The sequence below is a fragment of the Sediminibacillus sp. JSM 1682029 genome (assembly GCF_041366435.1).
Taxonomy (GTDB): Bacteria; Bacillota; Bacilli; order Bacillales; family Amphibacillaceae; genus Sediminibacillus; species Sediminibacillus terrae.
This window is the reverse complement of sequence record NZ_JBEWYY010000010.1, coordinates 57,672-147,810: the sequence shown is the minus strand read 5'-3', so window position 1 is coordinate 147,810 and position 90,139 is coordinate 57,672. Positions and strand designations below refer to the sequence as shown.

Annotated in this window: 90 protein-coding genes and 1 other annotated feature; of the genes, 53 read left to right on the top strand and 37 right to left on the bottom strand. The window is 44.2% G+C overall.

Annotated features, from left to right (window positions below):
• Positions 1 to 242: 242 nt before the first annotated feature.
• Positions 243 to 776 carry a DUF3267 domain-containing protein gene (locus ABVF09_RS16110; protein WP_026771778.1) on the bottom strand — a complete coding sequence of 178 codons (534 nt, stop codon included), beginning with the start codon at positions 774 to 776 and terminating at the stop codon, positions 243 to 245.
• 282 nt (positions 777 to 1,058) lie between these two features.
• On the opposite strand from ABVF09_RS16110, the gene ABVF09_RS16105 reads away from it, so the two are divergent.
• Positions 1,059 to 1,397 (top strand): DUF1878 family protein, encoded by a 339-nt coding sequence (locus ABVF09_RS16105; protein ID WP_035426472.1) that lies wholly within the window; start codon positions 1,059 to 1,061, stop codon positions 1,395 to 1,397.
• Here the strand turns inward: ABVF09_RS16105 and ABVF09_RS16100 are convergent.
• Positions 1,394 to 1,924: a GbsR/MarR family transcriptional regulator gene (locus ABVF09_RS16100; protein WP_051382097.1), complete on the bottom strand. Its 531-nt coding sequence runs from the start codon at positions 1,922 to 1,924 to the stop codon at positions 1,394 to 1,396. The two genes, ABVF09_RS16105 and ABVF09_RS16100, sit on opposite strands and share 4 nt — an antisense overlap.
• A 429-nt stretch (positions 1,925 to 2,353) precedes the next feature.
• Between ABVF09_RS16100 and ABVF09_RS16095 the strand changes: the two genes are divergently transcribed.
• The 3 genes from ABVF09_RS16095 to ABVF09_RS16085 all read left to right on the top strand — a co-directional run bounded on the left by ABVF09_RS16095 (position 2,354) and on the right by ABVF09_RS16085 (position 5,414).
• Entirely contained in the window at positions 2,354 to 3,553 is a 1,200-nt protein-coding gene (locus tag ABVF09_RS16095) for a quaternary amine ABC transporter ATP-binding protein (RefSeq protein ID WP_026569123.1), read from the top strand.
• Positions 3,546 to 4,403 carry an ABC transporter permease gene (locus tag ABVF09_RS16090; RefSeq protein ID WP_026569124.1) on the top strand — a complete coding sequence of 286 codons (858 nt, stop codon included), beginning with the start codon at positions 3,546 to 3,548 and terminating at the stop codon, positions 4,401 to 4,403. The genes ABVF09_RS16095 and ABVF09_RS16090 overlap by 8 nt, the downstream gene beginning before the upstream one ends.
• Before the next feature lie 75 nt (positions 4,404 to 4,478).
• Complete coding sequence (locus tag ABVF09_RS16085; RefSeq protein ID WP_371069635.1) at positions 4,479 to 5,414, top strand: glycine betaine ABC transporter substrate-binding protein; 936 nt, start codon at positions 4,479 to 4,481, stop codon at positions 5,412 to 5,414.
• A 127-nt stretch (positions 5,415 to 5,541) separates the two neighbouring features.
• Here ABVF09_RS16085 and ABVF09_RS16080 read toward each other — a convergent pair whose 3' ends face one another.
• The 3 genes from ABVF09_RS16080 to ABVF09_RS16070 all read right to left on the bottom strand — a co-directional run bounded on the left by ABVF09_RS16080 (position 5,542) and on the right by ABVF09_RS16070 (position 6,939).
• Positions 5,542 to 5,778, bottom strand: a complete 237-nt coding sequence (locus ABVF09_RS16080; RefSeq protein ID WP_371069634.1) for a hypothetical protein — start codon at positions 5,776 to 5,778, stop codon at positions 5,542 to 5,544.
• 271 nt (positions 5,779 to 6,049) lie between these two features.
• Positions 6,050 to 6,424: a YtxH domain-containing protein gene (locus ABVF09_RS16075; protein WP_026569127.1), complete on the bottom strand. Its 375-nt coding sequence runs from the start codon at positions 6,422 to 6,424 to the stop codon at positions 6,050 to 6,052.
• An 86-nt stretch (positions 6,425 to 6,510) separates the two neighbouring features.
• Positions 6,511 to 6,939 (bottom strand): HIT family protein, encoded by a 429-nt coding sequence (locus ABVF09_RS16070; RefSeq protein ID WP_026569128.1) that lies wholly within the window; start codon positions 6,937 to 6,939, stop codon positions 6,511 to 6,513.
• Between the two features lie 1,064 nt (positions 6,940 to 8,003).
• Between ABVF09_RS16070 and ABVF09_RS16065 the strand changes: the two genes are divergently transcribed.
• The 3 genes from ABVF09_RS16065 to ABVF09_RS16055 are packed head-to-tail and all read left to right on the top strand — an operon-like array spanning position 8,004 to position 10,684.
• Positions 8,004 to 8,747, top strand: coding sequence for an ABC transporter ATP-binding protein (locus ABVF09_RS16065; protein WP_026569130.1), 744 nt, complete (start codon positions 8,004 to 8,006; stop codon positions 8,745 to 8,747).
• Positions 8,740 to 9,954 carry an ABC transporter permease gene (locus ABVF09_RS16060; protein ID WP_153462325.1) on the top strand — a complete coding sequence of 405 codons (1,215 nt, stop codon included), beginning with the start codon at positions 8,740 to 8,742 and terminating at the stop codon, positions 9,952 to 9,954. The genes ABVF09_RS16065 and ABVF09_RS16060 overlap by 8 nt, the downstream gene beginning before the upstream one ends.
• Positions 9,955 to 9,967: 13 nt before the next feature.
• Positions 9,968 to 10,684: an EcsC family protein gene (locus ABVF09_RS16055; RefSeq protein WP_153462323.1), complete on the top strand. Its 717-nt coding sequence runs from the start codon at positions 9,968 to 9,970 to the stop codon at positions 10,682 to 10,684.
• Position 10,685: 1 nt separating this feature from the next.
• Here the strand turns inward: ABVF09_RS16055 and ABVF09_RS16050 are convergent, their stop codons facing one another.
• The gene (locus ABVF09_RS16050; RefSeq protein WP_026569133.1) at positions 10,686 to 11,855 is read right to left on the bottom strand and encodes a M20 family metallopeptidase; all 1,170 of its coding nucleotides are present in this window, start codon (positions 11,853 to 11,855) and stop codon (positions 10,686 to 10,688) included.
• Between the two features lie 273 nt (positions 11,856 to 12,128).
• Positions 12,129 to 12,569 (bottom strand): ferritin-like domain-containing protein, encoded by a 441-nt coding sequence (locus ABVF09_RS16045; RefSeq protein WP_035426474.1) that lies wholly within the window; start codon positions 12,567 to 12,569, stop codon positions 12,129 to 12,131.
• A gap of 134 nt (positions 12,570 to 12,703) precedes the next feature.
• Between ABVF09_RS16045 and ABVF09_RS16040 the strand changes: the two genes are divergently transcribed.
• From ABVF09_RS16040 to ABVF09_RS16015, 6 genes are all read left to right on the top strand, one after another.
• Positions 12,704 to 13,360 carry a phosphatase PAP2 family protein gene (locus ABVF09_RS16040; protein ID WP_051382096.1) on the top strand — a complete coding sequence of 219 codons (657 nt, stop codon included), beginning with the start codon at positions 12,704 to 12,706 and terminating at the stop codon, positions 13,358 to 13,360.
• A gap of 191 nt (positions 13,361 to 13,551) precedes the next feature.
• Complete coding sequence (gene liaF, locus ABVF09_RS16035) at positions 13,552 to 14,325, top strand: cell wall-active antibiotics response protein LiaF (protein WP_026771774.1); 774 nt, start codon at positions 13,552 to 13,554, stop codon at positions 14,323 to 14,325.
• A 12-nt stretch (positions 14,326 to 14,337) separates the two neighbouring features.
• On the top strand, positions 14,338 to 15,375 hold the full coding sequence (locus ABVF09_RS16030; protein ID WP_026569136.1) for a sensor histidine kinase: 1,038 nt from the start codon (positions 14,338 to 14,340) through the stop codon (positions 15,373 to 15,375).
• Positions 15,376 to 15,404: 29 nt separating this feature from the next.
• Entirely contained in the window at positions 15,405 to 16,037 is a 633-nt protein-coding gene (locus tag ABVF09_RS16025) for a response regulator transcription factor (RefSeq protein ID WP_026569137.1), read from the top strand.
• Between the two features lie 173 nt (positions 16,038 to 16,210).
• Entirely contained in the window at positions 16,211 to 16,648 is a 438-nt protein-coding gene (locus ABVF09_RS16020) for a disulfide oxidoreductase (RefSeq protein ID WP_026569138.1), read from the top strand.
• Positions 16,645 to 17,130, top strand: a complete 486-nt coding sequence (locus ABVF09_RS16015) for a thioredoxin family protein (RefSeq protein WP_026569139.1) — start codon at positions 16,645 to 16,647, stop codon at positions 17,128 to 17,130. The genes ABVF09_RS16020 and ABVF09_RS16015 overlap by 4 nt, the downstream gene beginning before the upstream one ends.
• A gap of 151 nt (positions 17,131 to 17,281) precedes the next feature.
• Here ABVF09_RS16015 and ABVF09_RS16010 read toward each other — a convergent pair whose 3' ends face one another.
• The gene (locus ABVF09_RS16010) at positions 17,282 to 17,779 is read right to left on the bottom strand and encodes an antibiotic biosynthesis monooxygenase family protein (RefSeq protein ID WP_026569140.1); all 498 of its coding nucleotides are present in this window, start codon (positions 17,777 to 17,779) and stop codon (positions 17,282 to 17,284) included.
• A gap of 265 nt (positions 17,780 to 18,044) precedes the next feature.
• Here ABVF09_RS16010 and ABVF09_RS16005 point away from each other — a divergent pair, with 265 nt between their 5' ends.
• From ABVF09_RS16005 to hemY, 4 genes are all read left to right on the top strand, one after another.
• A complete protein-coding gene (locus ABVF09_RS16005) occupies positions 18,045 to 20,207 on the top strand; it encodes a transglycosylase domain-containing protein (RefSeq protein WP_371069633.1) in 2,163 nt (720 codons plus the stop codon).
• 338 nt (positions 20,208 to 20,545) lie between these two features.
• A complete protein-coding gene (gene hemE / locus ABVF09_RS16000; RefSeq protein ID WP_026569142.1) occupies positions 20,546 to 21,583 on the top strand; it encodes a uroporphyrinogen decarboxylase in 1,038 nt (345 codons plus the stop codon).
• Between the two features lie 52 nt (positions 21,584 to 21,635).
• Complete coding sequence (hemH, locus tag ABVF09_RS15995) at positions 21,636 to 22,586, top strand: ferrochelatase (RefSeq protein WP_026569143.1); 951 nt, start codon at positions 21,636 to 21,638, stop codon at positions 22,584 to 22,586.
• Positions 22,579 to 23,988, top strand: a complete 1,410-nt coding sequence (gene hemY, locus ABVF09_RS15990; RefSeq protein WP_371069632.1) for a protoporphyrinogen oxidase — start codon at positions 22,579 to 22,581, stop codon at positions 23,986 to 23,988. Before hemH ends, hemY begins: the two co-directional genes overlap by 8 nt.
• Positions 23,989 to 24,710: 722 nt before the next feature.
• Here hemY and yhfH read toward each other — a convergent pair.
• Positions 24,711 to 24,839: a protein YhfH gene (gene yhfH / locus ABVF09_RS15985; protein WP_175486759.1), complete on the bottom strand. Its 129-nt coding sequence runs from the start codon at positions 24,837 to 24,839 to the stop codon at positions 24,711 to 24,713.
• Positions 24,840 to 24,938: 99 nt separating this feature from the next.
• Here yhfH and ABVF09_RS15980 point away from each other — a divergent pair, with 99 nt between their 5' ends.
• The 5 genes from ABVF09_RS15980 (at position 24,939) to ABVF09_RS15960 (ending at position 30,857) form a co-directional block, all read left to right on the top strand.
• Positions 24,939 to 25,670, top strand: coding sequence for an MBL fold metallo-hydrolase (locus tag ABVF09_RS15980; RefSeq protein ID WP_371069631.1), 732 nt, complete (start codon positions 24,939 to 24,941; stop codon positions 25,668 to 25,670).
• A 75-nt stretch (positions 25,671 to 25,745) separates the two neighbouring features.
• A complete protein-coding gene (gene lplA / locus ABVF09_RS15975; protein ID WP_026771770.1) occupies positions 25,746 to 26,741 on the top strand; it encodes a lipoate--protein ligase in 996 nt (331 codons plus the stop codon).
• Positions 26,742 to 27,029: 288 nt separating this feature from the next.
• Entirely contained in the window at positions 27,030 to 28,571 is a 1,542-nt protein-coding gene (locus ABVF09_RS15970) for a fatty acid--CoA ligase family protein (protein WP_026571553.1), read from the top strand.
• A gap of 104 nt (positions 28,572 to 28,675) precedes the next feature.
• Positions 28,676 to 29,890, top strand: a complete 1,215-nt coding sequence (locus ABVF09_RS15965; protein WP_371069630.1) for a M48 family metalloprotease — start codon at positions 28,676 to 28,678, stop codon at positions 29,888 to 29,890.
• Positions 29,891 to 29,909: 19 nt separating this feature from the next.
• Positions 29,910 to 30,857 (top strand): hypothetical protein, encoded by a 948-nt coding sequence (locus ABVF09_RS15960; RefSeq protein WP_371069629.1) that lies wholly within the window; start codon positions 29,910 to 29,912, stop codon positions 30,855 to 30,857.
• Here the strand turns inward: ABVF09_RS15960 and ABVF09_RS15955 are convergent.
• Positions 30,854 to 31,315, bottom strand: coding sequence for a DUF3939 domain-containing protein (locus ABVF09_RS15955; RefSeq protein WP_371069628.1), 462 nt, complete (start codon positions 31,313 to 31,315; stop codon positions 30,854 to 30,856). The genes ABVF09_RS15960 and ABVF09_RS15955 overlap by 4 nt on opposite strands.
• A gap of 206 nt (positions 31,316 to 31,521) precedes the next feature.
• On the opposite strand from ABVF09_RS15955, the gene ABVF09_RS15950 reads away from it, so the two are divergent.
• A complete protein-coding gene (locus ABVF09_RS15950) occupies positions 31,522 to 32,031 on the top strand; it encodes a competence protein ComK (RefSeq protein ID WP_026571549.1) in 510 nt (169 codons plus the stop codon).
• On the opposite strand, the gene ABVF09_RS15945 is transcribed toward ABVF09_RS15950, so the two are convergent.
• Positions 31,979 to 32,368 carry a YhjD family protein gene (locus tag ABVF09_RS15945; RefSeq protein WP_026771766.1) on the bottom strand — a complete coding sequence of 130 codons (390 nt, stop codon included), beginning with the start codon at positions 32,366 to 32,368 and terminating at the stop codon, positions 31,979 to 31,981. The two genes, ABVF09_RS15950 and ABVF09_RS15945, sit on opposite strands and share 53 nt — an antisense overlap.
• A 190-nt stretch (positions 32,369 to 32,558) precedes the next feature.
• Here ABVF09_RS15945 and ABVF09_RS15940 point away from each other — a divergent pair, with 190 nt between their 5' ends.
• Complete coding sequence (locus ABVF09_RS15940; protein ID WP_026571547.1) at positions 32,559 to 32,831, top strand: hypothetical protein; 273 nt, start codon at positions 32,559 to 32,561, stop codon at positions 32,829 to 32,831.
• A 54-nt stretch (positions 32,832 to 32,885) separates the two neighbouring features.
• On the opposite strand, the gene ABVF09_RS15935 is transcribed toward ABVF09_RS15940, so the two are convergent.
• The 3 genes from ABVF09_RS15935 to ABVF09_RS15925 form a co-directional block, all read right to left on the bottom strand.
• Positions 32,886 to 33,218, bottom strand: coding sequence for a YolD-like family protein (locus tag ABVF09_RS15935; RefSeq protein WP_026571546.1), 333 nt, complete (start codon positions 33,216 to 33,218; stop codon positions 32,886 to 32,888).
• A 3-nt stretch (positions 33,219 to 33,221) separates the two neighbouring features.
• Complete coding sequence (locus tag ABVF09_RS15930; protein ID WP_026771765.1) at positions 33,222 to 33,443, bottom strand: WYL domain-containing protein; 222 nt, start codon at positions 33,441 to 33,443, stop codon at positions 33,222 to 33,224.
• 859 nt (positions 33,444 to 34,302) lie between these two features.
• A complete protein-coding gene (locus tag ABVF09_RS15925; RefSeq protein ID WP_026571144.1) occupies positions 34,303 to 34,563 on the bottom strand; it encodes a hypothetical protein in 261 nt (86 codons plus the stop codon).
• Between the two features lie 219 nt (positions 34,564 to 34,782).
• Here ABVF09_RS15925 and ABVF09_RS15920 point away from each other — a divergent pair, with 219 nt between their 5' ends.
• Positions 34,783 to 35,397 carry a TVP38/TMEM64 family protein gene (locus tag ABVF09_RS15920; protein WP_371069636.1) on the top strand — a complete coding sequence of 205 codons (615 nt, stop codon included), beginning with the start codon at positions 34,783 to 34,785 and terminating at the stop codon, positions 35,395 to 35,397.
• A 73-nt stretch (positions 35,398 to 35,470) separates the two neighbouring features.
• Positions 35,471 to 36,013, top strand: a complete 543-nt coding sequence (gene lepB / locus ABVF09_RS15915) for a signal peptidase I (RefSeq protein ID WP_026571142.1) — start codon at positions 35,471 to 35,473, stop codon at positions 36,011 to 36,013.
• 179 nt (positions 36,014 to 36,192) lie between these two features.
• Here lepB and ABVF09_RS15910 read toward each other — a convergent pair whose 3' ends face one another.
• Complete coding sequence (locus ABVF09_RS15910) at positions 36,193 to 36,924, bottom strand: hypothetical protein (protein ID WP_153462309.1); 732 nt, start codon at positions 36,922 to 36,924, stop codon at positions 36,193 to 36,195.
• A gap of 169 nt (positions 36,925 to 37,093) precedes the next feature.
• Complete coding sequence (locus ABVF09_RS15905; protein WP_026771761.1) at positions 37,094 to 38,224, bottom strand: MFS transporter; 1,131 nt, start codon at positions 38,222 to 38,224, stop codon at positions 37,094 to 37,096.
• 76 nt (positions 38,225 to 38,300) lie between these two features.
• On the opposite strand from ABVF09_RS15905, the gene addB reads away from it, so the two are divergent.
• The gene (gene addB, locus ABVF09_RS15900) at positions 38,301 to 41,792 is read left to right on the top strand and encodes a helicase-exonuclease AddAB subunit AddB (protein ID WP_371069627.1); all 3,492 of its coding nucleotides are present in this window, start codon (positions 38,301 to 38,303) and stop codon (positions 41,790 to 41,792) included.
• Entirely contained in the window at positions 41,792 to 45,517 is a 3,726-nt protein-coding gene (gene addA, locus ABVF09_RS15895; RefSeq protein ID WP_371069626.1) for a helicase-exonuclease AddAB subunit AddA, read from the top strand. Before addB ends, addA begins: the two co-directional genes overlap by 1 nt.
• A gap of 155 nt (positions 45,518 to 45,672) precedes the next feature.
• On the opposite strand, the gene ABVF09_RS15890 is transcribed toward addA, so the two are convergent.
• The 6 genes from ABVF09_RS15890 to ABVF09_RS15865 form a co-directional block, all read right to left on the bottom strand.
• Positions 45,673 to 45,891, bottom strand: a complete 219-nt coding sequence (locus tag ABVF09_RS15890) for a spore germination protein (protein ID WP_026571138.1) — start codon at positions 45,889 to 45,891, stop codon at positions 45,673 to 45,675.
• Between the two features lie 31 nt (positions 45,892 to 45,922).
• Positions 45,923 to 46,321, bottom strand: a complete 399-nt coding sequence (locus ABVF09_RS15885; protein ID WP_371069625.1) for a spore germination protein GerPE — start codon at positions 46,319 to 46,321, stop codon at positions 45,923 to 45,925.
• A gap of 2 nt (positions 46,322 to 46,323) precedes the next feature.
• Positions 46,324 to 46,512, bottom strand: coding sequence for a hypothetical protein (locus ABVF09_RS15880; protein WP_026571136.1), 189 nt, complete (start codon positions 46,510 to 46,512; stop codon positions 46,324 to 46,326).
• Positions 46,509 to 47,072, bottom strand: a complete 564-nt coding sequence (gerPC, locus tag ABVF09_RS15875; protein ID WP_051390459.1) for a spore germination protein GerPC — start codon at positions 47,070 to 47,072, stop codon at positions 46,509 to 46,511. Before gerPC ends, ABVF09_RS15880 begins: the two co-directional genes overlap by 4 nt.
• 66 nt (positions 47,073 to 47,138) lie before the next feature.
• Positions 47,139 to 47,345 carry a spore germination protein GerPB gene (locus tag ABVF09_RS15870; protein WP_026571135.1) on the bottom strand — a complete coding sequence of 69 codons (207 nt, stop codon included), beginning with the start codon at positions 47,343 to 47,345 and terminating at the stop codon, positions 47,139 to 47,141.
• 12 nt (positions 47,346 to 47,357) lie between these two features.
• The gene (locus tag ABVF09_RS15865) at positions 47,358 to 47,576 is read right to left on the bottom strand and encodes a spore germination protein (RefSeq protein ID WP_026571134.1); all 219 of its coding nucleotides are present in this window, start codon (positions 47,574 to 47,576) and stop codon (positions 47,358 to 47,360) included.
• A gap of 138 nt (positions 47,577 to 47,714) precedes the next feature.
• Here ABVF09_RS15865 and ABVF09_RS15860 point away from each other — a divergent pair, with 138 nt between their 5' ends.
• Positions 47,715 to 48,911, top strand: coding sequence for a DUF418 domain-containing protein (locus tag ABVF09_RS15860; RefSeq protein ID WP_026771756.1), 1,197 nt, complete (start codon positions 47,715 to 47,717; stop codon positions 48,909 to 48,911).
• 272 nt (positions 48,912 to 49,183) lie between these two features.
• Here ABVF09_RS15860 and ABVF09_RS15855 read toward each other — a convergent pair whose 3' ends face one another.
• Positions 49,184 to 50,380 (bottom strand): ornithine--oxo-acid transaminase, encoded by a 1,197-nt coding sequence (locus ABVF09_RS15855; RefSeq protein WP_026571132.1) that lies wholly within the window; start codon positions 50,378 to 50,380, stop codon positions 49,184 to 49,186.
• A gap of 758 nt (positions 50,381 to 51,138) precedes the next feature.
• On the opposite strand from ABVF09_RS15855, the gene ABVF09_RS15850 reads away from it, so the two are divergent.
• Together ABVF09_RS15850 and asnB are read left to right on the top strand one after the other, a co-directional pair.
• Positions 51,139 to 51,513: a YisL family protein gene (locus tag ABVF09_RS15850; RefSeq protein ID WP_026771754.1), complete on the top strand. Its 375-nt coding sequence runs from the start codon at positions 51,139 to 51,141 to the stop codon at positions 51,511 to 51,513.
• 223 nt (positions 51,514 to 51,736) lie between these two features.
• The gene (gene asnB, locus ABVF09_RS15845; RefSeq protein WP_026571130.1) at positions 51,737 to 53,584 is read left to right on the top strand and encodes an asparagine synthase (glutamine-hydrolyzing); all 1,848 of its coding nucleotides are present in this window, start codon (positions 51,737 to 51,739) and stop codon (positions 53,582 to 53,584) included.
• Positions 53,585 to 53,764: 180 nt separating this feature from the next.
• Here asnB and ABVF09_RS15840 read toward each other — a convergent pair whose 3' ends face one another.
• A complete protein-coding gene (locus ABVF09_RS15840; protein WP_153462294.1) occupies positions 53,765 to 55,123 on the bottom strand; it encodes an MATE family efflux transporter in 1,359 nt (452 codons plus the stop codon).
• 235 nt (positions 55,124 to 55,358) lie between these two features.
• On the opposite strand from ABVF09_RS15840, the gene ABVF09_RS15835 reads away from it, so the two are divergent.
• On the top strand, positions 55,359 to 56,861 hold the full coding sequence (locus ABVF09_RS15835) for an alpha-amylase family glycosyl hydrolase (RefSeq protein ID WP_371069624.1): 1,503 nt from the start codon (positions 55,359 to 55,361) through the stop codon (positions 56,859 to 56,861).
• 268 nt (positions 56,862 to 57,129) lie between these two features.
• Here the strand turns inward: ABVF09_RS15835 and ABVF09_RS15830 are convergent, their stop codons facing one another.
• The gene (locus tag ABVF09_RS15830) at positions 57,130 to 57,990 is read right to left on the bottom strand and encodes a DegV family protein (RefSeq protein WP_371069623.1); all 861 of its coding nucleotides are present in this window, start codon (positions 57,988 to 57,990) and stop codon (positions 57,130 to 57,132) included.
• Between the two features lie 395 nt (positions 57,991 to 58,385).
• Here ABVF09_RS15830 and ABVF09_RS15825 point away from each other — a divergent pair, with 395 nt between their 5' ends.
• Positions 58,386 to 59,234 (top strand): YitT family protein, encoded by an 849-nt coding sequence (locus tag ABVF09_RS15825; RefSeq protein WP_026571126.1) that lies wholly within the window; start codon positions 58,386 to 58,388, stop codon positions 59,232 to 59,234.
• Between the two features lie 173 nt (positions 59,235 to 59,407).
• Here the strand turns inward: ABVF09_RS15825 and ABVF09_RS15820 are convergent, their stop codons facing one another.
• From ABVF09_RS15820 to ABVF09_RS15805, 4 genes are all read right to left on the bottom strand, one after another.
• The gene (locus tag ABVF09_RS15820) at positions 59,408 to 59,671 is read right to left on the bottom strand and encodes a NifU N-terminal domain-containing protein (RefSeq protein ID WP_026571125.1); all 264 of its coding nucleotides are present in this window, start codon (positions 59,669 to 59,671) and stop codon (positions 59,408 to 59,410) included.
• Between the two features lie 275 nt (positions 59,672 to 59,946).
• Positions 59,947 to 60,150, bottom strand: coding sequence for a DUF3813 family protein (locus ABVF09_RS15815; RefSeq protein ID WP_026571124.1), 204 nt, complete (start codon positions 60,148 to 60,150; stop codon positions 59,947 to 59,949).
• Between the two features lie 2 nt (positions 60,151 to 60,152).
• A complete protein-coding gene (locus ABVF09_RS15810) occupies positions 60,153 to 60,302 on the bottom strand; it encodes a hypothetical protein (RefSeq protein WP_162832887.1) in 150 nt (49 codons plus the stop codon).
• Positions 60,303 to 60,488: 186 nt separating this feature from the next.
• Entirely contained in the window at positions 60,489 to 61,328 is an 840-nt protein-coding gene (locus tag ABVF09_RS15805; RefSeq protein WP_026571123.1) for a Cof-type HAD-IIB family hydrolase, read from the bottom strand.
• 150 nt (positions 61,329 to 61,478) lie between these two features.
• Between ABVF09_RS15805 and ABVF09_RS15800 the strand changes: the two genes are divergently transcribed.
• Positions 61,479 to 62,243 (top strand): alpha/beta fold hydrolase, encoded by a 765-nt coding sequence (locus ABVF09_RS15800; protein ID WP_371069622.1) that lies wholly within the window; start codon positions 61,479 to 61,481, stop codon positions 62,241 to 62,243.
• Positions 62,244 to 62,321: 78 nt separating this feature from the next.
• Positions 62,322 to 62,633, top strand: coding sequence for a metal-sulfur cluster assembly factor (locus ABVF09_RS15795; RefSeq protein WP_026571121.1), 312 nt, complete (start codon positions 62,322 to 62,324; stop codon positions 62,631 to 62,633).
• A gap of 271 nt (positions 62,634 to 62,904) precedes the next feature.
• On the opposite strand, the gene ABVF09_RS15790 is transcribed toward ABVF09_RS15795, so the two are convergent.
• Positions 62,905 to 63,726: an undecaprenyl-diphosphate phosphatase gene (locus ABVF09_RS15790; RefSeq protein ID WP_026571120.1), complete on the bottom strand. Its 822-nt coding sequence runs from the start codon at positions 63,724 to 63,726 to the stop codon at positions 62,905 to 62,907.
• Between the two features lie 129 nt (positions 63,727 to 63,855).
• On the opposite strand from ABVF09_RS15790, the gene ABVF09_RS15785 reads away from it, so the two are divergent.
• Positions 63,856 to 64,191 carry a hypothetical protein gene (locus tag ABVF09_RS15785; RefSeq protein WP_026571119.1) on the top strand — a complete coding sequence of 112 codons (336 nt, stop codon included), beginning with the start codon at positions 63,856 to 63,858 and terminating at the stop codon, positions 64,189 to 64,191.
• Between the two features lie 75 nt (positions 64,192 to 64,266).
• Here ABVF09_RS15785 and ABVF09_RS15780 read toward each other — a convergent pair whose 3' ends face one another.
• A complete protein-coding gene (locus ABVF09_RS15780) occupies positions 64,267 to 64,440 on the bottom strand; it encodes a YjzD family protein (RefSeq protein WP_081704571.1) in 174 nt (57 codons plus the stop codon).
• A gap of 130 nt (positions 64,441 to 64,570) precedes the next feature.
• Between ABVF09_RS15780 and ABVF09_RS15775 the strand changes: the two genes are divergently transcribed.
• Both ABVF09_RS15775 and ABVF09_RS15770 read left to right on the top strand, forming a co-directional pair.
• Positions 64,571 to 65,218 (top strand): hypothetical protein, encoded by a 648-nt coding sequence (locus ABVF09_RS15775; RefSeq protein ID WP_026771748.1) that lies wholly within the window; start codon positions 64,571 to 64,573, stop codon positions 65,216 to 65,218.
• Positions 65,219 to 65,312: 94 nt separating this feature from the next.
• Positions 65,313 to 66,281, top strand: a complete 969-nt coding sequence (locus ABVF09_RS15770; RefSeq protein ID WP_035427099.1) for a BMP family ABC transporter substrate-binding protein — start codon at positions 65,313 to 65,315, stop codon at positions 66,279 to 66,281.
• 310 nt (positions 66,282 to 66,591) lie between these two features.
• On the opposite strand, the gene ABVF09_RS15765 is transcribed toward ABVF09_RS15770, so the two are convergent.
• Positions 66,592 to 66,831 carry a hypothetical protein gene (locus ABVF09_RS15765; RefSeq protein WP_026571117.1) on the bottom strand — a complete coding sequence of 80 codons (240 nt, stop codon included), beginning with the start codon at positions 66,829 to 66,831 and terminating at the stop codon, positions 66,592 to 66,594.
• 173 nt (positions 66,832 to 67,004) lie between these two features.
• On the opposite strand from ABVF09_RS15765, the gene ABVF09_RS15760 reads away from it, so the two are divergent.
• The 4 genes from ABVF09_RS15760 (at position 67,005) to ABVF09_RS15745 (ending at position 70,700) form a co-directional block, all read left to right on the top strand.
• Entirely contained in the window at positions 67,005 to 67,940 is a 936-nt protein-coding gene (locus tag ABVF09_RS15760) for a beta-ketoacyl-ACP synthase III (RefSeq protein ID WP_026771746.1), read from the top strand.
• 31 nt (positions 67,941 to 67,971) lie between these two features.
• Positions 67,972 to 69,216 carry a beta-ketoacyl-ACP synthase II gene (gene fabF / locus ABVF09_RS15755; protein ID WP_371069621.1) on the top strand — a complete coding sequence of 415 codons (1,245 nt, stop codon included), beginning with the start codon at positions 67,972 to 67,974 and terminating at the stop codon, positions 69,214 to 69,216.
• Positions 69,217 to 69,516: 300 nt separating this feature from the next.
• Positions 69,517 to 69,717 carry a YuzI family membrane protein gene (locus ABVF09_RS15750; protein ID WP_026571114.1) on the top strand — a complete coding sequence of 67 codons (201 nt, stop codon included), beginning with the start codon at positions 69,517 to 69,519 and terminating at the stop codon, positions 69,715 to 69,717.
• A 215-nt stretch (positions 69,718 to 69,932) separates the two neighbouring features.
• On the top strand, positions 69,933 to 70,700 hold the full coding sequence (locus ABVF09_RS15745) for a YjbA family protein (protein ID WP_026571113.1): 768 nt from the start codon (positions 69,933 to 69,935) through the stop codon (positions 70,698 to 70,700).
• Positions 70,701 to 70,822: 122 nt separating this feature from the next.
• On the opposite strand, the gene trpS is transcribed toward ABVF09_RS15745, so the two are convergent.
• Positions 70,823 to 71,824 carry a tryptophan--tRNA ligase gene (trpS, locus tag ABVF09_RS15740; RefSeq protein ID WP_026771744.1) on the bottom strand — a complete coding sequence of 334 codons (1,002 nt, stop codon included), beginning with the start codon at positions 71,822 to 71,824 and terminating at the stop codon, positions 70,823 to 70,825.
• A gap of 88 nt (positions 71,825 to 71,912) precedes the next feature.
• Positions 71,913 to 72,092: a binding site (T-box leader), on the bottom strand.
• Between the two features lie 429 nt (positions 72,093 to 72,521).
• Positions 72,522 to 72,887: a DUF3899 domain-containing protein gene (locus ABVF09_RS15735; RefSeq protein WP_371069620.1), complete on the bottom strand. Its 366-nt coding sequence runs from the start codon at positions 72,885 to 72,887 to the stop codon at positions 72,522 to 72,524.
• 329 nt (positions 72,888 to 73,216) lie between these two features.
• Here ABVF09_RS15735 and ABVF09_RS15730 point away from each other — a divergent pair, with 329 nt between their 5' ends.
• The 11 genes from ABVF09_RS15730 (at position 73,217) to pepF (ending at position 86,778) form a co-directional block, all read left to right on the top strand.
• Positions 73,217 to 74,926 carry a peptide ABC transporter substrate-binding protein gene (locus tag ABVF09_RS15730; protein ID WP_153462283.1) on the top strand — a complete coding sequence of 570 codons (1,710 nt, stop codon included), beginning with the start codon at positions 73,217 to 73,219 and terminating at the stop codon, positions 74,924 to 74,926.
• 156 nt (positions 74,927 to 75,082) lie between these two features.
• Positions 75,083 to 76,012: an oligopeptide ABC transporter permease gene (gene opp3b, locus ABVF09_RS15725; RefSeq protein WP_026571110.1), complete on the top strand. Its 930-nt coding sequence runs from the start codon at positions 75,083 to 75,085 to the stop codon at positions 76,010 to 76,012.
• Entirely contained in the window at positions 76,012 to 77,160 is a 1,149-nt protein-coding gene (gene opp3C / locus ABVF09_RS15720) for an oligopeptide ABC transporter permease (protein WP_026771741.1), read from the top strand. The genes opp3b and opp3C overlap by 1 nt, the downstream gene beginning before the upstream one ends.
• A gap of 15 nt (positions 77,161 to 77,175) precedes the next feature.
• Entirely contained in the window at positions 77,176 to 78,240 is a 1,065-nt protein-coding gene (locus tag ABVF09_RS15715) for an ABC transporter ATP-binding protein (RefSeq protein WP_026571108.1), read from the top strand.
• Between the two features lie 2 nt (positions 78,241 to 78,242).
• Positions 78,243 to 79,178, top strand: a complete 936-nt coding sequence (locus ABVF09_RS15710) for an ABC transporter ATP-binding protein (RefSeq protein WP_026571107.1) — start codon at positions 78,243 to 78,245, stop codon at positions 79,176 to 79,178.
• Positions 79,179 to 79,541: 363 nt separating this feature from the next.
• Positions 79,542 to 80,756 carry a putative glycoside hydrolase gene (locus ABVF09_RS15705; RefSeq protein ID WP_371069619.1) on the top strand — a complete coding sequence of 405 codons (1,215 nt, stop codon included), beginning with the start codon at positions 79,542 to 79,544 and terminating at the stop codon, positions 80,754 to 80,756.
• A gap of 174 nt (positions 80,757 to 80,930) precedes the next feature.
• Positions 80,931 to 81,524 carry a GNAT family N-acetyltransferase gene (locus ABVF09_RS15700; protein WP_371069618.1) on the top strand — a complete coding sequence of 198 codons (594 nt, stop codon included), beginning with the start codon at positions 80,931 to 80,933 and terminating at the stop codon, positions 81,522 to 81,524.
• Between the two features lie 346 nt (positions 81,525 to 81,870).
• On the top strand, positions 81,871 to 82,266 hold the full coding sequence (gene spxA, locus ABVF09_RS15695) for a transcriptional regulator SpxA (protein ID WP_026571105.1): 396 nt from the start codon (positions 81,871 to 81,873) through the stop codon (positions 82,264 to 82,266).
• A gap of 495 nt (positions 82,267 to 82,761) precedes the next feature.
• Positions 82,762 to 83,460, top strand: a complete 699-nt coding sequence (gene mecA / locus ABVF09_RS15690) for an adaptor protein MecA (protein ID WP_026771738.1) — start codon at positions 82,762 to 82,764, stop codon at positions 83,458 to 83,460.
• Positions 83,461 to 83,624: 164 nt separating this feature from the next.
• Positions 83,625 to 84,848: a competence protein CoiA gene (locus ABVF09_RS15685; protein ID WP_371069617.1), complete on the top strand. Its 1,224-nt coding sequence runs from the start codon at positions 83,625 to 83,627 to the stop codon at positions 84,846 to 84,848.
• Between the two features lie 112 nt (positions 84,849 to 84,960).
• Positions 84,961 to 86,778 carry an oligoendopeptidase F gene (gene pepF / locus ABVF09_RS15680; RefSeq protein ID WP_153462275.1) on the top strand — a complete coding sequence of 606 codons (1,818 nt, stop codon included), beginning with the start codon at positions 84,961 to 84,963 and terminating at the stop codon, positions 86,776 to 86,778.
• A 1,179-nt stretch (positions 86,779 to 87,957) separates the two neighbouring features.
• Here the strand turns inward: pepF and ABVF09_RS15675 are convergent.
• The 3 genes from ABVF09_RS15675 to ABVF09_RS15665 all read right to left on the bottom strand — a co-directional run bounded on the left by ABVF09_RS15675 (position 87,958) and on the right by ABVF09_RS15665 (position 89,969).
• Complete coding sequence (locus tag ABVF09_RS15675; protein ID WP_026571101.1) at positions 87,958 to 88,854, bottom strand: ClpXP adapter SpxH family protein; 897 nt, start codon at positions 88,852 to 88,854, stop codon at positions 87,958 to 87,960.
• Positions 88,851 to 89,252 (bottom strand): globin domain-containing protein, encoded by a 402-nt coding sequence (locus ABVF09_RS15670; RefSeq protein WP_026571100.1) that lies wholly within the window; start codon positions 89,250 to 89,252, stop codon positions 88,851 to 88,853. The genes ABVF09_RS15675 and ABVF09_RS15670 overlap by 4 nt, the downstream gene beginning before the upstream one ends.
• A 138-nt stretch (positions 89,253 to 89,390) precedes the next feature.
• Positions 89,391 to 89,969, bottom strand: a complete 579-nt coding sequence (locus ABVF09_RS15665; protein WP_371069616.1) for a CYTH domain-containing protein — start codon at positions 89,967 to 89,969, stop codon at positions 89,391 to 89,393.
• Between the last annotated feature and the right edge of the window lie 170 nt (positions 89,970 to 90,139).

Genomic DNA, 90,139 nt, shown 5'->3' with positions numbered 1-90,139 from the left:
CACTCATATCCCTCTCTTTTTCCTTTGGTGTCAGCAACTTTAGGGTAACAAAGAGAGAGGGAATGAGTTGCACACTGCAGGAACACCCATCACAACAGGGGACACCACCACATTCAGTATAGAGCCAGAAGGCACCAACCGCTTTCTTGCAGCTTGCTTTTTGCTAATCAAAAAAACCGAACGAATTGTGGACTCGTTCGGTTTTATGTTGGTCACGATGCTTTTGTTCCAGGCTCGTGTAATTAAATTAAAATATCATAACCGTCTTTGGCATTTTCGATGATGCACTTGCGTGGCGCTTTGACTACATGACTGGCATACAAAAAGTCTGTAAAAGAAAGGGCGATGTTAACAGACAAGAAAAGCAGGAAATAAACATAATAACTAATGAATACATAGCTTGAAACCAGTCCGGCGGCGGTTACCAACAATGCAGGCGCCAATAAAATGAACAATGATGTCGTTTTGGACATTTTCGATCTTGTCCGGAAAGAAAAAGTCGGAAACAGTCCCAGTTTCATCTTCCAGTTAATTTTCACTCGTTTATTTGTCAGTATTAATGGTAAAATATGTGTAAGTTTATGAATGGTCGGCAAAAAAATCAGCCCGACAATCAAAGGGATTATCCCATGGTCCTTTACTGTTCCTGCTTCATGGATCATGGAAAAAATTAAATAAAAGAAAATGAATGCCATCATACCTGTAAGCATGGATAGTATATATATACGATTGATACCGAATTCTTTGTATAAATTGATAGTTTTCCAGCAATTCATTTTTTATCCCCCTTTACTCGGCTGTCACATGGTTGTATGGGGCGGCATCACGGCCTTGCCCTCAACGAATGATAGTATGTTTCCGGGGAAAAATCAATAGCTTTTTATGAAAAAAAATATTAATTTATAGTCAGAATTTTCGTTGGTATCTCAAGCCCCGACAGGACGGGGTTTTACACGGATCCGTGCCGGGTAAAACATCCTGTCCGCGCAGCTGTTTTTTTATTTCTGTTTAAGGCTGGATAATATATAATTACGATATGAGGCTGGAGGGGAAAACGTATGGGCATCGATAGAAATGAAACAATCAACTTTCATCTTCACTTACTGTTGAAAATCAAAGAAATTGATCAGTATCCTTTTACAAAGTTAGTCATAGAAAAAGAACTGACCCAGGAAGAGTATCGCGATCTTATCCAATGGACGGATTACCTACATAAAGAATTCCTGGCGCAGACCGAAGAAGGATTCCTGGACGTAACTCCACTGCTGATAAAGTTCGTGGGAATGCTCCATTATAAACTGGAGCCTCGCCAAACGATAGAGGCATTAAAAAAGGAAGGTTATTACCCTTCCTTGATGGATGCGTTCTTGAAGCTTCCGGTCTTGAGTTGTACCTAATGGTTAAGCTTTTGGTCAATAGATGTGGAAGCTGTGGGCCTTATTCTTAAAAAAGCCTTTTCCAGCAGCTCGTGAAACGCTATCATATCTTTCAGGCGGTCATTCAATACGTCGATTTCTTCCGATTCAGCCTTGATTGACAACCTTCCTGTATTTTGAACGAGTAGTGTTTCGATTTCTTCCAGTGATTGTTTTTGCCTGTTTGCGGCATCTACCCATTTATGAATGAAGGCAGACATGAACTTCCTGTATAAGTTTTCATCTGCGCGGTAAAAATCTTTTCTTTCCCCTTTTTTCCACACACGTTCTACTAAATTCAATTCTAAAAGGGTACGTATTCCGGTGCTCATAGAGGTTTTGCTTTTCCCCAACGCTTCACTCATTTCATCCAGGGTCATAGGAACTCCTTCTAAATAGAGTAAGGCAAATAGCCGTGCCTCTGAAGGGGTAAGGCCGAACATTTCTACTGTTTTGGCAAATTCCGTGGTGATTAATTCGTTGAGATCTTCTAGATTGTAATCCGACATAGGATCCTCCCTCAAAGCTTTTTACAGGTGTCCTGACAAGCATCCACATCCCGGGTCCCTGTATATTCTCAGCACTGCCTGCCAAAAAATTAAATTGCATGATGCATCATAGGTTACACTATTAGCGTATTTTTTAAAATCATGTCATCGGACAGATATATGGAGCAATTCCAAGGAATTCAAAGGAAAAACCGGCAAAAGTTTGTTCAGTTTAAACTGTATGAAAAATATATACAAAATTAGTGGTTTGTTACGTTTGAATTTTATACCCGAATAGGGATATAGTATTAAGAGTGATTGATTTGGTGTTCGGATTTTTCCTTTTCTAGTAGTAGGAAAGTAATGGATGAAACAGATAAACCAAATTCAACGTAGAGTGCGGTAAAAAGCGCACGTCGACAAAACAACAGGCTAAGAGAGGTGAATGACATGCCGGTAATTGAAGTTCAAGGTTTATCCAAAGTATTCGGCAAAAATAATAAACAGGCGCTGAAGCTGTTGGATCAAGGAAAACCAAAAGATGAGATATTGAAAGAGACTGGCAATACAGTTGGTGTAAACCGGGCATCCTTTGAGGTCGAAGCAGGTGAGATTTTCGTTATCATGGGTTTGTCTGGTAGTGGTAAATCAACGCTGGTGCGTCTTATCAATCGACTGATTGAACCGACTGAAGGAAGCGTCTATATTGATGGGGAAGATTTGGCGAAAATGGATAAAAAGAATCTTCGCCGAGTCCGCAGGGAAAAATTGAGCATGGTATTCCAGAAATTCGCATTGTTCCCGCACCGCACGATTTTGGAAAATGCCGAATACGGCTTGGAAATTCAAGGTGTGGATAAAGAGGAAAGAAGCAAAAGAGCGAAGGAATCATTGGAAATGGTCGGATTGGGCGGTTATATCAACCAGCTTCCGGCTCAGCTTTCCGGAGGCATGCAGCAGCGTGTCGGCTTGGCACGGGCATTGGCAAACGATCCGGAAGTCCTGCTTATGGATGAAGCTTTCTCCGCGTTAGATCCACTGATCAGAAAAGAGATGCAGGATGAGTTGTTAGATTTGCAGGAGACGATGAAAAAGACCATCTTATTCATCACTCATGACTTGGATGAGGCGCTGCGGATCGGAGACAGGATCGCTTTGATGAAGGATGGATCGATTGTTCAAATCGGTACACCGGAAGAAATCCTGGTCAATCCTGCCAATGACTATGTAGAAAAGTTTGTGGAGGACGTAGACCGCTCGAAAGTATTGACCGCACAGCACATCATGAAGCGTCCGGAAACAATCAATATCGAGAAGCACGGCCCGCGTGTTGCACTAGAACGAATGAGGGAAGAAGGACTCTCCAGCATTTATGTAACGGACAGAAAGCGAAATATCAAAGGATATGTCACAGCGGATGACGCTTCCGATGCAAGAAAACGTGAAATCACTGATCTTACTGAAATATTGAGGACGGATGTACCGCAAGTGGGACCGGAAACTTCCATGCACGATATCTTTGAGATCATTCACGATTCACCGGTGCCTGTCGCTGTGGTGGAAGAAGGCAAGCTGATGGGCATTATCGTTAGAGGAGCAGTCATATCCGCTCTGGCCGGGGAAACAGAGGTGATCAGTGAAGATGCTTAATTTCATGGAAAATGTTACACAAATACCAATAGCTGATTGGGTATCGACGTTTACCGATATTCTGACAGACACTTTTGCATTTTTGTTCGATCCGATCAAAAATGATTTCGGTGCTTTCATGGAGTGGCTTGCCGAGCTTTTAGCTTCCATTCCACCAGTCATCGTCATTTTATTAGTAGTGATCCTGGCGTTTTTCGCCAGTGGCAAGCGGTTCGGTTTGGCGGCCTTTTCTTTGATCGGTTTGCTGCTGATTTGGAACCAGGGACTTTGGGAAGAATTAATGTTCACCTTTACGCTTGTGTTGGTGGCAAGTCTACTGTCGATTATAATCGGCGTCCCGTTCGGCATTTTGATGTCCAAGAGTAAAACAGCGGAAGCTATTATTACGCCGATACTTGACTTTATGCAGACGATGCCGGCATTTGTTTATTTGATTCCGGCGGTAGCCTTCTTCAGTATCGGGATGGTACCAGGTATCTTTGCTTCTTTGATATTCGCCACACCGCCAACTGTTCGATTCACCAACCTTGGAATCAGACAGGTTTCCAGTGAATTGGTGGAAGCATCAGAGGCGTTCGGCAGCACTGGTTCCCAGAAATTATTCAAAGTGGAACTGCCGATGGCGAAGAAGACAATCATGGCCGGCATCAACCAAACGGTCATGTTGGCGTTGTCCATGGTGGTTATCGCTTCGATGATCGGAGCGCCGGGACTTGGCCGTGAAGTGCTGTCATCCTTGCAACGTGCTCAAGTTGGAACAGGATTCGTTGCAGGTCTGGGAATTGTTATCCTGGCTATTATCATCGACCGATTCACTCAAAGCTTGAATTCCCAAAAAGGGGATGCGTAAAACCTATAGTTGGCCACTTTTCTACGGAAAAGTTAACCATAATAAATATAAAGTTAAAGGGGAGTATGATTAGTTATGTTTAAACTTAACTTAAAACGTCTCGGCCTTGCAGCCGGACTATCTTTCACTCTAGTAGCTGCCGGCTGTGGATCTGATGACGGTTCTGATTCAGATAACGCAGGCAGCGACAATGGCGGCGGTGAGACAAACTATAGTGAAGAAGTGGATTACACCATCACTGGCATCGAGCCAGGTGCCGGTGTCGTACAAGCCGCTGAAGATGCTACAGAAACTTACGACAGCCTTGCCGGCTGGGAAGTGGAAACTTCTTCAAGTGGCGCAATGGCAACTGCATTGGGAGAAGCAATCGACAATGAAGAGCCAATTGTTGTTACAGGCTGGACTCCACACTGGATGTTCGCAAAGTATGATCTTAAATATCTAGAAGATCCTGAAGGTTCTTTTGGAGAAGCAGAAGAAATCAAAACCATGGTTCGCCAAGGTTTGAAAGATGACATGCCAAATGCATACAAAATCCTTGACCAATTCAATTGGGAATCTTCCGATATGGAAGAAGTAATGCTGGAAATCAGCAATGGTACTTCTCCGGAAGATGCTGCTGCTGCTTGGGTGGAAGACAACTCTGATAAAGTTGCTGAATGGACTGATGGCACAGAAGAAGTAGATGGTACAGAAATCGAACTTGCTTACGTGGAGTGGGATTCTGAAGTAGCTTCTACCAATGTCATGAAGAAAGTCCTTGAGGACCAAGGATTCAAAGCGACTATTACACCACTTGACAATGCTGTAATGTGGCAAGCGGTAGCAAACGGTGATGCAGATGGAATGGTAGCTGCTTGGATGCCGGCTACACATGCTGCTCAATTTGAAGAATATGGTGACCAAGTAGAAGATCTTGGAGCAAACCTTGAAGGTGCAAAAATCGGCTTGGTTGTTCCAAAATACATGGAAGGCGTAGATTCTATTGAAGATCTACAGCCTGCTGAATAAGTAGTTAAAACAAAAGCATAGTGTTCAGAATAAAAACCGAACGATTCTTCGTTCGGTTTTTGTCCTTTTCTAATGAATTGCGCTCCGCTCCGGCAAGGTACTTCGCTTTCCGCGGGCACGGCTTCAGCTAACTTGGCAAAGAATACCACTTTGCCAAGTGGATTTTCAGCTCGCGCTCATCCCGCAGGAGTCTGCGCACCTTGCCTCCATTGGATGAAGGTGGTTTCTCTTCTGGCGTGATTTCCGTTTTTCTATTGCTGTTTCGGGTAGAAAGCCAAACCGCATGGAAATGGGGAGTCCTATGCTGTTGATCTGCACCCTCCAATTTCTGAAGAATCAGCTGCTGATTTCTCGTATTCGTCACTGTTTAGAAACCTAATGTCAATAGAAGAATACGGTTCTATTCATTGTGTCCTGAAATGTTCGTTATCGTATTGGAAAACGTGCCAAGGTTCACTGTTGACCTTGTGATGCTTGTTTTAATGCATCAAACACAGTGTATTTCCAAAATGCAGAGACGGTTCTCATGAAAAATTGCAGTGTTTCCCGGTTGCCTGGTTAAAATGTTCGATACTCACTTTTCTATCAAAAAAACTGCCCCAAAGTCTCGTCTAGGACAATTGGGGCAGTCTTTTTTATGCTTGATTCGACTTTTGCTTTTGCGTTTTCTCTTCCAGTTCTTTTAAACTGTCTTCGATTTGTGCTAAATACGTCTGGATGTTTTTCTGATGTGGTTCAATCGTATTCTTCCAGGATTCGATCGACGATTTCATATCAGCCGACAAGTCCTTGATCATTGTTGCTCCTTCTTTGGAAGTCTGCGTAATTTGTTCCTTCAGTTGGAAACCTTCCTGTTTCAGTTTTTTAAATGTGTCCATTAAGTCATCTCTCCGCGCATTTACTTGGCCGCGGATTTCTTTTCCTGAAGACGGTGTGCTAAGCAAGGCAGCTGCGGCGCTTACCGCTCCGCCAATTACAAAGCCTAATAAAATCGATTTGCTGTCAGCCATGACATACTACACCCCTTTCCCTATTATTATACTTATTTTCTCGAAAAATTCCGAGCTGAAACTACTATTTTCAAGCTTCGACTTGCCTATAGATAATTTCCGATCGTTCCGGCGATTTGCTGAAGATCATCCTGTGAATAGGAATTGGCATTTGTCTTCCAAATGGCATCAAACCCGTCACCTTTTCCGTATCGGGGAATCAGGTGGATATGCAAATGGAAAACCGATTGTCCTGCAGGCTCTTCATTGTTGTTCAGCAAGTTAAGACCGACCGGCTGGAAAGCTTCTTTAATGGCAGTCGCTACTTTCGGGACTTTTTTGAACAATTCCTGGGCGACCTCCGGCGGTGTTTCATAAATGTTTTTCGCATGTTTCTTGGGAATGATCAGCGTATGGCCTTTCGTTACCTGGCTTAAATCAAGAAAAGCATAAACATGCTCATCTTCATACACTTTTGCAGAAGGTATTTCTCCTGCCGCTATTTTGCAGAAAATACAATCCTCCGTATGGCTCATCCAATCGCTCCTTCTATGTAATAAACTCTTTCAACCATTGTATAAAGGAAAGATGGCCTGTGTAAAGCAACTATACCTGTAAAAAAAGCAAACGGACCGTCCGCAGCAGGAAAAGTCATCCGGTTGGACTTACCTGCTTTGGAACGGCCCGCTGCCGAAGAAGAAGGATATTCTAAGCATCTGTAGAATAACTTGTAATCAAGATGAATCAAAGGTGATTCAGTCAATTACTCATGAAAACCTTTCGTCAACACCCCATTTGACTGAAGTAGTCGCTTTCCTGTAAGGAAAAGGTTTAATAAGTTTTCTTTAGATGGTCGATCACCAACACCTCATTCCGAGTAGTGGAGATGTAATCCTTTCTTCTTCCTCTACAGTTTGTGTCAGTTGTAGCAATCGTATTCACTGTTTTTTTGGTAAAACCCGTCATTAAATGATAAAATTTTATTGATTGAATGAATTTCATAAATCTAAGCCCTTGCGGCCCAAGGTTTCCAGAACATAAAAAAGGAGTACCTCCCCAAATCTCGAAATAGTTAAGTAGCGACAAAACATTTCAGATTGGAGGAGAACTCCCTATGTCTATTATACGACACGGAAGCAGGTTCGTTATCGTACTGGAAAACGTGCCAAGGTTCACTTTGACCTGGTGACGCTTGTTTTTCATGCATCAAAATTAGCTGCAGATCGTATTATTGCGCAGTTAAGAAAATGTCAATTTGCATAAGTTATTTTTAAAAGTGGTTTTTCTTATAGATCTACCTTTTGATTAAAAATAGGAACAACAAGATAATCATTGAGTAGCCTGAATACCCGTAGGCTCCTGCGGGTATTGGAAGATCGGCAAGACCCCACAGGGCTCTGCCCGAGGAGGCTTGCCACTCCCCCCTCGGAAAGCGGAGGGTATTCGGGCTACGGGCTAATGACAAAACGCTATAAGGCTGCATTTTTAAAAACATGTTTATAAATTCTGGACAACTCTGTAATTTTAAAAAGAGCAATGAAATTGATTCGATTAAAAATGCACGAAAAGAAATGATGTTGAGAGAAAGCGGGGGAAGTACTTGGAACCTTTATTGCATATTGAAAAGTTATCTGGTGGGTATACACATAAAAATGTTCTGCACGACGTTTCCTTTGATGTTTTCCCACAGGAAATCATCGGTTTGATCGGTTTGAACGGGGCTGGAAAGAGCACGACAATCAAGCACGTTATCGGATTGATGCAACCGAAGCAGGGGAGAGTCGCCATTGAAGGGAAAACCTTTCAAGAAGCCCCTGAAGCTTATCGCAGCAAGTTCACCTATATACCGGAAATGCCCGTCCTTTATGAGGAATTGACGTTGGAGGAACATCTGCGCTTAACGGCAATGGCTTACGGGGTGGATGAGAAAACCTTTCAAAAGCGTTTGCCGCCACTTTTAAAAGAGTTCCGGCTTGAAAAGAAGATGAAGTGGTTCCCTGTTCATTTTTCGAAAGGGATGCGGCAAAAGGTCATGATCATGTGCTCTTTTTTGGTTGATCCTCCGCTGTATGTCGTCGACGAGCCTTTTGTCGGTCTTGATCCTTTGGGAATACAATCCTACCTGCAGTTGATGAATGATGTGAAGGCAAGAGGAGGCGGTGTGCTGATGTCCACCCATATCCTGGCCACCGCGGAACGTTACTGTGACCGCTTTGTTATCCTGCATGATGGAAAAATACGTGCACAAGGTACCTTGGAGGAGCTGCGGAACCAATTCGGCATGGAACAAGCAGCACTTGATGATTTGTATGTTGAACTGACAAAGGAAGATGGCCATGTTTGATGCCAACCAGTTTTTTAAAGACAGGTTTTCTTCTCATATGAAGGAGATCAGTCGTTATTTAAGGTACATATTCACTGGCCACCTGGTGATTGCCATGTTGTTTTTCATTTCGGCTATGGCCTACTATTATCAGCGCTGGCTTGCCGATATACCTGATAATTTCCCGGCAGCCCTGGTGATCGGCATTGTTTTTGGTATCATTGCTGCTTACAGTCCTGTCCGGACATTGTTAAAGGAAGCGGACCTTGTTTTCTTGCTTCCGGCTGAGACAAAAATGGGACCGTACTTTCGGAATGCGTTTATTTACAGCTTTGTCATACAGCTTTATCTGCTGGCACTCGCCGCTGCTGCATTGGCTCCCTTATACCATGCGGTCTATGCAGATAGTGAGGGACCGGCCTACTCCCTGATTTTGCTTTTGTTTGTTCTATTTAAAATCTGGAATTTGACTGCTTCGTGGTGGATATTGAGAGTGCGCGATGCCAACATCCGGCTGCTGGATTTCTTCGCCAGAATCCTGCTGAATGCAGCTGTTTTTTATTTATTTGTCAGTGGAGAAAATCTACTGGCGGGGATTGTGACATTGTTGCTTGCCGGCGTCTTTGTATATGATTACTTTTTGGCGCGGAAAAATAGCGGTCTGGCTTGGGATCTCCTGGTGGAGAAGGATAATGCCAGAATGCGATCTTTCTACCGTCTTGCCAACATGTTCACTGATGTACCACATCTGAAAAACCAAGTGAAAAAACGGCACTGGCTGGTATCGTTGCTGGTAAGGCGTATCCCCCTCCAGCAGGACCGGACATTTTCCTATCTTTATCGTATCACTACTGTAAGAAGCATTGACTATCTTGGCATGTATTTACGCTTGTTTGTTATTGGCGCGCTTGCAGCATTTTTTGTGCCGAATGTGTGGATGAAAGTCATCTTTTGCCTGCTGTTTCTTTATTTGAGCGGATTTCAGCTGACGAGTTTGTGGCAGCACCATCGTACGGTGGTTTGGCTTGATTTGTATCCCGTGAAAAAGGAATGGCGGAGCGCTGCGTTGCTTCGATGGATGTTGCAGTTGATGCTTGCCCAGACATTTCTGTTTGGCGTGTTGTTTGTATTTATGCAGTTGTTCACGGGATTGTTGATTGTATGGGCTGCCGGAACGGCTTTCAGTTATTGGTTTGTCAACGGCTATGTTAAAAAGCAACTTGCATAAGGAGCGCATGTCCATGACTGAAATCGGAAAATATGAAAAACAAGCATTGTTAGAAGCGCGCCGGTTCGTTCATTTGGCAGGTAAAAAATCCTCGCTGATCCAACGGAGTTCTAAGCAGCTTCAAAATAAAATCAACCAAAAAATCCCTGATCAGGCCCATCAGCTTGTGACGGAAAGTATTCGATCTATGATAGAACTGTCTCTCACTTCCTCCAAATTTATTTTGCCGGTCGAAACTATCGGACTTGTTACATTGGAAGACAAGGAAATTGCCATCAAGCACCGGCTCAAACAGTATAAGCGGACAGCGATGCTGGAAGGAGCCGGCACGGGTGCTGGCGGAATATTGCTCGGCCTGGCTGACTTTCCGATGTTGCTCAGTATCAAGATGAAGTTTTTGTTTGATGTCGGCCAACTTTATGGGTTTGAGGTTAAAAAACATGAGGAAAGGGTGTTCTTGCTGCATGTGTTTTTACTTGCTTTTTCGAGTGATCGGAAAAGGGAGGAAGTGTTGCATATGCTTGTGAACTGGAAGAATGAAAAGGAATGGAGCCGCCAAGTGGATTGGCGTACATTGCAGCAGGAGTATCGGGATACCATCGATTTGGCAAAGCTTCTGCAATTGGTTCCCGGCTTCGGCGCTCTGGTCGGAGCCTTTGCGAATGGGAGGTTTCTGGATAAATTAGGGGAGACGGCCATCAATATGTACCGTCTCCGTTTGTTAACCTGATTCATTTTTCCTGATAGGCTTTGAAGGTTTGTGCCAATGCTTTTGCTGCGAGTGGCAGGGCCCGTTCATCAATATCGAACATAGGATGATGATGTGGGTAATAATGGCCTTCCTTCTGCGCCCCTGTAAAAAAGAAAGCACCAGGCTTATCTAAAATGTAATAAGAAAAGTCTTCGCCGACCATCCCCGGCACCACTTCCCGAGAACGTTCCACACCTGGCACCTGCTCAGCAGCTTTCAGAACAAGTGATGCTTCTTCCGGATGATTGATGACAGGCGGATAGCCCTTTTCATAATTAAATTCATATCCGGCGTCATAACCGACACAAACGCCTTTGATGACTTTCTCCATCTCGTCGATAATCAGGTTCTGAATTTCCGGGTCGAATGTCCGCACAGTTCCAGTGATTTTCGCTGTATCGGCAATAATGTTGAATGTGCTCCCGGATTGAAAGGTGCCTATTGTCAAAACCGCCGTGCCGAGTGGGTCGATTCTGCGACTAACGATATTTTGCAATGTAGTGACAAGCTGTGAACCAATCACGATTGCATCCTTCGTCTGGTGGGGCTGTGCACCGTGGCCGCCTTTTCCTTTTATATTGATTTCAAAACGGTCGGCCCCTGCCATAAACTCTTTCAAGGATGTTTCGACTGTACCAAGTGGAGTATTGGACCATAGATGGGTACCGAATACTGCCTCTACATCATCGAGGATTCCCGATTCCATTATTGATTTCGCACCGCCGGGAGCCAGTTCCTCTGCATGCTGATGGACAAATACGACAGTGCCTGGGAGCTCCTCCTTGAATTCTTGGAGAACTTTGGCGAGGACGAGCAACGTCGCTGTATGGCCATCATGGCCGCAAGCATGCATGACACCATCCACTTTCGATTTATAAGGAACATCTTTCTCATCTTGGATCGGGAGGGCATCAAAATCTGCGCGCAGAGCGACCTTCTTCCCCGGCTTTCCTCCTTCCAGGGTGGCAACGATGCCATTGCCGCCGACTTTCGTCTGATAAGGAATTCCCAGCTTTTCATATGTATCGGCAATATACTGGGACGTTTTTTCTTCCTGGAAAGACAACTCTGGATATTGGTGCAGATACCGGCGGATATCGACCATTTCCTGATAGTTTTCATCTAACCGAGTCATGACTTCATTCCACAAAACTATTCCCCCTTTACCTTTCCAACCAGTATACCACAGCAGTGGTGGATGAAAAGTGAAAACACTAGCTGACGATTCCTGAAACAACTGCTGGAGATGGAATGTTTGGCAAACGGCGGTACAACATGGATCCACTAGCAAAAAACCGAACGGGATTCAAATGGTTCAAGTTCGAATCATCGTTCGGTTCAGCTTTTTATATTACTTTCTCATTCGTTTTTTGCCGTATGGTAATGGTGGCTTTTCATCCATCTTCAGATGTACGTATGTTGGTCAAGCCAGTCTGGAGTCAGAAAGAAGACGATCGATTTCTTCCTTGTGGCCGGTTTCGTCTGCAATCATATCTTCTAACTTCACGACTAACTCTGTATAGCCTAGGGCCTCGGCTTGCTTCTTGCGTTGTTCATAACGCTCGATTGTTTCCTGTTCAGCCTTACGTGCTTCTTCCAACATTGCTTTCACTTCTGTCAACTGTTTAACTTCAGCAGGTTTCGTTGTCGGGGTACCGCCCAGTATCGCTATTTTATCCGACAAATACAACGCATGGCCGATCTCGTCGTTGATTTCATCCTCGAAGAAAGGTTTTAATGCGGAGCGATAGAGTCCGGAAACGACAGCCGCGTTGTACGTGTACATAATCGTGGCTGCATATTCGTTTGCGAGATCTTCATTCAATCCATCGATCAATTCTTGTAATTGGGCATTGTCTGCCATTAAAATCATCCTTTCTCAACGTAATTCATTTTGGCATAAATACAATTCCCTGGTAGTTTTTTTATAAACATTACGGGAATTTATAAACAGACTGAAAATAACAATAGTAGTAGAAAGTCTAAAAGGAGCAGAGTATGAAAAAACGAACCTATTTTTTTCTATCTTTTTTACTGTTGGCAATAGTGTCCAGTGTTTTTATTACCCTGGAAGTGGTAGTTAGAGAAGAACCAATACTGGATCGGTGGACAGCACCGGCCGTCGAAGGGCTTGACCAGACCTTTTTGTTCTTTGTATTCCGCTGGTTGACAGAATTGGGTTCTGGCACGTTTCTCACCCCTTTTACAATAGCTGCAGCACTGTTTCTGATTCTATACACACGTGATTGGCTAGCTGCACTTATGCTGGCTTCGGGAACTTTGCTCGGTTATCGGGTGAACCATTGGATCAAGCTGGCTGTCGAGAGAGAAAGACCGCGGTTATTTTCGGAGGCAGAAGGGGTGGGGTACAGTTTTCCTTCCGGGCATGCCATGGTTTCCCTGATTGCATACGGCCTGCTTATCTATTTTCTGTTGAGATATGTTAAGTCACAGAAGGCAGCGCTGTTCCTCAATATTATCGGCATCTGCCTCATTTTGTTGATCGGTTTGAGCCGTTATGTGATCCGTGTCCACTATTTAACCGATGTGCTCGGAGGTTATGCTTTTGGATTCATTTTTGTTTCCGTATGGATCGGTTTTTATTCCTTTTTGCGACATCTAATCAAACCGAAATATCGCCGTCTCCGACTCTAGACGGAGACAATCCCCTTCCACCGGTCGTTCAAGCCTGGTGGGCTTTTTTTTATAATAATCCTAAGAAGAAGTGAAACGGCCATCCTTCCGTTTTCAAGAAAAAGGATCATGCATTGGTATATTCGTTTCTATATAAGCAGGGATTTGGCCGTCCGGACCCGAATATTGAATGGATGAGGGGAGAATCACAAATGAAAAACAGCCAAATAGTGCGCAGCATTGCAGCCATAGCCATTATTTGTTTCGGAGCTGCGCTGGTATTAGCAAACATCGGCATCATCTCTTGGGATTTAGCGGAGGCTTGGTTATATATTTATCCTGCTTTTTTTGTGGTACTTGGATTAAAATGGACCTGGGATGGCATCAGGTATAAAAACGGCATCACCTTTGGTTCATTTTTGATTGTGTTCGGAGGATTATTGCTGCTTGACCGGTTTGGGCTTATTCCGTTTTCCTTCATGGATGTATATAAATTATGGCCTCTGCTTCTTGTTTACTTGGGCTTCAGCATTTTTGGAAGCTCGACAAAGAGGAAGCGCAAGCGAAAATTCCAATTCATTTTTGACACCGATGATCAAAGAGCGAATAAAAAAATGCCCAAAAAACAGCGTCTGGCTGTAGGGGAGCATAATTTCAGCGAACCAAATTGGCGGGTGGAACCGATGGATTTGTGGAATGCCGTCGGGGATTATCATATTGATTTTACAAAAGCATTCATTCCCGATGAAGAAATTCCGATAAGCATTCAAGGATGGGCAGGGGATATCCGGGTGCTGATGCCGGAAAATGTCGAAATGTCGATCCAGGCACATGTAAAGGCAGGGGAAATCAATGTCTTTGGCATGAATGCAGAAGGCATGAACCGGGAAATTTTTTATGAAACACCAAATTACGATCAGGCTACTCGAAAGCTTGATATTTTCTTAAGTATAAAGGCCGGATCAATCCGGGTGGACAGGGTTTAGGGGGGACGGAATATGTTGAAACGCTTGAATACGGTCCGCTATACCTATATCCGTTCGCTGTTATATGGGTTGTTTTTGACAACAATCACTCTGCTTGCCATTCTCTTATCGGTATTCGTCCTGTTTCAGCCGGAGTGGCTCGATGTGACCAGCATTTTTATCACGATTTTGTTGTACATATGTTTTGGTGTGTTCATCTCTATTTATGTTGGCTTTAAATCAAGCAGTGACATGAAAGATCGGATGGATTATTTGTCGGTTTTGATCACACAGTTATCCCGTGGCAACTATACTTCCCGTGTTTATTTCAGTGAAGAAGATGAGATTGCGCGAATAGGCGATGAATTGAACGAACTGGGAGAAAAGTTGCAGAATCAAGTGAAATCACTGCAAAGGATGGCCGACGAACGAGCGGAGTATGCAAAGTCTGCTCATAAGGCAGCTACCATAGAAGAACGCCAGCGTCTCGCCCGTGATTTGCATGATGCGGTCAGTCAGCAGTTGTTTGCCCTCACGATGATGTCTCAGGCATCTCTACGTCTGTTCGACCGAGACCCTGCACAGGCCAGGGAGCAATTGGAAGAAATTTCGGATACTGCGTTGAAAGCCCAAACGGAGATGCGGGCATTGCTCCTTCACTTACGTCCGGTTGATTTGTCAGGTCAGCCATTGAAAAAAGGGGTGCAGGAGCTCGTGGCAGAACTGCGGCAGAAATGCCAAATCAACTTTCAACTTAAAGTAGAGGAAATCGAAGCACTGTCGGCGACCGCTGAAGAACACTTGTTCAGGATTGTACAAGAGTCGTTGTCGAATACATTACGGCATGCGGACGCGACGGAAGTCACGCTTCAGATTGTGGAAAGGCACAACGAGTTATTTTTACATATAGCTGATAATGGAAGTGGATTTGACGTCAATACCGATGAACGCAAAAAAACTTCTTATGGCTTAAAAACAATGAAAGAACGCTGTGAGGAGATTGGAGGAACTTTCTCTATCCGCTCTCAAGTCGGGGCAGGTACACATATTGATATCAGAATACCATTATAATGACACCAGAGGGGAAAGGAAGCGGGAGGATGATCAAAGTAGTTGTGGTAGATGACCACGAAATAGTCAGAAAAGGCGTGATTGCCTATTTGAAAACAGAGCCGGGCCTGGAAATAGTCGGAGAAGCTTCCAGTGGCGTACAGGGGGCAGCGGTCGTAAAAGAGACGAAGCCGGATGTAGTTCTTATGGATCTCATCATGGAAAATGGAACCGGAATTGAAGCAACCAGGGACATCATGGGTTTTAACCCGAATTGTAAAGTAATCATCCTGACTAGTTATTATGATGATGAACAAGTTTTTCCTGCCCTGGAGGCGGGGGCTTACAGTTACATGCTGAAAACGTCCAGCGCGGATGAGATTGCGGCTGCTATCAAAAAGGCGGCAGAAGGGGAACCGGTGATTGAACCGAAAGTGGCGAGTAAGATGATGACCAGCTTCCGACCGTCAGCAATCAAGCCGCATGAGCAATTGACCGAACGGGAACTGGAAGTCCTCATGTGCATCGGTGATGGCTTGACCAATCAGGAAATCGGCGAAAAACTGTATATCGGGATTAAGACCGTAAAAACGCACGTAAGCAATATTCTGAGCAAGCTTGAAGTCCATGATCGGACCCAGGCGGCTGTCTACGCACATAAGAATGGACTGTTCCGTAAGTAAGGAAGGCAGGAGATGGCTTGTAGGAGGGAAAATCTTACATGCCATTCCTTTTTTAAAGAATAAATCAGCTCTCAAAAAAGGTGCCTCGAATTTTGTTCGGGATATTTTCCCTTTGTTTTTGCTCCCTTCGCTAGTATAATGTTTTTGAATGCGTTTGGAGAGAGGGGTATTTCATGGCAGATAATCAACAAACAAAAGAAAACATTCTGTTGATCATATGGGGACAAGCCGTAGCAGCAATGCTCGGAAGTTTGTTTTTTTCAGAATTCATGGGATACGAGCCCTGTGAGTTATGTTGGTATCAACGAATCCTTATGTATCCGCTCGTCATCATTTACGGATATGCAGCTATAAAAAAAGACATCCGTTTTGGGCTGCCTGGATTAATCATGAGCGGAATAGGCATTTGTGTTTCGACCTATCATTATTTGATCCAAAAGCTTCCTGCTCTTCACGAAGCGGGGGAATCTTGCGGATTGGTTCCTTGTAACGGCCAGTATGTCAATTACTTTGGCTTCATCACCATACCGTTTTTAGCCTTGATAGCTTTCATTGTCATTTTTGTTTTCCATATTATTTTGCTTTTGCAACAAAGGAGAGGGAACGAGTGAATAAAAAAATGTGGATTATCCTTGGGGTAATCGTTGTGTTGATCGGCGCTTTGATATTCGTCGTCAGTTATCAAAATAGCCAGAAAATGGCTGACAATCCTTATGGAAAAGAAAATCTGCGCCAATCTACCATCGATCAGTTGGATGATGAACTATATCAAAATCAGATTTTACCGGATGAATTGGAAGAAAAACTCGATAATAAAGAAGATGTCACCGTCTATTTTTACAGTCCAGAGTGTATTCATTGTCAAAAAACGACCCCTGTGATTGTACCAATGACCGAAGAATACGGAATCGATTTGAAAAAATTGAACATCCTGGAATTTCAAGAGCCGTGGAAAACCTATCATATAGAAGGAACCCCCACTCTGATTCACTTTGAAAACGGAGAGGAAGTCGCGCGAATCAGCGGCGAACAATCCAAGCCAACGTGGGAAAACTTTTTCCAGGAAAATGTGCTGGATGGAGAAGAACAATAAGGCAAGCGAGACTTGGACAAAAGTGTCGTGACCATTTAAAAACCGGACGATTAAACATTCGTCCGGTTTTTACTTTGGCGACCATGCTTTTGTCCAGTACTGCATTTTTGCCTTAAAGAAAGACTGCTTTTGCCATTTTTATAGCAAATATTTAAGTCGGTTCGATCATATTGGCTTCTGTTGTATAGGATGGGCCTGCATGGTAAGGAGGCCGCTTTTTAGACTTGGAGGATGAATGAGCTGCAGCAAACGCGTCGGAATCCTTCCAATTTTGATAGCTTTCTCTCGAATCCCATTGAACCATCACCACATATTTGTTTCCCTGCAGGGGCCGCAAGACACGAAGTGCCTGAAAGCCGGGGATATCGTTCATGGAACCGGCCCGCCTCTTAAACTGGTCTTCGAAAATCGGTTTTCCCTCGTAGGTGACGGGAATATTGTTCATAACCACAAAACCGCTTTGTTGAAGATCGCCATCCGCCACAAAGCTTTCATAATCCCGCGCCTGTTCAAAAACAGAAGATTTTTTTCCTTCATAGTAAGCTAGTGTGGAATCACCTGCCTGCATCAAATAAATCGGAATATCAGGATGGTCTGATTGAATTTTCACGAGGAAATTATAAGTCCCGTTCGTTATATGCGCTTTCATTTTCGCTCGCCTGCCTTTTGGTAAATGGTTGGTATGCATTGAATATACCCTATCATAGTGAAGGGTATTCTTCCTGTTTAATTCAAGCTTAGCAAGCAGATCAAGTCCATGCAAGCATCTTTGCGGATACAGATGGATTAAAAAGTTTGGCCACAGATCGAGGCGTCTAACGGGCAACTTTCTGTTTATCGGGTGTGTGATCTATCGTATAATGAAAAGAATGGCTTTGCCTTAGCAGTAGAAAGATTGAGTAAAGGTGGAAATTATGAACATAGATATTTACTTGAAGTGGATCATCCGCTTGAAATGGCCGCTGATGATTGGTGGTGCTATTTTTTTACTCGGTTTGGCCGGGTACCTGACTATTCTGTTCGGTGGCAGATTTGTAGTGGATGAGCAGGATTTGATATTGCCTGCGGCTACAGTAGTGGAAACAAAAGATGGGGAGAGAATCGGAGAGATCTATGATGAATACCGTCGTCCGGTGACGATTAAACAGATCCCCGACCATGTGGAAGACGCTTTTGTGGCGATCGAAGACAATCGTTTTTACGAGCATGCCGGAGTCGATTTCAAATCGGTGACAAGGGCTGTTTTCCGGGATATTGTTTCTATGGAAAAAGCGGAGGGCGGCAGTACTATAACCCAGCAGCTGGCGAAAAACTTATTTTTGCATAATGATAAGACATGGATGCGAAAAACGAAAGAAGTTATGGCTGCGATTTATCTGGAGAGGAACTTCAGCAAAGATAAAATTCTGGAATATTATTTGAATGAAATATATTTTGCCCATGGAATATACGGTGTCGGAGCGGCAGCTGAATTTTACTTCAGTAAACCGGTTGACGAACTGACCATCACAGAAGGGGCGTTGCTTGCGGCAATGTCGAAAGCACCTAATACCTATTCACCGCTGATAGATGAAGACAAGGCAAAAGAGCGGCGTGATCTGGTATTACAGCAAATGAACCGGCTTGATATGCTGAAGACGCAAGAAACGCTGCAGCTACAAGGGAAAACGCTGGGAGTCGATCAGCAGGAAGAGGAAGATAACCCATGGGATGCTTCCTATATGGATTTGGCAATAAAAGAAGCAGCGGAAAAATATCAGCTTACACTTCCGGAACTGAAGCGGGGCGGTTACCGGCTTGTCGTCAATGTCGACGAGACAGCCCAGCGTACTGCCTATAAACATTTTCAGCAAGATGAGTATTTTCAAGGATCGGCATCAGGGGTGGAAGGGTCCTTTGTGTTGATCAATCACGAGACGGGCGAAATAGCTGCTGCAGTCGGTGGTCGTGATTATCAAATCGGCAACGTAAACCGCGTTACAACCCCCAGACAGCCCGGTTCTACCATGAAACCACTTGCTGTGTATGGCCCTGCAATGATGTTGGAAGAATATACGCCTTATTCTCTGCTCACCGATGAAGAGCGGAGTTATGGGGATTATACTGCCCGAAATTACGACGGCAGCTACGGAGGAAAGGTGACGATGTATGAAGCACTGCAGGAATCGAAAAACGCGCCGGCAGTGTGGTTATTGAATGAAATAGGAATTTCCTATGCAAAAGAATATTTAGAGAAGATGGACATTTCGCTTCCTGATGATGGATTGGCCATTGCACTCGGAGGTCTTGAGAAAGGGATGTCCCCGTTACAGCTTGCCCAGGCTTACGGAACCTTTCCGAATGGCGGAAAAATGGAGGACGCTATGGCCATCAACAGCATTTATGATCGGGATGGAGAACTGCTGGAAAGTCAGACCAAAAAGCCTGAGCAGGTGTTTTCGGCTCAGACTGCGTGGAATATGGTTCGCATGCTGGAAGCAGTGGTCGATAAAGGAACAGGAAAAGCCGGCAACTATTCTGGGGCTTTGGCCGGAAAAACCGGCTCCACCCAACATCCATACGCAGAAGGGAAAATCAAGGACGCCTGGTTCGCCGGCTTCACACCGGAATATACCAGTGCCCTTTGGATTGGCTATGACCAAGTGGATGATTCGCGTTACCTGACGGCGGGGAGCGATGTACCCACCAAATTGACAAAAGCGATTTTAAACGATCTAGGAAAGCAAGAGAACTTGGCCGATGTGTTTGAACAGCCGGAAAATGTCAAAGATGTAGAAGAACCAGTCGAGTTGCCCGAAATTACAGATTTGTCCGCCGGTTATAGTTTTGGCGGCTTGTCGTTGGTGCGCGGGAAATTGACATGGACAGCTTCCACGGATGATCGGGTTCAATACGAAGTCTATCGCGTCAAAAATGGGAACGAACAAAAAATCGGTGAAGTGGAAGGAAAGGGAACCTATCAAATCAACCATATCGGATTATTTGATCAAGCTTCTTATTATGTAGTACCTGTCGACCCGCTGACAGGCCAGAGAGGAAAAGCATCTAATCAAGCCGTGATATCTCTTGACTTCTGATAATGGGGATTAGGGTGTTAACTAGTTGAAAATCGCGAGCGAATGCCGATGAGGTTTTATATGAGCAGGCATTTAACACAGTGGAAATACACGGCCCGTTACACGGAGACGGCTGGAAAGCCTTCTCCTCCAGTCCGTGACTTTACTAAAAAGAAGAACATTTCAATATCTGTCTAAGGTTACGTCCTAACGTGATATGACCGGGAAGAAAATAGCGGAAAATCGACTGATTGTGCAATAACGCACAAATTAGTGACAAATAAGGCCAATTGCTATACATCAAATTTATTAATCGGTATAGTGATTATGGAATGGATTAGAGATAAAGGGTGAAACGGATGGCAAGAACAATCAATGATACAATCCTGAAAGCATTCAGGGGGGAACCGACCGACTATACGCCTGTATGGTATATGCGACAGGCGGGACGGTCACAGAAAGAATACCGGGAGTTAAAAGAAAAATACTCACTGTTTGAAATTACCCATCAACCAGAGCTTTGCGCATATGTGACAAGACTTCCGGTCGAACACTATGGGGTCGACGCCGCGATTTTATACAAAGACATCATGTCGCCGCTTCCGGCCATTGGGGTAGATGTGGAAATCAAGTCGGGTATCGGACCGGTGATCGACAAGCCGATTCGGTCCAAGAGCGATGTGGAAAAACTCGGAGCGATTGATCCTGTCTCCGATGTGCCTTATGTACTGGAGACAATCAGACTTCTTGCAGAAGAGCAACTGGATGTACCATTGATCGGGTTCAGCGGCGCACCGTTCACGTTGGCAAGCTATATGATTGAAGGCGGACCATCAAAGAATTACCATAAAACCAAAGCGATGATGTATAGCGACCCAGCAGCATGGTTTGCATTGATGGATAAGCTGGCCGACATGACAATCACGTATGCAAAGGCGCAAATACAGGCTGGCGCGAAAGCCTTCCAAATTTTTGACTCATGGGTAGGCACCTTGCATGCAGCTGATTACCGAGAATACATCAAACCGGTGATGCAGCGGATTTTTTCAGAACTAAAAAGTGAGGGTGTTCCATTGATTTTGTTTGGGGTAGGGGCACGCCATCTGATTTTGGAATGGAATGATCTTCCGGTTGATGTCCTCGGTCTCGATTGGCGGACTTCGGTTACGGAGGCACGGGAAATGGGAATTGCCAAAACACTGCAAGGTAACCTTGATCCGGCTCTGCTCGTTTCAGACTGGAAGGCAACGGAAATGAAAGCGCAGGCGATTTTGGATGAAGCGGAAGGCCAACCTGGCTTTGTCTTTAACTTAGGTCATGGTGTGACGCCGGAAATCGAACCGGCAACCTTGAAAAGGCTGACAGATTTCATCCATGATTACTCCCGCCGCAAATAACGGTAATAGAGAAATTAGGAATAAGAGATAAAAAGCTAAGAGGTGTTGGAAAGTGGCAAAGAAAAAAATTGGTTTACTGGTAATGGCTTATGGTACGCCATATAAAGAAGAAGACATTGAACGCTATTATACAGACATCCGGCACGGCAGAAAGCCGACACCGGAAATGCTGGAGGATTTGACCGAAAGGTATCGAGCTATCGGCGGTATTTCACCGCTGGCAGAAATCACCAAACAACAGGCGCAAGGCATCGAAGACCGTCTCAATGAAATCCAAGATGAAGTGGAATTCGTCCATTACCTTGGCTTGAAGCACATCGAACCGTTTATCGAGGATGCAGTCGGGCAGATGGCGGCTGATGGAATCGAAGAAGCTGTATCATTGGTGCTGGCTCCACACTATTCCACTTTCAGTGTGAAGTCATATAACGGCCGCGCTCAGAAGGAAGCAGAAAAACACGGCAGACCGCAAATCACCTCGGTCGAAAGCTGGTATGATGAACCAGGCTTTATCGATTACTGGGTAAAAGCTATTTCCAAAGTTTACGGTCAAATGGACGAGCAGGAAAAAGAGAAAGCTGTTTTGGTCGTTTCGGCACATAGTCTTCCTGAAAAGATTCTGGAACATGGCGACCCTTATCCAGATCAATTGAAACGGACTGCCGAGCTGATTTCGGAAGCTACTGGCATTGAACAGTACGAATTGGGCTGGCAAAGCGAGGGGAACACTCCGGATCCTTGGTTGGGCCCGGATGTTCAGGACTTGACAAGGGAGCTTTATCATGAAAAAGGCTATCGTTCTTTTGTTTATGCCCCGGTTGGATTTGTCGTCAACCATTTGGAAGTATTATATGACAATGATTATGAATGCAAGGTCGTATGTGACGAACTGGGCGCGAACTACTACCGTCCGGAAATGCCGAACGCAAAGCCGGAATTCCTTCATACCTTGGCAGATGTAGTTTTGCGGAAATACCGTCAAAGTAATGATCAACATGCCTGATTTGAAACAAATCGTCATTGTCGGCGGCGGTATTACCGGCTTGACGGCTGCTTATTACCTGCAGAAAAGGATTAGAGAAGAGCAGCTTCCATATAAAGTGAAGCTTGTGGAAGCAAGCGATCGTCTCGGCGGGAAAATCAAATCTGTCAAACGCGATGGCTATACGTTCGAACGCGGCCCAGACTCGTTTTTGATTCGTAAGCCTTCTGCGGCACGTTTGGTAAAGGAAGCAGGCTTGGAGGATGATTTGATAAAGAATGGAACCGGTCAGTCGTATATTTTAGTAGACAAGAAGCTGCATAAAATGCCGGGCGGTTCTTATATGGGCATTCCCACTCAAGTAAGTCCATTTTTGTTTTCTGGCATTTTTTCTGCCAAAGGGAAACTGCGGGCCGGATTGGATTTTATCAGGCCAAAAGGAAAACAGACCGGTGATCAATCGTTAGGTTTGTTTTTCCGTCGTCGTTTCGGCGATGAGCTGGTCGAAAATCTGGTGGAGCCGCTACTTTCCGGTATATATGCCGGAGATATCGACGAACTTAGCCTGATGGCGACATTCCCTAACTTTTACGAGTTGGAGCAGGAGCACCGCAGCCTGGTAAAAGGCTTGCGTAAGACTGTGCCGAAGAAGAAAAATAACAAAGGGAAAAAGCCAAGCATGTTTTATTCGCTTAAAAATGGCCTCGAATCCTTGGTGGACGCTGTAGAACACAAGCTTGAGCCGGGAACGGTCGTGAAAGGGACAGGGGTGGACCATATTGAACAGAAGGATGACCATTATCATCTGCTGCTCAGTGATGGGACCGTTGTCCAAGCTGATTCGGTAGTGATGGCGACACCGCACTTTGCAGCTAGACGGATGCTCAGTCAATATGAGTTCATGGATGCGTTCAAAGAAATGCCGGCTACATCTGTTGCCAACGTCGCTTTAGCCTTTGACCAGTCTGCAATCAAAAAAGATGTCGATGGTACAGGGTTTGTCGTATCCCGAAACAGTGATTATCGGATCACTGCTTGCACATGGACCCATAAAAAGTGGCCGCAATCTGCGCCTGAGGGCAAAGCACTACTTCGTTGTTATATCGGCAGGCCAGGGGATGAGCAGGTAGTTGATCTATCAGATCAGGAAATTGTCGACATTGTGCTTCATGATTTAAAGAAAATCATGAAAATTACCAAGGAACCGGAATTTGCCGTGGTGAGCCGTTGGAAAAATGCTATGCCACAATATGCAGTTGGACATAAAGACCGTTTGAATCATGTCCGTGCTAAGATGGAAGCAGACCTTCCCGGTTTATTTTTGGCGGGTAGTTCCTATGAAGGAATCGGTATTCCTGACTGTATCGATCAGGGCGAAGCTGCGGTTGAGCAGGTGTTGTCATTCTTACATCATCAAAGATAAAGAAACGAAAAAAGAGCTGGGACAACAGCATAGCGACCAATAAAAAAACCGAACGATGTATGAATTCGTTCGGTTTTTGTTAGAAGAAGCAAACCATTTTTATCCTTCTCGTCTGAATCGCGCTCCACTCCGGCAAGGTACTTCGCTTTCCGCGGGGACGGCTTCAGCTAACTTGGCAAAGCAAACCGTTTTGCCAATTGGATCTTCAGCTCCCGCTCATCCCGCAGGAGTCTACGCACCTTGCCTCCGTTGAATGAGGATGGTTTCTTTTCTGGCGTAATTTCCGTTTTGTCTATTGCTGTTATGGAGAGGAAGCTAAACGGCATGGAAGCGAAGAGTATTTTCTTTCTTATGCTGTTGATCTTATCTCTTATTTCTGAAGTACCCCCTGTTGATTTTTCGTCTTCATCACTGTTTAGTTTCATTTTGTCCTGATATGTGGATACCAGACCACGAAAACGTAGCGATGCGAAGCACGGATCAACCAACAGGAAAAATAAAGCTGGAACACACAAGTAAAAAAAGAGCGAATTTGATTGGTTTTTGCTTTGGTGGCCATGCTTTTGTCCCGGTCACTTTATAGCGTAGCGTCCAACCTGGTACCACAGAGAAATTGCGATTGTATGCAGCATTGAGGCATCCAGCCTGAAGCAAAAAAGGAAGCTTGCAGAAACTTTCTGCAAGCTGGATATGTTGGCTTTGAGTGGTGAGTTTCCGGCTCTTTATCTGGCGGGGTGATCGCAATGGTCACATAAATTACCGTAACAATCGGCTTTTTCGAGTATTTCTTTTCCACAATTGTGACACTTTTTTCGCGGCAGGTTTTTAAAAAATTCCACAATGCTCAGCAAAGAAAATCCCCTCCACATGTTGTTGTGGTTTTATTGTATTATAACAGGTTTAAAAAATCAACCATCTGTTTCATAACAATTTAAAAGAGGTGAATGCCCATGAAATGGACAGTGATTGGCTATTGGGGAGCATATCCGGAGAAAGGAGAAGCCACTTCTGCCTATCTTCTCGAGCAGGATGGTTTTCAGTGTTTGATTGATTGTGGCAGTGGTGCGCTTTCCAGGCTGCAACGTTTTGTCGATGTAAAGGGCCTTGATGCAGTTGTTTTGTCCCATTACCACCAAGATCATATAGCAGATATCGGGGTGTTGCAGTACAGCTGGCTGGTTCAGAACAGTCTGCATCGAACGAACGATAAACTGACGATTTACGGACATGGCGAAGATGAAACAGGTTTTTCCGCTCTGACCCACCAATTTACCGAAGGAATTGCTTATCAGTATGATGATACGTTGGAAATCGGCCCTTTCCAGTTCACCTTTCAAAGGACAACACATCCGGTTCCATGCTTTGCGATACGGATTAGCAACGGAAAGCAAGAAATCGTCTACACAGCGGATAGTAGCTTTGATCAGAAATTGGTACGGTTCAGCAGCGATGCCGATTTGCTTATCAGTGAGTGCAGTTTTTACCATGGACAGGACGCCGCCAAAGCGGGACATATGACGAGCGCTCAATGCGGTCGACTTGCTGCTTCCGCAAATGTAAAACAACTGCTTCTCACACACCTCCCCCACTTTGGAGATAGACAGGATTTAGTTACAGAAGCCAGGCAGCAATTTGAGGGATCCATCCAGTTGGCTTATGAGGGATGGACATGGCAAGGGTAAAAAAGTCCCATGGATTGCTCTTGTCTGCGACTTTCGATAAAATAAGAAAAGACAAGCAATAAGGAGGATATAATCATGTTGTTTATCGATAACGAGGGTATTACCGATCCACATATCAATTTAGCGATAGAAGAATATATTCTGAAAAACTTCGGAGCAGATGATACATATTTACTGTTCTATATTAATGAGCCTTCTATTATCATCGGAAAAAACCAAAATACCATTGAGGAAATCAACACCAATTATGTAGACTCCAACGGGATTCACGTTGTTCGCAGACTTTCGGGAGGCGGAGCAGTTTACCATGACGAAGGTAACTTGAACTTCAGTTTTATTACCAAAGATGATGGCAACAGCTTCCATGATTTTGCGAAATTCACCGAGCCGGTGACCGATGCGTTGCAAAAGCTGGGCGTCAAAGCCGAGCTTAAGGGACGCAACGATATTGTGGTGGATGGAAGAAAAATTTCCGGAAATGCCCAGTTTTCTACGAGAGGCCGGATGTTCAGCCATGGTACACTGATGCTTGATTCCGAAATTGAAAATGTTGTTTCCGCTTTGAATGTCAAAATGGAAAAAATCAAATCCAAGGGAATAAAATCGATTCGCAGCCGTGTGGCCAACATATCCGAATTTCTTGATGAAAAGATCACGATGGATGAGTTTAAAGCATTGATCCTGCGTTACATTTTCGATGTAGAAGATGTCAAAGACGTTCCGCAGTATAAACTGACAGAGGAAGACTGGAAGAATATCCATCAGCTTTCTGAAGAGCGTTACCAGCGTTGGGATTGGAATTACGGCCGTTCTCCTGCATTTAATATTCAACAGTCCCATAAGTTTCCGGCAGGTTCTGTCGATGTTCGGCTTGATGTCAAAAAAGGCACGATTGAAAATGTGAAAATTTACGGCGATTTCTTCGGTGTAGGGGATATTGAGGATGTTGAAGCAAAGCTTACCGGTGCCCGCTATAACCGCCAGGCAATCGAAGAAGCATTGACCGGCATCGATATCAGCCATTATCTTGGCAAAATCACTCGAGAAGAGTTTGTTGATTTAATTTATTGAGTTATTGTAGAAAAGCACACAAGTCATAGGCCGAACGATGATTCGAATGCTCAATTCGAACCCGTTCGGCTTTTTCTTTTAACTTTTCCTATACCAGTCAAATCGGTCGAAAAATAATTAAAGTCCTCTGATTCTCGTAGAGGATGCAATCCCCTCCGGGTGGAGCCATTCATCTGTCTTTCCGCGTTCCCTGTTTTTTCTAATGCCTTCTTGCTAGAAAAAAAGGTTTGGCTTATAATAGTAGTTAAGGCCATAGTGAATGACCATTCATTCAGGGGGAGGAGTATCATGAACATTAGTGATCAAATTTCTATCACTGCCAAACAACATCCCGAGAAAACGGCATACATATTTGAAGGCACCGAAACGAGTTATCTTGAATTGGAAGGCATGATCAACAAATTTGCCGATAGTCTGTCAGAGCTTGGTTATCAAAAAGGAGACCATCTCGCACTGATTGTCGGGAATAGTCCGCATTTTGTAATCGGATTATACGGGGCGTTGCGGGCAGGGGTTATTGCCATTCCCATCAATCCGATTTATACGCCCGATGAAATGTCGTATATCTTGCAAAACGGGGACGTCAAAGGAATCATCACGATGGATATCCTTGCCGGAAAGTTCGTGCAGATGGCGGATGTTCTCGAAGAGGTAGAGCATGTCATTATTGCGGAAACAGGAGCTGGAACCGAGACAGCCGATGGCATCTTGTCAGCAAAAATGAAATCGTTTTCAAAAATGATGGAAGTTGGGAATATGCACTTTGACCGGCCGGAGCTTAGAGAAGAGGATGTAGCGCTGGTACTCTATACTTCGGGTACGACGGGAAAACCAAAAGGCGCAATGCTCACACATCGCAATCTTTATTCCAATGCCAAGGATACGGCAGATTACCTGGAAATGGATGGTGGAGATAAAGTTATCGCTGCCCTTCCAATGTTCCACGTTTTCTGTTTGACGGTAGCGTTGAATGCGCCATTGATGAATGGGGGAACAGTGTTGATTGTACCGAAGTTTTCCCCTGAAGCAGTGTTCAAACTGGCAAAAGAGCAAAAGGCAACCGTCTTTGCCGGAGTTCCGACAATGTACAATTATTTGCTGCAAACACCTGGAGGGCATGTGGATGACTTCAAGAGCATCAGGCTTTGTATTTCCGGCGGGGCTGCTATGCCAGTGGCATTATTGAAGAATTTCGAACAGAAATTCGGGGTGATGGTATCTGAAGGGTATGGTTTGTCGGAAGCATCGCCCGTTACTTGTTTCAATCCACTGGATCGTGAACGGAAACCTGGTTCCATCGGTACCAACATTAAAAATGTCGAGAATAAGGTGGTAGACGAGCTGGGGAACGAGCTTCCGCCTGGTGAAGTTGGGGAATTAGTCGTCCGGGGTCCAAATGTAATGGCGGGATACTACAAGCTGCCGGAGGAAACGGAAGCAGTACTGCGGGACGGTTGGTTATATACAGGAGATATGGCGAGAATGGATGATGAAGGTTATTTTTATATCGTTGACAGGCGCAAGGATATGATTTTGGTCGGCGGTTACAATGTCTATCCGCGCGAGGTGGAAGAGGTATTATACGAGCACCCCGATATTGCGGAAGTAGCTGTCGTCGGTATGCCGGATCCTGAGCAGGGAGAGACTGTCGTCACCTTTGTCGTCACAGAAAACAATACATTGAAAGAGGCGGATGTCATCGCTTTTTGCGGAGAACGGCTTGCTAAATATAAAGTGCCTGCCGTTGTTGAGTTTTTGGATGAACTGCCGAAAAACACGACGGGAAAAATTTTGCGAAAGCAGCTGCGTGATAAAGTGGCTGAGTTATAAGCTGATGACAAATAAAAGAATATGGTAAAATTTAAGAATCTCCTGCCGGCATGGTGGGGGATTTGTTTTTCTAAGAATGAAAATTCCGGCAGGAGGAAGTCCACATGAAAAAATTGCTGGCCGCTTATTTGTTTTTTCTTATGATTGTATGGGGTTATTTCCTGTTTTTTTATCCCTTGGAGACGTTTGGGGATTCCAATTACGCCGCTATGGCGCATGCTATGTATTTTTCCAAGCTGCCACTTGAGTGGCTGTTGCTTTACGTCATCATCAAAAAAGGCTGGTCGATGGTCTGGATGGACAGGATCGAGCGGATCGCAGGAAGACTTTGGTCAAGGACATTGCTTTTTACACTGCTGCTGACTGTCGCTTATCAGTTCGTTCGCCTTCCGTTCCTTGTCATTTGGTTTGCCATCAGCAGGAGAGAAGGAACCAGTAATCAAACAATCGGAAACTGGTTCTATGAGCTTGGACTGGACAGTTTATTCTTTTGGCTCGTTTTATCAGTTGGTATTTATGTGGCGTTGATTTTGATGGGCAGATTTAAAAACTGGTGGTTCGGTTTATGGCTGATTGCCCTTCCGGCAGCTGTGTTTGTGGTGTATATTCAGCCGGTTTGGATCGATCCACTATATGAGGACTTCGCTGTGATGGAGCCTGGACCGCTCCGTACAGCAATCGAGGACTTGACAGAAAAAGCGGGATTGGAAGATGCTACCCTTCTTCAAGTAGACATGAGTCAAAAAACTACAACTTTTAATGCCTATGTCACCGGAATAATGGGGAATGCCCGGATTGTCTTGTGGGATACGACGTTGAAAGGGATGCCGCAGGAGGAAGTACTGTTTATTCTCAGCCATGAAATCGGTCATTATGTAAAGCACCATGTGTACATAGGAGTGGCGGGTTATCTTGTATTGAGTTTGCTTCTGCTTTATGCTGGGGCGGTGCTTTACCGGGTCGCCTGCAGGAATATGCTAAATAAACATTCACTCCATAGTGGGAACGATTTACGAGCTGTTCCGATTTTGCTGTTGATTTTTTCATTGCTTCTTAGTGCGGCACAACCGCTCTCATTAGCTGTTTCCAGGCAAATCGAGGCTTCAGCAGATCGTTATGCAGTAGAGAAAAGCGACAATGACCAGCTGCGGGCGGGTATTTCCAGTTTTCGACGGATGGCAGAGCAGTCGAAGAGCGATGTGGATCCAGCTTCCTGGATAGAGTGGCTGCGGTTCAGTCATCCGCCGATTCAGGAGCGAATCGATCGGATTGAGGAAGAGCTGGTTAATCGTGAAACCAATTCGGGGAGTTCTTCGTAAATAAACGAGAAGGGATGGGATGAACTTGATGATTGATTTTCAAGAACAACTAATGAACGAAAAAGAAAAAATGAGGGAGAAGCAAAAATTGGATAACCAGCTTTCCGTCATGACGGCCCAGCTGCAAGATTTGCGGGAAACGGAAGCCCGAATGAAACGAAGACTGGAAGACGAAAAGATCGATGTGAAAAAACTGGAGGGAGTCAGCCTTAAAGGTGTTTTCATGTCGATCGCCGGAAAGAAGGAAGAAGTACTTGACAAAGAACGGCAAGAGGTCCTGGAAGCCCAATTAAAGTGGAAGGAAGCGCGAACTGCGAGGGAAGAATTGGAACGGGAACATAGTCGGCTCTCTGACAGAATTCAAACCCTCGGTTATCCGGAAAAAGAGGTGGACCGTCTGTTGGAGAAAAAAGAGAAGTATTTGCTGGACCATGGGCATCGGGCAGGAGAGGAGCTGCTTGATTTATCGGAAGCAATCGGTGAGTTGCGGGCGGACGCCAAAGAAATTCAAGAAGCGCTGGCTGCCGGCTGGGATGCTTCAAGGGCTCTTGCCAATGCGGAAGAATCTTTGCACAGTGCCGAAAACTGGGGAACGCTCGATATGTTCGGCGGCGGAATGATAACGACGGCAATTAAACACGGACGGATTGACGATGCCAGTAACGAGGTACACGAGGCCCAACGGCTATTGCGAAAATTTTCACATGAACTGAATGATATCGGTAACTCGTTTGCGGTCGATGTGTCCATATCCGGCGGCTGGACAGTGGCGGATTACTTTTTCGACGGCCTGATAACAGATTGGTTCATCCAGGGTAAAATCCAGGATTCGCTTGAACAAGTCAGCACGGTCAAAAGAGAAACAGATCGGACAGTGGCCAAGCTGAAGGAACTGTCCGGAGATGTAAAACGAAAAATAGCGGAACTGGAGGAAAGTAAACGCCGATTGCTTGAAACACCGCTTTAAGGCTGGCGGTGAGTGACCATATCTTCATCCTCTGTAATGAAAAAGGGACGATCCGGACGGTTGGACAACAATCCGGGTTTTTCCAGTTTCAAGTAGTTGACTTGTTTGTCAGGGTCTCCTTCCGTTATCGGAAGTTTCCCGGTTTGCTCACGATAATGATCGACAGCTTGCTGAACTTTATCCAGGTCTTCGGCCAGCTGTTTATCTTTCTCCTCGAAGATTTCATATGTTTCCCGGGACATATAGTACGTCTGTTGCGGTTTGGCTTCCAAATAGGGAGCCAGCAGCTGATAATCAATCGTCCGGTCCGAGTTGATGATTACTTGCAAAGGTATTTCAGAAGCCAGCTCGGCGCTGTACCGCCGGACGGCGTCTTTTACTTCTGAAAGGCTTACCGGTCTAACGGGGAGTTGTTTCTGCTGCGAATCGTTTTTCTGTTTTTTGTTCTTTTTCCACATGGCGTCTCCTCCTTTATTGATATAGCTAGAGTATAGCAAACCTGCATGCATTGATTAAACCGTTTTCATTTAGTGAAGAAAAACATGACAAATAGCTGTATTATTTTACAAAAAATTCAATTTATTCTACCATTTTATGCAATTTTCTGGTAAATTAGGAGTAGGCCTTTCACTTGCCTAACTATTGAATGAAGGGATGGTAGTCTATGATGTATGAAACACATTACGAAGTAACTCCGCTTACCCTTGCCGTCATTGGAGGGGAAAAAGGTAACAGGTTTTCCTCCCGTGTCCTGGAAGAAGAAGAAACAATCCAAGTGAAACAGCCGGCAAGTAAAATCATCGATCTTGCCTGCAAGTTTTTTGGGAGCAGTCTGCGGGGCAGGCAGGAAGGGACCAAGGATATATGCAATATTACGCATAAAGTACCTGTCTCCATCGATCCTTCAAGCGGTATGTATTTTTTCCCCACAGCTTCTCCTAACAGCCCTCAATGCTCGTGGATTGCCCACTCGCATGTTGATAGAATCAGCAAGGCTGCGAATCAATCCACAGAAATTTTCTTCAAGAATGGAATTTCCATTACACTCCCTGTTTCTCACGGTATCATTTTGAACCAAATTCAAAGGACGGCGCAATTTCGTTACTTGCTCGATCACCGGATTAAGTATTTGTGGAAGAATAATGCTGATGTGGTTGCTGAGCCTTTTGTATAAGTTCCCGTAGAATGTTTTCTACTTTTTTTCGAACCGCAGGATTAAAATAGTTTCTTTTTTCCTCTCGTCCCTGGCAGATAAATAAAAAGGAGGAGAAGGAATCGTTTTTATTTAAAGAGACGACCTGCAGCTGTTCTTTTGCCATGCGGCTCCGAAGCTGTCGGCGTTCTGCTACAGCTTCCTGTTCCATTTTGCCAAGCAGGTCTGTATAGGGTTCTTTGATTTTGAAACTTCCTGTTTGAATGCTTTGCAGATCCTTCTGGATGACCACAATCGCCATGGAAAGAAATAGAAAACGGGAAGCAACAGAAAGTTGTTCTTCGCTGAGATAACGCACAATTACTCCTCCTTAACGAACGTATGTTCCATTATACCCTAGCCGAATCGATTCTGAAACCAAAACCAGTAAAAAGAAGACTGGTAAAAAAGTGAAGCGGTGAAAGGCCAAAACAATAAGCGGGTCTATAAGACATCGGTATAGCTGTTATTTTTCGGTATTTCGGATACCCTATGGTTGGGTGATAAATATGAAAGCAACCGAATTGGAAAGCAAACGTTTCGACAAAGCGCTTGATGAAATTCTCGATTTATTCAACAACCTGGAAAACGATGCACCAATCATTGATTTTGGTCAGGATGTCCTCGACAATATTGCACGGGCCAAAAAGAAGTACGGGGATAAAATGGTGAACGAAAAAATAAATACAGTAGTAAGGGAAATGCTTTCCTGGCTCGAACTGGATGATGTGGAACTGGCTCCGGAAGAAGAGGAGAACGAGCAGGATGACGATGAATCCTGAAAAAGCACTTAATGTGCCCATGTATCTGTCTCCTTCTCACGGAAGTCTGCAAGTTTATTCAATCAGTTCCACATCCACGATTGCTTCGACGGGGATAAATTCGATACCCTCGTGGTTTTCGATTTCAAGTTTTCCCATTCCCGTTCCTTTTATGAAACCTTCCAGCATTTCGATTCGCTGTGCTTCATAGAAGTAAAGGGAAACCTTTTGTTTGTATTCGATCGCCTGCATGATTGTTCGCTGCATTTCCTCCAATTTATCACTACTGAGAATCGGCTTTTCTACGTCCTTTTCTGATTCATACCATTGATTGAGCATTTCCACATGCTCGGGCAGCATGAGGGAAGTCCATTTAATGGTTCCCCGGTCCTGATGTTTGCCTTGCATGAGTCACGCCCCCTGACGCCGCAGTTTTTCTGCCGGGTGAACAGCCAAAATGTTGTCAAGGCGAAAAGTCCTGACTTGTCTGCGGGAATAACAGTAAGCCACCACCTGTTCTTCTTTGATTTGGAGAATTCGGACTATACGCTGTGACAGCCCCCCGCTTTTTGACTGATAAATCATTTCCAGCTTTTTTTTGTTTTCCATGGCCAGGTGAAGCATTGTTTTCATTTGTTTTCACTCCTTAAAGGGAACGTTTGTTCTTATTATATGCAGAAGACGAACATTTTACAACCAGATAATCACTGGTAATTTATACCTAACCTGTTAGGGAAGAAGGAATGCCATTCTGCCCAATCAATAAACACTGCTTTTACGGGCAACAAAACGGCTGTGCTACAGGAGTCAAGAAAATAAAAATCCAGTTTATAAAGAGGAGTGGAACAAAACAGGTTGAAGCTTCAGCCCTTCCACCCGAAGCCATGAGAGGTACAGGCAAAAATAAAAGGAGCCTGGGACAAAAGCACCGTGACCAAAATGAAAACCGAACGATCATTCGTTCGGTTTTTTTGATGAGCTAAAAGCAAATGCTATGAAAAGTGCAACGTTCCACTCCGGCAAGGTACTTCGCTTTCCGCGGGCACGCTTCAGCTAACTTGGCAAAGAATACCGCTTTGCCAAGTGGATCTTCAGCTCGCGCTCATCCCGCTGGAGTCTGCGTACCTTGCCTCCGTTGAAGGAGATACCTTCTCTTCAGTGATTTCCGTGTTGCCCTATTTCTGTTACAGATAGAAAGCTGAGCTGCATGGAAACCGCTTATTTATGCCATTATCAGATTGTAAAGAATAAAGGAACCCCCATGCTGATTTTCGTCTTCGTCACTGTTTGATACCTATCAGTCAATAGAAGAGTACGGTTTATCTTGTCTTGATCATGTGGAAATCAGAGCACAAAAACGTAGCGATTCGAAGCACGTATCAAACAACCAGGATAAAAAGAAAATATACAAATAAAACCGAACGAATTTGATTGGCATTTAGCATTCGCTCGGTTTTTGCTTTGTTGGTCATGTTTTGTCCCGGGCACCTTATTAGAAGGGAAAATAGAAAAAAATCAGAAACAAGGCGACGGCTATCAAAAAAGTCGCTCCATAAATGACAATCAGCAAGGGCACATTTTCTTTCATCGAACTTTTTTCATAATCTATCGAACGATGCAGCTCCTGCTCATGCCGATTCTCGGCTTTTTCGTAGATCTTCGCCTTGTCTGATTCCGACTTTCCCAGCCGCAATGTTATAATAAGGGCAGCAATACAGACGACGAAGGCAGCAATCATTAAAAAAATATACATATAATTCCTCCCGAAATGGTTGTCTGTTCCTATTATCTGTTTTTATTATAAGAAAAACAATAAAGGAAATAAAAAAAGGGCTTTTAACAGAAAAAGACAGCTGGCTGGGCAATTTTCCTTGTTTACATTACAATTAAAATAGGGAAACTGGTTAGTAAGCAGTACATAACTCAAGTGCGGGTGCGAGGAGAATAGAACTTGTACATATTTGACATAGATATCAATGAACTTAGAGAATTAATTGAAAGTAATAGATTCGATGACTTGCTGATGCAGCTATTGAAAACGTATGAAGGACTTGGACCGCTGCCGGGCATTTTACTGCCTTTCATCGAGGCTTTCCTGCCGTTTTTACCGCTGGTCGTTTTTGTACTTGCCAATGCAGCGGCATACGGATTGCTCGAAGGCTTTTTGTTGTCCTGGTTTGGCGCAAGTGCTGGGGCGATATGTGTCTTTATGCTTGTGCGAAAGCTGGGTAAAAAGCGTTTTTTCATTTGGCTGCGGAAAAACAAGCAGGTGGAGCGGGTGACGGGATGGCTGGAACGGCACGGGTTCGGTCCGTTGTTTTTGCTTATGTGCTTTCCGTTTTCGCCGTCTTCTGTCATCAATATCGTCGCAGCGCTGTCGAAAGTGAGTTTTCAACAATTTATTCTTGCCGTACTATTGGGAAAGACGGTGATGATTTTTACGATTGCCTACGTAGGGGACAGCATTGTTTCTTTTGCCCAAAATCCAGTCAAGACAATCGTCGTCGGGATCTGTATCCTGTTGTTTTGGGTCTTCGGTAAATTCTTGGAGCAGCGGCTGCAAAGAAAGGCCAGGGAACGCGGGTAGCTTCTAAATAGAGGATTAATTTTTTTTCTGAAGGGTAAAATATGGATAGAAACAGCACCTGGAGGAAAAGACAATGAAAAAAATAAATTATTGGAAAGTATTACGGACGGTAGTGATTGCAGGAATACTGGCAGTACTTTTCCGTTCGTATTTATTTGCTAGTTATGTTGTGGACGGAAAATCGATGGAGCCTACCCTGTATGATGAAAACTTGATCATGGTGAACAAGATGGCCTATGATCTGCATAATATCGACCGGTTCGATGTGATTGTTTTTCACGCCAATGAAAAAGAAGATTACGTGAAACGAGTAATCGGCACACCGGGAGATACAATCGAGTATAAGAATGACCGTTTATATCTGAACGGAGAACCGGTCGAGGAAGAGTATTTAGAGCCATTTAAAAAGGATGATGGCAAACCGCTGACAGACGATTTTTCCTTGAATGGAGTCACTGGCCAAAGTGAAGTGCCGGAGGGTAAACTGTTTGTCATGGGAGATAATAGACGTGAAAGCCTGGACAGCAGGTATTTCGGATTTGTTTCCCAAGACGAGGTTGTCGGAAAGGTTGATGTGAGATATTGGCCTATTTCGCAGTTAGGTGTTAGCTTTTAAAAGACTTTTCGCACGCTTGGTGTTTTTCAATCTTGCAACTACGCTGTACTTGAGTGGTGAAAGCGATTGTCAGAACAAGAGACCGGGACAAAAGCATCAAGATCAAAAAAAACCGAACGATTTGTTCGGTTTTTTTGCTGGGATGGACATGCTTGTGGGCCGGCCTTTTATTATGCTGATCAAATGATCAGCAACAAAAGCGTGTAGCCGACAACACCTGTCAAAAAAGCGCCAAAGCTGCTTTGTCTTTCTTCCGGAAGCTCTTCTTTTAAAATATTGAGAATGACACCGCCGGCAAGAAAAGCTGTTAAAAAGGAGACAATGAACGGCTTGACCTCATACAAACTCCCTACAATCCAGCCGATAAGTACTGCCACGCTCAGCAGCCAGCGGCCATATTTATCATAAATCCTTTCGTGTCTTTCCCGAAGACTGAAATCGTTGATGATAAAATGGACAGCCAGTGCGAGAAAATAAAAAACCATTCCTGCCGCGTCGGCAAACTCTTCGGTTATCAATAAATAGCCAATTATCGCATTATAAAAAAAGAAGGAGCCAATATGGATCCAAAACACTCCCGAATTCGTCTTCCCCGGACCCGCAGCATTATCTTTCTGTTTAGATACTTTCACCATTCGTTCCAATCCGTAAAAGAGGGTCAGTCCTGCAAGGGCGACCAGGTAAATATGTGATTCCAAAAAAGATAGCCCTTCTGTGGTCAATGTCTCTTCGATAGCCTGCTGGTGTTCATTCAGATCAGGCAGTAAATGAATGAACACATATGCGACAGCAACGCCGCCGGAAATAGACAGGAACCTGCTCCTCGGTACATTGTTCAGGAACAGCAATTTTTCGGAAAATAAGTGAATCAAAACAAAGCACAGAGCAAACAAAAAACTCATCCAGAACATGTATCTACATCCTCCTTTCCTGACTCTTTCGTTATTCCCTGATCGGAAAAGGAATATCCAGGTTTTTTCTAAGAGAGGTAAACTTGTCCGATCTTTGAAGAACAGTGCTGTCAATTGAATTTTGCGAACGTTTGTTCTATAATTGGGTATGGAAATGGCAAGGGGCTGTTTAATCAGGCAGCACCCTTGCAAAAACGGTCAAGCTGATAAATAGTAATGGAATCAGCAGCAACACCACTGAAAAACTGAGAGTGGGAGCTAAGACAGATCCCAAGGTGGCACCGGACAGAAGGGTGAAAGAGTAAATGGCGACGGCACTTGTTCCGGCGGTTGCATGTCGCCCTACCAGCAGCACGACCATCGGGATGGTCAGTGAAGTCGACACAATCATGAAAAAGGAAGCTATGGCAATGTTTCCGACATTCAAATGAATGGCTGCCGGAAGAAAACCAGCTGCCATGATCGCCAAATGCAGCCGCAGTACACGTTTGGCGCCGAATTTTTTCAAAACAATGCTCGTAAAAAAAGAAGGAAGGATCCCGATTAAGCTTAGAGCTCGGAACAACTGCAGCGGAATCGGAAATTCGGGCCAGCTCGTATAAAGGTAAATTTCGAAAGCTCCATAGAATAGCATGATCGGAAACAATAGGAAAAAGGCAATCAGGTAAAGACTGCGGACAATGCGGTTGCGCAAGCATGATAAAATAGAAGCAGTCAGTTTCTTTAACTGAAGACCGTCTGCTTTGGCAGACGGTTGCAAGGTGAACAATAAAAAAATGAAGCAAGAAAGATAAAAAACACTGAAGGCGATGAACACGCCGGAAGCAGAAAATGTGTCGGCGAAACCCGCGGATATAATTTGACCGAAAACACCGGCGAAAAGGAAGCCGGTATTGATGAGAGCGATGGCTAATCCTTGCAGACCGGGACTGAAGCAGCGGAAGCAATAGCCGAATGCCAGTGGTGCGAAACTTGCAGCGAGCAGTCCTTGGATCACGCGCAATAGTAAAACAGATTCGAAGGAATCCGCCAGGGCGATGAGTGCGGTTATCAGTGTCAAAACAGCCATACCAGTCAGCATGATCCGGCTTAAAGGCAATTGATCAGCTAAAAACCCGAAAAATAAAAGCCCGAATGCGTAAGCCAGGATAAAAAAAGAACTGGCGAGAGAAGCATTTCCGATAGATACGTTGTAGGTTTCAGACAGCAGCGGATGCAAGGGGATCATTACATACAAGCTGCTTGCGACAAAAACAGCACAATAAATCAGGGCGGCCGCGCTGATGTTTTGCTTGGCCATTCTGCCGCCTCCTTTTCAATAGACTAGTGTACTATATGTTTCAGAGATAATTTTGTGAAAAAGGGAGAGAGTGACGATGGGTGTCCGGTTTTTACTAGGAAAAGCAGGGGCTGGAAAAAGTAATCACTGCCTGCAGGAAATAGAAGAAAAATTGAACGCAGATCCCAAAGGGCCGCCGCTTTTGTATATTGTGCCGGACCAAATGACTTTTCAGCAGGAATATGCACTCTTGAAAAGAGATTCGATCAACGGGAGTATCAGGGGACAGGTGTTCAGTTTTTCGCGTTTATCCTGGCGGGTGTTTCAGGAGACGGGAGGGGGCACAAGGAAGTTTATCAGTTCTACCGGTATCCAAATGATGCTTCGAAAAATAACCGAGGAACGGAAGTCCGATTGGAATGTGTTCCAAAAAGCGATTGAGAAGCAAGGCTTCATGGAACAATTGGAACAGATGATCACCGAGTTCAAGCGATATCGGATTTCACCTGAAGCACTTGCAGGGCAAATCGTCGACATGGACCGTTTCTCTCATAAGTACCCCGGGGAGACCGCATTGCGGAACAAGCTGGAAGACTTGAGTTATATCTATGACCGGCTGGTAGAGGCGTTGCGGGATCAATATATTGATAGTGAAGATCAGCTGCAGCTATTAGCAGAAAAAATAGAAGAGGCATCATCCCTTGAAGATGCAGAAGTGTATATTGACGGATTTCATCATTTCACCCCGCAGGAAATGCAGGTGGTCGAAGCATTGATGAAAAAAACAAAGCAGGTTACCATCACCTTGGCGATTGATGGACCGGCTGATGAAGAAGCGTCGGAATTGGATTTGTTCTGTCTACCGACCGAAACCTACCATGCTGTCCAAAATGCTGCGAAGGAAAACGGCATCCCGGTCGACGAAATCCGACATCTTGACCAGGAAGGCGGGCGGTTCGCCAACAGGCCCTACTTTTCTCATTTAGAGAAGTACTTTGATAAACGACCGGCGCCTGAATACCCAGGCTACGTGCCGATTCAACTGGCCCAGGCTGTCCATCCGCGTGCAGAAGTAGAAGGAGTGGCACAGGAAATCCTGCGTATCGTCCGGGAGGAAGGCTATCGTTATAAAGATATCGCTGTTTTGATCCGCCAGACGGACGTTTATCATGACTTGATCGATACCGTTTTCGAGGATTACGGCATTCCGGTGTTTATTGATGAAAAAAGAACGATGATGAACCATCCGCTGCTTGAGCTTATTCGTTCCGCCCTTGATGTAGTCGAAGGAAACTGGCGATATGACGCGGTGTTCCGCCTTCTGAAAACGGGCTTCATCCCTGTGTCTGACAGAGAATATCCCTTGACGGAAGATGCCATCGATGAATTGGAAAATTATGTGTTGGAATATGGCATACGTGGGAGAGACCGCTGGTTCAGCGATCAAGAGTGGAAGTTTCAGCGTTTTCGGGGATTCGACCAGGCATCGCAAACAGACAAAGAAAGGGAAATCCAGTCGAGGATCAACCGCTATCGAAGCCAGGTAGTACAGGCTCTCCAACCGTTTGATGAACATATCAGAGAATCGGCTACTGTCATGGAGAGGGCAAGTATCATTTTTGAATGGCTGGAAACGCTCCAAGTGCCTCGCCAACTGGAAGAGGTCCGCGCCGAATTGGACGGACAGGGACGAAACGAACAAGGGCGTGAACAGGAGCAAGTATGGGATGGGGTCATACAGCTTCTTGATGAAATGGTGGAAATTATCGGAGAGGAAAGATTGTCATTACAGGTGTTCCGAACTACCCTCGAATCCGGTTTCGAATCGCTCAAGTTTGCTCACGTCCCACCAAGTATGGATCATGTGGTCACCGGTACAATCGACCGTTCACGGATCAGCGGCATCAAGTGCGCCTTTTTGCTGGGAGTCAATGAAGGAGTATGGCCGATGAAGCCGGCAGCCGATGGAATGATTTCGGAAGAGGAACGGGAATTGCTTGCCGAGCAAGGAATCCGTTTGGCTGATGGCAGCAAACGACAGCTGCTGGATGACTGGTTTTATGTCTACCTTGCGTTCACCTGCGCCCGGGACAAGCTTTGGATCAGCTATCCGCTTAGCGATGAAGAAGGCAAATCCAAAGTACCATCCCAGCTAATCAATCGTATAGAGGATTTATTTCCTTCCTGCTGCGATCAACTGCTACTGCAGGACCCGGAAGAATTGATGGAAGCCGACCGATTCATTTCGACCCCGATAAAGACACGGTCGGCGCTGACAGCTCAACTGGCCCGGAATTTGCGCGGTTACCCGATCCATGATATCTGGTGGAATGTATTGAACTGGTATATCGAGCATGAGCCGAAGGATGGCACTGCTTATACCATTCTGCAAAGTCTGTTTTATAAAAATACCCCGACAAATTTAAAAGAGGAGACAGCCAAACAGTTGTATCCGCGCGAAGTGAAGGCGAGTGTGTCCCGTCTGGAAATGTATTACCGCTGTTCCTATCAGCATTTTGCCAAGTACAGTCTTGGCTTGGAGGAACGCCGCACTTATAAGCTGGATGCTCCGGATATCGGGCAGCTGTTCCATGAGGCACTGAAGCAAATCACGGAATGGATTCAACAAGAAGGCCGGAATTTTTCCGACTTGCAGCGGGAAGAAACGAGCGCATATGCAAGCCGGGCGGTCAAACACCTTGCTCCCGTTCTGCAGCATCAAATCCTGCATAGCTCGAACCGGTATCAATATATTCAGCAAAAGCTTCAGGAAATCATCGCCAGAGCGGCTTTCGTTTTAAGTGAGCAGGCAAGGCAAAGTAAATTTTCACCGATAGGATTGGAACTCGGCTTTGGACCAAACCAGGAGCTGCCGCCGATTACGATTGATCTGCCGAATGGTTTCGAACTGATGTTGCGGGGAAGGATCGACAGAGTCGACAAAGCTTTAGAAGAGGAAAATTTGCTTTTGCGTATTATCGATTATAAATCGAGCTCCAGAGGACTGAATCTAATAGAAGTTTATTACGGTCTTGCCTTGCAAATGCTGTCTTATCTTGATGTGATTTTGTCCCATTCGGAACAATGGCTCGGCGCAAAGGCAAGCCCGGCCGGAGTATTGTATTTCCATGTCCATAACCCAATGATTTCCGGCAGTAAACGGCTTGATGATCTGGATATCGAGCAGGAGATTTTCAAGAAATTCAAAATGCAGGGGCTGCTGCTGGAAGATGAACAAATTGTCAAAATGATGGATACAGGCCTGGATAGTGGAATGAGTCAAATCGTCCCGGCCGGCTTGAAGAAAAACGGCGGCTTCCGCAAAGGTTCCTATACAGCGGGACAGGAAGCTTTCGATCAATTGCGTCATTATATCCGGGATCTGATGGTACAGGCTGGCACGGATATCACCAACGGCGGCGTCCATCTCAACCCTTATCAGCAGAAGCAGCAAGTGGCCTGTACCTACTGTCCGTTCCAATCGGTGTGCCAATTCGACCCGACGCTGCACGAAAACAATTACCGCAGGCTGAAGGATATGAAGGATGAAGAAGTTCTCGATTTGATTGCAAGGAAGGAGGAAGACTGATGCCGCAGTGGACCAAAGAACAGGAAGAAGCAATTTACGCAGCAGGAAGCGATATTCTGGTTGCTGCTGCTGCCGGATCTGGTAAAACGGCAGTCCTTGTAGAAAGAATCATTCAAAAACTGTTGAATAAGGAAAAACCGGTGGATATCGATTCCCTTCTCGTCGTAACCTTCACCAACGCAGCCGCCCAGGAAATGCGAAACCGTGTCGGTGCTGCCTTGGAAGAAGCATTACAGGAGAATCCCGGCTCTCTCCATTTGAAAAAGCAGCTGTCGTTGTTACAGCGGGCATCGATATCGACACTGCACTCCTTTTGTATGGATGTAGTCAGACAGCACGCCTATATGCTGGATATCGACCCTGGCTTCCGTATCGCCGATGATATCGAAGGGGACATGATCAGGCAGGAAGTCCTCGAAGAAATGTTTGAAGAATGGTATGGAAAAGAAGGAGAGGAACAAAAAGCATTTTTCTCAGTAGTAGACCGCTTTTCCAATGACCGCAGTGATCTGGAAGTAGAAGAACTGATTCTTAAACTATATGATTTTGCCACGCAGAATCCATGGCCGGATGCATGGCTGGATCAGATGGCTGCGATGTACGATGTGAACGAAGATGCAGGAGAAGAATCGTTGCCCTGGCTGCCCATCCTGAAGCGGGAAGTGAATAGCCAGCTGGATGCCATGCAGCACGAAGCACAGTCTGCTCTTGATCTGACCAGAGATAGCGATGGCCCTTACCACTATGCGGAAACGATTGATGCTGACTTGGAAATGATTCAGCAGGCAAAGGCATTGCTGCAGCTGTCGTGGGAAAAACTTCAACAATATTTCAAAGAAAGCAAGTTCCAAACACTTTCCAGAAAGAAAGCGGACTGTGCAGAGGAGAAAAAAGACAGAGTGAAAGAGTTGCGCAGCAGCTATAAAAAGCGTTGGAACGATTTGGCTGAAGATTGGTTTTCGCGGAGCATGGCTTCCTATTTGGCGGACATGAAAGGACTGTATCCAACTGTTGTCCAGCTTACTTCGCTCGTCAAGGAATTCAAGCAGCGCTATACGCAGCTGAAGAAGGAAAAAGCGATCGTCGACTTTTCGGATCTAGAGCATTATTGCCTGCAGGTATTACTGGATGAAACATCGACACCGGAAAAACCTGTCCCTTCCAGCGTCGCCGGAAATTTACGCACTAATTTTACGGAAGTAATGGTCGATGAGTACCAGGATACAAACCTGGTACAGGAAACACTGCTCTCCCTGATTACCGATCAGGAAGGGGCAGGGAACATGTTCATGGTCGGAGACGTCAAGCAAAGCATTTACCGGTTCCGGCATGCAGAACCTTCCCTGTTTTTGAATAAGTATAAGCGATATGCAAATGAAGCAAGTCCCGGCCGACGAATCGATCTGGCCAGGAACTTCCGAAGCCGGGATCAGGTATTGTCTGCAGCCAACTATATTTTCCGCCAGCTTCTAAGCGAAGACGTCGGCGAAATGGAGTATGAACCGGAGGCGGAATTAATCTATGCGAACCGTATTTATGATGAACTGCAGCTTGGTGACACAGACGCAGAACTCCACATTATTGATCGGGAAAACCAAGAAGAACGTCAGCAGGATGATCCAGGGGAAGAAAATTTCCAGGATTTAGAGAAAGCCCAGCTGGAGGCACGCGCATATGCCGGCATGATAAAAAAGTGGATAGGGGACGAACAAACCCCTCCGATGAAGGTAGTCGACAAAGCCAGTGGAACCCAACGTGACATCCAATATCGCGACATTGTGATTCTGATGCGTTCGATGACCTGGGCACCGACGATTACCGAAGAATTAAAACAACAGGGAATTCCGGTCTATGCAGAACTTTCTACCGGATATCTCGAAGCGATCGAAATAAAAATCATGATCAGTTTGCTGAAAGTGATCGATAATCCGAGACAGGATATCCCGCTTGCTTCGGTACTCCGTTCTCCGATTGTCGGTCTCGATGAGGAAGACCTCGCGGAAATCCGTTTGGCGAAAAAACAGGCAGTCTATTATGATGCTTTGCAGTCATTCATCGCCTCTTCGTCCGATAAGCGAAAAGCAAAGAAAGTCCGATTGTTCATCGACCAGTTAAAGGATTGGAGACTGCGGGCACGTCAAGGCGCACTCTCTGAACTAATCTGGCAAATTTACCGGGAATCCGGCTATTATGACTTTGTCGGTGGGATTCCAGGCGGTAGACAGCGTCAGGCGAACTTGCGTGCATTATACGATCGGGCGCGTACCTATGAAAATACTTCCTTCCGCGGATTGTTCCGCTTTTTGCGGTTTATTGAGAGAATGGAAGAACGCGGCGATGATTTAGGCGCAGCCAGGGCACTCGGTGAGCAAGAGGATGTAGTACGGTTAATGACCATCCACAAAAGCAAGGGATTGGAATTTCCGGTCGTTATCCTCGGGGCAATGGACAAACAATTCAACCAGCAGGACTTGAAACAAAAGTATTTGCTTCACAAGGATCTTGGTTTCGGCAGTAAGTATATCGACCCTGAAAAACGGATCATGTATCCGACATTGGCTTATCATGCATTGAAAAAAGAAAAACAGCGGGAGTTGCTTGCTGAGGAAATGCGCGTGCTGTATGTAGCCCTTACCAGGGCGAAAGAAAAGTTGGTAATGGTCGGCAACGTGGCGTCGTTTGAAAAGAAACAGGAAAAGTGGCAGCAAATCATCGACCATCCCGAATGGGTTCTGCCATCCCATTTCCGCCTGGAAACCCAAAGCTATCTTGACTGGGTCGGGCCGGCTCTGATCAGGCATGACGCCAATCAACCGCTTAGAAATGTGGAAGTAAGCGTCCAAGTTCCGGAGCCGATTCGCTGCGACCGTTCCAATTGGCGGGTTCAATTACTACATGGCAGTGAATTCGCCAATCTGGACACACTCGATATGGAGGAACAGGAAAAGATCAAATCGTCGGTCCAGGACTGGCAGCCGTTGCAGGGTACAAGACCTGAACTGGACAATAAGGTGGCCGCACGGTTATCATTTGTCTATCCAAACAGGAATGCTTCTTTTTACCGTGCCAAGCAAACTGTAACAGAGTTGAAGCGGCAGCGGGAAATAAAAGATGAGTATAGCAGTGATCAGCTGGTCCAGCGTCATCAGGCCCCTATCATCAGGCGGCCGCGTTTTATGCAGCAGGAAAAGCGGTTGACAGCTGCTGAAAAAGGAAGCGCCATGCACGCTGTCATGCAGCATCTGCCATTTGACAGGAGATGGGGGAAAGAAGCGATTGTTGAATTTGTCCAAGGATTGGTGACCAAAGAAATACTTACGCAGGAGGAAGCTGAAGTCATTGATAGTACAGCTATTGAGCGGTTCTTCTCGACAGGAATAGGCAGCATGGCTATTGAAGCTGAAAAAGTAACACGGGAGGTGCCGTTCAGCCTATCCATCAATGCGAAAGAAGTATATGCAGATTGGGAAGAAGAGACCGATGAGCAGGTACTCGTCCAAGGAGTGATAGATTGTATCATTCCGGACGGTGATGGATGGATTATCATCGACTATAAAACAGATAGTATCGATGGAGACATTACTCCCGAACTACAGCAAAAACTGTTATCGCGCTATCAGGTCCAGCTTGATTTATATGCACGGGCGCTTGAACAAATTTGGAAGCAGCCAGTCTCGAAAAAGTACTTGTATTTCTTTGATGGGCCGCTGCTAATAGAGGTATAACCGGTTGCTTGTCGTTCAGCCGGAAAATGGATGAACCGGTTCGCTATCTTGGCGAACCGGTTTTTCAACTTCGTTCAAGAATTACTAAGTGGGTAACATGTCCGCATCCGAATTTGCCCAGAAATGGACGATGGCTTGAAAAGGCAGCGACCGCTTTAAGCGTTTGCGGAAACGTTTTGGTCTGCAACGTCGGGGTCAGCCGTATTTGTGGCACTCAAACCGCTGTTGGTATTGATGAAGTCACCGGTATTGAAAGAACCGGAGCCGGAACTTACTTTGGAAGTGCTTTTAGGGGAAAGATAAAAACTATCGCCAAAGTTGATGACCCCACCATCTATACCGTTGATCTTGATTGGTCCGACTATCGACGGCATTACATGACACCTTCTTTTTATTTGGCATTTATTACATTGTATTGTTAGGGGGGCTGTTCTGTTCCTCATTTAGAATACGGATATGTTTTATCCGTGCTTCGGCATCCAATAGATTCAAATTTCCTATTTGTAAAGTGGAAGATGCAGCTATCCCGAGCACACTGATGTTACCCACGCAGATTTTCGGGTGATGGTGAATGGATGTCTTTCTGACGAGGGGAGCAGAAGGCAGTGGCGAAGTTTGTTTGCTGAATACGGGAAAATCAGCAAACTCAACTGGCACTTCTCCTTTTTCGGCGATACCTTCCTCCTGAACAGCAATGGCCAGCATCCTCGGGCGTAGACTATTCACATCTCCAATCTCAAACATGGAGCTCCGTGACATAGAATCGACATAAATCGTGTCCACGTAGGAAGTTCGTTGCAACATTGCTATCCTTCCTCGATAGAGCGGCTCAACGGAACAAGTGAACCAACAATATAAGATTCTGGCGGTGTGTCAAAAAAGGAACTTAAATTTATATTCTCATTGTCCCCGACCAGGAGTGTCGAAGAAGAAGAGACAGCGGTAACTTCGATATTACCAACGTGTAAATCCCAATTGTGTACAGTGAAATTCATTCGGGAAAATCTCCTTTTTGAAAAAATTGATGAAGGGAGTGCTTGATTTCCTGCCAAACATTATCTGGAATGGACGTAGCGTCAGGAGAATCTCCTTCCCTATTTTCTAAATAGTAAGCTGCACGATTCGGCAGTTGTTGTTTTATATCCTGAATCAGTATGTCACGTTGTTTAGGTGAAAGCGGGCGTTGATATTGGGTGGATAGTTCTTCTAATAGTTTCGGCGCCTCGGAAGTGACAAGACGATCAAGTCCTGCAACAATTTGTTGTCGCGGAGGACTTGAATAAGGTTGAAGACCGGTTGGCTGTTGCTGATTGACTGCAAAATCTTCAATGGACTCCAAACCTTCAGGACTTATACCAATATTCAACGTTCCATCAAGGCGTTCAATTTTCAATTGATCAAAGTGGTAGTCGATTCTTTCGACATTTGGCTGGTTGTTTTTTTGGTTTTTCTCCAATTCGGCCACCCTTGCTTCCAGTTCTTGCAGTCGTTGATCCTGGTTTTGGATATATTGCTGCAGCTGATTGACGTATGTTTGCCAGTAGTGTGGATGCATCGCTGGAAAACTCCTTTCTGGGTGAAGACCTAAAATTAAAGTATGCAAAAAAGTGAAAATAGTTCATTAACTTGGAGGTGCGAGCGGGACGAGTGGTTCCTGTTCTGAGATTGCTTCCGCTTCTTCGGCAAGCTCGGTGTACCCACCGGTATTGTATAGTTCTGAACTTGCTCTTATGATGCCTGCACTGCCGATTTGCAAAATCGATGAGTTGGAGACGCTGTTCACTCTCAAAGTATGGATACAAATAGACTGATGAACGGTCAAATGCACAGTGATTCCCCCTTATGGGCCGACATTCGGCTGATCAATTACGTCATCATCCTGAAAGTTTGTGACGGAATTTTGCAGTTGAATTTGGATGCCGTTTCCGGTGTTGAATGAGCCTCCGCCTGCAAATGTTTTAGAGGTCGAATACGGATTGATGGCGTAGACGTCCCCGATATTGAATATGCTCGATGAAGATACCGTGTTGACTTTTACCGCTCCAACTACCGCAGGCATAGCACGATTCCTCCTTTCTAATAATTTATGAAAACGGAAAAAAACTGTTCGACTGTACGGGAAGTTTGCATGGTACATTCCGAACGATTCAGATACAATGACAATAGCTAGAAAGCAATCAGGCGAAGGGGGATAACGATGGCGAAGGCAGGTTCACCATTAAACGAAAACCAGCGGCTCATTTGGATAGATGCCGCGAGGGGGCTGGCCATTCTCGGCATATTCATGGTCAATGCGCCAGCCTTCAATGCCCCGTTTTTTCTTTATGGGGGTGCAGGCGATTTCTGGAACAATAAACTGGATCACGCTGTACAGGCCGGAATCGATATTTTCTTTCAGGCCAGTTTTTATACGCTTTTTTCCTTTTTGTTCGGTTTCGGCATGCAGGTGATGTATGACAGGCTGCAGGAGAAAAAAAGGAATACCGTTCATGTATTGATCCGCAGACTTTTGGTTTTGATTTGCTTTGGTATCATCCATGCTTTTATGATTTGGCATGGAGATATCCTGTTGACCTACGGCATTATAGGGTTTTGTCTATTTTGCTTTTACCGCAGGCAGAATGGGACATTACTTGGATGGAGTTTTGGCCTGCTTTTGATACCGGCCGGGCTCCTGACGATGTTATCCTATGCTGTCAGGAACTTTATACCGGATATAACGGCAGGTGACAGCCAGAGAATCTCAGAGGCAATGGCCAACTATGGGGATGGGACCCTCTTGGACATTTGGCGCCAGAATCTCGTAGACTGGTTATACGCCAATGGAGGGATTGCCTACTTGTTTTTGACATTCAGTCTGCTGCCGATGTTTTTGTTGGGGATGTACACTTCCCGTAAGAAATGGCTGCATGACATTGATCGGTTTCGGCCTGTCCTGATCAGGGTTTGGTTTATTACAGGTATCCTATTTGTTCTGATGAAAGTTGGTCCTTATGCAATGGGAAATCCGTTTTGGCTAAATGAGGCAAAACGGGCAATCGGGGGCAGTGCTTCTGCGTTATTCTATGTGCTTTCGGTCACTCTGGCTTTCCGCACAAAGCACGGGAAAAAGCTATTAACCCCGCTCGCCTATGTGGGACGGATGTCGCTTACTAATTACTTAGCACAGTCACTTATATGCTTTTTCCTGTTTTATAGTGCTGGTCTCGGATTATATGGCTCCGTGCGTCCAAGCTACTCGGTCGTGCTCGTCCTGATAATATTCAGTCTGCAAATTTGCGCAAGCAGATGGTGGTTAAACTATTTCCGTTTTGGACCTGCTGAGTGGCTATGGAGGAGCTTAACCTATGGAGAAAAGCAACAGCTAAGGAAACGAGTTCGATCTATGGATTAGTGATTACCGGAAAAAGGGAAAGGTTGGAATATGATGTAAACCACCCTCCCGTTGTTCTTGAAGGATGAGAGGAGTAAAAAGTACTTCTTGATGTTTTTGACAATTGACTCGAAGGAAAAGCAAAGGACTTGTGCATTAATTTGGCAATAATAAAAGGGGATTCTTACGAGAATCGCACGAACCGGAAAAAAACCGAGCGAATCCGAATGCTTGGCATTTCGAACATCGCTCGGTTTTTGCTTTGGCCGCTAACCTTGTGTATCTTTATTAAATTATGATTCTAGCACTTGTTTAATTTGCTCGACCGCCCATACCAAGTCTGGTTTCTCGACTGTCAACGGCGGGGCAAAACGGATGACGTTTTCGTGTGTTTCTTTACAGAGCAATCCTTTTCCTTTCAATTGTTCACAATAAGGCCTTGCAGATTCTGTCAGTTCTACACCGATAAACAATCCTCTTCCGCGCACTTCTTTGATCACCGGATTTTTAATTTTTACTAGTTCCCCCATCATGTAATTCCCCAATTCCAATGAACGATCTGCCAACTTTTCCTCTTCCAATACATCTAGGGCAGCTATCGAAACAGCACATGCAAGTGGATTTCCTCCAAAGGTAGATCCGTGCGATCCAGGATTGAACACGCCGAGGATGTCTTTATTAGCCACCACACATGAGATGGGGAATACTCCTCCGCCAAGTGCCTTGCCCAGTATCAGTACATCAGGGGAAACTTGTTCCCAGTCACAAGCAAACATTTTACCGCTTCTGCCCAGACCTGCCTGGATTTCATCAGCAATGAAAAGGACATTGTTTTGTTTGCAAATATCATAAGCCTGTTTTAAATAACCTTCAGGCGGAATGACAATACCCGCTTCTCCTTGAATTGGTTCCATCAGGAATCCAGCCGTGTTTTCGTTGATGGCTTCTTTAAGCGCATCGATATCGCCGTAAGGAATCAGCTTGATTCCTGGGAGCATAGGTCCGAATCCACGCTTGTATTCCTCCTCCGAAGATAAAGAAACCGCAGTCATTGTTCTGCCATGGAAGTTACCGGTACAGGCGATGATTTCTGCCTGGTCCTCCTGGATTCCTTTCACCTCATACCCCCAGCGGCGTACAGCCTTAATGGCAGTTTCTACGGCTTCGGCTCCAGTGTTCATCGGCAATGCCATTTCTTTGTTCGTCAGCTTGCATACTTTTTCGTACCATGGACCTAATTGGTCGTTATGAAACGCTCTTGATGTCAGGGTCACGCGATCTGCTTGCTGCTTCAAGGCATCGATGATGCGTGGGTGCCGGTGTCCTTGATTGACTGCTGAATAAGCACTGAGCATATCCATGTAGCGGTTTCCTTCGGGATCCTCTACCCAGACTCCTTCAGCCTTGGCAACCACAATCGGCAGCGGGTGGTAATTTTTAGCTCCATATTCCTGTGTTTGGTCAATGATTTCCTGACTCGATCGTACCATGGTATCCCTCCGTTTCGATGTTAAGCATACGCTTTCAATTATAACAGTTTTTTCATATATAGGAAGTTCAAAAATGCGGGAAAAAAGACGCGGCGAATTTCGTCGTTAGCTTGCTGGTCGTTTCTCACGGAAATCGGAAACCTTCTACTAAGACCGCCCACATCGTGTGGGAACGTAGAAGCCACCACATCCTGTGGAAGTCCGCTCCGGTACTCCCAACTGCGCTGCCTAGAACTTCTTGGTCCTTTTTGTCCTCTTTTTGAACATTGTATAAAGGGAGGAAGTTCAAAAATGCGGGAAAAATGACACGGCGAATTTCGTCGTTAGCTTGCTGGTCGTTCCTCACGGAAATCGGAAACCTTCTACTAAGACCGCCCACATCGTGTGGGAACGTAGAAGCCACCACATCCTGTGGAAGTCCGCTCCGGTACTCCCAACTGCGCTGCCTAGAACTTCTTGGTCCTTTTTGTCCTCTTTTTGAACATTGTATAAAGGGAGGAAGTTCAAAAATGCGGAAAAAAAGACGCGGCGAATTTCGTCGTTAGCTTGTTGGTCCGTTCCTCACGGAAATCGGAAACCTTCTACTAAGACCGCCCACATCGTGTGGGAACGTAGAAGCCACTACCTCTTGTGGTCTTTTATTAACAAACATGGAATGTGAATGTTCATAGAAATGTACGAAAGGGGACGTGTTATCCAATGAAATGTTTACGGAAAAATGATATGATAGCGTTGATTGAATAAAAAGGAGGTACGTCATGACGACGCATCTACATATCACTTCATGGGTACTAGCGTTTATTTTATTTGGACTTGCTTTGATGTTTAAAAAGCAGGGTAAAGACAAACCAGCAAAAATTTTACAGATGATTTTGCGACTCGATTACCTGTTGATCTTGTATTCGGGTGGTGACTTGATTGCGTACTACTTCCAGCAAAGTTATATGCTTGGAGAAGTCATCGTTAAGGGATTGGCAGGAATTTGGGTTATCGCAGCTATGGAAATGATTGCTGTGAAATACAACAAAGGCAAGCCAGTTATGGGTATCTGGGTACAGTTTGCTATTGCGGTGCTCATCGTTCTGGTTCTAGGCTTTGGCAGACTGCCATTCGGCCTGCATTTTATGTCTTGATATTGTACACCGTCTCCGCGGGATGTTCTGCGGGGCGGTGTTTTTTTATAGGAAAGTTTAAGGGATGGAGAAAAAAACTATGGAATGGGAAAATGGCTCACCTTTGTTCTGGTTGGATGCTGCCATTTTTTTCGTGTAACAAAACAGGCTTCACTTATACACACTCTGGGCGTTTTTATCATAAGCATGAAGAAGGGTTAAAAGAAAGGGTGTGTTTTCGTATATGTGTGGGATCACAGGCTGGGTAGATTTGAAACGCGACTTATCCGGGGAAATAGCCACTGTACGTAAAATGGCAGGGACCATTCAGCACCGGGGACCTGATGAGTATAACGAGTGGATTTGCGATCACGCTGGATTCGGTCATCAACGATTGATAGTTGTCGACCCTTCAGGTGGAAAGCAGCCAATGGAATGCCTGCGCGGAGAAGCAAAATATGTGATGATTTACAATGGTGAACTTTACAATACAGAGGATCTGCGTCAAGAACTCTTGGAAAAAGGATGGAGTTTTGCGTCCCATTCTGATACAGAAGTGTTATTGAAGAGTTTTATTCAATGGAGGGCTGCGTGTGTCGAAAAGTTAAATGGAATTTTTGCGTTCGCCGTCTGGGATGCGGAAAAGCAGGAATTGTTTATGGCGAGAGACCGGCTTGGTGTCAAACCGTTGTTTTTCAAAAAGCATGGGGAAGGAATCTTGTTTTCATCTGAAATAAAAGCACTGCTGGCACATCCTGAAGTAGAACCCGTATTGGACCGGGAAGGATTAAGTGAAGTGCTTGCACTTGGTCCATCACGGACTCCCGGTCATGGAGTTTTCAAAGGCATCAATGAACTTCCTGCTGCCCATATCGGAGTTTTTAATCAAGATGGATTTCAAACAAAGCGCTATTGGAATGTTGTCAGCAAACAACATGAAGACGACTTGGATACCACTGCACAGACAATCAGGGAATTGCTTACAGATGCAGTAGAACGACAACTGGTTTCGGATGTTTCTCTTGGTACTTTTTTATCTGGAGGTGTGGATTCCAGTGCCATAACCGCGATTGCCGCCAATTACTTGCAGGCAAAGGGCAAAGGGAGATTGTCGACATTTTCGATTGATTATCAGGACAATGATAAATATTTTAAACAAAGCTCTTTTCAACCGAATAGCGACAAAGACTTTATTGGCAAGATGAGCGCATTCAGCAGCACGAATCATCATACCTTTGTGATGGATAATAAGACATTGGCGGATATGTTGAAAGAAGCTGTTGAGATGCGTGATTTGCCTGGAATGGCAGATGTGGATTCATCACTTCTCTGGTTTTGCCGCCAGACGAAACAGGAAGTGACCGTTGCCCTGTCCGGAGAATGTGCGGATGAAATCTTTGGTGGATATCCGTGGTTTTATCGTGAAGACGACTTGACCAGGGAAGGTTTCCCTTGGATTCGTTCCTCTGAAGTAAGACGCTCCTTGCTTACCGAAGAATGGAAACAAAAACTCGATTTACACGGTTACATGCTGAAACGATACCAGGAAACGATTGATGGAACTCCGGAATACGAAGGGGACAGTCCCCTTGAGAAACAACGCCGGCAAATGTTTTATCTGAATATGCACTGGTTCATGCCGACACTGTTGGACAGAAAAGACCGGATGAGTATGGGGGCCAGTTTTGAAGCAAGGGTCCCGTTCAGCGACCATCGACTGGTTGAATATGTTTGGAATATACCATGGGAAATGAAGACGTATAATGGCAGGGAAAAGGGGATATTAAGGAAAGCATTGGAGGGGCTGCTCCCGCAAGAAATCCTTTATCGGAAAAAGAGTCCATATCCGAAAACACATAATCCGGTATATACGAATGCTGTCGTGTCATGGCTTGAAGAAATAACCAAGGATCCGGATGCCAGGCTGTTTGAATTGTTTGATCGGAAAGAAATCGAAAAATTGATCCAAACTGAAGGAAAGCAAATAGAGGCACCGTGGTTTGGACAGCTAATGACAGGACCGCAGCTGCTGGCCCATCTTGGCCAAATTGACCACTGGCTGCGCACCTATCAAATCAAAATAGAAAAGTAAATCAGAAGTAGTGTAAAAAAGCGTGCTGTCTGGGCACGCTTTTTTTTAAAAGATAAGAAAATCTGAAATTAAAGATATATATACCCAGTGCTTTTCGTGAGCCTGCTTTTGTCGGAGGCCTGCACGATGAGACGGATTTAGCCTGTTCTCCTTTTAAACGGATGCCGGAGCTTTTCTTAACTATTGATCCGCTGGATAAGTTTTAATGAAGGTTTCTTTGATCCAAATTTTGGAACGCCATCTCCGCAGCATCAACAACCCGCGCAGCCATTCATCTGCTATAAAAGCAATCCAGACACCGATCAATCCCAATCCAAGGTACAAACCGAAGAACCAGGCGAAAGTGACACTGACCCCCCACATGGACAAAATGCCGATAAAAACCGGAAATCTTACATCGCCGGCTGCCCGCAGGGAACTGATGACCACAAGGTTGAATGCCCGGCCGGGTTCCAGGATGATCGTCACCAACAGCAAGGCTGCCCCTTTTTCCATAATGGTTGCATTATCGGTGAAGATGCCCAATAAAAAATCACTGGCGAAATAAATGACAACGGCGGCAAAGGTGGAAATGACAATCGAGATTTGCAGGCTCTTGATGCCATGTTTATAGGCTGTATCTACTTCCCCTGCACCGATCAGGTGGCCGATCAATATTTGTGTCCCTTGGCCGATTGCCAGAGCAAACAGGAAAATGAACATCATGATATTCTGGACATAAACCTTGGTGGTCAATGCCATGGTTCCGAGCTGGGCGATAAAATAAGTGATCACCATCTGGCTGGCATTATAGGAAAGCTGCTCTCCGGCTGAAGGGATGCCGATATTCAATAGATCGCGGATATGTTGTTTTTTATAAGCAAAGAAAGAAGTGAACGGCAATGTTTTTTCACTGCGTCTTAACAATAGAAGCAAAAGGACGGTAAATCCTAAAAAGCGGCTGATGATGGTAGAGTACGCCACTCCTTCCACTCCTAAAACAGGGAAACCGAACGGTCCGAAAATAACGGCATAGTTTCCGATTATATTAAGCACGTTCATGCCAATCGTTACGTACATTGTATCTTTCGTGAATCCATAGCTTCTTAACACAGCAGACACTGTCATGATCAATGCCTGAACAAAAATCAATCCACCGACAATGTTCAAGTAGACGCCTGCTTCCCCCATCAAATCAGCAGGCAAATCCATTATCTTTAAAATTTGCTTGCTAAACAAGAACAGAGCAATGCTCAACAGCAGGGAAAACCATAAATTGAGGCTGAGCGAGGTAACAGCGATGGCACCAGCGGTATCCTGTTTCCCGGCTCCAAGATTTTGGGCAACGAGCACACCTGCTCCGGCGGCAACGAAGCCAAACATGACGATAATGACTGAAATCACCTGATTGGAGACTCCGACGGCTGCCACGGAACTGTCGGAATATTGGCTGAGCATCAAGGTGTCTGCATTTCCCATCAGCATATGGAGAAGTATTTCAATAAATATGGGCCAAGTCAGGGCGAAGAGGCTTTGCTTTTTTATATCTGTTTGATTCATTTGATATCCTCACGATCCAAATAATTAGAAAATCCAATTAAGTATATACTGCCTGTCTGTATTTGTCAGTACATATTGCTCTAAAACGACTAAATGGTAATTATGACGCATGTGTGACACTTTTATGGAATCAGGGGAAATTGGCACAAACATGATTGACGGACAGGGCTGATAAGGCTACCCTTTATTAAGAAAGCTTTTATGCTTCTAATTATGCCTGTAGGAGGAACGGAATGTGAAGAAGTTATTGGCAGCCACGGCTGTATTGCCGTTTCTTCTTTTTTACTCACAATCTGTAAGTGCTGTAGAACAAGAAGATACATTGGCAGAAGAATCTATTTACTATATACTTGTAGACCGATTTGTAAACGGAAACTTTGACAATGACGAGGAAATTGATATTGAAGACCCCAAAGCCTTGCATGGCGGCGATTTGCAGGGGGTCATTACCAAGCTTGACGATTTGAAAGAGATGGGATTCACTGCTGTTAACATCAGCCCGATCATGGAAAATGAAAAAGATGGTTATCACGGTTTCTGGGTAACGGACTATACTGCGATAGAACCTCACGCTGGGACGATGGAAACAGCTGCTGAATTGGTGGATGAAGCACACAAACGTGACATGAAAGTGTTCATGGATTTTCCGGTCAATCATACATCTGCCTCGCATCCATGGCTTACAGATCAGGACAAGCAAGACTGGTACGCGAGTGAACATGATGAGCAACAAGGACAAGCAGAGCTTCTGCAGACTCCCTGGCTCGCAGACTTGCCGCAGTTGGATTTGCAAAACAAAGAAGTTGCAGCAGCATTGAGTGACGCAGGGAAGTTTTGGATGGAAGAAACGGGATTGGATGGATACAGGATAGGAATCGAACCAGATACCCCCGTTTCATTTGTTGCCGAATTTGCTGAAGCATTGCATGCTGAACAGCAAGGATTTTCCCTCTTGGCAGACTGGAAACATGCTGATGAGGAAGGGATGGAGTCGTTCCAGGAAGCGGGAATTGATTTAATCATTGACTATGAGCAGACCAAGTCCCTTGATCAGGTCTTCCACGCACCGGGGAATGAATTATCAAATTTAACCGGTGACAAAGAGTCAGAAGATAACGGTGTGGCATTGGACAGCCAAATGACAACCCGCTTCACAAAAAAAGCGATTGAGCTCGGACAAAATCCGGTGACGAGATGGAAGCTGGGATTGACTTATTTGTACTTGGGACCGGGCACACCTGTCATTTATCAAGGGTCAGAGGTTGCAATGGGTAATGGAGACGAGGCGCCAGATCATCGTACGGCACAATTGAACAGTGGCAATGACGAACTGAGCAAGTATCTGGAAAGATTATCTGCCATTCGCCAGCAGTTCTCTCCTTTTACGAAAGGGTATATGGAGCTGGTGAAAAGCAACGGAGCGATGAGTTTATTCAAACGCAGTCACGAAGGGGAAACCGTTTATTTTGCCATCAACAATGACACATCCACTAAAGCTGTGACCATTGACGATATCCAAGCAGGCAAACAGCTTCGTGGATTGCTCAACGATGAGACGGTGCGGGCCGATGAAGCAGGGCATTACAAAATCGGGCTTGACCGTGAAACGGCGGAAGTATATGTCATTGAGGATGACAAAGGCATCAATTGGTTGTTTGTTTCTTTTATTTTAGCAGTACTCGGTGCATTTGTTTTTGCCGTTGTTTTTCTGAAGAAGAAACAAAAAAACAGCCGGTAAACACTACCATTTAAGAAGAGAAACACTTATTTCCCCTCTCCATTATGCTTTTCTGTATTGAGTTCAAGTAAGCCTTGCCAGCGGGAATACGAAGTACCTTGCCGGAGTGGATTCTTGGATTGTGCTTAGGACAAGGTAGGACGGTTTATAATCAAGTTAACTGATGGGGAAAGTTCCAAAAGAAAAACCGATCGAGTTCGAAAGCGTTGAATTTCGAATAATCGTTCGGTTTTTCTTTGACTAGGCATTGATTTCGACCATGTGCAACTTATTGATAATCATCGTTCAGGAAAAACAAAGCAAGTGTTCCGGGGCCGGAGTGGGCGCCGATTGCTGAGCCGACCATCTCAATGTGCACGTCTTCGACTTCAAAACGTTCTTTGATCATTTCGGCAAGCTGCCTGGCTTTTTCCAAATCGTCTCCATGGCTGATGCCGATGGTCTGTTTTTGAAAATCTTTCCCGCGTTCCTCCATTACGTCTACCATCCGTTTCAACACGCGTTTTGAGCCGCGGATTTTTTCCAATGGCATCAGCTTACCAGCTTCAACATGCAACAAAGGCTTGATTTTTAACAACGAACCGACAAAAGCGGCTGTTTTACTTACTCGTCCACCGCGATACAAATATTCCAGATCATCTACTGTGAAGATATGCTCCATGTGATTGGCATGGTATCGGGCAATTTCTTCAACTTGGCTGAGACTCTCTCCTTCATTTGCAAGCTGTGCGGCACGCAGGACGACCAATCCGTGTCCCAGGGAAGCGCAATGAGTGTCGAGCACTTGAGCTTCCCAGTCAGGATAATCCTCCTTGACTTCCTGCATGGCCATTCTTCCAGCATTGTAAGTTCCTGAGAGTTCGGACGAGAAAGCGACATAAAGGCACGGCTGGTTTCGCCTAGCATAGCTTTCAAATGCTTCACGGAATTTTTGCGGACTGACTTGAGAAGTTTTTGGTGCCTTTCCAGCACGCATTGCATCATAGATTGCTTTCGCAGAAATAGTTTTTGCGTCTTCAAAATTTTCATTGTCGAGTTCGACAGTCAGTGATACCATATCAATGTTGTATTTTTCATAATGGCTTTGCGAAAGGTCACACGCAGAATCGGTGATAATTTTCACATTCATGTTTTCCACCCTCAATTCGGATCATTTTTCTTACGGTAAAAAGTAAAATGGGAGTTTCAAAAAAGAAACCGCCATCGAGCTCGAAATACAAGCCCGCAAGGATGATAAATAAAACAAGTGCAGTTTATCTACAGTGTAAGCGTACTGTTATCGATAGTCAAAGCTTTTTCCCATTTCGTTGTATTGGAAATGGGAAAAGCGATACTGCCGATTATTTGTGCGAATAGCTGGGTATGGAAAAGAGAAGCTTATTTTTGCTACATATGGAAACGATAAGGACATGTAGAAGAAATAGCCCGATAGTTGGAAAACAACATAAGAACATCGATACAGGGAGCGGCCGCACTTGCGACAATCGTTGTGGCTTTTGACCGGGATAAACGAAGGAGGCAGTTATGTTTTTTATTGAAGCGAGACGAATTTTCATAGTAATGCTGGGGGCATTGTTCAACGCGATTGCATTAAATTTTTTCCTTATTGCCGCGAATGTCTATGCCAGCGGTTTTACAGGTATCGCCCAGCTTATGTCAAGTATTTTCCGAGACTTTTTCAATATCAATGGAGTCAGTACAGGTATCATCCTATTTATTTTGAATATACCGGTAGCCATATTGGGCTGGTACAAAGTCGGTAAGGGTTTTACGATTTACAGTGTGATCTCGGTCATATTCACGACGGTTTTCCTTGAAGTGTTGCCGGTACAGCCGTTATCAGAGGATATTATTTTAAATGCTGTTTTCGGAGGTGTCATCGGCGGTATAGGGGTCGGTATGACATTGAAATGGGGGGCATCAACCGGCGGTCTGGATATCGTGGCGATGGTGTTGTCCCGCATGAAGGATAAACCGATCGGCAATTTCTTTTTGATCATCAACAGCGGAATCATCATCGTTGCTGGTTTGTTGTATGAAGCAGAAAATGCTTTGTACACGTTACTTACTTTATATGTGACAACAAGGGTGATCGATGCGCTCCATACCCGTCATGAAAAAGTGACAGCTATGATTGTCACACGCAAAGCGGAGGAACTGCAAAAAGCGATTCACGACAAAATGATCCGAGGAATCACGATTTTACCTGCTCGAGGCGCATACAGTCGTGAAGACAAGGATATGATGGTCCTTGTTATCACCAGGTATGAATTGTATGACTTGGAACGGATTATTTCGGAAGTGGATCCACAGGCGTTCACGAATGTTGTGCAGACAACTGGAATATTTGGTTTCTTTCGACGCAACGATTAATGGAAACATAAAGAAAGTTCGCCAGATGCGTGGGGTGACTAGCCGATTTGGATGGATAGAAAAAGAGCTGTTCAAGGAAGTAGCAAGACTTCTTGAACAGCTTTTTTTTATGATCAAAATTTTGATGCATTCAGAGGAATATTCTCGTTTTTTAGTCTTGTCCGGAAATGTTCTTAGTATCCGTATTCGTTTAAGACTGCTTCCACTTGTGGGGTAAGCGGTTCCCATTCCACGTCGAATTTCTTGTTAACTGTGATGAAGTTTTGGAAACCGAAAACGTTGTCGACTCCTTCCAGTTCCATCAGGTCATTCAGAACTTGATGTTCACTTGTTTGTCCAGCCATCACGGACACGCTGTTATTTCCTTCGAATATCATGGAATCAGTTGTGAATTTCATTGCATTCGGGTTCGGTGTCGCTTCCACTCGTACACTCATGCTTAATCCTCCTATGTAACACAGATTTATGTCCATCATAGCAGAATTTTGTCATTTACAAAAGGGATTGAAGTAAAAGGAAATAAGAGGGTTGTTTCTTTGGGTTCGTAAGTATCCTGGACAAATGTGCCCCTTATTTCCTGGGCAATAATTGTCCGGAACTGTCGTTTTGTGTCCATGTCATTAAAGTGTTCTTTGGGAAGTTGGGACGAAGGCGGGGAGCGCCTATGGTTCATTGAACAGAGCGGCACCGGGATGGATGCCGCCCTATCAGTTTACTGCATTTGGTTATGACGGTTCAGCTGCTCTTCCAACTGCTGAAGCTGTTCTTGTTCTTCAGGGGAAGCACTAGTATAAGCAGATTGGATAGCATTGCGTGCTGCTTGCTTATCCTGCTCGCTGACATTCTGGCCGCCGTTTGTCATGTTGGTTAAACGGTTCATTGCATTTCTTGCTTGCTGCATGAAATTGTTTGCCATTGTTAAAAACCTCCCAGAGTATGTTGGTCTGCTTGTTCCTCTTTACGCTCGACATCGGTAAAGCGCTCCCGGTAAGGAAAACGCTCATCATGTCTTTTTACCGAATCGGCCCCTTGCTGCGTAAATCGTTTTGACTTGCTTTTTCTGCTCATTTCCATTCCCCCTAATAGAAATGTCAACGAAAACCTGCTGAAGCAGGCAACAGACTCTATGACGCAACATCGGCTGCCGTATAAACCAGCGTTGCCAAAAAAAGCTTGAACGCTATTGCGTTCAAGCTTAGTATGGACCTTGCGAGGAAAAAGAATGACTTGAAAAAGATGCCAGACTTCATCGCGTTAATTAGTGCTGGTGCTTTTGGCTCCGAGATGCAAATATTCTTCCAAGAAGGCTCCGATCCCGTCTGCTTCATTTGTACCGGCGACATGGTTGGCCAGTTTCTTCAGTTCCTCGATTCCATTTCCCATCGCCACGCCTACTCCTGCATATTCAATCATTTCCAAATCGTTGTCTTCGTCTCCGAAAGCAATTATGTGTGACTGCGGAATGTCAAAGTAGCGGGCGATTTTTTCCAATCCGACTGCTTTATTCAATCCTTTACGTACGATTTCGATTACATGCCAGGGAGCTCCCCATTTACGGTGCTCAATGACTGAAGCGTGTTTGTCATTGAGATGGGAGCGGAGTTCTTGTATGTGTTCTTCCTGTGGGTGTATCAACAAAGAAGTTGGATCATCCTGCAAATTATTTTTCAGGCTTCCGACTGTAACAGGATTAGCCTGGTCGGTATGGAAGATTTCCATTAATTCTTCATCATACTGATCAAGGTAGACGTCGTCTCCTACCTCGGCCATGATATTGTTGACCTCCAGATCATAACATGTCTGTACTATCGCTTTTGCTGTCCGGTTGGGCAGCGGTGAGTGGACGGCATCCCATTTTTTATCTAATGGATGATGAATCAATGCCCCGTTAAAATTCACCATCGGGGTGTCCAACTCTAACTCTTTGTAATAATCAATGCTGGCACGGTGGGGTCTTCCGGTGGCTATCACTACGACATGACCAGCTTGTTTTGCCTGCATGATCACTTTTTTTGTTTTTTCGCTTATTACCTTGTTGTCTGTAAGCAGGGTTCCGTCAAGATCCAATGCTATCAAATGCTGGTTCGTTTTCATTTATATAATCACCTCTTATGTAAGTATAGTTTATCGGTGAACAGGTTATCTGTAAAGAAAGGGTTAAATTTACTGTTTGTTTTGCATGTTTAAAGTGTAACGATTATCATGGAATTAAGATCACCACTATAGATGAGAGGATAAGAAGATATGATCACCGTAAGCAGAGAAAAATGGAAGGGTATTCCCCTCCTTATTGTCGTCGATGCAGAAAAAAGCAGAGAGCCACTGCCAGTCCTTACATATTTTCATGGATATACGAGTGCTAAAGAACATAATCTTCCACTTGCTTACTTGCTCGCGGAAAAAGGCTTCCGGGTCATTCTGCCGGACAGCATGCTTCATGGGGACAGGGCAGAAGACTTATCAACGGATGAAATGAATATGCGATTTTTTGAAATCGTCAGCCAAAACATAAAAGATTTACAAGTGATAAAGAGTACACTGGACGAAAAAACGCTGCTTCTTGACGAAAGGTTCGGTCTTGCCGGCACCAGCATGGGAGGGATCACCACGGCTGCCGCTTTGACGCAATATCCATGGATTAAAGCATCGGCAGTGTTGATGGGCTCTCCGAAAATCACCGATTACGCCAAGGCGTTGGTCGACCAGATGAAACAGAACAGTTCTGAGTTTGAAATGTCGGACGATGAGATTGAAACTATCTATCAACAGCTGGAAACCATTGATTTGTCGAAGCAGGTAGACAAGCTGTATGAACGGCCGTTGTTTTTCTGGCATGGAGAAGCCGATCCGGTTGTACCTTTTGACCATGCTTACAGTTTTTACAATGAAGTCGTACCTTATTATAAAAATCCGGAAAGCATCCGCTTTTTACGGGAGGTCGGCCGCGGACACAAAGTCAGCAGATTCGCTATACTGGAAACAGCCAAATGGTTCGACATGCAATTGTAAATGCTGCGAGGATTATCATTTAAAAAATGACCGATATGTGTTTATAATAAGAAGAACCAATATCAAGGAGGTTGTATGATGGAGGAAGCATTGCAGGAAAACTTGATGGGTGCTCTTGAGAACGTAATTGACCCGGAACTCGGGATAGATATTGTAAACTTAGGCCTTGTCTATGGAGTGGATTTAGATGAAAACGGTGTGGCCACCGTCACTATGACATTGACGGCAATGGGCTGCCCGCTGGCTGGCCATATTGAACAAGATGTTAAATTTGTTCTGAGCGACATTCCGGAAGTAAAAGAAACCAAAGTCAATATTGTTTGGAATCCGCCGTGGTCGAAAGATCGGATGTCCAGATATGCCAAAATCGCCCTGGGTATCCCGGATTAATGTACGCTAGACCCCTTGCACTGTGCAAGGGGGTTTTTTTATGTTTTTTGGTGGATATTTAGTTCGCGGATCGACACTTTAAGTGAGGATTGGCAACGAACACTGCTGAAATTCGATCTGGAATAGAAGTAAGCGGAAAGAGCACTTCATCCACCTGATGAACCACCAACTGGGATAGAGGAAGACTGGTTGTTATTATCTACAGGATAAAATCACAACTGTGACATTTTAAAAAAGCTGCCCGCATGACTCATGCTGGACAGCTTTTCGTTTACAAGAACAATATGGCAAGAATACCGACAATGAAACAATAGAAGGAAAAGTATTTTAAGTTCCCTTTAGCCATGATATTCATAAACCACCGGAGTGAATAATAGGTGGCAATGATGGCAGCCATAAACGCAAGCAAGTAAGGGATGAACAGGGCGCTGAACTGATCGTCGTTCACAATCTCCCCGATACTGAGGACAAGTGTGCCCAGACTTACGGGAATATAAAGCAAAAACGAGTAACGCAGTGCTGTTTCCTTGTGCATGCCAAGCAGCATGGCACCGACGATCGTGGCCCCAGAACGGCTGATTCCCGGTATCAGCGCCACAGCCTGCGCCAGGCCGACGATGAGTGCATCCTTGAATGTGATTTCCCCGTCATTTTTGTAGCCTTTAATATTGCGGATAATCCATAAGGCAATTCCGGTGATAATCAACGTGATGCCGACCATTTTCGAAAAACCGAATACTTCTCCAATCTGTTCTTCGAACAAAATTCCGATTATGCCGGCAGGAATGGTCCCGACGATCAAGTATAAAATAAATCGAAAATCATCTCGAGCTTCCGGCTGTTTGGTGAACAGGTAACGGAAGCCGTTTTGGATTAAACGGAGTATATCCTTTCTGTATATAAGCAGTACCGCAATCAATGAACCAGCATTCACTAAAATTTCAAAGGACAATCCATGAATGTCCAACTGAAATAAATTTCTCAGCAGGACGAGGTGGCCGCTGGAAGAAATCGGTATCGGTTCTGTGAAACCTTGAAACAACCCTAAAAATACATATTTGACTAAAATCCAAAAATCGTTGGCAAAATCCATGTTTTTCCTCCCAATGTTAAAGCAATGCTTTTATCTAAAATGGTTTCTTGTTCTTTGAGAACATTCATCGTCCCCTGTCACATACCCAGTCAGCCATGAATAGGCTAAAGTGTGAAGGAGGTAGTCGACATGAACAGACCACACAGCCACCACCATATATATGAGCTTTGCAAATCCCATATGAATTCCTATGTACTTGCTGAATTGAATGACGGGAGCAAAGTGGACGGTATCGTTGTCGATTTGGATGAAGATTTTGTGTATATGGCCGTTCCGATCCAAACAACTGTACCTGAATACCATACAGGTTATGGAGACGATCGGCAGTTTGGATTTTATCCGGGTTACGGCTATCCGGGATATGGTTATCCAGGATACGGATATGGATACGGGCCGGGAAGGTTCCGCCGTCTTGTGCTGCCATTGACAGCACTGGTTGCACTGAGCGCGCTTCCCTGGTATTAATTTTTTCCGTACTAATAAACCCTTGCCGACTCCTTGTGGGCAAGGGTTTTCAACCAAAGTGGCAGCGAATGCAGCCTATTCTGTTTCTTCCTTCAAGGCACCGCCTAAAAGAAAAATTGCCACAGAAAAAATTACTGTCAGCACAAGCACCTGATCGAACGGAAGAGAAGCTCCGCCCATGCTTGATAATACATACGAAATCAAAAAGCTAAGTAAAAATGACCAGATAACTGTCCAAAGATAACGCAATCATTTCACCTCATTTTTTACACATTCTGTTTTAAGTTTAGCAGAAGCCTGTTGAAAAATAAATATAAAAAACAGTTATATATCCAAATTCCTTTGTTTGTCGAGAATAGTGGAAAGGGAGGGGTTTCCAATGTATTTAATTTTACCTTGTTTTGACTGGATAGGTTTCCATCTCTGCGAAAAGTTGCTGTATCATGGCGAACAAGTTATCGGAATAGGGGAAGCTACGACTGTCAGGCAAGATAATTTTTGGGCTTTTTTGGCACGGAACAGTTCATTTCAATTATTCCCCACAGTGGAGGAGTATCAAACAAGCAAAACAGAAGCAAATTTAGAAGCAATCATACAAATAGAAACGGAACAAAAAGCACCGGTGCCGGATGCGCTCAAAGCGTCCCGGAAATTTTTGCTGAATGGGAAAATGCAGGAACGCCCAACCAATAAAGAAGATTGGTGTCATGTGGAATTACCGATGTTATATGGAGAATGGATGCCGCGGTCGAAGGACAGCATGTTCAGTCCGGATGGAGGCGAAGTCCCCTTTGATTCGCAAACTTTCCATGACGATGCTGTATATATAAAAGACTTTTTACAAGAATTCTTTCCTTTGTTGAAAACAAAGCAATCGAAAAAGCATGTTATCATCAGTCCTTCAGGAGACCAGGAGGGTCAAAGAGAGACAGATGCCGAAGTGATTCCAGTTTTTCATTCAGAATCGACCGGACAACGTCAAAAGAAACTACAGCGGCACTATGAAAAGTTTATTTCTTTTTACTAATGTAATCAGAATGTAATAATTCGATACGTTTACGGACTAGAAGTAAGACGGTAGAATAGTACTAGAGAATACTGACCGATTGGGAGTGCACACGGTGAAAAATAGATATCGATTTGTTCCGCTTGTCTTCCTTGCCGGTTTCTGTTTACTTATGGCAGCCGGCTGCTCTACCTTGGGTGGAGGTGAAATAGACAGGGTCGGCATGCTGGTGGAAAACTCCATCCATGATCAAACCTGGGGAAATAAAGGCTATCAGGGACTTTTGAAAATCAAAGAAGAATATGATGTAGACGTTTATTTTAAAGAAGGCATACAAACACAGCAGGATGTCAATCGTGCTGTCGAGGAATTCTCGAATCAAGGGATTAATTTAATCTTTGGTCACAGTAGCAACTACGGGAAAATGTTCGATGAAATCAATGAGGCATATCCAGATATTCATTTTGTTTACTTCAATGGGGGATATACCGGGGACAACTTGACTTCTGTCAATTTCAATTCTCATGCCATGGGATTTTTCAGTGGAATGGTAGCCGGAAAAATGACATCCACCAACAATGTCGGTTTGATTGGCGCTTTTGAATGGCAGCCAGAAATCGAGGGATTTTATGAGGGAGTAAATTACCAAAACCCTGACGCATCTGTACATATGAACTTTGTGAATAGCTGGGATGACAGTGATAGGGCCTTGGACTTGTTGGACCAAATGAGCGCCGATGACGTCGATGTTTTCTATCCGACAGGAGACCAGTTCAGTGTCCAGGTGATCAATAAAGTAAAAGAAAAAGGATTATATGCAATCGGCTATGTTACCGATCAGGCCAGCTTAGGTAAAAACACGGTGTTGACCAGTACTGTTCAGCATGTCGATGATATTTACCTGCAAACAGCGGAAGCTTTCAATGAGGGGGAATTGACAGGAGATGTGATGACGTACGATTTTCAGGATGGAGGAATCACCATGGGGAAATTCAGTCCTGAAGTACCCGAAAGCTTTGTAAAAGAGATTCAGGAAGCAATTGATGAGTATAAGGATACGGGCTTGTTGCCCAATGAACAATAAAAAAGAACAAGGCCGCCTTATTGCTTGGACAAGCAGGGCAGTCTTTTTTTAAAGATGAGAAAGTGTAAATTCCACAGGTCTGGCTCAGCGCCCTCCCCTCGAGGTCTTAGGTCAATCCTCTGCATGGAAAAGACTGCCACTTGGGAGCTTTTTCAAGCTTTTCGGAAGCACGGATTGTGTGGGGCTTGAAGCCTTGCCACAGGACGAGTGGAATGTAGACCTGTACTCCTTTTGCGCTTTTCTTTTATTGCGCAGCATATGCTTTTAAACTAAGCGCCCGTAAAGCACGGACGCAGCTTGACAGCAAATTTTATTTCCGGAATTGCTTGATTAAACCGGAAATTTCTTTAACGTAGGGCGATAGTTGCTGATAGGTTTCCATCACAGTCTGGGCAGTGCCAAACAAATCGAATGACTCCGTTTCTTCCCCCTTTCCCGGTGCGGCTGTCGGTCCTTCATCATCCTGGGAAATTCCTCTCCGCGGCCCGAACATCATTTCATCGAAACGGTTGTGTCCCGGGCTGCCGCTGTCTCGGTTTCTGTCGGCCATTATATCACCTCCCATACCAGTTTATTGAAGGGCAAGGCTTTGAGCGCAGGCATTCATCACGGTCAAGGCGGAATAGTCTGTGAAAAACTTGAATAAAATGAATGAATCGATTAAAATTAGTACCAAGTCTTAATAATTGATAGTAAACTCTGTATGATGAGGAGAGGTAATAGATGAGGGCAGGTATAACAGGGACCGGTCACTACGTACCGGAAAAAGTGTTGACCAATTTTGATTTGGAAAAAATAGTCGATACGACTGACGAATGGATCCGGACCAGAACCGGTATTGAAGAGAGAAGAATCGCAGAAGATGATATGGACACATCGGAAATGGCATACAGAGCAGCAGTGAACGCGATGGAGGACGCAGGTATCACGGGAAAGGACCTAGATATGATCATGGTGGCGACCGTGACGCCTGACACGCCTTTCCCATCCGTATCATGCATGCTTCAGGATCGATTGGGAGCCGATAAGGTTGCGGCAATGGATTTAAGTGCAGCGTGTTCCGGTTTTATGTATGGAATGGTGACAGCCAAACAATTCATCGACACAGGTGTTTACAAAAACATCCTCGTCGTAGGTGTCGAAAAGTTGTCCAAGATTACGGACTGGACAGATCGTAACACATGCGTCCTGTTCGGCGATGGTGCCGGAGCAGCTGTTATTGGCGAAGTCAGCGACGAACGCGGTATATTATCATTTGAATTGGGCGCTGATGGTTCAGGCGGTAAATATCTTTATCAAGATAAAGACTACTTGAGCATGAACGGCCGGGAGGTATTCAAGTTCGCCGTACGGCAGATGCCGGAATCCTCGGTTAATGTAGTGGAAAAAGCCGGGTTCAAACGGGAAGACGTCGACTATTTGATTCCTCATCAAGCGAATATCAGAATCATGGAAGCCGCGCGCGAAAAACTTGGTATTCCAGAAGAAAAAATGGCGACATCCGTAAAAAGATACGGAAACACTTCAGCGGCTTCTATTCCGATTGCTTTGTCTGAAGGAGTAAAAAACGGTAAAATAAAGGAAGATGATTTAGTGGTTCTCGTCGGTTTTGGCGGAGGACTTACATGGGGTGCGGTTGCATTCAAATATGGTAGATAATAGACATGGGATAGTGAAGGAGGAGCATATAATGGAAAATAGACGTGTAGTTATCACTGGACTAGGAGCTGTCAGCCCTGTCGGTAATGATGTAGACACGATGTGGGGGAATATTATAGAAGGAAAATCGGGAATCGATTTTGTGACCAAAGTCGACAAAGACGATTTTCCGGCAAAAGTTGCGGGTGAAGTGAAAGACTGGGATCCAGTGAATTACATGGAGAAAAAAGAAGCCAAACGGATGGATCTGTTTACGCAATATGCTGTCGGTGCCGCAAAAATGGCGGTAAAAGACGCCGACCTGGATATAACAGAAGAACTGGCCCCGCGTGTGGGTGTCTGGGTAGGTTCCGGCATTGGCGGCATGAAGACGTACGAAGAGCAGTTTGAAAAATTCCAGGAAAAAGGCTACCGTCGTGTAAGCCCGTTCTTTGTACCAATGCTTATCCCTGATATGGCAGCCGGTCAAATTTCCATCCAATTGGGAGCGAAAGGAATCAATTCCTGTACGGTGACAGCTTGTGCATCCGGGACCAATTCCATTGGCGACGCCTTTAAAGTCATCCAGCGGGGAGATGCAGATGTCATGATTACCGGCGGCGCAGAAGCCCCTCTTACAAAAATGGCTTTCGCCGGGTTTTCTACTGCAAAAGCATTGACCTTCAATGATGATCCGAAAACAGCAAGCCGTCCATTCGATAAAAATCGTGACGGATTTGTCATGGGTGAAGGAGCAGGAATACTTGTTATCGAAACATTAGAATCCGCCAGACAGCGTGGAGCGAAAATTTATGCAGAGATCGTCGGCTACGGATCTGCCGGAGATGCCTACCATATTACTTCCCCGGCTCCAGAAGGGGAAGGAGCTGTCCGTTCCATGAACCAGGCAATAAGCGATGCGGGTGTCGATGTATCTGAAGTTGCTTATATCAATGCGCATGGCACGAGTACCGAATTGAACGATCCATTTGAAACAAAAGCGATCAAGCAAGTTTTCGGTGGGCATGCTGATAACTTGGCGATATCTTCTACCAAGTCGATGACCGGCCACTTGCTGGGCGCAGCAGGGGCAATTGAGGCAATTATTTCGGTTAAATCCATCAACGAGAGCATTTTACCGCCAACGATCAATTTGGAAACACCGGATCCAGAATGTGACCTCGATTATGTACCGAATAAAGCAAGACACCAGGAATACGAATATGCATTGAGTAACTCGCTTGGATTCGGTGGTCACAATGCGACCCTTATTTTCAAGAAATATCAGGATGTTTGATTTTTTCCCGGGGAACTAGGACAAAAGAATAGAGGAAAAAAAGCCGAACGATTTCGTTCGGCTTTTTTTGTATTATATGAATCGTGCAACTCTCCACTGAAGCAAGGTACTCGCACTCCGTGGGCACTATACCAAATTGAAACAATCAAGTCGACCGGTTTTGGTCTTGGCAGTCATGATTTTGTCCCGGCAATTTTTCGTATGCTTTTTTTAGTGAAAAGAACTTACAGGGCATCAGAACTGCCTGTCCTACATACATATAAGTAAACGATCAAGTCGGACAGGCAGGGGGAAGAAATCGTGGGCTATATTTTATTGTTTCTTGTAGGATTCGGTTTAGCTGTATCTGGCGGCGTCACGTTCATTCTCTACTTGAATTTCATTCCTGCGGGCCTTTCCTGGATCGATTACTTCTTATTTATCCAGGGGAGATTGGAATGTTATTTTCTTCCGCTTGGTCTTCTTTTGATCATCATCGCAATATATAAGTATCCAGGGTAATACCTGTTAATTATTAGGTTGGTTAGAATAATTATTCCTTTTTTGGCCATAATGTATCGTAAATAAAGCGGTTATATATTGTACGATCCACAATTTCCGGCCAGGCCGACTGGCAGCAGGCAGGTCAAGATGATAGGAACAGCATGAAGGAATGCCGGCAAGTCTCAATAGGCCGCAATTTTCTAACGATCCAATTAATAAAGCGGGGGTTCGACATGTTGTATTTACACGACGTATGGGTGAATTGGTTTGAAGGCGAAGAAAACGGCTACAATGTTTGCGCATTTCATGAATGGAGAAAAGAAGACGGCATTGAACTGCTGGACCAGGTACCGGTTCTTTACATTGATGAGATGTTGTACCACTATATAGAAAATGACTTGCAGGATTTGCCCAAAAGCTTGCTGGAGGCAATTCATCAGCGGGCATACTTGCGGAAAAACCAAGAACGGATACCGTTGGAATATGCCTGTGTGATCACGGATGGCCAGTCAATATTGGCTATCGATACGATGGGCTACCACCTGCCGGTTAGAAAAAGCAGGTTAATACCGAGACAGGAACGGCTTGTGTACGATTTAATTGACGGTACGAGCAGATTGGAGTTTTCTTTTTCTCCGGAACAGAGGGAGAAAGAATATCATATTTTGTCACTCTCACCTGATTCGATGCTGGGATTAACAAGGAAAGAACGGCAGCTAAAGCAATTATTGATGATGGCTTTAGATCAGCTGGAGGGTACGCAAAACTTACAGGAAGTCCGTTACTGGCTGACAGAGTGGAATCCGGACCAATATTCGCAAATCCGGCAGATGGACTTCAACGCTGCCTGGCAAGCTTTGTACGAAGGAGTAAGTCCGGGCTGGAGCAGAGCGCATGAAGAACTTTGTGCCAAGTTGGTAAAAGGTCAGCCGTTCTTCGAGAAAATGTATGAACTGGAACAGAATCAGGAGCAGCAAAACACGTACAAACGAATGCTTTAACAAAAGAAAGACCGGATAGTTGCCTGTCTTTCTTATGGAATAGGAAAAAGAAAACCCGCAAAGAGAACTGTTTTTGCGGGTTTTTCCATTGAAAAAGTATTTAAGGATTATTTGTGCAACAATCACTTTTTCGGCTTCTTTTTGACTCTTCCCAATCCCATTGCTTTTTTTGCTTTGGCAAGCATTTTGTTTGCAGCTTGCTCGGCTTTATCAGCACCGCTATCGAGAATATCATCAAGTTCCTGCGAGTCGATCAACTCATAGTAGCGCTCTTGAAGAGGCTTGAGCAGGGAAATAACCGCATCGGCGGTATCTTGTTTGAACTGCCCATAACCTTTGTCCTGGTACTTGCTCTCCAATTCAGCAATGGAGATACCGGTACAGCTTGCGTGGATGGCAAGCAGGTTGGATACACCAGGTTTGTTTTCTTTATCAAATTTAACAATCCCTTCTGAATCAGTGACTGCACTTTTGATTTTCTTTTCAATTTTCTTCTCATCATCCAGCATGAAAATGGAGGCCTTTTGATTCGAATCAGATTTACTCATTTTTTTGGTTGGGTCTTGTAAGGACATAATCCTTGCGCCGGTTTTCGGAATACTAATTTCCGGAACGGTAAAGATGTCATTGAATTTATTATTGAACCTTTGGGCTAAATTACGGGTGAGTTCCAGATGCTGCTTTTGATCATCCCCCACCGGGACCACGTCTGTCTTATAAAGCAAAATGTCTGCAGCCATTAGCGGAGGGTAAGTAAGCAGTGAAGAAGAAACTGCTTCTTTTCCTGCTGATTTGTCTTTGAATTGCGTCATCCGCTCCAATTCACCGATATAACTGATGGATTGTAACATCCAGCCTAACTGTGTATGGGCGGCCACTTCGGACTGAATAAACAATGTGGATTTTTCTGGATCGATACCTGATGCCAGATAGAGGGCTGCAAGCGAGCGAATGTTATCCCGCAGCTTCAAACGGTCCTGTGGAACGGTAATGGCATGTTCGTCAACGATACAAAAATAGCAGTGGTTTTCTTCCTGTAACTCGACGAACTGTTTCATTGCTCCTAGATAGTTTCCGAGTGTCAACGTTCCGCTCGGTTGGATTCCCGAAAATATAGTCTTCATGATAATCACCTCTTCATAATGTAAAGCATTGATTAAGGAATTTGCGAGCAAAAATCGAACACAAAAAAAGCTCATTCTTTCCCTCTTTCGAAGGGACGAATGAACCGCGGTGCCACCCTTGTTATCAAACTGTCGACCAGTTGATCACTTGAGAATTCAATTTAGCTCGAAAGTCCAATTCCAATCCACCTTGATGCTTGTTTCCACCAGCCACAAGCTCTCTATAAATCAGCGGGCGATTGTACTACGCCTTTTTCATTGCTTTTGATATTGATTTTTTTACATTATATAAAGTCTTGTCAGGAAATGCAAGGGCAACCTCCTAAAAGCAGCTCCGCCAATGAAGGGAAGCTCAAAAAGAGGCAGAGAGCCGTTGAAAACGCACTTTAAAACAAGCCGAGAACCGCCGAAAACGAACTTCATCTTATCTATGATCAACGTATAAAGTCCATCCATCGGTTCAATTCCTTTGACTTAGTACGGATTTAACGATCGAACGTGTCCTCCTATACATTAAACAGTGACAATATCCTTGTAAAATAGCCGTTCCGCCTATCAAGAGGTTATGTTTTGTCCAAAAATGAATAAAAGCAGAGAAAAATAAAAAAGCGGCGAACCGCCGCTCCATTTCTAAAACTCTGAAGTAAAGAATTATAAATTAACTATTATTTAATTGAAATTTCAACAGAGCATTGTCCTAGGCTGCATAAAACCATGCCAACAGGATAAGCATTAACAGAAGCAAACTGATCCCCTGGAAAGAGACGGCTTTGACAAAGGAAATGCTCACTTTTTCGGAAGGCAGCGTATCAGTTTCCGCAAAATAATCTTTCCGTTTAAAGCTTCGTTCGAACGATTTCCTGAAACCATATACAACTCCATCAAAAAAGCCGCTATGGACAATCCATACAAATATACCGACAAACAACCAACAGCTGCCGAAGTAAAAGAGGATATTGATCAGCTGTTCCAGCTGCAGAACAGGAGTGACAAACAGGAAAACAAGCAGGCTGGCTGCAATGTTTAACACGAGCAACACCCACTTATTCTGAAGAACTTTCATACATACACCAACTTTTCCATAGATATGAAGTATTATAGCATGATTGGACAAACGGTAAAATAATTCATAGGAAAGGAAATCAATAAACGTATATATGGGATGAATGAAAAACGTCTTGATATAGTTTCGTAAAAACAAGCAATGAATGACAATTAGCTAGTACAAAAGAACTATTTTATGTAATTAGAATGCAATGTTTATGCGGTTTGATAAAATTTTTGTAAAAAAAATGATGCAAAATTGTATGAAAACTTGTATAATTCAAATTGTGGATCAAACATCCGCGCAAATATTTAGAAAATTTAATCTAAGGGGAGGTCATTTACTTCATGAGAAAGGCAAATTGGCTATTGCTTGCAATGGCACTACTATTGAGTGTTTTCCTTGCAGCTTGTTCCGGCGGATCCAGTTCCGAAGGCGACAGCAGCGGTGAAGACACAGGAACTGAAGAAGGTACCGATGAAGGTACTTCAGAAGAAGGCGGAGAGGCTAGTGGCGAACAGGTGCTTAACCTGCTTGATACTTCGCAAATCCCGACCATGGATTCTTCTCACGCAACTGACGCTGTTGCATTCCAATACTTGGGCTCCACTATGGAAGGTCTTTACCGTCTAGGTGAAAATGCTGAGCCGGTACCAGGTATTGCTGAAGGAGAACCTGAAGTAAGTGAAGATGGTTTGACTTGGAATATTAAACTACGTGAAGATGCAGTTTGGTCCAACGGCGACCCTGTAACTGCCCACGATTTCGTGTTCGCTTGGAGACGTGCTATCGATCCGGATACAGGATCTGAATACGGCCCCTTCATGATGAACGATGTACTTAAAAATGCTACTGCCATCAACAATGGTGAAAAAGACGTTGAAGAACTTGGCGTCGAAGCAGTCAGCGACTATGAATTGAAAATCACTTTGGAAAAAGCTGTACCATATTTCCACAGCTTGCTAACATTCGGCACCTACTTGCCGTTAAATGAAGATTTTGTAACAGAACAAGGCGATGACTATGCACTAACTTCTGACAACTTGATTTACAATGGCCCATTCGTACTCGAAGACTGGGATCCGAAAGCAAATGAATCTTGGACAATGAAAAAGAACCCGGATTACTGGGATGCTGAAACTGTCCAGCTAGAAGAAATCAACGTTGACGTTGTTAAAGAAACAAGTACAGCTGTTAACCTGTATGACACTGGAGAAACAGACCGTGCTAGCTTGACTGCTGAATTCGTGGAACAATATGCTGGAACGGAAGATTACCGTACACTTCCAGAACCAACCTTGTTCTACTTGAAAATGAACCAGGCAAACGAATACCTTGCAAACAAAAACATCCGTAAGGCGATTGCCATGGCAATCAACAAGCAAGACATGGTTGATGTAATCCTTGCTAACGGTTCGATTGTATCTAATGCAGCTGTACCAGTAGATTTCACCACTCATCCAGAATCTGGTGAAGACTTCCGTGACATCAATGGTGACTTGCTGACTACGGATAAAGAACAAGCGAAAGAATTGTGGCAAAAAGGTCTTGATGAGTTGGGTGTAGATTCTATCGAGCTTCGCTACCTTGGCGGTGACACTGAAACTGCTACGGAAATGGATGCTTACATCAAGAACCAGCTTGAAGAAACACTTGAAGGTTTGACTGTCGAAATTTCTTCTGTGCCGTTTGAAGAACGTATTGCAAGAGATGAAGCTTCTGACTATGACATCCAAAATTCAGGCTGGGGTCCAGACTATCTTGACCCGAGTACATGGTTGAACATGTGGACTTCTGACAGCCCGTATATGACTATGAACTATAACAACGAAGAATATGATTCCTTGATCAAAGAAGCGAATAACGAATTGTTGACAGACCTGTCTGCACGTTATGACAACTATCTTGAAGCAGAAAAAGTGCTGATGGATGATGCGGCGATCGCCCCATTGTACCAGCGTTCCCGTGCATATCTGTGGAGACCATCTGTTAAAGGCGTTATTTTCAATCCAATGGGGGCAGACTTCTCATATAAGTGGGCTTATATCGAAGAATAAACTTGATACTATGAGATGATGAATTACCTCTTTGGTAGAGGAGAGGAGAGTGTACTGCCAGCTGCTTGCGGGCGTATACTCTCTTTTTCAATTTGACTAGATTTTTAGAATTATTAGAAGATTAAATATAATCTTGATAGATTAGGAGGGATAGGGATGGCGAGATATATACTTCAGCGGCTTGGCTATATGCTGCTCACGTTGTTCTTGATTGCGACGTTTTCATTCTTTCTCATGAAGATGCTGCCAGGCTCACCAATGAAAGCAGAGGAAAAACTTTCCGAAGCACAATTGGAAATCCTTTATGAAAAATATAATTTAGATGACCCTGTACCAGTACAATATATCAATTATTTAGGCAACCTTGTCCAAGGGGATTTAGGGGTGTCATTCCAATTGAATAACCAGCCAGTAACCGATTTGTTGGCTAGCAGGATTCCTGTTTCAGCTCATTTAGGGTTCCAGGCGATGATTCTCGGTACCATCCTCGGTATGCTGCTCGGTTTAGTTGCCGCAGTTCGAAATAATTCCTGGATCGATTACACGTCCAACGTCATTTCAGTGATTGGTATTTCGATTCCGTCATTCATTTTTGCCGGCTTGCTTCAATACTTTGTCGGCGTAAAACTTGGTCTTTTGCCGATTGCATTTTGGGAAGGCTTCAAGCATACGATTATGCCGACAATCGCTTTGGCGATTTTCCCACTTGCGATTGCAGCACGTTTTCTACGTACAGAGATGATCGAAGTACTTGGTTCGGATTACATCGTAACCGCACGGGCAAAAGGCGTTACAAAGGGTGGCATTATGTTTAAGCACGGCTTGCGTAATGCATTGATTCCTTTGGTCACTGTAATGGGGCCAATGGCAGTCAGCCTTATGACAGGTACATTGGTTATCGAACAAATTTTTTCTATCCCTGGCATCGGAGAACAATTTGTCACTTCGGTAACAACAAATGATTTTCCGGTAATCATGGGAACAACCCTTTTCTTCGCCTTCTTCTTCATCTTGATAATACTTGTAATCGATATACTATACGGAATCATAGATCCGCGTATTCGATTAGCTGGAGGTAAAGATTGATGGACAAAGAAAAGCTGAATAAAGACCTGTTTGTACCTGCTAAGCCAGATGAAAATGAAAGTGAACAAATCCAGCGTCCTAACTTGACTTACTGGCAGGATGCCTGGAGACGTTTGAAAACGAACAAAGGTGCCATATTCGGACTGATCGTAATCGTGTTGATTGCCGTCATGTCCATAATCGGTCCGCATTTTAACGACGACGGGGTGGATGATCAGGATTTAGGGTTGTCCAAATTGCCGCCTCGTGTGCAAGGATTGGAATCAATCCAATGGCTGCGGCTTGATGGAACAAAAACGGAAACCTATGAAGCTGCCAGTGTCGATGCAGCAAAAGACCGCATCCGTCAGCGTTTTACCCAGAGGGATGATGAATTCATCACTTATGATGTAAAGCGTGAAGGCGATGGAAGCAAAGATTCTGCTAAAGTAACTGGTTACTATCACATTTATGAAGCGAAAGGACTTCAAGATGAGTATTTTTGGTTCGGTACCGACACATTGGGCCGTGACTTGTTTACACGTACCTGGTACGGAACCAGGATTTCCTTGTTAATTGCGTTTGTAGCTGCTGCAATCGATATGCTCATCGGTGTAGCCTATGGCGGTATTTCCGGCTACTTTGGCGGCAGGACAGATAATGTCATGCAGCGTATCATCGAAATACTTGTCGGAATTCCAAACCTTGTTGTGGTAATCCTGATGATCATGATATTAGACCCTGGGATTATCGCGATAATTATCGCGCTCACCATAACGGGATGGACCGGAATGGCCAGGATTGTCAGGGGACAAGTCCTCAAGCTGAAAGGCCAGGAGTTTGTATTGGCATCACGGACATTGGGATCTTCCCACCCTAGGATATTGTCGAAGCATCTAATTCCAAATACTCTGGGTATGATCATTGTCAATACAATGTTTACCATCCCTAACGCCATTTTCTTTGAAGCATTCTTAAGCTTTATCGGTTTGGGACTGCAGCCGCCGGATGCCTCACTTGGTACATTGATCAATGACGGTTTCAAAGCGTTGCAAATCAACCCGCATATCATGATTTTCCCTGCGATTGTCATTTCATTGATTATGATCGGATTTAATATTTTGGCAGACGGACTGCGTGATGCGTTAGATCCGAAGATGCGTGAATAGGAGGCATGTGCTGACATGGAGAAGATTTTAGAAGTAAATGACTTACACATCTCCTTTGATACGTACGGCGGAGAAGTAAAAGCGGTACGCGGTGTTACCTTTGACCTGAAAAAAGGAGAAACATTAGCGATTGTCGGGGAATCGGGTTCTGGTAAATCCGTAACTACGAGAGCACTCGCAAGATTGATTCCCTCACCGCCGGGCCGGATTAAACAAGGAGAAATATTGTTTGATGGCAAGGATTTAGCAAAATTGAAGGAAAAAGAGATGCAGCAAATCCGTGGAAAAGATATCTCGACCATTTTCCAGGATCCGATGACATCTTTGAACCCTACGATGAAAATCGGCAATCAGATCATGGAGGGGCTCATCAAGCATCAAAAAATGAGCCGGGCACAGGCGAAAAGCCGTGCTATCGAATTGTTGGAGCTTGTAGGACTTCCGAATCCGACGGAGAGAATCAATCAGTATCCACACCAATTCTCAGGCGGGCAGCGGCAGCGTGTCGTGATTGCCATTGCGTTGGCATGTAACCCGAAGATATTGATTGCCGACGAACCGACAACAGCATTGGATGTAACCATCCAGGCACAAATTCTGGAATTGATGAAGGATATTCAAAAGAAAACAGAAAGCTCGATTATCTTTATCACCCATGATTTAGGTGTAGTGGCAAACGTTGCTGATCGTGTTGCCGTAATGTATGCCGGCAAGATCGTGGAAATCGGCACTGTCGATGAAATTTTCTATAATCCGAAACACCCATATACATGGGGATTGTTGGGATCGATGCCGACGCTTGATAGTACAGAGGACAGCCTTATCGCTATTCCAGGTTCGCCTCCGGATATGCTGAAGCCGCCTAAAGGGGATGCTTTCGCTCCACGGAACGAATATGCATTGGAAATAGATAAGGAAATGGAACCTCCGATGTTCAAAGTGTCAGATACCCACTATGCGGCGACTTGGCTCTTGCACGAATATGCACCGGACATAGAACCTCCAGAGGCAGTTAAGCGTCGTATGAAGGGATTTGCCCAGACAGGAGCCGGCGAATCGAAGGAAGGTGAACGGCCGTGACCGTGACTCAAGAAAAATTATTGGAAGTTAGCAATTTAAAGCAATACTTTAAAACGGGAAGGCACAGTGTCGTAAAAGCAATAGATGGTATTTCTTTTGATATTTATAAAGGAGAAACCTTTGGTCTGGTCGGTGAATCTGGCTGTGGTAAATCGACAACAGGCCGTACTATCATCCGTTTGTATGATGCAACGGATGGTAATGTGAAATTCAAGGGTGAAGATGTTCATGGTAAGAAAAACAGCCAGGATTTGAAAAAGTTCAATCAGAAGATGCAAATGATTTTCCAAGATCCATATGCCTCTTTGAATCCGCGTATGACGGTAATGGATATCATTGCAGAAGGACTGGATGTTCATGGATTGTCCAAGACTCCACAGGAACGTAAACAACGGGTGGAAGAGTTGCTGGAAAGAGTCGGACTGAATAAGGAACACGCCAACCGTTATCCGCATGAATTCAGTGGTGGACAGCGGCAGCGGATTGGTATCGCAAGGGCTTTGGCAGTTGATCCAGAATTTATCATTGCCGACGAACCAATCTCCGCGCTTGATGTGTCCATTCAAGCACAAGTAGTAAACTTGTTGAAAGAATTGCAAGAGGATCATGGATTGACTTATCTATTTATCGCGCACGACTTGTCCATGGTAAAATATATCAGTGACCGCATCGGGGTTATGTATTTCGGAAAACTGGTAGAACTGGCAGATAGTGATGAGCTGTACAAAAATCCGTTACATCCATATACGAAATCCCTTCTTTCGGCCATACCATTGCCAGATCCTGATTACGAACGAAACCGCCAGCGTGTGGAATATGATCCAAGCCAACATGATACAAGCGAAGAGCCGGAATTTCGGGAAATCACGCCAGGGCACTGGGTGTCATGTACAAGCAAAGAGTTTGAAGCATACAAGCAAGAGTTAAATAAAAATTGAAAATAGCAGATTCATGATAAAATAAAAAGAAGGGCTCGATTTAAAATAAGTCTTTCTTCGGAAAATCATCAGCATTTAAAGCTATGCTGATGATTTTTTTGTCTTTTTATTCATTCATAAGTGTGCCATCCAGCTGTTGGGGTGTCGCTTCTGTATTTGACTTTTGTAAGCTTGACCAGGTTTTACGAATGTATCGTTTTTAGGACGCTTTTCTGATTCACACCGCAAAAGTACTAGCATTAGAAGATATTAGTCAAAAATAGTAAAAATACGACAAAAACAGCAATTTCGGGTTCCAAGCTTCCACCTGTTTCTTTTATAATAGAAATAAACCTCAATACATAAAATAGGAGTTTGATAGCGATGGGGAAACGACAACTGAAGACAATGATTACTGTCCTGCTATTATTGATGACCGTATCGGCCCAAAGAGTGGTGGCCGCCGAAGAGGAAGCGAAAACCATGAAGAACCACCAACAGAGCACGAGTAGTGTAGAAGCATACAAAATCCCCGAACGAATTTCACGATTTTCTTATAACTCAGGATTGAATTTTGAGTATCCCGACCACGTCAGGGGAATCTATGTAACAGGAAATTCAGCAGGCGGGGAACGATTTGACCGATTGATCAAGCTGATTAATGACACAGAGTTGAATAGTATGGTGATTGACGTGAAAGAGGATCATGGCAATATAACCTTTGAATTTGCTGAAGATTCCCCTTATGCAGATGTGGGCACCAATTATATCGGAGACCCGGAGAAGATGCTAAAACGGCTGGAGGAAGAAGGAATCTATCCGATTGCCAGGGTTGTTGTATTTAAGGATTCTGTACTGGCTAAAGAACGTCCCGATTTGTCTTTCACTCAAAACGGGGAAGTATGGACAAATGGCAAGGGAGAAGCCTTTGTCAGCCCTTTTAAAAAAGAAGTATGGGACTATAATATTGAATTGGCAAAACAGGTGGCCGAAATGGGTTTTCAAGAAATCCAGTTTGATTATGTCCGCTTTCCAGAAGGTTTTGAGAGACGGGCTAAGGATTTGGAGTACGACCAGGGGGATTATGCCGATTTGGAAATGAACGGGGTGAAAAAACGAGTGAAAGCTGTCACGGACTTCGTTGCACATGCCAGGGAGGAACTGTCCGATTATGACGTCGATGTGTCAGTCGATATCTTTGGCTATTCAGCGACTATTGAAGAGGCCCCTGGAATCGGACAAAACTTTTCTAAAATCGCTGACAATGTGGACGTGATTTCATCCATGATTTACCCGAGTCACTGGACATCTTATTTCGGCATTGATAATCCTGATGAGGAGCCATACAAATTGGTTTCCGAATATGCCAAGGTGGAAAACGAGGTACTGGATAGCTTGGAAGACCCCCCGGTATCACGGCCGTGGATTCAGGATTTTGAAGCGCCGTGGTTGTATAGTGGTAAAACAAAACAGTACGGCAAAGAGGAAGTCGAAGCGCAAATAAAAGCTCTAAATGAGAATGGGATCGAGGAATTTCTCATTTGGAATTCTGGAAACAGTTATACAGAAAATGTCGACTATACACCCTTAAATGAATAAACAAACACTGCCGGTATTACCGGCAGTGTTTTTACGTTATAGAAAATTCCGCTTTAAAGTGCATGATTAGAAACTAAATATCCGGGAAAAGCTAATGGGAGTCTGTGAGAAGATTTAACAATTGAAGAATATTCCGTTATAATAAAAAGGACTACAAATACAAGGAGTAGATCAATGAACTGGTACGAAAAGCTAAACAAGTATTTTCCCGTAGAAGAGATGAAGTCTCAAAAGCATATGGAAATGCTGTTAAAGGAAAAAGGCGACGTCTATTATAAAGACGAAGGACCATATCATGTGCTTATGTACGCAGAGTTCAAATCATTCATCTTTATCGATTATGTTTATGTATCGGCAGCCTCCAGGGGGCAGGGCTTGGGACATAAATTGATTGAAAAGCTGAAAGCGAAGAAAAAACCGATTATTCTGGAAGTGGAACCTGTTGATTATGAAGACAGCGACACGGAAAAACGGTTGAAGTTTTACCAGCGAGAGGGCTTTGTCCACGCACAGTCAATCGGCTACAACCGCCGAAGCCTTGCGACGAACGAAGAGACTCCTATGGAGATATTATATTGGAGTCCGGATAATCAGGACGAAGAAGAAATCTACAAACAAATGAAAAAGATGTACGAAGACATTCATACCTATAAGGATGAAGAAATTTACGGAAAGTCCTATCAACCGGTTGACGAAGTACTGACGTATGACAATGATCGCGATACGGACGATATTTTTGATGCCTTGAAACAGTCCGAAGGCGTGTGATAATTACCAAAGCTGCCCGCTGTCAGGGGCGGCTTTATTCTATTACATATATATTGACCAGTTCTTCCTTATTTTTAAGAGCAAAAAGCAAAACTGAAAAAAATTTTAAAAAAATGGTTTAATGAAAAGGAAGGCGGGGTACTTTAAATATAACTTTATTTCATTTTGTGACAACTTTTAAGAAGATGGCAAATTAATTCAGGAATTTGCATAAAAACCTACCTTCATATTGACAAGTGTAGTATACTATACATAGAAGAGTTATTTAAAGTAATTTTAATTTAATATCTTCTTCAAAATCATGAAATGACGATAAATAATCTGCGCTATGAGGAGTGAAGTTTCCATGGTAACACTTTATACCTCACCAAGTTGTACATCTTGCCGTAAAGCAAAAGCATGGTTAGAAGAGCATGATATACCATTCAGTGAGCGAAATATCTTCTCGGAAACCTTGACACTTGATGAAATCAAGGAAATTTTGAGAATGACAGAAGATGGTACCGATGAAATAATTTCTACAAGGTCTAAAGTTTTTCAAAAACTAGATATGAATCTTGATCAACTTCCAATGAAAGACCTCTTTAACTTAATTCAAGAAAATCCTGGTCTTCTTCGCCGCCCGATCATTCTCGATGAGAAACGATTGCAGGTAGGTTATAATGAAGATGAAATTCGCAGATTCTTACCTAGAACTGTCCGTACTTTCCAATTGCGGGAAGCACAAAGAATGGTTAACTAATATAACATAAGAGGCGCGGGTCTTTTTTACAGGACCTGCGCTTTTTCTATTCTTGAAGATGGATAACGGACATGACTTGGTCATGCTTATTGGGCCATCTCTCGTACCATTTGGCTTCAGCATCAAGTGGTTTTTGCCTTATAAGTCAATCATCCGTGTCGTTGAGACTGAAGGATCACTTGCCAAATTTTTCAGTAAACTCAACGGGCATAAAGGGATGACATTTTGTCATAAATAAGCTAAAATAAATATTTACAGGCTGGCATCCCAAGGATCCGGTTTGTGTATTATTTAATGAGTATAATCTTTGTTTTTTAGAAAATATAGGCTTTTATATTTTCAAAAACAATTTATTTATCATAAAATAAAGATAAGAAGCTGTTGCTTATATTTGAGGGTTGATGGATACTCGTATCGGGTATGGATTTATAGGATTACAAATAGGTGAAGTTTTTCTCTTCCACCTAATAATAAGTAGAAGGGAGAGAGAAGAAAGTGGAAATAGAACGGATAAATGAAAATACAGTCAAATTTTACATTTCTTATATGGATATAGAAGATAGAGGATTCGATCGTGAAGAAATTTGGTATAATCGCGAGCGGAGCGAGCAGCTTTTTTGGCAAGTAATGGATGAAGTGAATTATAAAGAAGATGATTTCAATGTAGATGGTCCTTTATGGATTCAAGTACAGGCACTTGATAAAGGATTGGAAATCGTCGTTACAAAAGCCCAATTATCCAAGGACGGCCAAAACCTTGAGCTGCCAACAGAAAATGGCAAGACAATCGATATGCCGGTCGACGAGAAAATCGAATCGATGCTGGATGAGAAGTTTGGCAATTCCGACGAGGCTGGTCATGATACCAATCATCATTCCGATGAGGATGAGGAGGGTAATTTGTCGTTCGTGGTAAGCTTTAAAGATTTTGAAGATGTCATTCAACTAAGCCATTATTTTAGCGAAACAGAAGGATTGACAGATCGTCTTTACCATTTCGAGGACCAGTATTTATTATATCTGGAGTTTGAGGAAAACTTCATGACAGATGATGAGCAAGAAGATATTTTGAGTCAGTTGCTCGAATTCGGGCACGAGTCCACGATTACCATCCATCGGCTGGAAGAGTACGGCAATCCAATATTTGCCGAGCGTGCTCTTTCGCAAATTAAGCAATATTTTCCCGCTAAGTAAGCAAGGCATTCGACGAAGTCGAATGCCTTATTTTTTTGCAACATATTCTTTTAGGCAGGAATTGTTCCTCGAACAACGAATCTTTTTATGTAAAAGCTGTTTCCCTTCGGATTGCTTGCTTAGTATAATCAATGAAATCCATTTGCGGGGAGCAACTTTTATTATTGGAAAAAGAAGGTGATGGCAATATGCTGCAAGCTTGCAACCAGGATGGAGTGCCGGTCATCCTGGCTTATTCTAATCGTTCGACTGTGGAGCGGTTACGTACTCAACAGCGGTTTTACTGTCCCGTTTGCGGCGAGAGGGTTATCGTCAAAGCAGGCAGGAAGATGATCGCACACTTTTCACATTCTCCCAACAGTTCTTGTGCTGTTTCCGGAGGAGAAGGAGAGTACCATGAAAGAGGGAAGTTGCATTTATTCCGATGGCTTGTATATCAAGGTCTGGAAGCAACGATGGAAAAATATTTGCCGGAAATCGGCAGAAGACCGGATATATTGATTCGTCTCGGGAAAAAAGTGATAGCTCTGGAATTTCAATGTGCAGCATTGACGAGGGAAGAAATGTACAAGCGGACGGAAGATTACTGCAAACTTGGTATCGAACCATTGTGGATATTGGGTGGAAATCGTTTGAAACGAACAGGCGCAAGGAAAATCCGGATGTCATCAATAGATCAGTCGTTTTTAACAAGATTCAATCAAAGTGATTCTCTGCTGATGAACTTTTATTGTCCCAATACTGGCCAACTTTGTCTGTTTCGGCAGATACAGCCAGCAGGAAACAGCACTTTTTATGGAGACTTGCATTTTCTTTCATTGCAACACTCCCGCTTTCTCTCTTTATTTCAAGATAAGAGACATTTTCCATCTTTTTTACTGGAAAGTTGGCTGCAAGACAAACAGAAGTTCCGGACAAAACCCCCATCAAAATGGACAGGATCTCTTCATCAGTCTTGGCGGCAATGGCTTTATCAAAGAGGTTGTCACCAGTCCCTTTTGCCAAGCTACGTACATCTTCCAGTTATCGGCCAGTATAGAATGAAAACTCCGCCGTGGGATTGGCAAAGCAGGTTGTGCCTCGAATACCTGAAGTTGCTGCCACTCCATCATATCGTCTCCCTCGATCCCTGCTATCATCTTTTAAGAACGGCAATCACTCCCACATCCGACTTTCCTCTTATAAGAAATCAAACAGATCCCATCCGAGAATATTTAAAACTGTTAGAATCCCTTCGCATAATATCCCTTGTGAATGAACGCCAATTGAAAAAACAAACTCCGATTACTTTTCATGAAAATGTGGAACAAGCTTTAAGTGATGACAGAAAGGTTATCCACGTCCTGAAAAAACAAAGAGATTTCTCAAGCATCAACTCGCATGATTGAACAGTAAAAACGATATAATAGAAAAGAGCTCTCCTTTTGCAGGAAGGAGTATGCGGGATATACCGAGAATTGGGAAATGGATAGCTGAATAATTTTCAAGGAGGAATAGGTGTTGACACAAGCGAACAAAGAATTGCAAAGCCGTGAACAAGTACCATTAGAACGAACTTGGAGACTGGAAGATATCTTTGTCATAGATGAAGAATGGGAAAAAGAATTTGAATCGTTGAAAAGCAAACTGCCGGAATTCAAACAATATCAGGGAAAGGTAAATGAATCGTCAGATACGCTTTATAACCTTTTGAAACTACAAGATAATGTGTCCGAGCGTTTGGGCAAACTTTATACATACGCTCATATGAGATACGACCAGGATACAACCAATTCACTATATCAGGCGTTGAACGCAAAAGCGGAAAATATTCTTACACAGGCGTCGAGTGCAATGAGCTTCATTGTACCAGAGATTTTGTCGTTGGATGAGGATAAGCTGAAGACATTTGTCGAAGAAAATCCAGAATTGAAGCAGTATGAACATACCTTGAATGAAATAAACAGGCAACGTCCGCATGTTTTATCAGAAAAGGAAGAGGAACTGCTCGCGGAGGTCTCCGAAGTTACCGATAATCCGTCTCAGACTTTTGGGATGTTAAACAACGCCGATTTAACCTTTCCATCGATCAAGGACGAGGACGGAAATGAAGTCGATCTGACGCATGGACGATATATCAACTTTTTGGAATCCGATGACCCACGTGTGCGGAAAGAGGCTTTCAAGGCGATGTATGAAACATTCGGCAGCTTTAAAAACACCTTTGCTTCTACCTTGAGTGGAGCTGTCAAAAAGAATAATTTTTATGCGAAAATACGTAAATACGATTCGGCCCGCCAGGCAGCGTTGGATAACAATAATATCCCGGAAGAGGTCTACGATAACCTTGTCAGTGCCGTCAATGAACGACTGCCGCTTCTGCATCGCTATGTTGAGCTTCGCAAGCGCGTACTCAAGCTTGATGAGCTGCACATGTACGATCTTTATACACCGCTTGTGAAGGATATCTCGATGAAGATACCGTATGAAGAAGCACAAGAAACGGTGCTGAAGGGATTGGCACCCCTGGGAGAAGAGTATGTAAACACCATCCGGGAAGGATATAAAGACCGTTGGATTGATGTGGATGAAAACAAAGGTAAACGCAGCGGGGCTTACTCCTCAGGTGCTTACGGCACCAACCCATATATCCTATTGAATTGGCAGGATAACTTGAACAATCTGTTCACGCTTGCCCATGAGTTGGGGCATTCCATGCATAGTTACTATTCCAGGAACAATCAACCGTTCCGTTACGGAAATTATTCCATCTTCGTAGCTGAAGTGGCATCGACTTGTAATGAAGCTCTTTTGAATGAGTACCTTATCCAGAACACCGAGGATGAAAAAGAAAAACTATTCTTGCTGAACCACTTCCTTGAAGGCTTTCGCGGTACTGTATTCCGTCAGACGATGTTTGCTGAGTTTGAGCATGACATCCATACTCATATGCAAAATGGGGAGGCTTTGACCGCGGATAAATTGACAGAGATGTATTATGAGTTGAACAAAAAATATTTTGGTGATGAATTGGTGATCGATGAAGAAATCGGACTTGAGTGGGCACGGATTCCACATTTCTACTACAATTACTATGTGTATCAATATGCGACCGGGTATTCTGCAGCGACTTCATTAGCCTCGCAAATATTGAAAGAAGAACAGCCTGCTGTCGAACGGTATTTAGAATTCTTGAAGGCAGGGAGCAGTGATTATCCAATCGAAGTATTGAAAAAAGCGGGAGTCGATATGACATCGAAGAAACCGATCTTAGACGCACTACGTGTGTTTGAAGATAAGCTTTCGGAAATGGAATCTTTGTTAGATAAAGTAGAATGAAAAAACAGAGCAGACACCCTGTGTTGAAGGTGTCTGCTCTGTTCACCACCTGCGGCTTCTCATCCTGGAAAACCCCTTGAAGGCATTCCTGTAAACGAAAGAGAAGATTGTCAGATATATAGTGATAAATAAAAGAGGTGCCGTGATGTACAAAGGGAAGAGCCGCATAAAACCCAACAAGTTAAAGAAAAATGCCGCTACAGCTGCCAGGAAGAAGAGAAAAGGCAGTAGGCCATGCATGTTCCGGCCTCCTTTTGGTGTTGTTAAGAAAATTGTATGCATTCTGTTAACTTGATAGAAGTATGACAGTTTTGTGAATACATGAGCAAAACTATTGCTTCCTATTTTTATTCTTGATATATTTTACTTGTGAGATAATTAACAAACAATACCCCTTTGTTTGACTTAACTTTCTCCCATCCCCCTTTGTCTATAGAACATAGACAAAAGGAAGGATATACACTGTATATCCTTCCTTTTTTTATGTTTCATAAAAATTCGTCTTCCTAACCTTTTTACCTTCCTACATTCGTTGAGTGGGACTCTCGGCGCTGCAGAAAAACCCTGCGCTTTCCGCGGGCGGCTGGTGAGCTTCCTCGAGCTAACGCTCTGCGGGATCTCGCCGAGGCCTTTCCTCCCGCTGGAGTCTCCGGGTATTTCTTCCGCTAGGACCAGTTTCCTGTTTATAAATGAGTGTATTAGATATTTTTGATTCACTTGGGACTGAAAGAAGTATCTTATCAAAAGACATAGCTAGGGAAACAAACGAAAAGTCGAGAGAAGGAGAAAAGACGGATTCCGGCTGTTTTTGATGAAAAGAAATAGCCTATTTCCTTGACCAACGTTTTTAAGATGGCTTGTCGAGTCTCAAGGAAACAATTTCTACGCTTGCGATTGTCCCCATGCTCCTTAGCGCAGGTAGCATGCGCAGATTCCAGCGGGAACAGCGCGAGCTGAAAATCCACTTGGTAAAGCGCTTTTCTTTACCAAGTTAGCTGAAGCCGTGCCCGCGGAAAGCGAAGTATGCTACCGAAGCGGTGGTTGACACTCTTTTTGGATAGGCAGTAGAACTTCCCTTACAGTTACAGCACATTATCTATCCATTGCGCTGTGTTATAAAAAACACCCCGGCAAATTACCGGGGTGTCATAAACGTCCTTGTGAGAACAAGAGGTGGAATCAGCCTTTAACGTGCCGGTAAAAGGTTCCATACTTCACCGGAACTTTTTCCACCATTTGTTTCAACTGCAGTTTTTTCATTTCTTTTTCTGTTTTTTCCTTAGACCAGTCATAGACAACGGATATTTCCTTGTTGCCGACAAAACCGTAATAGGAAATGAACTCTTCCAACTCCGGTTTCTTTGCCGGAGGCGGATCCATCTGCAGCATTTGCTTTAATACTTTTACATAAATATCATAAGGATACAGACCCGAGACTTTCAAGCCGCCTTCTTCCTCCGATTCATTGAAGAATACCATGGTAGGAATGTACTCGACCTCCATCTCTTGCGTCAGCTTCAAATCACATTGTAAAGCTTTTTTGGCAGAATTAGAATACAGATCCTGTGTGAATTCTTGTACATCAAGGTTCACTTCTCTGGCACACTCAACCAAGGTTGCTTCATCAGATATATCACGTTTATTCAAGAATAGCTTTTCTTGCACTTTACGCAAGAAGTTTCTTCCGGCTTTTTTTCCTTGCAGTTCTGCCGCCTTGATTGCAATGGATGCAAGCCACGGAAGATTGATGGGATTCTCCAGCCATAAGTCACCGTCACAACTCATACCAGTTCGGGAGGCTGTCCGTTCCCAAATATCCTTCAATTTTTTAGGTTTATCGAATTTATCTTTATTCAACACGGTAAGATGCCCGCTCAGAATCGGACGAATGGTAAAAAACCTGCCATACTCAATGGAAAGCTTTTTCAAGCTTGGTTCCAAAGACCAGCATTCCGGACACAAAGGATCTACGAAGACATAAATTTCAACCGGTTTTTTCAACAAATCGAAAAAGCCATACTGCGCCGAGTTTCTTGTGCCTGAATTACTAGTTGGCCCAGTCGGTTTCCAGCTCACAACGATTCTCCTTTCTCATCCTCAGGTGTATTCATCATATGCGATGCTGTCATAGTCAATCGTTCAAAAATGGCACTACGATAGGGCTCTTCCACTTCGGCTTCTGCTAAGGCTTGTTCCATGCATTCGAGCCAGGCGTCACGTCTGGACGGGGTGATCGGAAACGGCAAATGCCGTCTCCGCAGCATTGGATGCCCGTGTTCTTCCGTATATAAAGCTGGACCGCCGAACAGCTGCGTAAGGAACTGTTGTTGTTTTCTTGCGGTTTCCGTTAAATCATTTGGAAATATCGGTATTAATGCCGGATGTTTCGCCACCCGTTTATAAAAGGCTTGAACTAGTTTTTCTATTTTTTCCCTGCCGCCCATGGCTTCATACAGGGTAACGGAATCAGTCATGTTTCATTTCCTCTCCAACTTTGCAAGAAAATCAATTTTAAGCTTTCCCCAGCCATGAATTTATAAATTCGGCTGTACGAAAAACAAGCTTAACGAGATTTTTCCTTATTGTAACAATTGGCGGTTGTGTTGGGCAACTTATCTGTTTTCCATGGAGTCGTAAAACCTTTGGATTTTGTTCGGTGTCTGTTTTTTTCTAATTTCCAGCCGTTCAAGAAGCTCGTCGAAAACTCTCTGGCCATGCCGTCGTTCTTGCGCTTCTACTTCCAATTCATAATCGGTATAGCCGTTATAGGTGCTCTGGTCCAATACGACAATGGTTCCTTTGAATTCTGTTTCGATTCTTCGTGTCGTCAGAGCACCGCCATAATTCAGTGCGGCAAAGTCAATTCCCAACTGGTTGAGCTGTACTGCAACCTGTGGTTTCGGAATGATGTCTCCGTTGATCCATGAATCTGCTTCTTGTTCTGTCAGTGTATCGTGGGTTTCCAGCAGTCCTTCTGGATGTGGTTCCTTCAAAGTCAACTGCCATTGCCCGTTTTTTTCGCGTATGCGCAGTGCAGATCCGTGCTGCTTCAATTCAAATCCCGGAGTTTCAAAATAATGATTCGTATGACTTAGCGCACCTGATTCTTCTACCTCTAAAAATTCACAAAGACGATCATATTCTTCCTTCGTCAGCAGATTTTTAAATTCAATTTCTATTTCCTGTGTCATTCTCATTCCTCCTGTTTCATTATTACTTGTATCTCATTATGGTGGAAATAAACGGCTGATTGCAAAAGAAGCCACTTTGGTAAAATCCGTTAGGCCAATTGTCTCGTGGTAGTCCGCCTGGAGATTTATGATACAATTAATGATGACGAAATGAAGGGTATCAGCAAGCA

Coding starts and splice junctions, on each gene's coding strand:
- ABVF09_RS16110 (WP_026771778.1), bottom strand. CDS start 776: ATGAATTGCTGGAAAACTATCAATTTATACAAAGAATTCGGTATCAAT.
- ABVF09_RS16105 (WP_035426472.1), top strand. CDS start 1,059: ATGGGCATCGATAGAAATGAAACAATCAACTTTCATCTTCACTTACTG.
- ABVF09_RS16100 (WP_051382097.1), bottom strand. CDS start 1,924: ATGTCGGATTACAATCTAGAAGATCTCAACGAATTAATCACCACGGAA.
- ABVF09_RS16095 (WP_026569123.1), top strand. CDS start 2,354: ATGCCGGTAATTGAAGTTCAAGGTTTATCCAAAGTATTCGGCAAAAAT.
- ABVF09_RS16090 (WP_026569124.1), top strand. CDS start 3,546: ATGCTTAATTTCATGGAAAATGTTACACAAATACCAATAGCTGATTGG.
- ABVF09_RS16085 (WP_371069635.1), top strand. CDS start 4,479: ATGTTTAAACTTAACTTAAAACGTCTCGGCCTTGCAGCCGGACTATCT.
- ABVF09_RS16075 (WP_026569127.1), bottom strand. CDS start 6,424: ATGGCTGACAGCAAATCGATTTTATTAGGCTTTGTAATTGGCGGAGCG.
- ABVF09_RS16070 (WP_026569128.1), bottom strand. CDS start 6,939: ATGAGCCATACGGAGGATTGTATTTTCTGCAAAATAGCGGCAGGAGAA.
- ABVF09_RS16060 (WP_153462325.1), top strand. CDS start 8,740: ATGTTTGATGCCAACCAGTTTTTTAAAGACAGGTTTTCTTCTCATATG.
- ABVF09_RS16055 (WP_153462323.1), top strand. CDS start 9,968: ATGACTGAAATCGGAAAATATGAAAAACAAGCATTGTTAGAAGCGCGC.
- ABVF09_RS16045 (WP_035426474.1), bottom strand. CDS start 12,569: ATGGCAGACAATGCCCAATTACAAGAATTGATCGATGGATTGAATGAA.
- ABVF09_RS16040 (WP_051382096.1), top strand. CDS start 12,704: ATGAAAAAACGAACCTATTTTTTTCTATCTTTTTTACTGTTGGCAATA.
- liaF (WP_026771774.1), top strand. CDS start 13,552: ATGAAAAACAGCCAAATAGTGCGCAGCATTGCAGCCATAGCCATTATT.
- ABVF09_RS16030 (WP_026569136.1), top strand. CDS start 14,338: ATGTTGAAACGCTTGAATACGGTCCGCTATACCTATATCCGTTCGCTG.
- ABVF09_RS16025 (WP_026569137.1), top strand. CDS start 15,405: ATGATCAAAGTAGTTGTGGTAGATGACCACGAAATAGTCAGAAAAGGC.
- ABVF09_RS16020 (WP_026569138.1), top strand. CDS start 16,211: ATGGCAGATAATCAACAAACAAAAGAAAACATTCTGTTGATCATATGG.
- ABVF09_RS16010 (WP_026569140.1), bottom strand. CDS start 17,779: ATGAAAGCGCATATAACGAACGGGACTTATAATTTCCTCGTGAAAATT.
- ABVF09_RS16005 (WP_371069633.1), top strand. CDS start 18,045: ATGAACATAGATATTTACTTGAAGTGGATCATCCGCTTGAAATGGCCG.
- hemE (WP_026569142.1), top strand. CDS start 20,546: ATGGCAAGAACAATCAATGATACAATCCTGAAAGCATTCAGGGGGGAA.
- hemY (WP_371069632.1), top strand. CDS start 22,579: ATGCCTGATTTGAAACAAATCGTCATTGTCGGCGGCGGTATTACCGGC.
- ABVF09_RS15980 (WP_371069631.1), top strand. CDS start 24,939: ATGAAATGGACAGTGATTGGCTATTGGGGAGCATATCCGGAGAAAGGA.
- lplA (WP_026771770.1), top strand. CDS start 25,746: ATGTTGTTTATCGATAACGAGGGTATTACCGATCCACATATCAATTTA.
- ABVF09_RS15970 (WP_026571553.1), top strand. CDS start 27,030: ATGAACATTAGTGATCAAATTTCTATCACTGCCAAACAACATCCCGAG.
- ABVF09_RS15965 (WP_371069630.1), top strand. CDS start 28,676: ATGAAAAAATTGCTGGCCGCTTATTTGTTTTTTCTTATGATTGTATGG.
- ABVF09_RS15960 (WP_371069629.1), top strand. CDS start 29,910: ATGAACTTGATGATTGATTTTCAAGAACAACTAATGAACGAAAAAGAA.
- ABVF09_RS15955 (WP_371069628.1), bottom strand. CDS start 31,315: ATGTGGAAAAAGAACAAAAAACAGAAAAACGATTCGCAGCAGAAACAA.
- ABVF09_RS15950 (WP_026571549.1), top strand. CDS start 31,522: ATGATGTATGAAACACATTACGAAGTAACTCCGCTTACCCTTGCCGTC.
- ABVF09_RS15940 (WP_026571547.1), top strand. CDS start 32,559: ATGAAAGCAACCGAATTGGAAAGCAAACGTTTCGACAAAGCGCTTGAT.
- ABVF09_RS15935 (WP_026571546.1), bottom strand. CDS start 33,218: ATGCAAGGCAAACATCAGGACCGGGGAACCATTAAATGGACTTCCCTC.
- ABVF09_RS15930 (WP_026771765.1), bottom strand. CDS start 33,443: ATGAAAACAATGCTTCACCTGGCCATGGAAAACAAAAAAAAGCTGGAA.
- ABVF09_RS15925 (WP_026571144.1), bottom strand. CDS start 34,563: ATGTATATTTTTTTAATGATTGCTGCCTTCGTCGTCTGTATTGCTGCC.
- lepB (WP_026571142.1), top strand. CDS start 35,471: ATGAAAAAAATAAATTATTGGAAAGTATTACGGACGGTAGTGATTGCA.
- ABVF09_RS15910 (WP_153462309.1), bottom strand. CDS start 36,924: ATGTTCTGGATGAGTTTTTTGTTTGCTCTGTGCTTTGTTTTGATTCAC.
- ABVF09_RS15905 (WP_026771761.1), bottom strand. CDS start 38,224: ATGGCCAAGCAAAACATCAGCGCGGCCGCCCTGATTTATTGTGCTGTT.
- addB (WP_371069627.1), top strand. CDS start 38,301: ATGGGTGTCCGGTTTTTACTAGGAAAAGCAGGGGCTGGAAAAAGTAAT.
- addA (WP_371069626.1), top strand. CDS start 41,792: ATGCCGCAGTGGACCAAAGAACAGGAAGAAGCAATTTACGCAGCAGGA.
- ABVF09_RS15890 (WP_026571138.1), bottom strand. CDS start 45,891: ATGCCGTCGATAGTCGGACCAATCAAGATCAACGGTATAGATGGTGGG.
- ABVF09_RS15885 (WP_371069625.1), bottom strand. CDS start 46,321: ATGTTGCAACGAACTTCCTACGTGGACACGATTTATGTCGATTCTATG.
- ABVF09_RS15880 (WP_026571136.1), bottom strand. CDS start 46,512: ATGAATTTCACTGTACACAATTGGGATTTACACGTTGGTAATATCGAA.
- gerPC (WP_051390459.1), bottom strand. CDS start 47,072: ATGCATCCACACTACTGGCAAACATACGTCAATCAGCTGCAGCAATAT.
- ABVF09_RS15865 (WP_026571134.1), bottom strand. CDS start 47,576: ATGCCTGCGGTAGTTGGAGCGGTAAAAGTCAACACGGTATCTTCATCG.
- ABVF09_RS15860 (WP_026771756.1), top strand. CDS start 47,715: ATGGCGAAGGCAGGTTCACCATTAAACGAAAACCAGCGGCTCATTTGG.
- ABVF09_RS15855 (WP_026571132.1), bottom strand. CDS start 50,380: ATGGTACGATCGAGTCAGGAAATCATTGACCAAACACAGGAATATGGA.
- ABVF09_RS15850 (WP_026771754.1), top strand. CDS start 51,139: ATGACGACGCATCTACATATCACTTCATGGGTACTAGCGTTTATTTTA.
- asnB (WP_026571130.1), top strand. CDS start 51,737: ATGTGTGGGATCACAGGCTGGGTAGATTTGAAACGCGACTTATCCGGG.
- ABVF09_RS15840 (WP_153462294.1), bottom strand. CDS start 55,123: ATGAATCAAACAGATATAAAAAAGCAAAGCCTCTTCGCCCTGACTTGG.
- ABVF09_RS15830 (WP_371069623.1), bottom strand. CDS start 57,990: ATGAATGTGAAAATTATCACCGATTCTGCGTGTGACCTTTCGCAAAGC.
- ABVF09_RS15825 (WP_026571126.1), top strand. CDS start 58,386: ATGTTTTTTATTGAAGCGAGACGAATTTTCATAGTAATGCTGGGGGCA.
- ABVF09_RS15820 (WP_026571125.1), bottom strand. CDS start 59,671: ATGAGTGTACGAGTGGAAGCGACACCGAACCCGAATGCAATGAAATTC.
- ABVF09_RS15815 (WP_026571124.1), bottom strand. CDS start 60,150: ATGGCAAACAATTTCATGCAGCAAGCAAGAAATGCAATGAACCGTTTA.
- ABVF09_RS15810 (WP_162832887.1), bottom strand. CDS start 60,302: ATGAGCAGAAAAAGCAAGTCAAAACGATTTACGCAGCAAGGGGCCGAT.
- ABVF09_RS15805 (WP_026571123.1), bottom strand. CDS start 61,328: ATGAAAACGAACCAGCATTTGATAGCATTGGATCTTGACGGAACCCTG.
- ABVF09_RS15800 (WP_371069622.1), top strand. CDS start 61,479: ATGATCACCGTAAGCAGAGAAAAATGGAAGGGTATTCCCCTCCTTATT.
- ABVF09_RS15795 (WP_026571121.1), top strand. CDS start 62,322: ATGGAGGAAGCATTGCAGGAAAACTTGATGGGTGCTCTTGAGAACGTA.
- ABVF09_RS15790 (WP_026571120.1), bottom strand. CDS start 63,726: ATGGATTTTGCCAACGATTTTTGGATTTTAGTCAAATATGTATTTTTA.
- ABVF09_RS15785 (WP_026571119.1), top strand. CDS start 63,856: ATGAACAGACCACACAGCCACCACCATATATATGAGCTTTGCAAATCC.
- ABVF09_RS15775 (WP_026771748.1), top strand. CDS start 64,571: ATGTATTTAATTTTACCTTGTTTTGACTGGATAGGTTTCCATCTCTGC.
- ABVF09_RS15765 (WP_026571117.1), bottom strand. CDS start 66,831: ATGGCCGACAGAAACCGAGACAGCGGCAGCCCGGGACACAACCGTTTC.
- ABVF09_RS15760 (WP_026771746.1), top strand. CDS start 67,005: ATGAGGGCAGGTATAACAGGGACCGGTCACTACGTACCGGAAAAAGTG.
- fabF (WP_371069621.1), top strand. CDS start 67,972: ATGGAAAATAGACGTGTAGTTATCACTGGACTAGGAGCTGTCAGCCCT.
- ABVF09_RS15745 (WP_026571113.1), top strand. CDS start 69,933: ATGTTGTATTTACACGACGTATGGGTGAATTGGTTTGAAGGCGAAGAA.
- trpS (WP_026771744.1), bottom strand. CDS start 71,824: ATGAAGACTATATTTTCGGGAATCCAACCGAGCGGAACGTTGACACTC.
- ABVF09_RS15735 (WP_371069620.1), bottom strand. CDS start 72,887: ATGAAAGTTCTTCAGAATAAGTGGGTGTTGCTCGTGTTAAACATTGCA.
- ABVF09_RS15730 (WP_153462283.1), top strand. CDS start 73,217: ATGAGAAAGGCAAATTGGCTATTGCTTGCAATGGCACTACTATTGAGT.
- opp3b (WP_026571110.1), top strand. CDS start 75,083: ATGGCGAGATATATACTTCAGCGGCTTGGCTATATGCTGCTCACGTTG.
- opp3C (WP_026771741.1), top strand. CDS start 76,012: ATGGACAAAGAAAAGCTGAATAAAGACCTGTTTGTACCTGCTAAGCCA.
- ABVF09_RS15715 (WP_026571108.1), top strand. CDS start 77,176: ATGGAGAAGATTTTAGAAGTAAATGACTTACACATCTCCTTTGATACG.
- ABVF09_RS15705 (WP_371069619.1), top strand. CDS start 79,542: ATGGGGAAACGACAACTGAAGACAATGATTACTGTCCTGCTATTATTG.
- ABVF09_RS15700 (WP_371069618.1), top strand. CDS start 80,931: ATGAACTGGTACGAAAAGCTAAACAAGTATTTTCCCGTAGAAGAGATG.
- spxA (WP_026571105.1), top strand. CDS start 81,871: ATGGTAACACTTTATACCTCACCAAGTTGTACATCTTGCCGTAAAGCA.
- ABVF09_RS15670 (WP_026571100.1), bottom strand. CDS start 89,252: ATGACTGATTCCGTTACCCTGTATGAAGCCATGGGCGGCAGGGAAAAA.
- ABVF09_RS15665 (WP_371069616.1), bottom strand. CDS start 89,969: ATGACACAGGAAATAGAAATTGAATTTAAAAATCTGCTGACGAAGGAA.